The organism is Salinisphaera sp. G21_0, from assembly GCF_017744115.1.
Taxonomy (GTDB): Bacteria; Pseudomonadota; Gammaproteobacteria; order Pseudomonadales; family Endozoicomonadaceae; genus Endozoicomonas.
The window spans coordinates 57,672-173,014 of record NZ_JAGHQW010000002.1; the positions used below are offsets into that span (position 1 = coordinate 57,672).

The window sequence follows — 115,343 nt, forward strand, 5'->3', positions numbered from 1 at the left end:
CAACACAGCTTTGGATTCCGCAGCTCTCTCACTAATAAGATCCTTATGTTCTTTTTTTAAATTTTTTGCTTGCTTAGACAAAAGTGACTTTAATTCATTACGCTCACCTTCAATTTCGTAAACTCTATTTATATTACTGGTAAAGTCCTTATAAGCTTTACTATTCATGAAAATGTCCTTAAGTTTATTCACATCACTTTTGCGTACTCTCTCTGATTTACTATTCAAGACTACCAACTGAGGGTCCCCGCCCTCAGTGACCGGCGGTAAAACAATCACTGACCCTTTACGTAAGGAGGTCAAATCCCCGTCAACAATAGCCAATATAGTTTTGTACTTTTCACTGAATTCATCATTCTGCATTTTTAACGTATTAATATCCTTTTTCTTCTGACCAAGCGTCTCCAAACCTGTATTAAATTTCTTAATTTCTTCTGCCAGTATCTGCTTTTTGTCATCACTGCCAGTAGCTTTTAGAGCCTTTTCAGCCTGAGGATCAGAAATTTTTCCCCAGCTTTGTTTTTTCACCATCCTCTTGCCTTTGCCCATCACCAAATGCTTTAATCCTTTTACAGGGCGGCATTTACTGAACCACTGACGAAAATCTTTAAAGGCAATCTTTACAGGCCTGATGCTTTTAGGAAGTGTTTCATACTTGTCCGCAGAAATCTGGATACCGATAAATTCCTTTGGATCAATTTCCTGAATAGTGACCTCTTTTCCATTCAAAAATCCTTTTTCTGGGTTAACCATTTCTGCTTCTATAGCAAAAGGTAGTTTTTGAATTTGATCAACTCGGTTGTTACTTATAGCGGTCATCTTTATGACTCCTTCCTTTCCATGGTTTTAGAATGTTTTTTGGATAAAAGATTATTTTTTCCGAAGATTTTTACCTAATTGCTGTTTAAGCATATTCTGTTCAGCTTTAATTTCTCTCTTGTCAGCTTTCTCTTGTTGTTTCAGTTCTTTGCCTTTTTGCAAGCTTTCCACTTCTTTCATCTTAGTATCAAGCTCTGCTTTTTTCTCCTTCATCTCACCGGGTATTGCTTTCAACCTGGCACTACCAATTTCAATACTCTCTTGCGCTTCCTGAATTCTATTCACCGTACCACTGTATGCTTCCGGTATTCCCTCACGCTCTTGTGGGATCTTACTGAGCAGACTCAGTTCTTTTTTCAAGTTTGACAGAAGCTTCTTTTGCTCAGCAACGTATTCCTGTGCTTGTTGTTTCTCTGTTTTCAGTGCTCTGATTTCAGCCTGCAACTGGTCAACCTTATCATCCAGCTTGATACGCTGCTCAGTCAACGTATCCTGTAATTCAGACAGCTTGGTATTTCTACCCTTGCCCTGTTCCAGGGTATGCTGTTGCTCATTAAAATGTTTGAGAATTTCTTTACCATTTTCTTTTAATGAAGTTTTCAACTGCTTCTGCTCAGTTTTTAGCTGTTTTATGTCTGAATCAAGCTGTTCCATTCGATCAGACAAACCTGAACTTTCAACCTGTTTAATAACCATATCTACCAGAGCTTCCCGAGCATCAGGATCCGTTGATGCAATTATCACAGGATCAGCGCCTTCAATAGGAATTGGGAGAGTTATTTTCTTTTTGCTATGGATCGCGCCTTCAGGATTTTCACAAACCTTAATGGTATCTTTGTAGAGCTGCTTGAGCGTATCCAGTTCTGTTTGCTTATCAACCTCCTGTTTCTCAAGGCTCTCAAGTTTATCAATGCTGTCATTGTGTACTTGAGCTTCAAGCTTCAACTGGTCAGAGCCACCCTTTATTGATGTGTCTGGAATTTTTTCCCAGTTTTCATGTTTGACGGCTTTTTTGATACTATTGAATGAACTTTTTAATTTTTCGCTAACGCTTGTATTAAACTGCTTCAGTTTATTAAATACTTTTTCCCGAATGGATACCGTATCTTTTTCAGCGGCTATCTCAACTTTTCTCCGCTCAAGGGGTATCTTTTTGGGTCCGGATGCACCTGGTTCCTGGTCTGATAACTTAAGACCCGGTGTTGATAAAACCTTTACTGCCGTAATGGTAACCGTACCCTTAGGACCAAATGTAATGGTACATTCATTCCCTTCTTGAAGAAGACTTTTGATCGTGTCCAGTTGTTGTAAACTAAGCGAACCTGTATTAGATGCCCTTTCCATAATGGCCCTCAAACATTCCTTTGATCACTCAACCAATTGTAGCCGCGCAAGAAAACTTGAATAACAAAGCCAATATTGATTTCAGAAAACAGACAACCGGACGGTGATTCCCAGTAAAATAAACTCTTTGTCAAAATCATGTCGCCGGACAGACCGCTTTTCTGGCAATGGACTATCTGAGCCTGTCTAAATCCCGCTGCAAACATTTTCTTTTATTCTTTTTATGCTTAACGTAATCTCAAAATATCCTATTGGGGTTATATATCTTTGTTTTCGACTTAGTAGAATATCCACCTGCTTATCGATTTCGCCCAGACAAACCCTACCCATAAAACACTGGACAGTGAGTCAGCCATGAAGAAAGACAAACAGAAAGTCATTGGAGAGGAATTAAGTGATGAGCGCCTGAAAGCGCTACTGACACTGCAGCCAGCCGTTGGCAGCAGTCGAGACTATCACATTCTGTCAAGAGCCTACCGCTACCTGCGAGCGGATGATTTTGCCCGTTTTATCCCATTCTATCTGGAAGCCGGCCTGAATCTGGATGCCCGGGACAGCGAAGGAAAAACACTGGCTGAAACCATCACACAACATCACCATGGTGAACCGTATCTCAAGGCTCTTACTGACACGGCCAGGCATTAAACATCAGAGGCCGCCCGATACAACGGGCAGCCTCTGATGCCTGTTATCCCTCAACAGGCCTGGCGTCCTGCGAGGAATGAAATGACGTGATCATCGCAAAAATACCGCCCAGAATACCCGGTAACAGCCAGACCAGGCCCTCTGTCTGCAGAGGCAAATGCGTAAGCACTGCGTAGGCTGGCTTAATGAAAGTCAGGCCAGCGGCATGCAGACCTTCCACAAGACTGATCAGACCCACTGGAATAAGCACAAACGTCATTACCCGCTCAGGTTTCGCCAGAAACGGTTTCAACAGTGTCACCACAATCAAAGCAATCGCTACAGGATAGATAATCAGCAACGCTGGAATGGTAACCTGCAATAATGTATTCAATCCAACATTGGCAATCAATGCGCTGGCCAGGGCGCAGAGAATCACCCAGGTGCGATAATTATACGCCGGAAATACCCGGGAAAAATATTCACCACAGGCACTGAGCAAACCAATCGCAGTGGTCAAACAGGCCAGAATAACAGTGATAGCCAGTACCACCTTCCCCCAGGAACCAAACACCGCGTCGACGAACAGGCTGATAATTTCTGCGCCATTTTGCACAGAACCCACCAGCTGATGACTGGTAGCACCAATGTAACCCAATACCAGGTACACCAGTGACAAACCAACAGAAGCGATCAAGCCTGCAATAAAGGTATAGCGCGCAACCTGCCGTGTATCCGTAACCCCTTTATTTTGAATGGCATTAATGATGACCACGCCAAACACCAGCGCCCCCAGAGTATCCATGGTCTGGTAACCCTCGCGGAAACCATTAAAGAAGCCCTGACTGATCATGGACTCGGTGGCAGCGCCAGCTTCTCCCTGGGGAAAAAGCAAAGCACCAACGGCAATAATCACCAGAACACCCATCAGTAGCGGAGTGATCACTTTACCCACCGTCCCAACCAACCTGCCCGGAAACAGTGCCAGATACAGCGCAACCGCAAAAAACGTTATGGAAAACAGCGCCAGCGAAACTGCACCGGACTCACCAATAAACGGCAGAAGACCCAGCTCATAAGAAACAACGGCGGTCCTGGGCGCGGCAAACAAAGGACCAATAGCCAGAAACAGAACAACAGCAAAGGTTATGGCGATTTTTTCCGGAAAAATGGTGGTCAGCTTTTCCAGACCACCACCGACACGAGCACAGGCAAGCACACCCAGCAGCGGCAGGCCTACTCCAGTGAGCAGGAAGCCCAGCATCGCAATCATCAGCTCAGTGCCCGCCATATGACCCAGAAACGGAGGAAAGATAATATTTCCTGCGCCCAGAAAGAGCGCAAATGTCATCAGGCCTGTGGCCATGATATCTGTGGCTTTTAACGTCTGCGACAAAACCTGTCCCCTGTACCCATTCTTCCCGGAAAACGGCCGGTCAGCCATACCAGAATGGCACCCCCTGTGGCCAGAAAGAATGTATTGTTAGAAGTGAGCATGGAGAGGCGAAATAAAGGCCTCCTCAGAGGCCTCTTTATTTCACACATGAGTCTTTGACTATATGAGTGTTTTCACCTAAAAATAGCAAAAAAGCAGGATTTATTGCGATTCAATCAATAATAAAGGAGTATTCCCTCAAAAAGCACTAATCGTGGTTAGTAAACACTATTAACGCTATACGCAGTATCCAATCACAGCAGCGGACTTAATAGCTGCAGCGTATTTTCCAGCAGTTTTCGTCGAAAGGGTCTTTTGGACCAACGGTTGATATCCACCTCACTCGCCTGATTCATATACGACTGGAGCACATGAAATATCTGCTGGCCAAAGCCATCATCATAGACAATCAGCGTCACTTCATAATTCAGCCAGACACTGCGCATATCCAGGTTTACGGTACCAAACAGCGCCGTTTCACGGTCCACCAGAACACACTTGGTGTGCAACAACCCCCCTCTGAACTGCTGAATAGTCACGCCAGCCTGCAACAACTCCTGATAATAGGAGCGACTGGCATGGTGAACCATTTTCGAGTCATTTTTCTCTGGCACCAGCAACTGGACATCAACACCACGCATCGCTGCCGACTTCAAGGCCGTCAGCAAAGACTCATCGGGCACAAAATACGGTGTACTGATCAAAAGTTCCTGACGACTTTCATAAATAGCCGTCAGCAGAACCTGCTGCAGCATTTCCCGGTCCACATCAGGTCCGGACGGCAGAACGTGTACAAATGCACCGTCCCGACCACGATGCTCAGCCGAAGGGTATTCATACTGCCTGTTGAACGAGGGATGCCCCTGCCCGGTTTCCAGTGCTTTATCCCACTGCACAATGGCTCCGAGCACATGGGCAGCAACACCATCAATCCTGACCATGGCATCCACCCACTGTCCGACCTGAGCATCCTGCTTAAACAGGGAGGGATCTACCAGGTTAAAACTGCCGGTCCAGGCCACCTGATCATCAACCACCAGAATCTTCCGATGGTTACGAATATCCATACGCTCCACCAGCATGCGCAGAGGGCCAGCTGACATGGATGCGGTAACACTGATCCCTTCAAGGCGAAAACGACGCGCCCATACTCCATTCAAAAAACCCCGACTGCCGACATTATCCAGCACAACCAGACAATCAACCCCTCGCCTGGAAGCGCGGATAACCGCTTCCGCCACCTCTTCAGCCCGACCGACCGGCTCCCATATATAGAACTCAATCAAGAGACTTTGCCGGGCATTTTCTATATCACGCAGCAGGTATTCGATAATGTTTTCAAAATCTGAAAAGAGCTGCAAATGGTTGCCTGGCAGCAAAGGAACACTCATGCTTTTTTCTGCCAATGAGAAAATGCCATGATGGCTGGTCACCGGACAGCGGGATGGCTCACCACCTGAGATAATCCGGGCCAGGTGCTGATACCACTGGGCATAATCCGGATAAAGTGTGCGCATGCGTTTTAAACGGCCAATGCCCAGGCGGGGAGAACCCAATAACAGATACAGCACAAACCCTGCCACCGGCAACGCGAACAGCAACACCAGCCAGGCCAGGGAAACCCCCACAGGCCTTCTGGTCATAATCACTACAACCGCAAAAGCAATAATGGCACTTAAATAGGCAGCGCCAAACAGCCAGCTATACCAGGTTGTTTCCATGTACTAAAGTTCCGAAATTAAACCAGCTGAATGACCCAACTGACCGGCTGATCTGGCTAGAAGTACTCTGTTGAGGAGTTCGCCATTGCTCCGGCTGTAAACCAGCCGCCAAGACTATTGTCTTTCTAACCAGTCACCGGGAATAACGGGGGTTGCAAACTCAGCTGGCATTACCCACAAAGCTGCCCGGTAGCAGGCAACCTTGACAGGTAAAAAGGGACAATGGTTTCAAACAAGATGCCTTTCACTGGAGCAAATGTCCATAATTACCCCAAAGAAGTTTGGCCGTCATAGCCAGAGACACGCAGACAATCATGGGACGGATCAATGCCTCACCGCGGCTAAGTACCACATATGAGCCAAGTCTGGCACCAATAACCTGGCCCACTATCATGACCAGACCAATTGCCCAGACCGCATGCCCACCAATAATGAAAAACAGTAAAGAGGCCAGATTACTGGTGCAATTCAAAACTTTGGTATGAGCGGTGGCACTGGTGATGGAATACCCCAGCAAGCCTGCAAACGCCATGGTAAAAAACGAACCGGTACCCGGGCCAAAGAAGCCATCATAAAAACCGATCAGCAACGCCACGGTAAACGCAAACACCGGCAGAGAGATCAACTGCCGTGACCGGTCACAGCTCAGTCGCGGAGAAAACAGAAAGTAAAGGACGATACCAATCAGAAGGAAGGGAATGGCCTGTTCCAACACCCCGGCATCAATCCTCTGCACCAGCAGCGTCCCCATCATGCTGCCAATAAAGGTCATCACTATTGGCAGACGTATCTCCCGCAGGTTAACCGCACCTTTGGAAATAAAGTAAACACTGGCGGACAGCGTACCAGCGGCTCCCTGAAGCTTATTGGTTGCCAGCGCCTGAACCGGTGAAAGCCCGGCAGCCAGAAGCGCGGGCATCGAGATCAACCCCCCACCACCCGCAATGGAATCAACAAATCCAGCCACCGAGGCAACAGCAAAAAGGAAAAGCACAAGATCCAGAGTAATGGTTGCGTCCAAGGTCAATCCTTGCAGATAAAGGTTGATAATTTATGGAAGCGTAATAATAGAACGTCCAGCAAAAAATATTCAGATAAAGTTCACCCCGCAGCAAACGGAATCTACTTACTTTCCAATTTCCGGGTTATTGAAAACCCGTAAAGAAATATTCGTACCAATAGCAAAAACCGCTGATTATCTCCCCAGATAATCAGCGGTTGGTAATCTCGCTTGAGCTCATAACACCTGGCCTGCTAATACGCTCTCCGTCATTGAACCCTGTAAGCTCCTCTGACCAGCACTCCTGATTGGGAATACTTTTTCATCTCAGGCTTGTGGCCGGGATGGCTGAATGTCACTTTTGGCAACATTCTTTATTACGGGATAATTATAGAAAAAACGGTGTGGCAAAAGATTGCGAATTGATGGATAAAACCCAAAAACGGCGCAATAATATTCCAAATAACTGACAATTATTAAAAGAAAACACCATGAAACTCGATCGCTACGATATCCGGATACTTCAAGCGCTGCAAAAGAATGCCCATATCAGCAATCAGGATCTGGCTGACCTGATTGGACTGACGCCATCCCCATGCCTGCGCAGGGTCAGGCAGCTGGAGGAGTCAGGATTAATAACCGCCAGGGTAACACTGCTCAACCCACAGAAGCTGGGACTAAGCCTTACCGTTCTGATTCATATCAGTATGGATAGACACACCCCGGAGCGATTTGAACACTTTGAAGAAACCATCAACAGTTATGAAGAAGTGATTGAATGCCTGTTGATTACCGGGCAATCGGCAGACTATATGGTCAAGGTGATGGTACCTGATATGAATTACTATCAGGATTTTCTGCTAAACAAGATCACAAAAATTACTGGTGTCACTGGTGTACATTCCAGCTTTGTACTCCGCCAGCCTGTTCATAAGACCGCTTTACCCCTGAACCATCTTTAGGAGCCTGATTAAAAAACAGACACACAAAAAAACCTTCCTGATTTCTCAGAAAGGTTTTGTATGGCTGGGGTGGAGGGATTCGAACCCCCGCATGTCAGGATCAAAACCTGATGCCTTACCGCTTGGCGACACCCCAATAGATTATGCAGGACGCTTATCCGAATTAGTGGTAGCTAGGGGCAGATTCGAACTGCCGACCCCAGCATTATGAGTGCTGTGCTCTAACCAACTGAGCTACCTAGCCACTGAATCGGGTCGCTATTGTCGTGATTCAGAATGATCATGTCAAGAAGCATGCCAGTCTTTATCTCTACAACTGTCACAACGACTGTTACAACAACTGCCACAACAACAGGATAAATGGCTGGGGTGGAGGGATTCGAACCCCCGCATGTCAGGATCAAAACCTGATGCCTTACCGCTTGGCGACACCCCAACAAATAAGCGAATTGCTATCTCTTCGCTCACAAAGGCCTCTCGATGCTACTATACGAAAACTCGTTTTAGCAACCATCATAAATCTTGCAGAAAAGATCAGATGGTAGCTAGGGGCAGATTCGAACTGCCGACCCCAGCATTATGAGTGCTGTGCTCTAACCAACTGAGCTACCTAGCCGCCGAAAGATGGTGCGCACTTTAGTGATTTCACCTGAGCCTGTCAAGCAAAAAGCCTATAAGCAAAGCAGATTCATAACACGACGACAGGCAAATACCCGATGCACTGACACAACCAAAAAAGGCACGCTTTCGCGTGCCTTCTTCCGTCGTTTTTATTCAGCCAGGTTCAAACATTAAACAGGAAGTGCATAACATCACCATCCTGAACAATATACGCTTTACCTTCTACACGCAGACGGCCAGCTTCTTTGGTACCCTGCTCACCATTGTATTTAATGAAATCATCATAGCCGGTGACTTCCGCACGAATAAAACCACGCTCAAAGTCAGTATGAATAACACCGGCAGCCTGCGGCGCAGTGGCACCCACCTTCACCGTCCAGGCCCTGACCTCTTTCACCCCTGCGGTAAAGTAGGTTTGCAGGCCAAGCAGTTCATAACCGGCACGGATGACACGATCCAGGCCGGGCTCTTCCATGCCAAGATCCGCAAGAAACTCTGCTCGCTCGTCATCATCCAGTTCGGCGATTTCCGATTCCAGCTTGTTGCAGATTGGCACCACCACGGCCCCTTCCTGGGCAGCGATTTCCCGAACGGTGTCCAGGTATTCGTTATCCTCAAAACCATCCTCATCCACATTGGCAATATACATGGTGGGTTTGATAGTCAGCAGGTGGAATAAACGAACAAGCTTCCGCTCATCATCACTCATATCCAGAGAGCGAACCGGATTACCAGCTTCCAGATGCGGAATGATTTTTTCCAGCAACCCCTTCTGGGCTACGGAATCCTTATCACCACCTTTGGCAGAACGGGCAACACGCTGCAGCTGTTTTTCGCAGCTTTCCAGATCCGCCAGCACCAGTTCCATATTGATGATTTCAATATCCGCACGGGGATCAATCTTGTTGGCCACATGAATAACATTGTCATTGGCAAAGCAGCGAACCACATGGGCAATTGCATCCGTCTCACGGATATTCGCCAGAAACTTGTTACCCAGGCCTTCCCCTTTGGAAGCGCCTTCAACAAGACCCGCGATGTCCACGAACTCCATGGTGGTCGGCAACACTCGCTGAGGTTTAACGATTGCCGCCAGCTTATCCAGACGGGGGTCTGGCATGGCAACAACACCGGCATTGGGCTCAATGGTGCAGAACGGGAAGTTTTCTGCATCAATACCCGCCTTGGTTAAGGCATTAAATAGCGTTGATTTACCAACGTTTGGCAATCCAACGATGCCACATTTGAAACCCATAGCGCTTCTGCTCGCTCCTGAAGATAGTTAATGGGGGCGAATTATAAAGACTGGGGGAAAAAATTTCAGAAATTTTATATTGGTAGATAAAAAAACGCCCGGAGCGATACTCTCCGGGCATTCAATCCAATCACATCAAAGAGGCATCAGCCAAACTTTGGCAGAGCCCCCATCAAATCAAGCCCCGCCAGCACCATGGCCGCAATGCCAAAGAGGAAGATCAGTGCCATTCTTACGGTCCCGCCCGACACCTGATAGCCACCCTCACCCCGCTGACGACCAACCCAGGCCATCACGACCGGAGAGAGAATACAGAACACAACCAGCACCAGCCCGGCAAAGCCAATGGCAGTAATAAAACCATTGGGCAGGAATACCCCCAACAGGGTTGGCGGAATAAACGTGATGGCGGCTGTTTTTAACCGGCCCACAAAGCTGCTGTCAAAGCCGAACAGGTCTGCGATGTAATCAAACAGACACAGGGCAACACCCAGGAATGAGCTGGCCACCGCCATATTGGCAAACCACTGCAACACATTCGATACATTTGCATTCAGACCAGACCCGGAAAGTGCGCCCAGCATATCGCCAATATTACCTCCGGCAGCAATAATGGCAGGGAACGCCTCACGGGGCAGATTGCCAAAGAAACTGAACTGCCACAGGGCATAAAACGCCAGAGCCAGCAGCGAGCCGGTCAAAAGGGCAAACCTTATCTGCTTGCCATCCTTATTGAGATAGCGGGTGATACTGGGCACAGCAGTCTGCATACCGAAACTGACGGTCAGAAAGCCCAACGCTCCGAAAGAGAACGGAGACACCTCGGCAAACGACAGGCCCGGCATCAGATAGTCAGAGGACGCATTGCCCAGTAAGCCACTGATACTCCACAGAAAGGTAATCACCATTCCGCCAATCAGCACCGTACTGACCCGGTCAACGGCACGGGTTCCGGTCATTACGATAGCGGAAAGCACCAGGGCAAAAACAAAGCTGGCCATCGGTGGAGAAAGAGAAACACCATCCACTGCTTCCAGGGAAAAAGTAATAATGGAACTGCCGCCCGAGATGTAAGCATAAGTCAGGATGTAACAGAGAAAGGCAACAGATGCACCGTTAACAATACGACCAAAAGAACCAATGGAGCCCTCGGCAATAGAATCAAAACTTGCCCCCAAAGGAAAGCGCAGATTGGCTTCCAGCAGGTAGAGTGATGCGCTGTACATGCAATACCAGGTAAAGACCATCAGCAGCATTGAGTAACCAAACCAGAGACCACTGGTGGCTACTGGCAGTGAAAACATCCCGGCACCAATCGCGGTTCCGGCAACGATCACCGTTCCCCCAAGAACCGAACCCTGCTTCCCGGCGGAGTCCGCAGAACTTTCCGTTATAACTGCTTCAGACATTCATATTCCTACTGCTTTGGGTCTATTTGCTTATCCAGCTCAGGGCTGTTTCCGGCTCAGGGCTGTTTTTTAATAAGACACTAACTATTTAAATCTGTTCAATCATGGCTATCTCAGTAGCAGACAGCGTTTTCAGATAATTTGAACCACGGGTTACTTTGGTGATACTCACCCCGATCCGCGCAGCTATCTCCCGTTGAGACTCTTTTCCCGAAATCAGAGCCCGCATAATGGCCAGTCTTGAGCCAATCGCTTCCCGTTCTTCACGAGTCAGTAACACCTCCATAATCTCATGGAGCGCTTCCACATCCTGCTGACTCTTCAGCAGTTTGATTACCTGAAACCAGGACTCAGTCTTCATGCCTTGTTCAATTTATCTCAGCCGCCTGTACTGATGTAACAGTACAAAAGTACACTCATTACCGATATTGCGGAAAACACTAAAAATCACAATCAAAATAATCAGAAATTCAGGCACCGGCCAATCAAGCTTATGGTCGTTCACAAAAAATAGAATTATTCGCACAAAAAAATGTCCAAGCGCTCAACATTAAAACGAACTACCCAAAAGCGCTTGTGACCACCCCATGGAGGCAAGCGGTTTCAACTGTAACAAGGTGTATTACCTGAATAACCAAGGCGACAATCCTGTGAACCAATTGATCAAAACCGTTATGTTTAAACTGATACTTGCACTGGCAGCCTTGCCACTCACAGCCATCGCAGCAGAAAGCACTCAACCAATGGCAACCGGTGACCCTGCCGATTCATATCTCACTGCCACCGGCTATACCCTTGAAAAGCATTCCAACGCGGCACCAGTCATTACCGCTCACTTTGACCACTGCAAGGGCAACCCCCTTGCCAGGGAAAAAAGAATCGCAAAAGGTATTCTCATTGGCAATGATCGAGTGCTTGCCCCGGCGGATTACTTTATCGACCCATGCTCCCTTCCCATTGTTTTACCTGAAAGCGCTCCTCAACTTTCAAATAACTATTATTGCCACGACCAGCGAATCAAAAAAATCTCCCACCTTTCTCTTATTACACCGAGCCGCACAGAAACCGAAACCGAAACCGATGAAACCTGGCAACCGGCCAGAGCGGCCACACCAAAAATCACCAGAGTGTTAAATGAATTACATTTTGACGGAACTTCGACGGTCGACGCCCTTCTATGCCACAGGGTCGAAAATGGCACTATCAACGTGGTACCAGCGGTGGCCGTTCTTTCGCTAAGCAAACGTGGCGTTGGTGCAATACCAACAGAAATAGCAACGGCTCAGCTATACGATAGAAGTGACAACACCGGGAGCGAGCTTCCTGCAACCTCCAGCTCTTTACTCCTTCGAAACCATATGCACTTTCTAAATAGTGAAACAACTGCCAGACCAGAATCGCAAGAAATCACTCAGCTTATAGAAGCCACCAGGCAATTACAGCTTGCCGAAGAGAGCAAGGGCAACACCCGTTTTGATGCTCAACCAGTCGCACTGATAACTTCCAACGATGACCGGCATTATCTGACTGCACTGATTAATAACTGGGAAATAATCGAGGAATTTCCATACCTATACGATCTCCCCGATTATGCCCAAAGGCACCCCTATATCAGCAAACTCTGGAAAGGCACCAGCCCAGTAACAGGCACCATTGGCCATACTGTAGGCATGCAAAGCATTCCCGGCCTGACGGGTGCCGCAGGAGGCATTCTGGCTACCGTAGAAATCGCAAGTACGGCCATGCTTTTTTATATTATTGCCAGCTACCTCTCATCATCCCCTCACATCTATACCATTATGAAAGCCGGGCTGGGCATCATTCTGGCCTCTGGATTTTATCGCTGGGCAACCTCGGAATATTAATTAACAACATGCAGAACAACAAAAACAACTACATTTGATGAACTGTACCCTTAATCTTGTGGATCGCTAAATGCCAGACAGATGTATTACCGTGGGAATAATTTGTGGCGGCCCTTCCCCTGAAGCCAGTGTTTCAAGACTCTCTGCGGGTCGCATCAGCCCGCCTCTGGAGAAAAACTATCAGAAAGTAGTCACTCTTGAGCTGGACAAGATGCTGCCTGCCAACCTGGCCCTCCACCAGGTCGATGTGGTTTTTCCCGTCGCCCACGGGCCCATGGGAGAGGATGGCTGCCTGCAAGGGCTTCTTGAGATTATGGGCGTCCCTTACGTTGGCTCAACGGTCCTGGGTAGTGCCTGCGCTCTGGACAAAGTCGCTACCAAGCGCATTCTACAGGCTGCGGGCATCCCCATGGCAAAAGACTGTATCGTTTCCCGTGGAGACCCGTTAAACCGGTCCGTCAGTCAATGCATTGAAGCCCTCGGGGAGAAGGTGATTATCAAGCCCTTTGCCCAGGGGTCCGGTATCGGCATTCAATTTGCCCGGGGCGAGCAAGAGCTGGAAGAACGACTTGGAAGCGGCTTTGAGAAAGATGAGCAACTATTGGTGGAGACATTTATTCATGGCAGAGAAGTCACCGCCGGGGTACTTGAGCTGGATACCCCGCAGGTGCTGCCAACCACAGAAATCATCACGCCTGATAATGCCTGGTATGACTATACCCATCGCTACACACCGGGCCTGAGTGAACATATTATTCCCGCCCGTATTACGGATTATCAGAGAAAAAGAGTTCAGGAGATCGCTCTGCAGGCACACCAACTGCTTCGCTGCCGGGATATCAGCCGCTCCGATTTTATGGTTCCCGAAAGCGGAGAGCCGATCTTTGCTGAAATCAATAATCTTCCCGGAATGACGCCCACCAGCCTGTTTCCCGATGGAGCAAGGCATGCCGGAATAGAGTTTGAGGAACTGATCTGCCGATTGATCGACAACGCCATGCTGAGAAAGGAGAAACCGTTTAATGGCAAGGATTACTGGCCAATTCCCGAGTTGAATGTTTCAAGTCAGTAAACAGGCAATGGGGAAAAGTCTCAGGCAGAGAACGTATGCAACTCCTGCACCGCTTTGGATCGTTTGCCATTCAAAGCTTCAGGTGTGACCCGGATCGATTCATCAATAACCGCATCAATCTTTTGCCGCTCTGCAACCGATGGTTTGGTCAACACATAGTTCACCACATCTTTACTGCTGCCGGGATGGCCGATGCCAAGACGAAGCCTTAAAAACTCACGACTGTTGCCAAGAGAAGAGATAATATCCCTGAGACCGTTATGACCACCATGGCCACCACCCTGCTTCAAGCGGCCAACGCCAGCGGGCAGATCCAGTTCGTCGTGAACCACAAGGATAGATTCAGGAGGGATTTTGAAGAAAGTCGCCATGGCAGCAACAGCCTGACCACTTCGATTCATAAAGGTTGTCGGATTGAGCAGGCGAACTTCCTGTCCGCCTATCAGCACCCTGGCAGTCATACCAAAAAACTTCTTTTCTGGCTGCAAAATAGCACCGTGGCTTCTTGCTAACTGCTCAACGTACCAGAAGCCGGCATTATGGCGGGTATCTTCGTACTGTGCCCCGGGATTTCCCAGACCCACAACCAGTCGAATCGACTCATTTGAGGGTAAAAGATCCGAAGATTTTGCCATAACGCCTCCTTGTGCTTACTCTTCGCCAGCTTCTTCAGCAGACGCTTCTTCGTCAGAACCACCGCGAGTAGCCTGAACACTGGCAATATCCAGATCCTGACCGTGAGCGATAACTTCAACGCCCGCTGGAATGGTCAGATCGCTCAGGTGAACGTGGCCGCCCACTTCAACCTTGGCCATGTCAACTTCGATGAACTCTGGCAGGTCACCTGGCAGACACTTGATTTCCAGATCCACACGATTGTGTACGATCGCACCACCAGCCTTCACACCGACACACTCTTCTTCATTGATGAAGTGCAGAGGAGCGTTGGTAGTGATCTCATGGTCCGCATCAACACGCAGGAAGTCCATGTGCATGGCGAACTCTTTAGCCGGATGACGTTGCAGGTCCTTCAGGATAGCCTGTTGCCTGGTGCCATCGACCGTCAGGGTCAGAACCTGAGAATAGAAAGCTTCAACTTCCAGAACCTTACGGATGGCTTTACCTTCCAGAGTGATCTGTACAGGCTCAGCTTCACCACCGTAGATGATACCAGGCACCAGGTCAGCACGACGGAGGCGGCGGCTCGCACCTTTCCCGATATCCTTACGCGCTGTTGCGTTTAAAACGATTGCTTCAGACATGATGATCTCCAATAGACCTGCCGCCACCTTGCGACCAGGCAGCGTCAGGCTGTTCAAACAGAACCCCACAAAGGGATTCAAAGGTGCGATATCATACCGGCATGGCGTAAAAAAGCAAAATATGTTTCCCGCACCAGACTGGGTATTTACTGAAAAACATGATGCACTGCAGCGCAATCAGACAGCTGTGGGCAGGGACTGTTCAGATCAAAAAACTGTTTTTTTAAAGAGTTTATGGAACTTAACAGCCCCACACTCTCTCTAAATCTAATTGGTAGCCCAGTTATCCAAAATTTCAGGAGAGCCCCGAAGAATGCTGTCCATGACTGTCATCAATATCCCAAGGTCCATCTGAATTTAAGAAGGAGCAAAAAAAACCATGCCCAACAGTATCAGTACTTGCCCTTGCGGAAGTAGTCCGAATTTTGTTACCACATATATGTCAGAAACAGACCAGGCTGAAACATTTTTATTAAAATCCTTTGGTTCACACTTGGTTTCTCACTTTAAAGGACCCAAAGAATTTGAGATATTCAAGACTCTCGTTTCGGAAAACATCGAAAAAATCAAAGAAAACAGACATAAGGCAAAGCAAGATGAATCACCAAAATCACTCCTGAGGAGCATTTCAATTCTTCAACGTACCTGTGAATCAATTAAATCTCAAGATTATAAAACTTTCTTCGATATGCTCTTAAATATAAGCAATGTCAATAGAGAAGAGTTAGATACGCATGCTTACAAGGTACATGAGACAATGGAGCAGGCTGGAATTTTTCTGAGTCAAAAAAAAGCATCCTTACAAATTGATGCCAGCTGGGCATGCTCAATTCAGTAACATAACATCCAAACCCTGCCTACCAACAATACCTCCAGAAATTTCAGTTGATACACTGTTGTTCAGCGGTTGGAAATACAATTTCCAACCACCATTTGCCATCCCAACGAGTATCACTGAAACATCGCACTGATCGATTCAGCATTACTGATACGACGAACAGACTCAGCCAGCAGAGTAGACATATCCAGCTGACGGATCTTATCCAGAGCCTGGGCTGCCGGGCTCAGAGGAATGGTGTTGGTCACCACCAGCTCATCCAGCTGGGAGTTGGCGACATTTTCCAGGGCACGGCCAGAGAGGATCGGGTGAGTACAGTAGGCATAAACGGCTTTTGCCCCCTTCTCTTTCAGGGCCGCAGCAGCCTGACACAGGGTACCGGCAGTATCCACCATATCGTCAACAAGAATACAGGTGCGCCCGGACACATCACCGATGATGTTCATGACTTCACTCTTGTTGGCCTCCGGGCGGCGCTTATCGATAATAGCCAGGTCAGAGTTCAATCGCTTGGCCACGGCACGGGCACGAACGACACCACCATGGTCTGGTGAAACCACCATCACATCACTGTAATTACGACGCTCAATATCGTCCAGAAGAATGGGTGAACCGTAGACGTTATCCACAGGGATATCGAAGAAGCCCTGAATCTGGTCCGCATGCAGGTCAACCGTTAACACACGATCCACACCCACACCGGCAATCATATCCGCCACCACTTTGGCACTGATCGGTACACGGCTGGAACGGGGGCGACGATCCTGGCGGGCATAACCAAAATAAGGCAGAACTGCCGTTACACGAACCGCCGAAGAGCGACGCATGGCATCCGCCATTACCAGCAGCTCCATCAGGTTATCATTGGTCGGCGCACAGGTTGACTGGATGATGAATACATCCCGGCCACGGACATTTTCCTGGATTTCTACGGCGCACTCGCCATCACTGAAACGGCCAACGTAAGCCTTACCAAGTGGGATATGCAGGTGATTGACAACTTTGTGAACCAAATCCGGATTTGAGCTGCCGGCAAACACCATCATTTTCGACACGGGAAATTACCTTGCTTGGGTACTGGGCGTAGGTGGAAAAATCGAGTAACGAGAGAGGGTTCAGGCAGGGCACTGCCTGAAAAATCAGCATCAATAGATGACAGGAAACGAAAGTCGGTGTGACGCAGAACACGGACAGAATACTGGCTGGGGTGGAGGGATTCGAACCCCCGCATGTCAGGATCAAAACCTGATGCCTTACCGCTTGGCGACACCCCAGTAAATCTCTTTATCAATCCGCGCACAATCCAGGCCGATTTATCGTAGTTAACACCAAAACAGTCTTGAGCGATAAACAAACAGATTACGCAGTAAGCGTGAAACCTGCCTGCTGCAAAGCTGTATGCAGGGGCGAACGATTAATGCCGCGCGCCACGAAGCTGTGTAGCTTTGATGTATCCTCTGCAATCTCAGGACGAGCGACGCTGTGAGTCAGTTCAGCCTGTGCCGTTAACGCCTGTTCACGACTGGCAAACCGGGCAAATACTGATGCCCCGGAACCACTCATCATGGCCCGCCCGATGCTTGAATCTGCGAGATTATCCAACAGAGAGAGCGTTTTATCAACCTCGGGATACAGTGAGCGAACCAGAGGTTCGAAATCGTTTCGCCGCTGTTGCCTATGATGCTGCTCCTGATAGTTACACGGAGCCTGATCAAGGGCCGCACCCTCTCGTTCAAGGACGTCGCGCACTGTAATCGGCAATGAATCTCTTGTCAATTCACTGTGGCCATACATCGCAGCGGTATTCACCTGTGCATTGGGAACCAGAACCAGAAACCATGCTTCCTGAAGCTCGATTGGAGTGAGAACTTCGCCCACCCCTTCGGCAAAAGCGCTGTGCCCGCGCACAAACACCGGAACATCGGCCCCCAGTTTTAAACCAAGTGCCGCGAGCTGATCAATCGAAAGGCCCAGCCCCCACAAGGCATTAAGTCCTAACAGAGTGGTCGCGGCATTGGAACTACCACCACCAAGCCCTCCCCCCATGGGCAGCTGTTTATCAAGATGAATCTTTGCACCAGGACGACAACCGGTCTCCTGTTGCAGAAGACGGGCGGCCTTAACAATCAGATTGTCCTCATGCTCCACTCCTTCAAGATCAGTAACCAGCTCAATACCCGAATCACTGCTGGTGATCGTCAGCTGATCACCAAAATCAAGAAACTGAAAAAGCGTTTGCAGATTATGATAGCCATCAGATCTGCGACCAGTGACATGCAGAAACAGGTTCAATTTTGCCGGGGCTGGTAATACCAATTCTGTCAGCATCAGGAAGACTCCAAAAAAACACCCAACATAATGGCTCAAAACACCCAATAAAGCATTACGACAGAAACACCTGAAAAAATCGTCGGATTTTGAACCTGGCACCGGAAAACATTGTCAGACCACTGAGAATTCGTGACCCAAAAAGTCATTCTGGACCACCCACCTGATAAACCACTCAAACGAGGATTATGTTTATGGGGTTTGAAATTCAAATGACAGAGTACGGTGATAAAACATTAGTGCATTGTAGCTATGAAGCATTACACATGTTTCATGCTGCAAATCCGGGTGAAGGCATCAATGTTATCTATGGCATGACTGGAGGCCGGGCAGTGTATATATTGCAGGACATTTACAACTACATGGTTGCTAACCGGGCTGCATTGGAAGCTCTGCACCTGGCACCAGCCAATGGCTTTGGAAGCTACCATGATAACGTTCACAGAGTATTAAACAAACTGATAACCATTTCTAAAAATTACCCGGAAGGCACCTGGAAAATAACAACATGACCCGGTAGTTACCCGCCCACGCCCCATTAATATCAGCAATAACTGACTGGCAGTTTTAAAGCTGCCAGCTACTCACCATCAGACTCAATCGAATATCCCCACGGCTCACAACAAAACGAACAGGTAACCGCTGACTGCCACTCAATCCGTATTGCTGGTAAGCAACCACCCAGCCCTGTTGTTCAATTTTGTCCGGGTAGCCAAGGTTATTCAGCCGGATCCTGGCATCATTACCAGGAGCTGGCAACCCTCTGACCCAATACCTTAAATTACTGACTGGAAACTGCCACCCGGTCAGCGAGTACAGCAGCATCTCCGGTGATGGACCATAACGGGTTTCATCCGATGCAGTGACCGTCACACCCTGACGCCCCCCTGAGATGCGGGCAATGGATGCACCCAGGGGGCCATCCAGAGCCAACTTGTATCGATCACCTTGTTGTTGCCAGTCAAGCGACATCGTACCTGATTGCCCCGGAACCTTAATATTAAGACGTCCGGTCATCTCCCAGGCCTGAATCAACCCCAAACGCTCCCGGTGTCTCTGCCAGCGCTGCTCTCTCTCTTCGCCACTGACCTGCCTGCCCGAATCAACCGTTCGGGAAGCACAGCCGGCAAGGATGAAAACACACAGAACCAGTAAAATTCTCAAACCAGAAAAGTACTTATCAACACCCATTCCCTTATACACCAAGCTACTTTATGCGTGCACACCACAAAACCTTCTTCAGACCACTGAAGGGGTGGCATTTACTGTTAAAAAAATCACTGCACAGTACTGACTGTTTCTGCCTGACTCTTGGGATCACCTCCTGTGAGCCGCCCCATCGTATCCTTTAAAATCTGGCTATCAGGGCTTTCCCGCAGCGCTTCCGCCCACAGAGACCTGGCAGCATCCTGTTCACCTTTCACCCAGAGTACCTCACCCAGGTGAGCAGCGATCTCCGCATCAGGAAACTGGCTGTATGCCATTCTCAAATACTTCTCTGCCTGATCGAGGTTCCCGAGGCGAAACTGCACCCACCCCATGCTGTCCAGGATAGCCGGATCCTCGCTGTTCAAATCATAAGCCTGTAAAATCAGCGCTTCAGCTTCTTTAACCCGGTCGGTTCGATCAGCCAGGGTATAACCCAGGGCATTCAATGCCGCAGCATTGTCAGGATCAAACGCCAGAATAGAACGCAGATCCTTCTCTAAACCCTCCAGATCATCCAGCTTTTCATAAACCATCGCTCTTGAATAGAGAAGATTGACCGATTCCGGGTTTGTTTTAAGCGCCCGTTCAAACAATATCAGCGCCTTGCCCAGCTGACGATCATTAACCAGAAGCTCTCCCTCCAACAGGAAAAGCGACTCCATCCGGGCAGGATGGCGAATTCTTGCTTCCCCCACATGGGTCAATGCCTCCTCCAGTTTGTTCTGCCCAACCAACATCTGAGTCAGTGCCACCTGAGCCGCCATAAACTCCTTTCCGGGACCTACAGAAAGATAATGTTCTTTAGCAGCAGAATATTTTTCCCGCTTCTCACTCAAACGTCCAAGATAGTAATGGGCTGTATTGTTCCGCTCACCAAGGGCCAATAGCTGTTCAAAGTACTGCACAGCTTCTTGCTCCAGACCATTTTCTGAGGTGATAAGTGCCAGAGACAAGACAATATCACTCTCTCCGGGAGCCCTCTCAAGCAGAATTTCAAACTGCTTTTTTGCCAGGTCGAGCTTACCGGCATGAACAAGAACTCTGCCATATAACAATCGCAGCCGGTTTTTATCCGGGTGACGCTGAATCGCGCCCGCAAGCATAATTTCGGCTTCAGCATCCCGCTTCAATTTATGCAAAGCCCGCCCTTTTACCATCATGGCAGGTACAAACCCGCGATCCTGCCGCAGAAGCTCATTAGCCAGAGTCAGTGCAGATTCAAACTCACCAGTCTGCTGAAGCAAGATGGCTCTACCCAGTTTCAGCACAGGATAATCCGGGTAAGCCTGAGACAACTGGTCAAACTGTTGGATAAGTTCAAGCTGGCTATCTTTAGCCAGCCGCCCCTGCTCGTTGCCTGCGGCACTGGCAAGCACATCAAAGGCCGGGCTGCCCCCTAAAGACAGCTGTTGACTCATCCGGGCAAAGGCCCGGTCATACTGACCGGCATACACCAGCTCAAGAGCAGCCCCATTCAGTGCATCCGGGTTTTCCGGTTCCAGTTCGACCCAGAGTAATGAAGCATCCAGCGCAGCCTGTCTTGCACCTACATAAACGGCAACCCGGTAGGCTCTACGGGCTACGCCAATATCTCTGGTTTTGTGTGCCTGTTTCAAATAATTGCCCAGCGCCAGATCATAACGCTGACGCTGGCCGCCAATCTCTGCCACCAGCAAATCATAAAGCGTCTCCGCGGCAAAAGGGGTAACAGGCTCATCAACCCCGACCTGTGATTGACCGTTCGTTGAAGTTACAGCGTTATGATCCACTTGCTGAACATTCTTACTGGTACAACCCGCCAGGAAAACAGCAAAAACAAGCATCAATTTTTTACAGTATTTTCTGAAAACCTCAGCCCCGTTGATGAATAATTCAGCCCCGGCAATCGTTCTAATCATGGATGGTATGCCCTTTCCCCTGATTTCCATTAAAAAACGTGAAGAGAGTTTGCAGTTACACGCTTTCCATTGCAGAATTGATCGGCCGAAATACCCATCAATCCAGCAGCCCCGCTCCTGAGTGTGAACTTGATAACTGCGATTGAAGTATCGGACATGGTCATAAGCCAGAAAAAAACATAAGCAGGATTTGCACAACACTCCAGCAATCAAGAGCTTTCCTGAAAGAAAGCCTTAAGCAGAAAATGTCAGGCCGTGCCCCCTTCAACAGGGAATGCGCCTCTGAAAGCATTTTCAAATGAACAATTGAGCGACATAACTCCCTGCCCAGATGGCATTGAACGCCTCGTAATCCGGGTACGGATATGTCAGCCAATCTATAGTAGCAGTGAACCTGGACAGCAACAGAGGTCTGATGGGGTATATTACCGCCGGTATCAATCACAGGACAGCACCAATCACATTGAGGGAACAGGTCGCCTTTTCTGCTGAGCAGCTGTCCGATGCGCTTCAAAGCGCCAGAATCCAAACTGGTATTGAAGAAATTGCCATCCTGTCTACCTGCAACCGTACCGAAATCTACTGTGCTATTCACAGCACCGGGGCCGAAACAGTCAGACAGTGCTACGACAAACTGATCGACTGGCTGAGCGGTTACCATCAGACCAACGGCAAATTACTGTCAGAACACAGCTACCTCTTCCATGATGAACAGGCGGTCCGCCACCTGATGCGGGTTGCCTGTGGGCTTGACTCCATGGTGCTTGGCGAACCCCAGATTCTGGGACAACTAAAATCTGCATACGCCAGCGCACAGGAAGCCGACACCACCGGCCCAGGCCTGAATCGATTATTTCAGCACAGCTTCACCACGGCCAAACAGATACGCACAGAAACCGCTATCAACGCGCAGCCGGTATCCGTTGCCTATGCCGCTACCGGACTGGCCAAGCAGATTTTTTCTGACCTTAGCGAAAATACGGCATTACTGATCGGAGCCGGCGAGACCATTGAACTGACCGCACGACACCTTTGCCAGCAGGGCGTTGCCAATATCATCGTGGCCAACCGTACTTTGGAGCGGGCCCAGCGCTTGACCGACATGTTTGGCGGAAAATCCGTTCTGCTCTCGGACCTGCCACACATACTCCATGAAAGCGATATTGTTATCAGCTCCACCGCCAGCCCGGTACCGGTACTCGGCAAAGGAACGGTTGAAAAAGCGCTGAAGCAGAGAAAACACAAACCCATGTTTATAGTGGATATTGCGGTTCCCCGAGACATTGAACCCGAGGTAAGTGAGCTGGCTGATGTTTTTCTCTACACAGTAGATGACTTGCAGGATGCAATTGAAGACAATCTGCAACAGCGCAAAAATGCAGCCCAACAGGCTGAACGCATGATTGAGGCCGATACCTTTGAATTCATGACCCGCCTGCGTGCGCTGGATGCCGTCAGCCTGTTACGCAACTATCGCCAGAGCACCGAAGCGATCAGAGACCTGGAGCTTGAGAAAGCACTGCAATGGCTGGCCAGGGGCGTCAGTCCGGAAGAAGTACTGCAGCAATTTGCCCGCTCGCTGACCAACAAACTGATGCACCACCCCAGCGTACAGCTGAAAAACGCTGCCGCAAAAGGGCAGCATGAAAAGCTGGAGTGGGCCGAGAAACTTCTGGGCCTGAGCCGTCAATCCGATTCAACTCAGGATGCCTGATGGCATTCTGAATCCACCCTTATATAGACACCTTTTACAGACATCATGAAAGAGTCCATTCTCGTCAAACTGGAAAACCTCGGTGAGCGCTTCGAAGAGCTTTCCGCACTTTTGAGTGACCCCGGGGTTATTGGTAACCAGGACCAGTTCCGCAAGCTCTCCCAGGAATACGCTGAGCTGGAACCGGTGGTTAAAGCCTACAAAGAGTATGACCAGTTACTCAGCGATAAAGCCGAAGCCGAAGCCATGATGGCAGATGGCGACCCGGACATGACGGAACTGGCCCGCGAGGAACTGGCCAGTTGCGAACAACAGCTGCCAGCAATGGAACAGAATCTTGAGCTGCTGCTGCTACCCAAAGACCCAAGGGACGGCCTGAACACCTTTCTGGAAATCCGTGCCGGAACAGGCGGCGATGAAGCGGCCATTTTCGCCGGCGACCTGTTCAGAATGTACTCAAGGTACGCAGAAAAACGCGGCTGGCGAATTGAGGTTATCAGTGCCAGCGACGGTGAACACGGCGGCTACAAAGAGATAATCACCCGAGTTATTGGCAGCGACGCCTACGGTCGAATGAAGTTTGAGTCAGGAGCCCATCGCGTACAGCGGGTTCCTGAGACTGAATCCCAGGGCAGAATCCATACCTCTGCCTGCACCGTTGCCGTGATGCCGGAGCCCGATGAACAACAGGCGATTGAAATCCGTAAGGAAGACCTGCGCATCGATACCTACCGCTCATCAGGTGCCGGTGGTCAGCACGTCAACACCACCGACTCAGCCATTCGTATCACCCACCTGCCAAGCGGCATTGTGGTTGAATGCCAGGATGAGCGCTCACAGCACAAAAACAAGGCCAAAGCCATGACCTGGCTGGCCGCCAAACTCCAGGATGCCCAGGATGCCGCTGCCGCGAAAGAGATCAGTGATACCCGGAAAAGTCTGGTAGGCAGCGGTGACCGCTCTGAGCGTATTCGTACCTATAACTACCCCCAGGGGCGGGTCACCGATCATCGTATCAACCTTACTCTCTATAAATTGCCGGAAATTGTGGAAGGTGAACTGGACCCGGTTATTGACCCCCTGCTGCAGGAGCATCAGGCTGAGCTACTGGCCAGTCTGGCTGGCGAATAAGTCATGAGCAGCACCCGAATTGACACCGCCCTGGCAGAAGCATCCCGTATGCTTGCTGCCAGCCTTACTCCCCGGCTTGATGCAGAACTGCTGCTGGCACATGTTCTCCACAAGCCACGCAGTTATTTTTTTACCTGGCCTGAAGCGCTTCTGACCAGTGAACAGATGGCTCAGTTTGTAAAGCTCATCGATCAACGGAAAGCAGGACGCCCCATAGCCTATCTGATCGGGCAACGGGAGTTTTGGAACTTGCAGTTAAAAGTTACCGAAGCCACCCTGATCCCAAGGCCAGACACCGAACTACTGGTTGAGCTGGCACTTGACTTAGATAGCGCGCCGGATCAAAGCACTGAATCAAAAATCAAAGTGGCCGACCTGGGAACCGGTACCGGCGCAATAGCCCTTGCCCTGGCCAGGGAACGACCGGACTGGGAAGTCACCGCTATCGACAAAAGCCCGGACGCCCTGGCTGTTGCGGCAGAAAATGCGGTGATCAACGATATTCGGAACACGGTATTTATTGAGGGCTCATGGTGTTCACCACTGGTTGAAGGCTCAATGGATATGATCGTCAGCAACCCCCCCTACATTTGCAGCAATGACCCGCACCTGAAAGAAGGAGACGTTCGCTATGAACCCCTGTCAGCACTGGTCTCTGGAGTGGATGGACTGGACGATATTCGTGTTATTGCCGAACACTCACTGCAAAGTCTGAAGCCCGGGGGATGGCTCCTGTTAGAACACGGCCATGACCAGGGCAGGCCCGTCCAGACAATCCTTTCCCGGGCAGGCTACACACAAATTCGCACAGAAACCGACCTGGCCGGTCATGACCGCGTAACCCTTGCCCGCAAACCGGCTGCCTGAACTACCAATAACCCTACAGGCTTACTACCTACGGCCGTCATAAGTAATAGCCCGTAATACAAAGCGGCATTCAGTGAAGATAAACTGAGTGCCATTTTTTGCCCGCTACACCAACGTACTTGTCAATCAACAACAGGCATGAAATCCTTACGGACATATTGGTGTAATCAATGGGCTACGGGCGGTTAGCGGGCACCTGGAGAAAACATGTTTGCCAGACGATTTCATAGCTTTTTGCAGCAGAATTACGCCATTGGCGTACTGCTTTTTATCGCCTCGGCACTGGCGATGCTCGCTGCCAATACATTTTTTGCAGAGTATTATGACCTACTGCTATCAACCCCCATCCGTTTTACCGCAGGCCCCCTGGACATCCACAAACCACTACTATTGTGGATTAATGATGGTCTGATGGCGGTTTTCTTCCTCTTGATCGGCCTCGAAGTCAAACGGGAAGTACTTGCAGGGGAACTCAGTACTCCGGCCCAGGTTATGCTGCCGGGTATTGGTGCCATCGGCGGAATGCTGGTACCGGCACTTTTCTATGTTGCCTTTAACTACTCAGACCCTATTGCCATTAAAGGCTGGGCAATCCCTGCCGCCACTGACATTGCCTTTGCCGTGGGCATTCTTGCCTTACTCGGTAAACGTGCACCCGCATCACTGATGACATTCCTTCTGGCTCTGGCCATCATTGACGATCTTGGTGCCATCATTATCATTGCCATTTTCTACACAGAAGAGCTATCCCTGATGTCCATGGGCATTGCCTCTGTCTTACTGGCAATCCTGGCTTTCTTCAACCATAGGGATGTTACCAGGATCGGACCTTACATGGTTGTAGGCGTATTGCTCTGGATCTGTGTGCTAAAGTCAGGCGTTCACGCTACGCTGGCTGGCGTGCTTCTGGCATTTACCATTCCATTAAAAACCGTTGACCGCAGAGGTCGATCACCGCTGAAAGCCCTGCAACACAATCTGCACAGCAGTGTTCATTATGTCATTTTGCCTGTTTTTGCCTTTGCCAACGCCGGGCTTGAACTGAATGCCGAGCAGATCAAAAGCCTGTTCACCCCAATTCCCCTGGGGATTGTGGCTGGCCTCTTCCTGGGTAAACAGATTGGCGTATTCAGCTTCTGCTGGCTGGCGGTTAAATCCGGACTGGCCAAACTGCCCACCGGAACCAGCTGGCTCCAGATGTACGGCCTCTCTATACTCTGCGGTATTGGTTTTACCATGAGTCTGTTTATCGGCTCACTGGCCTTTGAAAACGTGAATACCAACTACCTGGTATCAGATCGCATCGGCGTACTGGCTGGCTCCATACTCTCCGCTGTCTTTGGCTTTATCACTCTATACTGGGCCGGACGCAAACAGGCCTGAGCCTGTTTCCGGCCTCTGAACAGAGGCTGGAACTCTCAACCAACAAGTAAATGACAGCATTCTCACCAAAGTCTCTGCAAAGCTGTTAAACTCGCTGTCAATTAATCAATCCTGAAGTACTCCACCCATACGATCCAACCTGAACAATGAAAAGGAATTGGCGGTACTTCTGACAAATCATAGAGAGCTCTTTAGCCCATGGAAAACAGAGGCGTTTTGCTGGTTAATCTGGGGTCACCGGACAGCACATCTGTTGAAGATGTTCGAAACTATCTCAATGAGTTTTTAATGGACAAGCATGTGATTGACCTGCCATGGGTGATTCGCAGACTTATCCTCAGCCTTTTTATCCTACCTTCCCGTCCGGCAAGATCCGCTGAAGCTTACAGCGCAATCTGGACTGAGCAGGGCTCACCACTTATTGTCAACAGCGAAAAGTGCGCGGAGCAGCTCAGAGAACGCACCAGCATCCCGATTGAGCTGGCCATGCGCTACGGCAAACCGGATATGGCAAAGGCCCTGAGCAATCTGGCAAAGCAACCGGGCATCGAAGAGATCCTGCTGTTCCCACTCTACCCACACTACGCCATGTCATCGGTAAAAACCGTGATTGAACGGGCCAAAAGCCTGATGCAGGAAATGGGCATCACCCTGCCACTTCGCGTCCACCCGGTGTTCTATGATCACGATGGCTACATTGAGGCGCTGGTCGAAAGTGCAAAGCCCTGGCTGGAAAAAGAGTTTGATCACCTGGTATTCAGCTACCATGGCGTACCAGAGCGCCACATTACAAAAGATGACCCAACCGGCAATCACTGCCTGAAAGATAAAAGCTGCTGCCAGAAAACCTCCATTGCCCACAAAACCTGCTATCGACATCAGGTATACCAGACAACAGAGGCCTTTGTTGAAAAAGCAGGCATCCCGATTGATAAATACAGCGTTGGCTTCCAGTCCCGACTGGGAAAAGCCAAGTGGCTGGAGCCAAATACTCTGGATGTTCTCAAGCAACTGGCGGATCAGGGAGCCAGAAAAGTACTGGTTATCTGCCCCTCTTTTGTTTCTGACTGTCTGGAGACGCTGGAAGAAATCGGCATTGGGGCCAAAGAGGAGTTTATTAAAGCCGGGGGTGAATCACTGGAACTCATTCCCTGCCTGAATGATCATCCAGCCTGGATAGACCTGTTGAAGCAATGGTCAGAACACCCTCTGACTCATTGATGATAAACATGAGTGGGCATGGAACATGCCCACCACCCCATATCCATCTTGTATCCTGCAAACTCTGCCTTTATAGTACAACTACCTGGCCGATCTACGTATTTCCCTCAAGAGAAGGGCGCAATGAATAGCGTGATAAACTGGCAAAGACAGTACGTTGATATAAAAAGTAATAATAAGACTTCTGACCAAGAGGAAGTTCTTCTCCTGCCTGAAACTTTCTTTGCTCCTGCTCGCCTGCTACTTCTACTACTGCCTTAGGGCATATTAATTACTATCTCCCCAAATACCCGGCCTTGATGGCCAACCCGCAAGACCACTTAATAAAGCGGACTTGCCAGACAAGATTGCTGCGCAAACAATACAAGTAGCAGCAGCATAGCCAATAAGAAATTGACCAGCCTTTCGGACAGCAAAGGCAAGGGATACACCATGAACAACAATCAAGTTGTGATTTTTGATACCACCCTGCGCGATGGAGAGCAAAGCCCCGGCGCAGCCATGACCCGTGATGAAAAATTACGCATAGCCAGAACCCTGGAAAAACTGCGGGTAGATGTGATTGAAGCCGGTTTCGCCATGGCCAGCCCGGGTGACTTTGAAGCCGTCAAAGCCATTGCCGCCAATATCACGGAAAGCACGGTATGCAGCCTCTCCAGGGCACTGGAAAAAGATATTGACCGGGCCGCCGAAGCCCTGAAACCAGCCAGACGGGGCCGGATTCATACCTTTATTGCCACCTCTCCCATCCACATGCAGCACAAATTGTGTATGAACCCGGACGATGTGATCAAACAGGCCGTATTTGCCGTCAAACGGGCCAGAAACCACATTGACGATGTTGAGTTTTCCTGTGAAGACGCCGGCCGCTCAGAAATAGATTTTTTGTGCCATATTATTGAAGCGGCCATTGATGCCGGTGCCAGAACCATCAATATTCCGGATACCGTTGGCTACGCCCTGCCACACCAGTTTGGAGAAACCATCAAAACCCTGATGGAACGTATCCCAAACGCTGATAAAGCCATCTTCTCCGTTCACTGCCACAATGACCTTGGCCTGGCTGTAGCCAACTCACTGTCTGCCGTTGTGAATGGGGCACGTCAGGTTGAATGCACCATCAATGGATTAGGGGAAAGAGCGGGCAATGCCTCACTTGAAGAGATTGTCATGGCCCTGAAAACCCGGTCTGATTGTCTTGGGGTAACCACTGGCATCAACACCACTCAGATTGTACCGGCCTCACGACTGGTTTCCTCCATCACTGGCTTCCCGGTTCAACCCAACAAAGCCATCGTGGGAGCCAACGCCTTTGCCCACGAGTCTGGCATCCATCAGGACGGTGTACTGAAGCACCGGGAAACCTATGAAATTATGTCTGCCGAAGATGTTGGCTGGAATACTAACCGGTTGGTACTTGGCAAATTATCTGGCCGCAACGCTTTCAAAACCCGAATGGAAGAACTGGGCATATCGTTCAGCAGCCAGGACGACTTAAATGATGCGTTCCAGCGCTTTAAGGTTCTGGCGGACAAAAAATCGGAAATCTACGACGATGACCTTCAGGCACTGGTGAGTGATGCCCGTAGCAGCAGCGAGCTGGTGGAGAAATATAAACTGATCGATCTGAATGCCAGCTCAAAAATTGGCAAAACACCGGAAGCAACACTCACCCTGGAAATCAACGGAGAACAACAGGCGGTTTCCAGCAGCGGCGATGGTCCTGTTGACGCCATATTCAAAGCCATTGAAAAGCTGGCCAACTCCCAGGCCAGGCTCGCACTGTATAACGTCAGCGCCATTACAACAGGTACTGACTCCCAGGGTAAAGTCTCTGTCCGACTTGAGAAAAACGGGCAGATTGTCAATGGCTCCGGGGCTGACACCGATATCGTCATTGCTTCCGCCAAAGCCTACATCCATGCCCTCAACCTGCTGGAAGCCGATATCGCCAAAGCCAATCCACAAACCGGGGGAACGGTTTAATCAATTTGGTTTGATTGAAATGCCAACAGGATCTTTCAGTGATACTATTGGCGTTTTAATCTTCCTCCTGCTCTTACTCCGGGAGGCAACTGTAAATAGCAGCAACCATTGAGAACCATCATGCAGGGCGAAACCGTTGACCACCCTTCACCATCCAACAGTGATCAGGCTGTCGACAGTTCTGCAGCAAAAATCCAGATTGCCCGCCGGGAAAAACTCAGACAAAACTATTTAGGAGCCATGGGCATACAAACCTGGTTTCCCAGATATCAACTGACCAATGCTCAACCAGCCAGACCTTTTGACTGGATAGCAGAGGACGCCCGGGCACTTGCCGAAGCAGTGTCAGCTCAGGCTGTTTCTGGCACTGAAATCAGCTCAGCGTTTAACCAACAGAATGCCAGAGAGCAGCCCCAGACAGGATACTCACCGACAAAGCCAGCGGATATCCTTGGGCAATTTATTACCCCGTCCAAACCTGTTGAGGACATCAAACAGGAAGATCAACCTTCGCCAGAGCCCGTAAAACAGCTGTCAGGCTCCGTCAGCAAATTCCGTCTGGTGATAAAGCCCGTCAGCGATGACTGCCTTGTGATTGCCGAAATGCCACACTCCGGACTCAACCAATTCAGCCGCTACCATCAACGCTTATTAGATGACATTCTCAGAGCACTCAAGCTCAACCCGGAAGGCTCACAGACTGTTCGTGAATTTGTCTGGCCCATGAGCGAAAGCCGGGGCTTGCTAAGCCAACTAAGCCAGGATGACTACGCCGCTGCCGATGCCGTCTGTGCTTATCTGAGCAACCAATACGGCTTATCCCACAGAAAGGTGATTCTGTTATTTGGCCAGTCAGCGGCCAGGTTTGTTATGGACCCGGAAAAAGATTTTGAGCAACTACGGGGTATCCAGCCGGGCACTCATACAGGCCAGTGGTTTGCTGTAACCCATGGGCTGAATGAACTGATGAAACAGTCCATACTCAAAAGGGAAGCATGGCAGGATCTGGCTCCGCTACTCACCAAAACACAAGACACATAGGGCAATGCCTGAAGAGCAAACGATTCAGATAAATCATCAACCATGACACAACCCTCAATCACGTTTCGCCCCATGCTGGAAAGTGACCTGGAACAGGTCAATGCCGTGGAACAACAGTCAGCAGAGCACCCCTGGCGAAAGGCACACTTTTCCGACAGCCTGACCTCCGGCTATACCTGCGAACTGGCAGTGCTTGATGGCAGAATTGTGGGACACTGCGTCATGATGATGGTAGCCGGTGAAGCCAGCATTTTGATTCTGACGGTGGACAAATCTTTTCAAAGGCAAGGTATCGGTCGGCAGCTGTTGCAACATATGCTCCAGAAAGCAAGACAGTCTGACTGCAAAACCATACTGCTTGAAGTCCGTCGCTCCAATATCAAAGCCTTCAACCTTTATCTTGATGAAGGCTTTAGCGAGGTCGGCATCAGAAAAAACTATTACCCCATGGGAAACCACCGGGAAGATGCCATTGTCATGGCCATAGAAATCCAACCGACTTTAGGCTGGTGATAAACCGACGTTCATTCATTTTTTGCCCGTTCACGACGGGCCCAATCCAGAAGTTTCTCTCTGGTCCATATCATGATGCTTTCCGAGGGCGTGTATTGTCCTGCGTCGTATAACCGCCGACGCCGGGGATTGTCCAGAGCAATATGATCACCGTCAAGAACGCCCCGGGCCGGGAAAAACAGAGCCCCTCCAGCCTCCGGCAGGTCCCGCAGATAGCTCATCCGGGGTGAATGTTCTTTCATGCTGGCATCCCAGAACCACGCTTTCCCGAAAATACCACCAACCCGGGGTTCCAGCTCTATTCGTTCGGAAAGCTCCAAGTAAAAGTCTCTCCAGCCATCCTGCAGAAAATGTGGCGTCAGACGTCGGTCTTCCACATGAACTTCATACATATTCCGGGAGCTATTCCCCAGACTGATAAGCAGTTGCGCAGCGCAGACTATCTGGATGATGCCACAGGAGAAAATAGACCGTCGCGGCAGCGGACGAGGCTCATAATGACAAATGAAGTTGCTGGGCCACATATTCAGCGCAGCAATGGCCAGGTCTTTATGAAAAAGATCATTATCAACAAAATCATGATCGCCAGCTTCCTGAATACGGCTGCATAAATCCTGAAACCAGTTATTGACGGCTTCTATCGTAGATTTTGGGAGGTGTTTATCCATACTATGTTGCTGTACAACTTCCACACTAATTTTCATCAGTTCTAACAGCGTGAGCTTGCGCAACAACTTCAGGGTAGGAATATCGTATCGGGTTTCAACCTCTTCCAGCCACAACGTTATTTCCGCCGGGTATACGTTATAAGAACGCCCTTTCATCACATGCCGGACAAATCTCACATAATCCTGCACGACGTGTTCAAGATCAGCAGCCTGGGCATATTGTCCGTAAAGGCCCGTTTTAATTGATTCAAGGAGTTCCACAAGCGCCATATGAGATGGTTATTTATTGGTTCTTGATTGAACTAGGCAGAGGTTTTCCCGGAGACCAGGGAAACAATATCACCCACACTGTCCATTTGATTCAGCTGCTCCAGTTCATCCATGGTAAATTTTATCGTAAGGTCTTTTTCAATGGCGCAGATGATCTGTATCTGAGCCATGGAATCCCAACCTTCAAGGGCATTGCGCTGTGTTTGCTCCGTTATCTCCAGGCTCTCTTCGTCGAGAATATCACGGATTATTTCACTGATAGTTGCCAAAATAGCCACAACAAGCTCCTTCTACGATCTTATTCTGTCGCCGGGTTTATCGTGATGGGAATATCACGTTCAGGCACTTCGCTGCCGATGCTGTACTTCCATTGACTACTGTTATCGTCGGAGCAATGCAAAAGTTGAAAACCCGAGTCTTGGTAAAAGTCCTTTACCAGGCCATTTTTTTCTCTGGGTACATGGTAACCGATGACATCTTTTATCCCATTGTCTTTAGCCAGTAGCAGCAGCTTTGACAACATCGCTGCCTCCATCTCTCGTTTGAACACACGACAACTCATTACCCAGCAGCGGATATGCAGGTCATCCCCCTGACGTTCGCCGATAATAACGGAAACGATGCCATTGTCACCAAAGCGATCCGTGAGTCGGCCATAAAGTGTCAGGTAATCGGGAGAATCCATAAAACCGGCTACTTCCTGTTCGGTAAATCGCAAACCGGTGAGATTGAACTGATTGGTTTTGTTGATCAGCTGGGCGGACCTTGGCAATGCCATTGGATTTACCGGCTCAATTGTTGCTGTCATTTGTAATGATTTCAGGTAATCATCATAGCTCTGGCAGGCGTTCTCCAGTTCGACGCGCTGCCGGTTCTGGGCATACATGCTGGCTCGCTGAAAATCGTCTTGGCTTAATGATGGTTGCTCAAACAACCCGCTCCTGTCCAGGAAATGGATGTAGCGGGTGCTATCAGCGCCAATATCCGGTACCGATACGGCTGGCAGGCTTTGTGCCACTATCGCCCGCTCAGCCGGGTTGTCATCCAGAAACACCATCGCACCAAGGCCAAGATTCAGGTCCCTGGCGATTTGCTCAATATTCCCGGGTTTGTGATCCCAGTTAGCCTGAAAGGCACTGAAATCATCAAGTTTCAAAACACTGTCCGGATGGGCAAAACCATCCTCAGCATTTTGTCGCTCATTCTTACTGCAGACAGCCAGTAGTATGCCACGCTCCCTGAGCGCTTTAAGGTAGCTTTGCAGATCACTGAACCCTTCCGCTGTCGCATTGCCCGCACCGACCTGTATACCATCAAGACCGTCATCACCAATAACCCCACCCCACAGGGTGTTGTCCAGATCACAGATAACCACTTTTTTGACCAGACCAACGGTCGCCTTGATCTGAGCTGCAACACTGTAGCCTACTTCGATAAATGCCTCTCTGCTCATGGCAAATTTATAGGAATACCATTGGGCCGGATCGTACCATCGGTCAAGGCCAAACCTGGCCGCCAGGTAATTCAGGTCATGAAGAATAAATCCCGACGTATTTTGCGCATGCTCGGCAAATCTCTGATTGATCTGCCGGGTAATGTAACTCCGACCCGCTGCCTGTGTGGCATCCTGGTTACCCAATGGCCGGGTGCCCGGCAGTTCAAAGTTATTTTGAATAATCGAGGCATTAAATTTCTCTGTCAGTGAACTCCAGACAGTCTGAAAACGGTGCACAAACTGTTCGATAAAAGCATCAATGGACTCTTGTGTACTGGCAACAGCTGGCCACCCGGTAATATTTACGTTGCTGGTGTGAAGGTAAATAATCTGGGGATCAAACGCTTTTAGCTCTCCATCATCAAATAAAGCACTTTCGTAGAACCGGTTGTAATCCGACTCAAAGATTTCCACATTGACGCCCGCCTGCAAAAGAAACAGCTCAATATAGCAACTGACCTCCTGCGTAGTAGAACCGCCCAGCACAGCCACCCGAAGTGCCGGCTGGGATAATCCCGCCCTGAGCTCCCGACGCAATTTCTTCTGGTGACGCTGAATAAATGGATAGTCCAGTGGATACGACAGTCGTTGATCAGTGTTGTCATCCATGTTGCCTTCCCGTGCGCGGATTATAATGTTTGTTTAAGACGTCGGGCCATATCCAAAATACCGGACATGGTTACTTTAAGCTGGTCAAGACTCCGGTTATCCATCACCAGGTTCCTTTTTAGTTTCAGCAAATGCTCGCCACGATGGTTAAGCCCCTCATCCAGAGTTGTCGCAGTGCGCACCCCCAGCGACTCCAGCTCAGGAATATGCCCTGGCCGCCAGATACCACTGGGGTAGCAAAGATGATCCACTCCATAGGGCGGATTCAGCGATGCCGTCAGTTTTTCCCGGTTAATCTCTATTTCCCGCTGAATACCTGCAGTATCTTCCGGAAGTCGGTGGCTATGAGTATGTAATTGAATTGAATGCAGTGGATTTCGCACAATCCGGGCCAGCTCATCGTAGCTGGCGTTGTGGAAACGCCGATCAGTGATATCGTCCTTATCCTGACCCAGAAAGTCAGCAATTTCTGCCAGAAACGCCATTTTTGTCTGGTCATCAAATTCACGGATACAGGATTCAATGCTCTCAACCAGTTCGCTGTTACTGCCGGTAAACTGATAATCCTTGCCATTAAAAGACAGATTTATGGTATCCACCGGCTTTTTCCAGAGCCAGTATTGCAACAGTACATTGACTACTGCTATTTGATGATCGCAGTAATAGGTGGTGACGTAGATAGTTGAAGGAAATTGGTAGTCCTCAAGAACAGGCAGTAAATCAGCGACACTTGCCCACCAGCCATCATCAATGGTAATGACCACTGGATATTCATAAGTCACTTCCCCCTGCAAATGTCGCTGCGCCTCCTCAAGACTTATGACGTTGTATCGTGAGTGTTTCAGAAACTCCAGAATAGGGATCAGCCTATTCCGTGAAATAAAGACGCCCGGCCAGAATAAGTGTTCGTCTTTCAGTGACAGGGAGTGCAGGCAGAGGATCACCAGCTTATGACGGTTAAGGTAAGCGCTGAGATGAGTCAAACCGGATTTAACTATCAATTTATAGAGACTGTTTTTCCATCCCGACATAAACCACTTCCTTTCGCCTCTCTGTTTTAAGAGCTATTGCTTTAAAAAAGCTTTAAAAAAGCTTTAAAAAAGCTTTAAAAAAGCTTTAAAAAATATACGTGTAAAGATCGCCAGATACGAAAGAAACTTAACCGACTTATATTTAAAGAATCGATGCTACATGGCGATGATATAGGCCAAAGAACGTCGAAACTTTTATTTAATAGCACTTTTTGATCGGGCACATAAATCATTTTGTCTGATGATGCCCTGGAATCATTCTATGATAACTCGCCTATTTACCCTGAGTGATCAACTGGCATTTGCAAAATTGTCCGGTGATTACAATCCGCTTCATATTGATGAAATAGCCTCACGAAGATATATGTTTGGCGAGCCATTGGTGCATGGCATTCATACACTGCTCTGGGCCCTTGACTGCTTTCTTGCCGCCAACCCGAAGCCAACAACGATCCTTTCACTGGAGGCTGATTTCAAAAAGCCGGTTATTCTGAGTGAGGATGTATCGGTTAAATTCAGTGAAAAATCCAGCCACCAACTGATCGAAATCAGCTCCCAATCAAGCCTGCTGTCAAAAGTCAAACTGCAATGCAAGCCTATTTCCCGGGAACACTGGGATCAACAACAAAGAAAGTGCTTGTCCGGCTCAGCTCCTGAAGCCTCGCCCAGGGAACTTACTGCAGCAGAGGTGGCAAAGGCAAAAGGCGAACTGGAACTGTTTTACGACAATGTCCAGTTGTCGCAATTACTGCCAAATGTTGCCGCTCATCTTGACCCGGTCTGCGTTGCTGCCATGCTTGCCAGCACCCGATTGGTAGGTGGGCATTGCCCAGGGCTGAATTCTCTCTACTCTTTTTTCTCTTTATATGCCTCTGATAAAGGTAAAGACCCAGCAACATTTGCTTACCAGACTGCTGAGTATGATGAGCGCTTCTCAATGGCCACTATTGACCTGACAGTCCCCGGATTCATCGGCACTATCAGGGCATTTTTACGCCCACCTCCTGTCGTTCAGGCTTCCTGTGAACAGATCAAAGACAGGGTAAAACAGGGCGAATTCATCGGCCAGAAAGCCATCATCATAGGCGGTTCAAGGGGATTAGGGGAAATTGTCGCAAAGTTACTGGCTGCTGGTGGAGCCGAGGTTTTCATCAGTTTTTACCGTGGCAGCGATGAAGCAGAACAACTGGTTAACGAGATCCGCAGCAATGGCGGCAACGCAAGCACTTTCCATTTCAACGTCCTGTCCCCGCACTGGGAAGAAGTTTTGGAACATCATACGGATCTGCATCCCAGCCATCTTTATTATTTTGCAACCCCGTTTATCGCGGCCTCACCAGGGCAGTTTTCTTCTGAACAGCATCAGTGTTTTTCTGATTACTACGTCAAGGGTTTTGTTGAAACAGTTACCCCGCTGCTGTCGAAGGGACTTACTCACATTTTTTATCCTTCCACCGTAATGATTGATGATATGCCATTGGATATGGCTGAGTATTCAGTAGCCAAAGCTGCCGGGGAAACGGTATGCCGCTTTTTGTCAAAAAATAACAAAGGCTTGAGAATCTCTATGCCAAGGCTGCCAAAAATGACAACAGACCAGACAGCAAGCCTTATGAAAAAAGATCAAATGGACCCTGTTCCTGTTATGTTGAATGAACTTCGCACGCACCATACGCCATAAGGACAAGCAAACCAATAACCAAACGTTTTTTTAGGACTGACCACTTCCAAAACCACAACCGATACTGGTAAAAAAAGCAGAAAAATACGAGCTTTCCCCCCCTGCACACCAATGGATTGACAGGTATAATCGCGCTCCTGTTTCAGTCACAGTAAGGTCTTAAGCGTTGATTATCTTCACCGTCACCAACAAAACCACCTCTCAAGTCTATGTTGGGTCAACCCGCAATGACCTGATTGACCAATGGGAAAAAATGGTGGCTGCAGCCGAGCAGAATCTTGACTACCCGCTATACCAGGAGATCCGTGTACACGGCAGGGATGGCTTTGTCGTTGAAGAGTGGGATTTCGTAGAAGACCGCAATGAGCTGAACGCGCTTGAACAGGAAGCCATTGAAACGCTGGATGCTCGAAGCCTCCGTGGCTATAAAACCAGTAACGTCAAGATCCAGCCTAAAAAGAAAACACGAACCCGCAAGTCCAACCTGGAAAAAGAGCTTGCCAGCATCTTTGACGAGTTCGACGGCGACATGGATGACTTTGATGATATTTCTCCAGAGCCGAAAAAGCAGACTGAAGAGAAAACCGCAACACCACAACAGCCGGGCCTTGTACAACCGCTGACACCTGTTTCTGTTGAACGCGTCAGATCACCGGAAATCAAACTGGATGTTTCTACCGCACAGCAAAACGCAGCAGAAGCCCGGAAAGAAAAGCTGGTGACAAAACCGGAAAACGGCTCTCAGGTGAATGCCGTTGTGCAAATGAACAACATCTGTCTCAGCGACGACATTTCGGCCCAGCTTGAAGCCATTCAGGCAGCAGCCAACGCCGTCCTGTCAGGAGACAGCAATGCGGTTGAACTCCTCAACAGCAAACCAGCCGCTCCCGCGCCGGTTGAGATCGAAGTGGTTGAACCGCACCCTGAGCCAGTGAAAGCGGCTGAACCAGAGATCATTATTGAGCTTGACCCAAGAGAACAACGCATCCGCGAAGCCATTGAGCGGCACCGCAAAGCCAGGGCCCAGAAGACGTCGGATAGCCAGGCATCCGATCGTCAGCAAATTGAACAACTGCTGGCAGAGCTCACCACAAGAGCCATGGGCATGAATAGCCTGAGCGTGGCTGCCGCTGCCTGATTCCTTATACCGGCATTTTCTTCCCCTGAACGTGCCGGCCACCCTATCTCACATCTATACTTGGGCTATGAACAAGCCCAACGATCTCTCTCTTGAACGCCTCCAACGAGCACTTCCTCACAAACTCCGGGAAGCCTGTCATGTTCTGCAGCGATTTGAGCAGAGAATGATCCTGATCAGCCATCGCAGTGATCAAATCGCCCTAAAAATGCAGCAGATTCGGAAAGACATCCAGCATTCAATGCCTGGCCACACACCCTCTCAATAGATCGCAGCATCAAGTTAACCACAACATCTGTGGATAACTCTGTTAATCCCGGCAGGAAAACACCCCGCAGACTGCAAAACATGCTCACAACAATAAACTGATCATTTATTGACCAGCCACTCCATTTAAATCACTAACTGCTAAAGAGAATAAATACTTATTAATAAATAATAATAAAAAATATAAGCTGATCCGCTTTTCCAAACGTCCGAACAGGCAAGTATTTAGAACGCCTTTTCTGATGAAAAGAATGCAATACTGATGTAAACACTGAAGGTAACTTATGTCCGGCAGGGATTTTCTAGAGAATTATTTTGACCTGAAAGCTCATGACACGAATGTCAAAACCGAGGTAATTGCAGGCTTCACCACATTCATGACCATGGCCTATATTCTCGTGGTCAACCCCCTGATTCTTAAAGATGCCGGCATGGATTTTGGTGCTGTATTCACCGCCACCACCCTCTCTGCGATTATCGGTACTCTGGTCATGGCAGTATGGGCAAAGCTGCCCTTTGCCCTGGCTCCGGGCATGGGCCTGAATGCCTTTTTTGCCTACGGTGTCGTGCTGGGCATGGGGTACTCCTGGCAAATGGCTCTGACTGCGGTTTTTCTCGAAGGCATCCTCTTCCTGCTTCTGACCGCTTTCAATATCCGTGAGGCCATTGTGAACAGTGTTCCCCTGAGCCTGAAAAAAGCGGTTTCCTGCGGTATCGGCTTGTTCATTGCCTTTATCGGCCTTCAGAATGCCGGTATTGTCGAAGCAAACCCAGCGACGCTGGTATCGGTGGGCTCGTTGACTGATGCAAAGCCACTGCTGGCGCTGATCGGCATCCTGATTACCGGTACCCTGCTGGTTAAAAATGTCCGTGGTGCATTGCTGATGGGTATCGTAGCCACCACTCTGATCGGCCTTCCCCTGGGCGTCACCTCCATGCCAGACTTCAGCAACGGTCTGACACCTCCAGATCTGTCCCCCATTCTGTTCCAGTTTCAGTGGGACCAAGTGTTTACTACGGACATGGCCGTTGTCCTGTTTACCTTTCTCTTTGTTGATATGTTCGACACAGTAGGCACCCTGGTGGGTGTATCCACTAAAGCCAACATGCTGAACGAAAAAGGTGAAGTACCGAACTGTAAGCAGGCTTTGTTTGCTGATGCGGTGGCCACGACAGCTGGTGCATGTCTCGGTACCAGCACCGTAACCACCTTCGTGGAAAGCGCTACCGGAGTGTCTGCCGGAGGTCGCTCCGGCCTGACCGCCTTGGTCGTAGCAGGCCTGTTCCTGGTTGCCCTGTTCCTGTCGCCACTGTTCCTGATGGTACCCGGTGCAGCAACCACTCCGGCACTGGTGCTGGTTGGCCTGTTTATGATGTCGCCGATCAAGGATATCGATCTTGATGATTTCAGTGAGTCTATCCCGGCATTCCTGACCCTGCTGTTTATGCCAATGACTTACAGCATTGCCGAAGGCATTATTATCGGCATGCTCTCTTACATCATTCTGAAGCTGTTGAGCGGCAACTATCGTCAGGTACCGGTTACCTCCTACATCGTTGGTGTACTGTGTCTGGCCAAAATCGTAATGTAAACATTACCATTAAGTATCCAGTCATAAACCACGCTTCACGCCCATGCTATTACGGCCCATAATATGGGCCGTTTTTATTTGATCACTAGCGCTATGTCCCTACCAACAGTCCAACCCGAAAGGTATGAAGAGCAACTGGCAGAAAAGGCCAGCAGCATTTGCAGCGAGTTTGCCGAGTTTGATATTCCTGAGCTTGAACTTTTCCGCTCCAGACCGGACCATTACCGGATGAGAGCAGAGTTTCATGTCTGGCATGAGGGCGATCACTGCTACTACCGGATGTTCGATCCACAAACCAGACAGCCCTTTGAAGTCACCACTTTTCCCAGTGGCTCCGAAACCATTAACCGGTTAATGATGCCCTTGATGGAGGCTATCATCGCCAACAGCCATCTGAAGAAACGGCTTTTTCAGGTTGAATTTCTCACCACCCAGACAAAGGAAGCCCTGGTTTCACTAATCTACCACCGCCAGTTGGATGATCAGTGGAAACAGGAAGCAACAGCACTGCAGGAACAGTTTGGCATTGCCATTATTGGACGTGCCCGCAAGCAGAAGCTGGTGCTGGATAAAGACTATGTCACTGAAAAATTGACCGTGGATGGCAAACCATTCCATTACACCCAGGTAGAAAACAGTTTTACCCAGCCTAATGCCAGTGTTAATGAGCACATGCTTGCCTGGGCCAGTGGTGCCGCACAAGCGATTACGTCCGACAGTAGCAGTGATCTGTTAGAGCTCTATTGCGGAAATGGTAATTTCACCTGCGTGCTTGCCGGACATTTTACCAGGGTACTGGCCACTGAAATTGCCAAAACCTCAGTACATTCAGCCCGGGAAAACTTTAAGCTGAATAATGTAGAGAACGTAGAAATCGCCCGTCTATCCAGCGAGGAGTTGACCCAGGCCATGAACAGGGAACGGGCATTTCGCCGCCTTAGCGAGATCGACCTGGACAGCTATGATTTCTCAACCATTCTGGTGGATCCTCCCAGGGCAGGTCTCGATGAAGGGACGGAAAAGCTGGTGCAGAATTTCGACAATATCCTGTACATTTCCTGCAACCCTGAAACGCTCAGGAAAAACCTGTCAACCATTTGCCAGACCCATAGAATCGAAAAAATCGCCCTTTTTGACCAGTTCCCATACACTCATCACGCTGAAATGGGCGTTCATCTGATTCGGAAATAGTCTGATTTACACTCCCCGGCGCGACTCCTACTTTGATTCTTAGGAAGAAAAAGTTTTAAGGAAGTTCTCCGGGGTAGCCTCACGTGAAAAACAACAAGCTTAAATATCTGCCAGCCTCAATCATTTTCTCTATTCTCTGGTTTTTCTTTGCACCGACTTCTTACAGCAGCGATGCAGAGTATATAAAAACTGCGGTTCTGTTCGTGGCCTATGATCAGGGTGAAAGCAATGCTTTCCTGCGTATTCAGGAAAAATTGAAAAACGCCAATATTCCCTATCGGATATTGGCGATGGGTCGTGCAGCTGAAGTCTTCAAAAATGACCCGGCTCTGATTCCATTCGATAGATTGACCCACAACGAAGCGCTGTATGAAAATCGCGACCATCTGCTGAACCAGAAGCTGGTGTATAACCTCGCCGAAAGCATCTCGACCAAAATTGTCTATACCGGAATGGCAAGTCGGGCTCAGGCTCAGATTGCCAATATCTGGGAGAGAAGAGGTGCCAGGGTCATCGCATTTTATGATAATTTTGAGCCAGTTGATTCCATCAGCTATGTACAGCCTTTTTTAGAAGAGCTGAGCTACCTGGACGAGTTCCATGTCCCCAGTAAAACCACCGCGCTTAGCTTTCAGAGCATCGCTGCCTCCCTGGGAGCAGCAGTGACCGTTACGGGACAGCCCGCACTGGAAGACTGGGACAAAGTCTATGATGAGACCGATATTTTCCTATTACGCGACACCCTCAATATACAACCGGCGCAGCCTGTAGTGTTGTTTGCCGGTGACTACAGCAGCAGCTATCCCAAGGCTTTTCAAACCTTTATTGAAGCAACAAGGAAACTGCCAAACATTCTTTTTCTGGTTTCATATCACCCCAAGTTTGATGGTGAGCTTGAGCGCAGGATCATTGAGGCTCAATCGGACGGCAATGTCCATCTGTTACACCACGGTACTTATTCCACCGCGTCACTGAGCACCATTGCCTCTGCGGTTATTGTCCATAAATCATCCGTCGCCCAGCAGGCCATCTATCGGGGCAAGCCGGTCATCTATGTGGCTGATGAAAACTATCAGAACCTGATGCTGACCGAACAGCTGGCCATTCGCGCATCAAGTGCGGGCCCTTTGGCCGTCATGATTTACGCTCACATCAGGGGCTTCAGACCACCGGCGGTTGCTGAAAGCCTGGGCATACCGGATGCTCCCAGCAAAACCATAGCAAAGCTGATGATTGATGAGCTAAGACGAATGTCTGATTAAAAATACAGAGTTTTTTGATTCCCTGGCTTTATAGAATGTACGCAATGTGATCTACTCAGAAATGATGTGACTCGCGTTGAAGGTTTACGATGGGTGCCCGAATACCCCATGTACTGATTTTTGTCAGGCTGGCCATTCTCTCTACCATTGTCTTGCTGGCATTGACTGTACTTTGCAATTTGATGGTGGCCAGGGCCACCAATGATGCCCTTTACTCTAACCTGAGCAAGCTCCCCTATAATCAGGTTGGTGTTTTGCTGGGTACCAGCAAATACTCTCGCCTCGGCGGGTTTAATGACCACTACCGGCTCCGGCTGGAAGCCGCCTTCCAACTCTACAAAGCGGGTAAGATTGATTACATTCTCATCAGCGGCGATAACAGCACCCGTTTTTACGATGAACCAAGCACCATCCGACGAGACCTGCTAAAGAAAGGCGTCCCTGCAGAACGCATATATCGCGACTATGCCGGTTTCAGAACGCTTGATTCCGTTCTCAGGGCACATCATGTTTTTGATTTGGATAGCTTTACTATTATTTCCCAGGCTCCACACAATAAGCGGGCACTTTATATCGCCATGAATCATGATATTGACGCCATTGCCTTTAATGCGGGCGAGGGCTATGACATTGATATCAGCAATAGAGCCAGAGAGATGCTTGCCAGAGTGCTGGCTGTGCTGGAGGTACATTTTCTCAATACTGGCCCTAAATTCCTTGGCCCGACCATTGAGATTGGTGTTACGCCCCCTACCTGATCAAACAATACAGTTTTCATCTAAGTAGCTGGCCATATGGAATCGCATATTTCTGGCTACTTAAAGGTCAATATTAAAGAACGAAGATTTTTTAACGTAATTTCTGACCTTCTGCATGGCATTAGGGAACCAGTTGTCCAGTCGACGGGTTTCCCGGCAAATTTCATCCGCCAGGCGAGGATTTAGAAAATCATTATAAACAACACCAACTAATGACACATCATGCTGGGTCAGCCTGTCCAGTGCAGTTTTGAATTGTGTTTGTCGGGTCACTCCAGCCATTACGATCATGATTGTCCCATCAACCATGGCACAAATGGACTCTGCGGGAATATTATTACGATTCCTGGCATTTACCGGGGAGGTATCAAAAATCACCGCGTCATAATTTTCCAGCCAATGCTCCATAAGCTTGCTCATATTGGTAATACTGCGGAATCCAAGCACATCTGTATCACAAGGGGCTGGCAGTATATCCAGGTTCACATCATTCGAACGCATAATACATCCATCAGCAGACTGAGGATTTGGCAACCAGTCGGTATGGATATGCCCGGAAATATCACCCAGTTCAGGGTGTAGCATGTTCACTTCCACCAGCAACGTTCGCTTACCATCGACTTCACTACGCTGACTTAAAGCATAAGCCAGGGTACTGCAGCCTTCTTCAGGGTTGGCGGAAGTAATAGCGACCGAACGCAACCCCTTACCAATACTGTTGCCATATACCTCTTCAATCTCCAGATAGTTTATGGGTAGCTTGATCATGGCGTAATCCATCCCAAATTCCAGAGGAATTGAATTACCGTCAAAATAGTGGCCGCATCAGCAACCCGCTCCATGATGATATGCCAGTACGACTGTGTTAGCTCTGGCACAAAAACCGTATCGCCAGCCCTCAACACCGGTAACCGTGAAGGATCTGGATCTTTCATAAAATCCATCAGATCAAATGTCGTCGATCGGTTTTCACAACAGGAGCTATTTACAATGAGTATTTTCTCAATATAAGCCGTCTCCTTTGGCCCCTGCGCCTCTGCCAGTAGATCCAGAATGGTCATATTATTGGTAAAGTCATAGCGGCCTGCCACATACACGGCCCCCATAATCCTGACCGTATCCTCAGGGTCTTTCTCGACCCACCTCCGTTCGCTGGATGGGAAAAAGATAGCATCGCCGGGCTTCACTTCTGGCAGCAAAGTATCATCCCCCGTTTCAAAGTATCGTACCAGGTCCAGTTTACTGACCTTGGGGGCTCTTTTATTTCGATGAATCACCCGTATCTTGGACAGGTCAGCTTCTGCAGATGGCCCTTCAGCCGCAGAGATTAAATCCAGGAAACCCATTTCCTCATTGAAAGCAAATCGCCCGGGCTTGGCAACAGCCCCCATCAGATAGATAGCATTTTCTTTTGGTAATTTGAGCCAGGTTGATTTATTGGATGTCGGATTTTCAGGCAGCTCAGGAATAACTATCGTCGTACCACCGGTCAGTTCCGGCATATCCGACCACGCCCCACCAATTTCTATAAACTCCTGCATATTGAACTCAATGACATTCCGCTCGTCATTGGGGCCTGGTCTGATAATTTTCACATGGGCAAGGTCTGCATTATTCGTAGGGCCTCCTGCATTACTGAGATAATCCATAAAATCTACCGATGGAGCCCACTCATAACGGCCCGGCTTTTTGATGGCCCCCAGAATTTTCAGTGAGCCTGAGGTTTTCAGTTTGATCCAGGATTGATCACTCTCGGGACCTTTTTCAGGAAAAAACACCGCATCTCCCGAGTCAATGGCAGGAAAACCTGAAATTCGACCTTCGGTAAAAGCCTGAAAGTTAAAAGGAACTACAGTACCATCACTTTTAAGCAACCTGACCGATCGAATATCGGCATACTGGGTAGGTCCTCCTGAATTTGCAATAACATCCAGAAAACCAACGCCTTCGGAGGTTTCGAATGCTCCTGGATTCTGAACTTGTCCCATCACATAAACTTTACGTGCCCCACCAGAGACAGAATCAACCTGCTGAGCAACAAAGATGGTTGCCCCCGGATCCAATATTGGCAGATCTTCATCTTTACCACTTTCAAGAAACTGCTTCAGGTTGAACATCTTGGGCTCTAAACCGGAAAGCACCCGAATCTGCTCAACATTGGCATACCGTGTAACACCCCCACCTTTCAAAAGGGCATCCACAACATTGATACCTTCCTCGAAAGGAAAGCTAACGGGCTTAAGTACTTCACCAAATACCTTGATCACGGTTCTGTCAGAAACAGAATCAACCGCTTTATTATCTACGGCTCTTGGCTCTCCATGGACGCTGCTCAAGCCAGGCGAGGTAGGCACAAAAATTTCATCCAGAGACTTTATCTCCGGAAGAACACTGGGATCACCGGTATCCAGGTAACGTTTAAAGTTAAAAACAGTCTTTTTACCATCTCTTCTCAGTTGCAGCTTATTCAGCTGGGCACCATCAACGAAGCCCCCAGCTTCCGTAATCGCCATTTGAATATTACCGGTACTGGGCAGTTCTACTTCGCCAGGCTCGTTGACAAAGCCCAGCACATTGATCAATAACCGTTTTTCCCTCAAATGGATGGTCAGTTTATCAAGGCCGAGAAAAACATCGGAAAGCGCCGTATAAATGGCTTTATCTGCTGCCCTTAATGTAAGGCCAGCTATTTTCAACTGACCTATTTCAGGAAGATGGATAGTCCCATCCCTGCCAATAAGAAAGTTCGTATTGAACCCCTCTTCTCCCGGCAGCCCAATGACCAGAATATCCCCTGACTGCAATTGATAATGCACAGGATCCTTCTTCCGGACTGCCGACATATCAACCTCAACGTCTGATGCGTCAGCTACTTCCGGATCAGGTACTCCCGGGTCAGCCAATTCTGGTTCAGTCGCCTCTGGAATACTCTCTTCTTCGTTTACCGGTGTAACCGAAGCGGGGGCTTCTATGCCAGCGCTTTGATTATTTTCCAAATCAGATTGTGGTGAAATCTCTTGATCACTGCCCTGCTGATTCTGCGGATCAACTGTTTTCTCACGGACTTTCTCCCGTAAAGAAATAAGAACAGCATCATCGGCTTCCAGCTGCCATTGTGCAGACTTTTCAGCCGACACTTTAATATGTTGGCTGCTCCTTATCAGGGTAAAGTCTGCGTCAACATCAGTATCATCAAAGAAAGAGTGGTATGAATTAAGGCTGGTTAACAATGAGTCATTGGGAAAAGGGTACTTACCGGGGTTTTGGATATCACCAAGGATGGCAATATTTATCAAACCTGTCGGGGCGATATAGTTTATGCTCTCTATATTGTAGGATTCGTGGGCTTCCCTGTGTATTTCAGCAGAAGCAGCCTCTTCATCCATTCCCATAAAATTGAGAATCATTCCATCAGGGAAAGTGATTGCCATAGCCTCATCAACCTGCAGCAGAGGAAGAGTCCCACCGTCATCATTCAGCTTTATGATGAACACCCCACCTTTTTCGATGGGTGCATTTGCAGATACTCCGCCAGAATACACGCCAAGCAACAAGAGGATTGCCAGAGTTTGCAACAGCCTGCCGCATATACCTTTGTAATAAAGCGTTGTCATTGAGGCTCCCGCATAAACAGCCTTAAGTTTATGGGTTTAGGCCAGTCTGAAAACCCCAGCACAGAATCATCAGCTCGTAATGGTTTATGGCTCTTTTGAACCTGCCCTGCAGCATACTGTAAAGGACATCCTTTATCTTCAGCCATCGCTTCCATCATTAAACGAACCTTTTCCAGGGTAGAAAATGATTCACTTAATCGATTACTGGCATCACCGAGAAGATCACCATCAATTTCATAAATAGCAAGCTGATGCAGATCATTAATTATGCTCATCTGCCCGGGAAGGCAATATTCACCCCCCGCTTTTTTGAGCTCAAGGTATCTGGCCTGGCTAATCTCTAATAAGTTAATCACATAAGATCGATCAATATCCCTGACATTGCGTTTTTCATCAACTGAAAGGCTATAATCACGGTCAGCATGAAGTGGCCATAGAATCACACATGAAGGAAGTAAAGGAAAAAAAAGACAAATAAAAAGATACCTGGTAGATTTTCCACCCGGCATTAAGTTAGAAAAAAATAAAAATAATTTATTTTTTTGACAGATACTCTTCGATACTCTCATATTGCTTGATCGTCTGGTTAATCCTGAGCATTGTCAATAACTCGTCAGGCTTTCCATTAACACCAAGCAATCCAAGATTTCTACTCTCGGTCTTTAGACGCTTATAAAGAAAAACCAGCGCACCGATGCCTGAAGAATCAAGCTCATTAACAGAACTCATATCAACAAGGACATCTCCTGCACACTCTTTAATTAAATGATCAAAATGACCCCTAACCTCATTCACTGTCTCTGCATTGAATTTATTATGTAATTCAATAATATCACAGCTACTGGCTTGATAAGTCGCGTAATCCATTACCTGCTACTCCCAACTTCAATACTTCTTATTATTTATCTGTTAAAAGTAAAACATAACTTTAAACAACACACATTTAATTAGATTAGACAAAAGAACTAGAGATGCATTCTGAAAAAGTCATTTTAAAAAAACGAGTAAAAGATCACAAAACAGACTTAGGAATTAAAAACAAATTAAAATTTCTTTTTTTTATAAAACACAAATCTGAGCAAACCCTATAGTTAATTTAGTAAGGCTGTAAAAACACCAATCAGACAACACGCCTTAATACATTCAGATATGAAGCTGTATCCAAATAACTCTGAATCAATGGCTAATAATTAAAGTTATTTTTATGGATACCCAGAAGGGCATGCATTCTGCAGAACACTTATCCATCAAACTGCTTAAGGCGGTCCTTCTATGTGCCTGTACATTAGGCGTTTTATTAAGCCTTGTGCAAGTATTTCTGGATGCTCACCTGTCCAACGCTGATATTGATCGAAAAGCCAGGGAAATGCTGGCAATGATTCATGATCCCGCCAGCAGGGCAGCCTATCGTCTTGATACCGATATGGGACAGGAAGTACTGAATGGTCTGTTGGAAATGAAATCTGTGCAGATGGCAGCAATACACCTGGACGATACGTCAAAACTGGCCAGGGTGGAGAGACCCATTTTTGCTTCCCGATACCGCCTTCTCTCTGACTATATTTTTGACCCCATCCGTATATACCGCCAGCCACTGTATAGCAATGAACCAGAGAAAGAGCACTTTGGGGAGCTGATTCTATCCATTGATACGGCTTACGAAGGTAAGGCGTTTATTCAAAGATCCGTCGTTGTGATATTCGCCGGAATAATCAGAGCCATAGCAATGGCTCTGTTAATGTACCTGATCTGTTCAACGCTGCTGACTCGCCCCATGAATCGTTTGATTCGCCATTTATCAAGTATTGACCCTGAAGAACCGGGACAACAGCAACTGCCTGTGCCTGAAGGTAATGAAAATAATGAGTTAGGTCTCTGGGTCAGAACGGCCAATAAACTGTTAACGTCCATTAACTACCATCAAAGTCTGCGTCAAAAAGCAGAAGCCCGTATCATGCGGCTCTCCCAATATGACTACCTGACCAGACTGCCAAATCGCCGCACCCTACAGAAACAGATCAATACCTTTATCCAAAAGGCCGCAAAGAAGCATGAGAACATTGCCATTCTCTGCCTCGGACTGGATGACTTTAAATCATTAAATGCCCAGGTCAACTTCAATGCCGCCGAACATATCCTGGTAAAAGTCTCGGATCGCCTTAGAAACTGTATTGGCAATAAAGCCTATATTGGCCGATTAGGTGAAGATCAGTTTGCCATTATTCAATCAAAGATCGAGCAACCCTATGAGGCTGCTGAAATGGCTCAGTCTCTGATCAAGCAGCTTGACAGACCTTTCGAGATTAACGGTGAGCAGCTGACCATCAGTGCTACTGTGGGAATAACGCTCTTTCCTGATGATGGTGAGGATGTCGACACCCTACTGCAACAGGCTGAATTTGCCATGATCATGGCCAAGTCCAGAAGCCACAATCGCTACCAGTTCTATGTAGCTACTATTGATACCGAAATCCGCCAGCGCAAACGGCTGGAGATGGACCTCCGCCAGGCCCTTGAAAAGCGCGAACTCAGCCTGGCCTTTCAGCCACAGTTTAACTATCAAAAAGGCGAGCTGGTGGGTGCCGAGGCCTTGCTGCGCTGGAATCACCCGGAGAAAGGGTTGATCTCGCCAGATATGTTCATTCCCATGGCAGAACACAGTCTTGATATTATTCCTATTGGTAACTGGGTTCTGGAAAATGCCTGCCAACAGTTAAACAAGTGGCATCTTGACGGTCATCAAAACCTGCGTATGGCAGTCAACCTCTCGACCATTCAGCTGCAGGATCAGAATATAGCTGATCGAATCGCTTTCTTACTGAATAAATACCAGGTTCCCCCTGAAACCCTGGAGCTTGAGGTGACAGAAACCTCCATTATTGATGATCTGGAAGCATCGAAAGCCCAGCTCCAGAATATGAAAAGTATTGGGGTAACACTGGCGCTTGATGACTTTGGAACGGGTTATTCCTCTCTGGGTTACCTTAAACAGTTTCCATTCGACAAAATCAAAATTGATAAGTCCTTTGTCGAAGATCTTCCTGATAACCGGGAAAACTGTGGCATTGTTGAAGCTATTGTTCAGATTGGCAAGAGCTTCGGCCTGAAAGTTCTGGCTGAGGGTGTAGAGACTGTCGAACAGGCAACCTATCTGGCTGAAAAAGGCTGTCAGGAAGGACAGGGCTATTACTACGGAAAACCATTATCCGCCCATGACTTTATCAGTCTCATATCAAGTCAGCGTGTTTTGTCGAGTAATACGCAGGAAAAGGCTGGAAATCATGAGGCTCAGGGAGACAATAATGACTGATCATCCCATTGTCATACTCCTGGACTCCCGACAGGCAGGTGGTATCGAAACCCATGTTTACCAACTTGGCAAAGCGCTGAAAAACAGCGGCTGGCCTGCAGAAATCTGGTTTTACCAAAAATATCAGGCTGAACATCCCCTTGAACAGGCCTTAACAGACTCGGCCATCAGTTTTCGCTATCTCAATGGCAAATTGACCGGGCTGATCTCAGCGCTCAAAGACACATCGCCTCTGTTACTTCACACCCATGGATATAAAGCCGGTATTGTTGGCCGCCTGGCTGCAGTATTCAACAGAACACCTATTGCTTCCACCTTTCATAATGGTGATCCGGGTGAAGGTATGGTCCGGCTATACTCACTGCTTGATCAGCTGAGCAGCCCCATTTCTCAAAATATTGCCGTCAGTGACGAGATTGCCAGAAGGTGGATCAGTACTCCCCATCGGATTGATAACTTTGTGGATGTTCCGGAACATCTCCCATCTTCGGGAACAGCCATCGCCTTTGTTGGCCGGTTAAGTCACGAGAAAGGTCCTGACCTGTTTCTGCAGCTGGCCAAGCACCAGCCACACCTCCCCTTCCGGCTTTACGGCAGTGGCCCAATGGAAGAAATACTGCATAAGCAGCAGGTCAATAACGTCATGTTTATGGGGCAGGTTCAGTCTATGGAAACCCATTGGCGTGACATTGGCCTGTTGTGCATAACATCCCGTTTTGAAGGGCTACCCATGGTGGCACTTGAAGCCATGGCCCATGGCGTGCCTGTCCTCAGTTTCCCATTAGGAGGACTACCGGACCTCATTGTCCAGGGCTTCAATGGCTGGACGTCTCCGGTTGGCGACCTTAATGAAATGAGCAATTTACTGCAGTTCTGGGACTCATTGCCAGAAGCCGTGAAATGGCAAATCAGAGAAGCCTGTATTGCGACGGTGATCAATAACTATTCAAGTCAGGCGATCCTGCCAAAGATTCTTGATGTCTACCAGCAAGCCGTCCAGGCAAAAGGCTACGATTGGCCAAATACGCTCAAAGCGTTACCAGTTCATGGCCTTGCAGATAAGAAACAGAATCGCTCTCACACAGTCGGATAAACCAAATGGAACTCAGCCAGAATGTTATTAAAGGATTGAAAGTTGGAGCTATGCTGCGCCTTGTGGCACAGATCTTCACTTGGCTCAATACACTGATTCTGATCCGCCTACTGACACCCGAAGATTATGGCCTTATGGCCATGACCATGGCATTTATCGGTATATTTGCACTAATGGGAGACTTTGGCATTGGCAAAGCGATCATTCAGGCAGAAGAGCTGACCACAAAGCGACTCAGACAGGCATTCACGATTAACATTGTTTCCTGTCTGGTATTTTTCAGCATTTTCTTTTTAATCGCTCCAGTTATTGCCAGTTTCTTTGATGAACCAAGAGTGACAATTCTTGTCCAGGCAGTAGCCTGCCAGCATCTTATTATGATCTTCCATACCCTGCCTTACGCCATGGCAAGCCGCAAGATGCTGTTCAAAGAGCGGGAAAAAGTCCAGTTTTATACGACCCTGATGACTAGCATCGTCACCATCGCCATGGCTGCGTCGGGTCTCGGCGTATGGTCACTGATTCTGGGACATCTGTTTATGCGTCTGGCACTGACCGTTGGCTATAACTTTATTGCCCCTTGCTGGGTCAGGCCCGCATTGAGCTTCAAGGGTTTTTCTAAAATGGCAGGATTCAGTGGCGTAGCCACCATTAATGATGTACTGCGTTTTTTTATCAATATCTTTGGCAGCATCAGCATCGGCCGCCTGCTCACCAAAGCCGAGCTAGGGGTGTTCTCTGTAACCATAAATCTGGCCAATCTTCCCAGTGAAAAGATCGGCGAGCTTCTTAATCATCTGGGACTTTCATCCTTTGCCAAACTTCAGAACGAACGTGCTGTTGCAGGGCAGTATCTTCATAAATCGGTGCAACTTGCCAGTCTGGTACTTTTTCCCATGTATCTCGGTATCTGTGCCATATCCCCTGAACTGATCACTCTGGTACTCTCTGACAAATGGGCTGCCGCCATTGTCCCATTTCAAATTCTCTGCCTGACCAGCCCGTTCCGGATGCTGTCGGAAATGATGGCTACCGGGATAACCGCTATTGGTGAACCCGGCAAAAACAGCAAAACACTGCTGTTAACTATCTTGACTCTTCCTGCTTTTTTCTATGGTATCCAATATGGTGTTGCCGGGGCATGCTGGGCCTGGTTAGGTATTAACCTGATCAGTTTCGCTTTCCACCTGAAACTCATTCTGCCAGTATTTGAGCTGAAACCATCATCGTTACTGAGCGCTCTTTTACCGAGCCTCAGCAGCTCCATTATTATGCTGGTGGGTTTACTGCTACTTCGAGATCAACTTACCGGTCAGGTGCATGAGGCCGCTCAAATGTTCCTGATGATTCTGGCTGGAGTACTGCTGTTTTCCGCCACACAGTTACTACTTTTTCGCCGCCAGCTTTTTACCACCATTAATTACTTAAGGCACTAGGGTGGTTAAAGATGCAGCTACCCAACCTTGAGCGGCTGTTTATTAATCGCTACCAGACCGTAAACGTCACCGCCTACTGCGTACTTGCTGCACTGCCAAGTCTGATATTCCCACACCCGGTAGCCTTGCTACCGCTGGCAGTGATCCCATTGGGTTTGCTGTTTATCCTTCGCAAACCCTTTGTGGTTTGCCTGATTTTCATTCTTTTCTCTTTTTTCAGACTTCATGAAGTATTTCCACAGCTGGACCCCATAAAGATTCCACTATTAACAGCGCTGGCCTCATACTTTGTTCTGGCCTGGCATATTTTTCTGACCGAAAAGGTTAAGGTCTACTGGCGACATGAACATACCATTTTTGCCCGGTTTTTCGGTTGGGTTGTGCTTGGTATTGCATTTTCCAGCTATCCCCCTGCAGCTTTCGGTGCCTTTACCAGTGTGTATATGAAAATAGGTATCATGGTGTTGGCCATCTCGTGGATGATGACCGAGCACTGGCACTTCAAACTGGCGCACTTTATGATCATATGTTCCGGTCTGGCAGTTGGCGCTGTCACCCTGTATAACAATGCCAATGGTATTGGTATGGTTGAGGAAACCCGTGTCACCATTCCGGGTACCAGCCTGGGTGATCCTAATGACCTGTCGCTGGTTCTCAGTTTTCCGATGAGCTATGCGGTTGCATACGCCTCCACCAAAGGTACCGGCAAGTTCAGAACACTCCTTGGCCTGACCGGTATTATTGTCTTTGTTTCATCAATCATTGCTACACAGAGCCGCGGAGGTTTACTGGCGACTGTTGCCGTATTTGGTATCTTTGGTCTTAGAATCATCAAATCGAAACTACTGCTCATTAGTATTGGCAGTTTTGCTTTGATGATTCTGGTGGCCGCTGCCGGCATCAGCGATCGTAAATCCGGGGGGGCAGCTGAGGATGGCATTGATGAGTCAGCCATGGGACGCATCCATGCCTGGGAAGCGGCTTTTAACATGGCCCTGAGAAACCCGATGACGGGCGTTGGCCTCGACCTCTTTCTGGATAATTACTGGGATTATGCAACCCATAGCCGGGCGGAGGGTAAGGCTCATGTTACTCATAGCACCTGGTTTCAGGTTATGTCAGAGTCTGGTTTTGTCGGTTTTGGCCTGTTCGGCTTTATGATTTTCACCATTTTCATGTCCATAATGGGCTCATTGAAAAGGCTGGACCAAAGTAAAGGTACACCAGAGTATGATCCCCATATCTCAGCCATTGCAGCAGGAACCTACGCCGGGCTGGTCGGCTTCTGTGTATCCGGGACCTTCTTAAGCCAGGGTTTTCTGTGGCCGGTCTATATCATCACTGCAATAAGTATTGCCATTGCCAATTATACAGATAACCATTTCCACCGTGAGCAGGGTCAATAATAATTTCCAACTATGAAATCTTGTATCTTGAATTTACAGTCAATATTTTTAAATTCTGGCATTGTATTGGTACAATTGTTAGTCACAAATGTTTAGCCGCGTCCAGCCTGGGAGGCTTTTAAATATTTGACAGTTTTCTAAAACATTTAATCACCTTTTACCTTTGGTTCAATCTTTTGGCTCTACTGGCTTTGCCAAACAATTTATGAAGGTCATTATGCAAACCACAATTTTTATTTCCCTGTAAATCATAAACAATTTAGGGCATACGACTGTTTCAATGTTAGTTTTTGCCGTTATTATCAGGTAAATCATTCTGAGTCAGCTTTCAACGATGCAAAAAATGATACAAAAAAAATTGCCTTTACCGCGTATTCATCCCATATAAGGTGAGCTGCTTACTAGATTGATTGAGTATACTCCGGTCATGACAAATAATTAATGAGAACTCAGAATCAGACAAGCCAGGGACTTATCATATGCTAGAAAACCTGAAGGCAAAAATAAAAAAAAGAGACTCTATGGCAGGAAAGATTCTTTTTCCCCTATTAAAATCTATTCAAAATTTTGAAGTACCGGTAATCAGACCGATTCATGGATTAATGTATCACCTGCATAAAGTAATTACAGGTACTTTCAGTAATTTGACTCGTATTTTCTACTGGACTCCGGTGTTGAAATCCCAGCTCGCCAATATCCCGGGAAAGCTCTATCTTTACGATGGCATGCCTCTTCTACTGGGGCCATTAAAGATTACTTTGGGTGACCAATGTCGACTGTCTGGCCATACTACCATCAGCGGGAGAGCCTCTTCTCTGAAGAGTCCCGAATTGAAAGTTGGTAATAATGTAGACATTAGCTGGCAAAATGAAATTTTTGTCGGCGACCGTATTGAGATTGGTGATAACGTTCGGTTAGCCGTTAAAGTCAGGCTGGTTGGTTACCCCGGTCATCCTGTTGATCCGGTAGCCAGAGCCCGGGGAGAACCGGATACGGATGATCAGATTGGCAGCATTATCATCGAAGATGATGCATGGCTGGCCGCTGGAGTTACTGTTATGGGTGGCGTAACCATCGGAGCGGGAACGATTGTTGCTGCTGGCAGTATTGTCACCAAAGATTTGCCTTCCGGAGTTCTTGCCGGGGGAATTCCCGCCAGGATCATCAAATCACTGGATTTGCCTTCGGAGAGTGGCAATGGCTGATCTCATTGTATTTGGAGAAGACTGGGGAGGCTTACCCTCCAGTACCCAACACCTGATCAGTCATTTAATGAAAAGACATCGGGTCATCTGGGTAAACTCCATTGGCATGAGGTCGCCGCGGTTTTCGATAAGGGATATAAAAAGAGTCCTGCAAAAAATGCTGGCCATGCTTAAGCGTACCGATAAACCTGCGCAAACGTCCTCAGAGCCAATAACCCCCATTATCATCAATCCCAAAGTTCTCCCTTTTCACCGGTTCAAACGGGTTCGTCAACTGAACAAACGACTTTTACTGAATGACATTAGCAGAGCAATAGAGCTGGAAGGATTTGATAAGGTTATTCTCTGGCTTTCACTGCCCACTGCCGTCGATATGGTGGGTAGCTTGAATGAACAGGCTTCTATCTACTACTGTGGTGATGATTTTGAAGGCCTTGATGGTGTGGATCATACAATGGTCAAGCCATTAGAACAGGAACTGACTGAAAAGGTTGACCTGATTCTTGTCGTCAGCAAAGCACTGGCAAGGAAGTTTACTCATCCCAACACCATCATTCTGCCCCATGGTGTTGATTACCCGCTATTTTCATCACCGGCAGACAGACCCCATGATCTTCCGGAAAATGGCCCCATTGCCGGTTTCTACGGCAGCATTTCTGCCTGGCTGGATACTGATATACTGGTTCAATCCGCTATTGCCCTGCCCAGCTGGCAATTTGTTTTTATTGGCGATATTAAAACGGATGTCTCATCACTTCAGGCTCTGCCAAATGTACACTTTCTGGGAGCCAGGCCCCATCATAAACTGCCCTCCTATATTCAGCATTGGAATGTAGCCATGCTGCCCTTTCGTAACAACAAACAGATAGCGGCCTGTAATCCCCTGAAGTTGAGAGAATATCTTGCATCGGGTACTCCAATTGCAGCCACTTCTTTTCCCGCAGCTAGAGAATATGAGAATCTTCTGGCAATTCAGTCACCTAAAGAGCCATTTTCCAGAGTTATTTTGAGGGCCAATGAACTGAGGGAAGAGAAAGACTGTCGGCAGAACAGGGTCTCAACCGAATCATGGCAGCACAGAGCCACGCAGTTGGAAGCGCTGATTAACCACTTATCACGTTAAACACACACGGCTCATTTAATTAATTTCCTCCTAAAACAGCAGCTACAATTAACAATAAAGAAGCATAAATACTTGTATTTATTATTAGAAAGTGTCACAGAAGCTAACACTATTACCAATCAGGAAAATCAACTGTTCAGGTAAGGACAAAAAACTGTCAATCAATGACGATTTTCCACTGAGCCAGTTGGCTGAATAGTAATATGAGGCTGATAACAGGGAAGTCACGGTGATTAAGCGATATGGATCCCGCAACATTACGATACTGCTGTTGTTCAGTATGTCACTCCTTTACGGCTGCAAATCACAACTGAATTTTCAGTCCCTGATGGATAAGGAGCAAGCAAGATCAACACAGCAGATTGCGGATGTCATCGAGCAAATGAATGAAACAAAAAAAACATTACCTATTTCCAAAAACAGGTATACTCGTCAATTGTCTATCAATTTCACTCAAAAGGAATTAGAGGTTAATAATCAACATAAACAAGTTATTGATCTTTTTTTTAATTCCTTACCCGAAAGCCAGCATCTCAACATCACTATTTCTGTAGCCCCCTCTTCTGCCGGTCAGCCCTTCAAAAAACTGAATGACTCCTGGGCAAGGCTACAGAGTCTGAAAAATATACTGGTGCAATATGGTGAAAAAATAGAGCTGGTTTACCAACCTGAACTGGACCTTGATTCAGCCACCATTCATGCGGTGGGCAATGATATTTCCGGAGGTAATGGTGTCCAGTGAAATGCTGAGAAACCTCTTTCGACTTCTCAGCGCAGCCTGGCGCCGTCGCTACACTATTTGTGTGCCTGTTCTCATCATGCCGGTGGTTGGTTTGATTGCCAGTTTTATGGCCCCAAAATATTATGAAGCACACACCACCATACTGCTCCAGAATACCACTGAGCTAAACCCGATTCTGGAAGACTTCACCATATCCACAAACCTGGAAGAACGGCAATTAGCGCTGCAAATACTCCTTAAGAGCCGCAAAGTATTAAAGGGCGTAGCTAAAGCCATTGGGTTTATCGACTATAAATCCTCTGAGGAGCAAATAGATGAGGCCATTGATGAGCTATCAAGTTCACTATCTATCGTCTTCGGCGGTGAACTGGTCAAAATCTATTATAGAAGTCAGAACAAAACCGATATTAAAGAGCTGCTGACCAAAGTTACTCAACACTTCCTTACTCTGGTTCAGGCACCACAAAAATCATGGCAGGTTGCCTCAACCCAGTTTCTCAAGGAGCAGGTAGATAGTCGACACAAGGAGCTTTCTGAAGCTGAGCTGGAACTATCTGATTACAAGGCAAGGTTCGCATTGGAGCTTCCGGAACTCCATAAAGCGAACGTAACCAGATTGGCAGAGCTCCGCCAGCTGTTAATGGAAAAAGAGACAGAACTGGTGGGTGCCAAAGCCGCAATGGAAGAGTTCAATGGTAACCTGGCTCAAACCAACCCCGTTATCGGTAAACTTGAAGAGCGAATTATTAACACCCGCACTAAACTGAGTATGCTTCGCTCCCGTTATACAGACAGGCACAGCAAGGTTCAGACGCTGGTACGAGAGCTCGATAGGTTGCAAGCTGAACGCCAGCGTATGATTGCTGAAAGCAGTCAGTTAAAAACGGAAGATGTTCAACGTCTCTGGAACCTGGCGTCATCAACGCCCTCTGTTTCAGTGGATAGACCTCAGGGAGGACAGACCACCATACTGGCCTCTCAGCTGCAGGCGGTTCAGGAGGCTAAAGCCAAAGTGAACAGCCTGGAGAATGAAGTAAAAAATATTAAAGATCAAACCGACGAGCTCCAGAATAAAGTGCAGCAGTTTGCTGAAGTAGAGCGGACTCTCGTTGAACTACAACGGGATTTTGGTATTAAACAAAAACTTTATGATGATTTTCTGAATCGTTATGTCATGGCAAAAGTGGCGGAAGACCTGAGTTCTTATCAAGAGTCAGAACAGGTTAAAATCATCGACGAACCTTTCACACCCAGCAGCCCTAATGCCCTTCCTGCTTCATTATTTATTGTGGCAGGCGTCTTTGCCGGTCTGGGTATCGGTACAGGTCTGGCAGCAATTTCAGAAATATCTGATAGCACCTTACGACTTCAGGATAGTATTGAACGAATTGCGGGTGTCCCCGTTCTGGCCAGGATACCGTCCATGCCCAAAGCCCCAATCCTGGTTTACGATCCGGAAAAAGACTGGTTCGATGAGGGGGAGGTATCATCATGACAGCATCTCCCGTTGTAGCACAGATAGTCCAGCACCTTGCCCCTGGCGGTATCGAGACAATGGCTTTAGACATACAGCGAAAAGCCAGAAATCCGGAGCATGTTCATATTATCAGTCTCGAGGGAACACCCTCTGAAGCGATTGAGCATTGGCCAAGACTTCAGGGCATGGAAAGAGTTCATTTTCTGACCAAACCTCCCGGATTGAGTCTCTCGTCGGTTACCAGGCTCGCACGACTTTTACGACAACTTAATGTTGATGTGGTTCATACCCACCACGTAGGCCCCCTTATCTATGGTGGCATCGCCGCCAAACTGGCCAGATGTGGCCATGTACATACTGAGCACGACGCCTGGCATCTTAACCAGCAAAAACGACGCTGGCTGGTAGCTGCCTGCTTCCACCTGCTAAAACCCGCCGTTGCCGCAGATGCAGAACTGGTTGCCGCCAGCATTCGACAGCATATTCCACTCTTTACACCATCCGTGGTTCTTAATGGAATTGATACGGATAAATTCCAACCAGCAAACCAAACCGCAGCCAGAAATAAACTGAATCTCCCCCGGGATGCGGCCATTATTGGTTGTGCGGCACGTTTTACCGAGGTTAAAAACCATGACCTTTTGATCCATGCTTTTTCCAGACTACCCGACAGTGCACACCTTGCGCTTGCCGGTGGAGGCGAACTTGAACATGAACTCAAAGATCTAACCAGGCGGCTTAACCTTGAGCAACGGGTACACTTTCTGGGGGTCATTGATGATATGCCCGGCTTCTACCACGCTATAGATATTTTCTGTCTTGCCTCAAAAAAAGAAGGCCTCCCACTCTCGCCGCTGGAAGCCCAGGCTTGCCAGAGAGTTGTAGTCTTGACCGATGTGGGAGGCTGTCGTGAAGCGGTTGATCCCGAGAGCGGTATTCTGATCAAGGCTGAAAGTGCACAGGCATTGGAAAACGCTCTTAAAACACAGCTATGTTCCGGCATCAATAAAGACAAACAGGAGTCTGCACGCAATTTTGTGGTTAACCATTGCAACCTGGAGAGAATGATCAGTCAATACGATAACCTGTATTGCGGGAGGCCAATGTGATTGAGTGGCTGGCCTTAATTATCTTCTTCACGGCAGGCATGGTGATTGTATATCACCATATTGGTTATCCCATCGCTCTGAAATTAATGACACAGGGACTGGAAAACACACGCCCCAACTTTTATCAACGACACCACCACATTACGCCTCTTGATCATATGCTGCCAAGCATCAGTCTGATCATGCCCGCCTATAATGAAGCTGGCACTATTCAGGAAAAACTCAGAAACCTCGCTGCCCTTGATTACCCGGACTATAAACTGAAAGTGATTCTGGTTTGCGATGGCTGTACAGATGGTACAGCCCAGCTTGCAAGGGAGACACTGGCCGAGCCTGAATGCAACCATCTGAACTTATCGGTAGTAGAGAAGCCTGAAAACGGTGGAAAAGTCGCTGTTTTGAATGAAGCCATCAGCCTCTCCCGTTGCAGCGTAGTTGCCCTCTCCGATGTGTCATCACTGTTATCAAACGATAGTCTTTTAATCGTTGCGGCTCACTTAAGCAATGAAAACACCGGGGTAATTTGTGGTAGCTACCACTTTTTACAATCACTCAGCGTTGGCGAGCAGGCTTACTGGCAGTATCAGCGAAGCATTAAAACAAGAGAAAGCTCTCTGGGTGCAACCCTGGGTGTGCATGGTGCATTTTATGCCTTTCGCCGTGAGCTGTTTGACCTGATCCCCGCAGACACGATCAATGATGATTTCACCCTTCCGGTACAAATAACCATGAAGGGCTATCAATGTCTTTATGACCCGAGAATCATCGCCATAGAACTCGAGCAGGCATGCAATGAGATGGATTTCCAACGAAGAAAGCGAATTGCTGCCGGCAATATTCAACAGGCCATTCGTCACGCTGGCTTGTTACATCCAAAGTTTGGAAAAATCGCCTTCAACTTTTTTTCTGGTAAATTTCTGCGCCCATTCATGCCGCTGTTCCTGTTTATGGTACTGGCATCTTCAGCATTACTGTCTCTGTCCTACCCTGTTTTTCAGATTATTCTGGCCATTCAGATGGGCATTTACAGCATCACTGTCTTTTATATCTTCCGTCGTTCACAACCAGATCATAAGAAATTGAGAGTACTTTTTTATCTGGTATCCGGGCACCTGGCTATGGCTATCGGATTGATTAGCTATCTTTCAGGCCAAACCAAAGGCCAATGGAAAAGAGTAACTACTGAAACATAAGGATTTAAACACGTACTTAAGGAGTGTACCCATGAAAGAGTCAACCTACGTCCATCCTCTCGCCTCAATGTGCAAACGGTTAATGGATATTCTTATCGCCTTGGCCGGGCTGGCAATCACCCTGCCACTGTTTCCCTTTATCGCGCTGGCCATTCGTCTTGATAGCCCCGGACCCATTATTTATCAGCAGATGCGTATTGGCTATCAAAAGGAAAACTATATCCGCTTATTTATGATGAAAAAATTCAGAACCATGCGGAATGATGCCGAGTCAGGAACAGGCCCTGTCTGGGCTCAGAAAAATGACCCGAGAATTACCAAAGTGGGTAACTTCCTGAGAAAAACCCGTCTTGATGAACTGCCACAACTCTGGAATGTACTGATTGGTGATATGGCCATTGTTGGTCCAAGACCTGAGCGACCAGGGATGTACAATAAACTGGAAACGAACATTCCATTTTACAGCGAACGAACGTTTGATGTTGTTCCCGGTATTACCGGCCTTGCCCAGGTCAACATGGGTTATGATGAAACATTGAATGATGTGAGAAATAAAGTTGCCTATGACCATGCCTACGCCCTGGCTCTGAGCAGCCCATGGGAATGGCTGAAAATGGATATTTACGTCATGTTCAAAACCATTTTTGTCATGGTAACCGGCAGAGGGCAGTAGAGGGGCAATCAGCTCTGCTGAAACAAAACACCGGCAATCTCATCCAGGCCTTGCCTTAAGGCCTCCCGGCTATGCACGCCTGGCTGGTGGGTATCAGCCAATGGCATGGTGTGTATATCACATCGAAGGTTTCCCGGTGGTTCATTCTCCGCAGGCCACAATAGCACGTCTGGATATACGCCCGTCATTTCACTCATCCATGACAGTTTATCCCTGATGGACATTTTTCCGACAGCCGACACTTCCTGATTAATGTTACCCACAAAGACTTTCAGGGCCTTGCTGTTACCAATACTTTCGGCAACCTCTGGCATCAAGATCGCCGGTAAAATGCTGGTCATGAAACTGCCCGGTCCTAAAATAATCATATCTGACTCTTTTATTCTGGCGACTGCTTCATCAGTCGGCTGAATCGCAGGCAAAATCATCAACTTCTCCGGGCACTTCTCCAAAGCATCAATGGTCGTTTCACCGACCACTTCCTGACCATCCACAATAGCACCAAGGCGGGCAGGCTCTTCTGACATGGGTATCAACTCTGCACCGACCTGTAACATCTGGCGAATCAGGTTTATGGCATCCAATGGGCGAACACACATTTGATCCATTGCCAGTAAAATCAGGTTACCCAAATTGTGCCCACTGATATCACCGCTATTTTTAAAGCGATACTCAAACAGAATCCGAGCAAGGTTTGGGGTATCCGAACACAGCTGGTTAAGGCAGTTCCTGAGATCTCCCCAGGCAATACAGCCACTGCCATCCCTGAGTCGCCCCGTTGACCCGCCATCATCCGTAGTTGCAACAACGCCTGACAGGTGCCCACCGAGAAATCCCAAGCTTGCCATGACCCGACCAAGGCCATGCCCACCACCGATGGCAACAATCCGGCGACACTGATAAAGCGTTTTTACAGAATACATGGCAAGTTCTTTTATGCGAAAAAAATACGGTATAGAAGATCATTGTCTGCTAACTGCTCAGCCATCACGAAAATGATCTCCCTTAACCGGTATCAGGTTTGTGTTGAACCTATGATGCGTGGTGTTATCAGGAATAAACGTACCTGCTTAATCTTTGACTTTGACTCTGCACGGAACAAATGGCCAAGAACCGGAATATCGCCCAGCAACGGAACTTTGGTAAGCTTTGCTTCATCCTGTTCTTTATAGAAGCCACCGATTAACAGGCTCTCCTGTTCACTGATGATAGCCTGAGTATTAATTGAGCTGTTAGTCACTTCCGGTAGTTTACTCCCGATATCTTCTGTGCCCTGGCTTCCTGAACCATCCTGAATATTGACGGTCATATGGATACGTCGCCCCTGCTCTTCACGAACAATTCTTGGGGTAACCTGAACAACTGTCCCTGATGTCACCGGAAATAGTTCAGAGTCTTCATTACTGGCAACTGACACATAGAAAGTACTGCTGTTATCGAGAATGGCTTCTATGTTATCGAGTGTCAGAATAGACGGCCTTGATACAATCTTGACCCTCCCTTCATCAGCCAGTAGCTGTAAATTTGCATTAAAGGAGCCAAGTGCACTGGAGACAATGGTTGTATAGTTTGGCGTCGGGGCATTTGGGTAGGGAGTAAAAGATATCTCGGTATCATTTGAGCTGGCGGAATTATTCCAGTCAACGCCAAGCGCTCTCAGGTCCTGTGTATTGATATCAATAATTGAAACACTGATCTCTATCTGCGATGTCGGTTTATCAAGAGAAGCCACCAGTTCTTCATACATTGGCATCTTGGATTCAAGATCATGCACAATGATCGCATTCAGTCGCGGATCAGCATTGATATAGACCTCATCGGCTTCCACACCGGCATTCAGCGGGTCTCCTGCGGAGGATTCAGAACCATCTTTCATGCTGGGTTCACCGGATCTGCTGACACTCTCTGCCGGAGCCACGGATGGGTTAGGCAATCCCTGTTTGGTCACCTGGGCTACACCGCCTCCTTTAATAATTCTGGTCAGAATCGTAGCAACTCCGGGAACTGTCAGTTGCTGACCTCTGAAACTGAATGACTTATCGGTTGCCCAGGCATATTTGAGCGGAAAAGTGCGAACCGTCAGTTTACTCTTCTGACGCTCCCCCTCTTTCGCATCCAGCAGCAGTGCTGTCTGAGACACCAGCTCGATATAACGGGGAGGCCCGGAAATAAAGACAAGCCCCTCTTTCGGCTGTTCCTTCCAGAAAAAGCGACCGTCCCAAATACCAATCTTTTTCAGGGTTTTCTTCAACTGCTTTATTGGCAAATAGTTTAAGCTGATAATCTGCTGGCTGGAGGAGCTGCCATCATAAACAAACAAGGTATGCCCATCAAAATACCAGATAAAGCCATAGATATTGGCCAGATGATCCAGGAAATCAACAGGGGTCATAGGACCAATCTTGCCATTAACCTCCCCAACCACCGTATCCGCTATGATGGATGGCATATAATAACTACCCGCAAAATTCTGTAATACTTCCTTCAAGCTGTCGCCATTGCCAAAATACGCATACGGACGTACACCAAACGCTGCCAGGGCAGGTGATTCGTCATCTCCAATGGTACCTTCAAAATCATCAATCGCATCCTGAATGGCATCCTCTGCAGAAAGAACCATACCATTTCCGGATGGCGTATTGTGTCCCATCATGTAGAGGTTGGTGGAAGCTTGATTTACCTGTTGACGGTCGTCTTTCTGGGCAAAGTTATAATCAAAGTCAGATGTGGCCGCATAATGAGTTTGACTACCATACTGGGAGATACCAGCCTCTTTCCCGGACAGTTGTCCATCATTGATATATGGCATTAGTCGTGCTCTTTCGGCATCAACAGGTGAGCCATCTGGCTTGGGAAACGCCCTGGCATCCAGTGGCCTCCCCCAGGAAACAGAATCCCCGGCTGAACCGGGAAAAACTCTGGCGTCCAGGGCTCTCCCCGGCTCGGCTGAAGGACGGTCAGGCTGTTCCGACACGATGTCGGATGGGAAATAGATAATCTGTCCTACCCGTAAGGACTGAGTAGTATTCAGTTTGTTATAGCGGGCAAGCTCATTTACCTCAAACCCGTAACTGCCGGCAATCACTTCCAGAGTCTCATTGGGACGCACTAAATGTTTTCTGGTTTGCGGCTCTTCAGATGACCAGTTCGCCAGCGCCTGAAAGGTAATCGCCAGTAAAAGGGACAGGATTATCAGGGTATTTCTTATAAAGCCCATCAGACGCGTGCCTCCATGCTCATGTCTGCTCCAGCTTATTCAACAGCCCTTAATGAATAGATGCCTTGTAAAGTCGGGAGTGTCAATAATCGTTCGTTACACACCAGTTTATCGGAAAACAAACTGGATTCACCAGTATTTCGTCAAAAAAATAATTAAAATGAGAAAAATCCATTTATCACTTTGTATACCCGCCGATAGAACGAAAGGATTAAATTATCAGGCGGACTTTACCATGGCAGCACCAGTTTCTTTCGGTAACGGTATTTCAGGTATTTCACGGATCGACAGTGCTTTAGTGCACTCAGACTATCCTAAATCAAAATCAAATTTCAGAACCTCCGGTAAAAATGTTGTTGATTACACTTGGAAGACTCTGGAAATGGACCAGAATTATGAGCAACGTGAATTTGAGTTTGCTACTAAGGCTTCCGGTCAGAATATCTCTTCAAGCCCGGAGGAGCATTACCGCTTCACACAGGATGCCATGGACTCTTTTTCCGGCTTTTTAAAGCAACTGCCTGAAAACAGCAGTAAAGCCAAAAGAATAAAAGAAGGTTTGTCAGTAATCGAAAAAGCCAAAGCTGACAGTGAATATTTAATGATGTGCCGTAATGTATTGATTGCCAGCTAAAGGATGAGTGAAATGGATAAGTCATTAAAAACCTGGATGCTGTCACAGGCGTCCTACTATCTTGAATACCAGCAGCCCAGAAAATCCATTGCTCTGTTAGAAGCACTGATGTCAATAGACAAGAAAAACCCCGATATTTACCGCATGCTCAGCTACGCCTACTTAAAGGCAGAACGACCTGAAGAATCCATTCGCGCAGCCGATAATTTTCTAAAATACGCAAAGCCCGGTAGTGATATTCGGGCTATTAAATGGATCAAGGGGCGAGCCCTGCTCAAGAAGAGAAAAGCAGCACTAAGCCGCTGATCTTCAAGACCATAGCCAGCCCCATAGCAGCGGCGCACCTCTCATGGCACAACTGTTACCCGGGCTGAATATTGGCGGCAGAAATGATCTGGTACTGGCAGGCCTGCTGGTATCCATCATCGGGCTTATTATTCTGCCCATGCCAACCCCCCTGGTGGACTTCCTTATTGCATTGAACATGGGGATTTCCACCATACTTCTGATGACCTCCATCTACCTGAAGTCTCCCCTGGAGTTTTCATCTTTTCCGGGGGTGCTGCTGATAACGACCCTATTCCGTCTGGCTCTGTCCATTACCACTACACGTCTGATCCTTCTTCAGGCAGATGCCGGTGAGATTGTATATACCTTCGGTAACTTTGTGGTAGGGGGTAACCTGGTCGTTGGTGTCGTTATCTTCCTTATCATCACCATTGTCCAATTCCTGGTCATCACCAAGGGTTCGGAACGTGTAGCAGAAGTCAGCGCCCGTTTCTCTCTGGATGGTATGCCTGGCAAGCAGATGAGTATCGATGCTGACCTTCGGGCCGGGGCCATCGAAATGGAAGAAGCTCAGCGTCGTCGTGAGCTGGTGACCAAAGAAAGCCAGCTGTTTGGTTCGATGGATGGAGCCATGAAGTTCGTAAAAGGTGATGCCATTGCCGGTTTGATCATCATCTTTGTCAACATTACCGCTGGTGTCGCTATCGGTACCGGTAATGGTATGAGTGGCGGTGAAGCCCTACAGCTCTATGCCATCTTAACCGTAGGGGATGGACTTATCTCCCAGATACCAGCCCTGCTGATATCCATTACCGCCGGTATTATAGTCACCCGTGTATCCAACGAAGATGCCAAGGACCTTGGTAATGAGATAGGCACTCAGCTTACCGATAAACCAAAGGCCCTTATGGTTGGTGGAGCACTGTTACTCGGCTTTGCCCTGATCCCCGGCTTCCCGACACTGACTTTCATGACTCTTGCTGCAGCCATTGGTGGCGGAGGCTACTTTCTGATGAGGAAAGTGGAAAAAGCCCGGACAGCTGAGGAAGATGGCGGCATTCCTGCCATGGCCGCAGCGACAGAATCACCCAGTGAGGCCAAATCCAGATTGGACCAGCAGGAAGAGTTCACCCAGACTCTGCCCTTGATTATTGATGTCCCTACCTCTGTACAGAAAAGCCTGAACACATCCTCCCTGAATGAGGAGCTGCTTAAAGTCCGGAAATCACTGTACATGGATCTCGGGGTTCCTTTTCCCGGTATACATCTGCGGTTTAATGACGCCATGGATGAGAATACCTACAGCATACTGCTGCAGGAAGTTCCCGTCGCATCGGGCTATTTCAAACCAGGCTCTCTGTTCGTGAGAGAGAGTAATGAGCACCTGGACATGCTGAAGATACCTTATGAAGTTGGCGATCCGTTTCTGCCCAGCCTCGACTCTCTCTGGGTCATTGAAGGTCAGCAGGACAAACTTGAGCGCAACAATGTCAACTTTATGGACTCCTCAAAAATCCTGACGTACCACCTGGCGCATGTCCTGAAAAAATATGCTGAAGATTTTGTGGGCATTCAGGAGACACGCTACCTGCTGGAAAAAATGGAAAGCAGTTTTGGTGAACTGATTAAGGAAGTCCAGAGGCTGTTACCCGTTAACAAGATCACCGAGATATTCCAGCGCCTGGTATCCGAAGATATTTCCATCAGGAATCTCCGCTCCATTCTGCAATCCCTGGTTGTCTGGGGACACAAGGAGAAAGAGGTTGTTCAGTTAACCGAGTATGTTCGCTCTTCATTAAAGCGCTACATCAGCTACAAGTACTCTAACGGCAAAAATATGCTGCCAGTATACCTGCTTGACCAGGATGTCGAAGATACCATCCGCTCCGGTATCCGCCAGACTTCAGCAGGCAGCTACCTGGCACTTGACCCATCGACCTCTGCCCAGTTTGTGGAAAACGTTAAGCATTCTGTTGGCAAAATAGGTCATCTTGAACATAAGCCCGTCCTGATCACTTCAATGGATATACGCCGCTATGTGCGAAAACTTCTGGAGCTGGAAGTGTATGACCTGGCAGTGCTTTCACACCAGGAGTTAACGGAAGAGATCACCGTCCAACCACTGGGCCGTATCTCCCTGTAAGCAAGGTCATACCCGTACCGGATGTAATTCTCAATCTGCTGGCACTTCGTATCAGCCAGTAAATGAGGGATGGTCTGGCAATCGCACCTTTAATCAATATCCCCATAAAAATGAATCAGCTGCTTATCACCACCGCAAAAGTTAATTAGCCGATATTTACTTTGAATTGCATTGATTAAATCATTGCTTCGAGGTAGAAAACAGGCGTTATGGACGGATGATGAGTGGAGTGTTCAGTAAGAATTGGCAGGTATGCTTTCTGCAAAAAATCTCCAAGACTAATCAAACCAGCTCTTATTATTTTCTCTCTTACTTTCGTACAAAAAAACTTCTACCCCATAAAGGGATAGAAGTTATGTTGTACGAAAATATGAGAAGTAGGGAAGAGAACAATTAACGAACTAATGCAAAAACCAGCTGGTCAATAAACTGCTCTTCTTTATAGACATGCTTTTTCATCACACCTTCAAGCTCAAAGCCACACTTCTCCAACACACGGCGAGAACCATCATTCCCGGCCTGCACATCAGCAAAAATACGGACCAGCCCCATCTCATCAAATGCATACTGGCACACATAAGAGAGTGCTTCGGTCATAATACCTTTACCCCAGTGATCCTCTGACACCCAAAAGCCAATCTCTGCGCCAAAACGATGAACATCCAGCTGAACGACAAACCCGATCTCACCAATAGCCTCACCTCCACAGTCAATAGCAAAGCGGGTTCTGGTCTCATGTTCCTTGACATGCTGAACCCAGGCTCTCGCATGCTCTATGGTATAAGGGTGTGGAAAAGTATCCCGAAGGTTTCTGGCTATCTTAGCGTTATTACCATGTTTGGCCAGAGAGATCGCATCACCATAAAGGAACCTTCTGAGGCAGTAACCATTACCCAAGTCTATATGCATATCATTATCCTGATAGTCAGCTATCAGGTAAAACATCGGCAAAAGTACCATGGGCTTTATTGATATACTTATAACCCATTGACAGGACTTAATGTGCCGAGGATTATCCAACCAAGCTGAAGTTTAAGTTTATCTAATCCATTTAGCAGGCTTGATTTTGTAAAGGGGACATCAAGATGAAAGCCCCAAACATATTTGCAGTTGAATTATAATATCAAATATAACTTTTCCTTCAAAACCCGGAGGATTTTATTATTCTTATTTCTTATTAAAGACATTCATATGATTTCATAACAAGAAAAATCCAAACCATCTTTAAAACTCAAGAGCTCTTACTAACCCAGCACAAACTAATCTAAAACAGTGATGGAAACAGGGGAATTAATAGCCCTGTAATCCTGAATTTTTAGAGGATATCACTCAGCAAGAAATAGAGAATATACTGCTTTTTCAAGCAACCTATCTATTAAAGAGTAAATTCATTGCTTATTAAATTGTATCAGGCATACAATTGTAACTGTGTTTTTTAAATGCTTAACCTGCTAATTATCAAGAAATTAAAACAATCGTATGAATATCTTTCTGCCAAAAGAGATTCAGTCTCATTCATAGATTTACTGTTTGCTTTTTATCACACGTAGGTGCAAGACATATTACCTGAACAATAGTACCAACTTGTCCTAATCAACAGAACGTCAACAATTATTGCCAGCAAATTCAAGGTTAGCATCATCAACAAACCTGTTAGTGACTTACATGTAAGCAAATGATTAACTGCGGTCAGTTTTCGGAAACTTAAACCCTGGAAAGCTGTCCAAAGCAATAAATTTTAAACAAGGAAATATTAAAATGATCAATTCAGCCGGTGCTTCCCCCGTTAATCCTTATCGAGTCCCGGAAGTTAACATCAACGAGACTCAACCTGACCATCTCGTTGATTGTGCTAAAACTATTGTTCAGAACCGCATTCGGCAATTATCCTTTGCACTAATAAATCCTGCTGGCAAACGCAGCACTGCGTTATCCACCGCAAGCCTGGCTTCAGCACTAGGCATGTTGTTAGCCGCCATTGATGATGCTGGCGTGAAGGAAAAAATTCTGGGCATGACAAACCAATCCCTTCGATTAACAACCGCACTGGAAAAAGAAATCCACAAACAACTGGGTCAATTCTGCCTGAATTACACTGTCGAAAAGAACTCACAGAGTTTTATTGTAAACTATTTTGCTTCAGAGGATCACTGTCAGGATAGTAACCTGATTGACCTTTTGTACAAATGCTACAACACAATAAAACTGGAAACCACGGCACATGACAAAGTAGCCGATGTGACTAATACATTCATCAAGTCTATAACCAACGGTCGCATATCCAGCTTGTTCACCCCTGAGGAACGGGATGATGTCAACCTCTCTATGGGTAATATTGTTTGTTTAAACGTGATTTGGGCTGATGCTTTTAATAAATTTAAAACTGCACACTCCGGCTTTCAGTGTGCAGATGGCAAGATAGCCGAAGTCGAAATGATGGAATCTGAACCCATGAATTTAAAATGCGCCTTTACAAAGGACTATGCGGCGATCGCAAAACCATTTAAACACGACACTGAAAAGCTATATTTTGTTGCAATATCACCTATTAAAAGTTCATCAGATGGCATTAGTTATCTTGATACTGAAACACTTCATCAACTGATTGACCAATCACTGGAAGCGAAAGAGCAAAAAATCACCTTAAAACTGCCTAAAATGAAAATAGATAGTACTGACACATCATTACTTAACGAAATTGGCAAGCTCAGTGATATTAAAATAACGGCTGACATGTTATCGAAACTAGGTAAAACCAGGCACGATCATCTGGACATGCGTCAGAAAATTCATGCCATCATTGATGAAGAGGGTGCCGAGGTTGTTTCAACCACAGCCGTTAACAGGAAATACCGGGGGTTTAATTCCAAGTCACCGGAACCATTCAATTTTGACTGCCCCGGCTATATTGCGATTATTGTTAAGGACGATAATGGTAAACATCTGTTGCTTGAATCGATAATCAAGGATGCAAGCTATCTTGTCCCTGCAGAAAGTAAAGAAGTTCAGCCTCCCACCCTGAGTGCCAGATCTGTGCAAACTCATCAGGGGAGCACTGTGGATAATGATTCACTTTTCAGACCTGCAAAAAATGACAATGGAGCTAAATCTTTAAAAAATCCTGAAACGTTACTTCAAGACAATGCGAAACATCACTATCAGAACCTTTTAATATATTCATTAATACAAATAATACTGAACAGCGATAAAAAATTGAACATTTCTGGAGCCTTTTACGACGAAAACAATCAAAAGCTGTTCATTAAGATCCAAGATTTTACTCAAGCTCAAATACTCAACGAGAAAATAATTGAGTTCACCAAAGCAAGTAATTCCGCTGGTTCTGTCAGTGCTGTAGATTTTAATGCTTTTGGAGCAAATAATTTTGGAATCTGCACAGTGGTAAATGAGCCGCTCACTACCCTACTCTTAAAGAAATTGTCTAATCATAAACTCCCATAGCATTAAGAGCATTAAAATGATCAATCACATCCTCATCGATGCGAATGGTCATCTGCTTTTTCAGCTGCTTGGCGTAAGGTTTTTTTCACCCTGACTAAAACCATACTCTTCTCTCATGGCGTCAATCTCGCTGTGCTTATGGTCTGGGCCTGGAAGAAAGCAAAGCAGGTAGATGGGGTGCGTGGTCAGGAGCTGGCTATGAAACCACTTACTCGAGGCAAAGAACTGGCAAGCGATGCAGTCAACTCGGTATCACAGTGTATTCAGGGAGCCAGAGAACGAATGAACGGGCAGACTCCTCCTTAGCGGGAGCCAACTCATGAAATAAGCCAAGTATAGGCTGACAGAGTAACATGGACAAATGTTTTAATCAGCTATCACAACCAGAACAATCCTGCTAATCACTTATCTGTGGCGTAGTTGATTATTTTGCCGCCGTTTACCAACTAACGGCACTGATTCACCGACTTAATTGCCTATCTGACACGGCGCTTCTAACTTTTTATACAGCATGGCAAGTACGTCCCACTTATACATTGCCCATTCTGGTGAAAGCAGGTATTGCCTTTCCCCGGAACCGGTCAGTCGATGGAACAGTAACCCCTCTGGAGCCCGAAGGATCATCTTTGTCAGCACATCCGTATAGGATTCCATGGATAATTCCCGGACCTGCTCTTTACGCCATTGTCGGGCCAGTTGAGTGCCTTTAACGATGTGAAGTGGGTGAATCTTGATGGCATCAACACCTAAAGCAATAACCCGGTCAAAACTTACCAGACTGTCTTCAGGTTCTTCCCCCGGAAGGCCAACTATCAGATGAGTACACAACTTCAGACCATAGCGTTTGGCCCGGATCACTGCATCTTCATAATCGCTAAAGTTATGGCCACGGTTAATGGCTTCAAGCGTAGGATCAAAGCTGGATTGAAGGCCCAGTTCCAGCCAGACCTCATACCCCTGCGCCTGATAATCTGACAACAGTTGTAAAACCGGATCCGGTACACAGTCAGGCCGGGTTCCCACGGCAAGTCCTATCACACCGGGCTGAGCCAGAGCCTCATCATAATAGCGCCTGAGATCTTCCGGAGCACCGTAGGTGTTACTGTAGGACTGAAAATAAGCGATAAACTTTCTGGCACCCGTTCGGTCACTCACCTTTTCCTGAGCCTGTCGGATCTGCTCAGAAATTTCTCCCGCTTTAGTGCTGCCAGGGCTGAAGGACGCGTTATTACAAAACGTACAACCACCAATACCTTTAGTACCATCACGGTTTGGGCAGGTAAACGAAGCATTCACCGAAACTTTGTGTACTTTTTCTCCGTACTTCTGCCGAAGGTAACGGCCAAAAGTATTCACGAAGCGGGTCATGTCCATAGCGAGTTATTTCGTTATCAAAAACGCTACAAAATACCGACAGCCCCCTGTTTAGCCTATAGGGAGTTTAACGCATGACTTAATGGCCAATGCTTAGCCTGAATTTTTTTTCATTTTTTCCAAAGCTTCCTGAACGACGGCACGAGCCTCATTTTGACAGGCATCCATTGCATCAGGGTCATCGGGAGCTACACGCCATTCAATTATTCTTTTTGCCAGTTTCCTTGCCATCACACCGACAAGATCATCCAGATAAGCCTCATCGAACATAGCTAATGGCATAAATCTTAAATGAACTAACAACTGCTCAGGTTTATCAGGTTCTTTCATATGTATGGCAAAATCGCCGGCGTCAGACGTGCTTTGACTGATCGTTAACGTAAAATGCTCACCGCTCATAGTATTCTCCCGGCTGTACTAGTTTCAGTTGTCGGCGGTGATACAGGTGGCTTTACGATCTTCAGACCAGCTGTCAGCTCATTAAGTCAGGAGGCATTATCAAACAAAAAAACCGGGCCTTTCGTCTTTTTATAATCTCTATTCATAATCTAAACTGAACTTTATAAGGACTAAAGCATTAGCGGACAATGCCGCCAGATATGGCGATATTCTCATCAATTATCAGCAGCCAGCTTGCACTGGGCAACGGAGAGCCAGACCATGTCACTTATTACCAATAAGGATATCGAAAACCTACCCTCTGATAACTCGGGCCAGGTAGGTAATGTCAAACCGGTAGATCGTATTGATCCGATGCAATCACAGGAGTTTTCAAACCTGGTAAAAAACAAGGAGGACAATAAGCTTGCTGAAACAGCTGTGGAAGATGGTGAGATTACGCCGGAAGAACTTCAGCGACAGATTCGTGAAAATCTGTTTAAAAACGGCTTCAACAAAGCCCTTGATAAAGCCAGGGAAATAGCCAAAGAACTCAGACAGGGATAACACTCTGCCCCTTTGTCTTTTTTGGGCCAAAGGTAGTTAAAACGCTCCATTAATAGCTACTTAATATAATTAAAAGCTCTCAATATAATTATAGTTAGTGAAGCGATATGGGTGGTCTCTGCGGGTAATCCACACCCGGCAGATGGCGTTGTGCAGTACAGGGATGTGGCCAGCATGTCAATTCAGCCTTCCAACATTTTTCCGCTCAGTCCAGGTGGTGATAATAAGCCACCGCAAAGTGTTTTTTTTTCTGAGTTAAATCAACTGGTTCAAGAAATTATTTACCCCGAGTCCGACACGCTGTTTCCTGTTCTATTCACTAAATTAAATACCAATCTTGAGGCCATCAAAAATGATCAGGATATGATGCGCTGGATTGATATCAAAAACCGTTTGAAGAAATCTGAATCTTTCATTAAAAAAAGCTTCCTCGATCATTTGACCAGCGCAGACAGCGAACAGCCTGCACCACAACAAGAAGGTGTCTTAACTCTTGAATTACTGGACAATTCTGAACTTGACCATCAACTCCTCTGGCTTTCTGCAACCAATAATTTTGAGAGCAGTAACAACTCTGAACGTATTTGCCGAATCAAAAGCAGTCTTGAGAGCACCTATCCACGGCATGACGGTACTTATCCTGCCACCCCGGAGCGTATCTGCGAAAGTTTTGCCATGGCTCTGGAGAGTCTCCACCCGGATCGTGATATTGAACAACAATTATTCCGCTGGTTTGCCAGTCATCTTAATAATGCGGCTGATGAGCTCTGGCTTAAAGTCGACCAGTTAATGATCCATAAAGGGCTGGGACCCAAACATTCATCTCCGGTTGAGCGATTGAAAGCAAAACCAGCCTCCGACCCAACCCATGATCCACTATCCACACCCCGCTCCACAGATCAAACACAACCAGCGCCTCAGCAGAGTTATTATTCAGATATGGGAAACCCTCAGTTTCTGGATAGCTTTGCTGAGAAGCTGGTATCCCGGCTGGAAGACATGCTTGCGGAAGATGAACTCATACCTGTGGCCAAGGCTAACAGGGTCAAGACTATTGATCTGGCCAATGTCCTCAGCTCACTGCAACTGGATGTTCTTGAGCAGCACGTGTCAATAAGAAACCTGCACAACTCAGTCGTAGATGCCCTGGAAATACAAGGCGTTAATTCAAAACTCTCACGCCATCATGAAGACCTCATCAACATGGTCGGCTGGTTGTTTGAGTACATTCTGGATGATCACAACCTGCCTGATGACGTAAAAAAAACCATAGCATTATTGCAAATCCCAATCTTAAAACAGGCGATTCTGAATGATGCTTTTTTAACCGACAAAAAGCACCCGGCCCGTCTCTTACTAAATGACTTGACGTCAGCAGGAATGCTTTATTGCCGGGATCCTCAACTGAGCAAGCATGTTTTGCCACTGATCGAGCATACTGTGCGTACCATTATCTCAGGACACAGTGAAAACCCGGATGTATTTCAGGATTGTCTTGATGATTTTCAAATCCATCTGGATATCATTCTTAAACCAGAGCCTGAGAGTTCGGAAAATCATCCTGCTGCACTCAACGAACAACCGGAAGAGGTTCAGGCAAGAGACTTCGGCGATAGCCATATCGTTGATTTTAAGACAGAAAGTCTCACGGAAGAAGACTCAGAGGAGATAATTCTTTCCTGCGAACAGTCCGGGCTCAGTCTGAAAGATTCGCTCCAGTCTGAACCCGCCCCAGAGGCAACCGCCCCCCCTCAAGAGCTTGAGCTGCTTCCGGATGAACAGATCGAAGTGGCTGATACTCAGGAGCCTCCCCCCTCATTTACCCCGGTCATTATTGATGGACTTCTCCCGGGCCAGTGGGTTGAGTTTATTGGCGAAGGTGACTCACACCGCCTCCGCTGCAAACTTGCCCGGCTCAGTAAAGACCGTCATCGATATATTTTTGTCAACAGCTCGGGGATGCGTGTTGCGGAGCGCTCTGGAAGCGAACTCAAAAAGGAAATTAAAGACGGTTCCGTCTGTATTATGGAAGAGAACCCCGTGTTCGATCGGGCTATCCAGGCTGTTCTTGAGCGATTCAAAAGGCATTTGTAACGCTGCCACGGATTACTAAAGCAAGCAGTGAAAAAGGTGAGAACTTTTCATGCCTGTTTATCGCAACACCGGTAAAGACATCCGTTATGAAGCAGGCTGCTGACTAAAGCACTGGCGTTTAGTGGCGAAAAACTAATTTATCTTTAATTTGTACAGGAAGTTTTTATGATCAATCTGGAAAATTTACATCAAATCACCGACGGTGATGAGGTCCTGCTGGAAGAGTTGTTATCAACATTTTTTCAGAGCACCCGGGAAGACATCCTGAATTTGAAAGCAGCGGTCAACAATCAGCAAACGCCCCTTATTGTCAACTTTGCCCACCGGATTAAAGGTGGTGCTGCAATCGTCGGGGCGGAGCAACTGGCAATACTTGCCGGAGACCTTGAGCAGTCAGGGCAACAAGTGGAACCGGAACGTTATGACCCTCTTTTTCTTGAACTGCAGGATACGTTTAACAGTATCGAAGCCCTATATCCCAAACTATAAAGGCCGCTGACTGGTCAAGCTGAACAGTCGAAAGCCTACCACAACGGCAAACGCCATAAAGGGCGCTTCAAGAACACCACCAATAACCTGTAACCACAGTACATTCTCAGGGCTCATCAATAGATAGCTAATAAGGGATTGTGAGAACAGCAGAGTGAGCAGCAGTACAGTAAAAGGCAATAATAACAGGGACCACTGCTGCTTCGTCTGATTAAAGCTTGCCTGAATAGCCTCCACTGGAGGCTCACCCTTAAGGGCAACCCGAAACTCCACAAACATCAATTTGTACAGCAGATAAAACCCCGGTAGCAGGTAGAGGCTAAACCCAAGCATGACTAATACAAACACGACCAGGTAACTGGTCGCCAACGGAAAATAGATACCCGCCGACTTTATTAAACTGTCATAAAGGCTTAGCTTTTCGCCCTGATCACGACTCTCAATAAAGAAAATCGCTGCCCCCGTGGCCAGCGGTTCTATCAACACTGAAGCAAACAGATCTGCAAACCCGCCACTTATCTCGCTATTGCCAGCAAAAGACTGTTGGAGGTAAAAGCCTGCGATCTCAGAGGGAATAGCAGACAATAGAAACAAAACCGTCAGGCTCAAGCCATAACGAGCAAAAAAGTGTAACGATTGAACAATAGATTGCATGCAAATTTCACCGGTTAACCAACTTACCAGGGAATCACTGATCCATCATAATTGATGAACTGGCCACTGTTTTTCAAAGAAAGTTGATCAATAACCTTGCGAACGCCCCTGATTGATGTTTCCGTATCAATCGGAGCATTAACGCCCCCCATATCCGTCTGAACCCAGCCCGGATGCAAGACACCGACACTGATACCCTTTCCGGCAAGGTCAATGGCCAGACTTTTAGCCACCGCATTCAATGCGGCTTTGGCAGAGCGATAGATATAACTCCCGCCTTTCTGATTGTCCCCCATACTGCCCATTTTACTGGACATCATGATAATTTTTTTCTCATGGCTCTGGGCTACTTTTTCCACCAGCGCCTGCGTAACCATCATCGGGGCCACCGAATTAACCCGCAAAACCTCCATCCATGGGTCAACGGTCACCTCATCATAAGACAGGCCGAAAGGGCCATAAATGCCGGCATTATTGATCAGGATATCAATGGGCTCTTCAATCACATACTGCAGGTTATGGATCATTCCGGGCTGGGTAATGTCCAGGGGAACCAGCTCAAACTGGTAACCAGCACTGCGTTTAAGCTCCAGCAGTTTCTGCGACTGTTCCGGAGAGCGGCAACAACCATAAACCTTGGCACCCAGTGCAAGATATTGACGGCACAGTTCCAGACCCAGCCCTCGGCTAACGCCGGTCACCACCACTATTTTCTGCATGCAGACTCTCCCGGATAAACTGGCAGCTTCCGGTAGAAATAAAGCTGAAGCCGCCGATAAATTATCTTACTCGTAAACAAGACAAAAAACTTACAAAACATTCTATGATGGCAAACCGGGGATGGAAAAGATGCCTCCAAAAATAACTGGCGACAACCAGACGTCTTATATACCTGCACAAGAGAGCCCCTCCCCTGCTAATGACAAAGCCAGTCATAGAGGACGCCAAGTCAGCGAAGCCAAGGCGACTCCCCAATCGGACAGAACCGCTAATGCAACCAGCAATCTGGCCGTTGGCCAACGTCAGGTTGAGTCTTTATCACCGGATCATCTGGAAATGATCAAAGCACTGACAGAACAGGGCCAATGGGGTGGTGTTCTGCCCGCAATTCTTGCTTGTAAAACAACGGGTCAACTGCATGAAGTTCTGGTCGCAATAAAAACAGTCAGTGCTCTGCCCAACGAGATTCAGCAGACAATAACCGATTGCTTTGGGAACCTCTATGCAAAGGAAGCCAGTAATATTCTGACTACAGGACTACTCACACCATGACACTCGAAAACCTGGGCAGTCTCGATCTTATTATGCAAAAGTCCGATGAACATGACAGCCCGCTGGGTTCCATGATCAGAATGGCGGTGGATAGTTTTATCGAGACACACTCACTAACAGCGGTGAATCGTGATCAAATGGTCAATAGCATTACCCAGAAAATTCACGAGCAGATCAATCAAGTGATGTTTGAACAGGAAGAATTACTGACAAAAGACCCGGTATTAGCGGAGAAAATAGCTCAGGCACGCAATCAACGGCGAATCGAGCAAAATTATCTTCAGGAAAAAAGCCAACGCTCTGAAAAAACTTCACCGGGCTAGTTTTCTTATACAAAAAAAGGGGGCTTACTCAGCCCCCCTCATAAAACCTGATCAGACCAGCAATAAAGCAATGGTTGCCAGGCTGAGAATCAACGTACCACCATAACAGGCCACTTTTACCCCAACCCCCGGGTGGAAACCCAGATCGTGAGCACCGTGGTAAATACGGTGAATACAGGCCCAGTAAGAAGGCACCAAAGCCACTATAAGTGCCAGCTTGCCAATCCAGCTCTCCAGAAAGAACGCAGACATTCGCTCATAAGAGAGCGCTTCTGCCGGAATAATTTCCAGAGGCACACCCAGACCAACCACAAAAATAATGGCCGGAAAGAAAAAGGCAATAGTGGTGCCACCAGCCCCAAACAGACTCCACAACAGAGGTTCAATATGGCGTTTATTACTCATGTTCCCTCTCCTATCCCCGTCAAAGTCCCATGGTGGCCGCAGCCAGAATGATGGCAGAAACCACCGCCAGGCCAACGTACATCAATTTGTTAACGACACTGTCTTTTACCATTTTACGAATCTGCTGTGGCAGAACGCGGGGCGTCATATCGAAATAGGTGACGGCATGGTAAATAGTCAGACCCAGGGTAACCACGGTAAACAGAATCATCAACGGGTTGGCCTGGAAGGCAAGCCAGCTATTCCAGGCTGCTTCACCCTTGACCAGCTGCATCAGACCGACAAACAGGTTGATGGCATAGAGACCATCAAATACACAGGAGGATTCCCGGATCATGTACTGGCGGTAGAAGGGATGATCCATATACCAGGTGCGCTTCATGGGACGCACATAGGGGCGACGACTCATCACTTGTCTCCTTTACGTGGCATCAGGAAAGAGAGCGCCCAATCCTGAGAACCCTGCAGTTTGTTCTGGTTGATAGCAGCAGCCGGGTCAACATTCTTTGGACAAACCTCAGAACAGTAACCCACAAAGGTACAGGACCAGACACCATTCTTGCCCTGAATCACTTCAGTACGCTGTTCATAGCCATCATCACGGCTGTCCAGGTTATAACGGTGCCCCAGGGCAATCACCGCAGGACCGGTAAACAGTGGGTTCAAGCCCATCTGTGGACACGCGGAGTAGCAGAGCATGCAGTTAATGCACATGGAGAACTGTTTATAAAGGCCCAGCTGCTGAGGCGTCTGCTTATTCACACCCTCTTCAACCGGCTTCTCCATCGCATTGATGATATACGGTTTCACTGACTCCAGTTTCTTGATGAAGTCTTCAGAGTCAATCACCAGATCCTTTTCAATCGGGAAGTTAGCCAGTGGCTCAACACGAATGGGATTCGGATAGTAATCCCGCAGGAAGGTTTCGCAGCCGAGCTTTGGTGTACCGTTGATCACCATGCCACAGCTGCCACACACCGCCATACGGCAGGACCAGCGGTAAGCCAGGCTGGAATCCAGTTCATCCTTGATATGCTCAAGGGCATCCAGCATGGACCAGGCTTCCACATAAGGAATAGTGAAAGTGCCAAATGTCGGCTTGCCATCGGTTTCCGGGTTATAACGCAGAATCTCGATGGTTATGGTTTTATCACTCATGGGGTCTCCTTACTTCCCTTCACCGTTTTTCTCAGCCGCGTTCTTCTCGGCTGCGGCACCATAAACGCGCTCTTCTGGCTGGAAGCGGGTTACATTCACGTCTTCATATTCCAGACGAGGCTTGGCATCACCGTTATAGAAAGTGACGGAGTGTTTCAGGAAGTTGACATCATCACGGGCTTCAAAGCCATCAATACGCTGGTGCGCACCACGGGACTCCTTACGTTCAACACCACCAATAGCCATACACTCAGCAACCATCAGTGAGCTTTGCAGTTCAAAGGCTTGCAGCAGTTCAGTATTGAAGACCTTGCTCTTGTCTTCCACCTTGACGTTTTTGAAGCGCTCACGCAGTTCGGAGATCTTATCCAGACCGGCCTGCATCTCTTCCCCCACCCGGTAAATACCGAAACTGTCTTCCATGGTTTTCACCATTTCGTGACGCAGGTGCGATGCTTTTTCAGTACCATTGGCATTGCGCAGGCTTTCGATGGCTGCCAGGTGCGCTTTCGCCTGATCCAGCAATTTACGTTCATCAGACATGACGTTCTGGCTGGCAAAATCTGCCGCACTTTCACCGGCGACCTTACCGAAGACCACAGTCTCAGCCAGAGAGTTGGAACCTAGACGGTTGGCACCGTGCATACCGACGCTGGCACATTCACCGGCAGCAAACAGACCGGCCAGATCGGTGGCACAGTTGATGTCCGCTCTGACACCACCCATGGTGTAATGAACCGCAGGACGAACCGGAATTGGCTGATGAACCGGATCAACCCCCAGGTAGTTTTTCGCCAGGGAACAGATCAGTGGCAGACGTTCCATCAGCTTCTGTTCGCCCAGGTGGCGCAGGTCCAGGTGCACCGCATCGCCCAGTGGCGTTTCAATGGTGCGGCCCTTGCGCTGCTCCTGCCAGAAGGCCTGGGAAAGCTTGTCACGTGGGCCCAGTTCCATGTATTTGTTCTTTGGTTGACCAACCGGAGTCTCTGGCCCCAGACCATAATCCTGCAGGTAACGGTAACCATCCTTGTTCAACAGGATACCGCCTTCACCACGGCAACCTTCCGTCATCAATACACCGGAGCCTGGCAGACCGGTTGGGTGGTACTGAACAAACTCCATATCACGCAGCGGTGCGCCAGCACGCAGGGCCATGGCATGGCCGTCACCAGTCACAATGGCACCGTTGGTGTTGAAACGGAAAATACGACCAGAGCCGCCTGTTGCCAGAACCACTGACTTCGCCAGGAATACTTTTGGTTCGCCGGTTTTCACTTCAATGGCAACAACGCCCTGAGCACGGCCATCTTCCATGATCAGGTCAGTGGCAAAATACTCATCGTATCGTTCAATGGATGGGTACCTGGTGGATGTCTGGAACAATGTGTGAAGCATGTGGAAGCCAGATTTGTCCGCAGCAAACCAGGTGCGCTCAATCTTCATACCACCAAAAGCACGAACGTTTACGTCACCGTCATCCTTACGGTTCCAGGGGCAGCCCCAGTGCTCCAGGCGGATCATCTCTTCAGTGGCATGGGACACAAAGTAATCCACCACATCCTGGTCGCAGAGCCAGTCACCACCGGCCACCGTGTCAACAAAGTGGTTTTCCAGAGAGTCATGATCCTGAATGACACCGGCTGAACCGCCTTCTGCAGCCACCGTATGACTCCGCATAGGGTAGACTTTGGAAATCAATGCCACTTTAAGCTCAGGATTTTTTTCGGCAACGGCAATCGCAGCCCGAAGACCGGCACCTCCGGCACCGACAATGGCTACATCAGCCTTTATGACCTGCATACGCAAACCTCTACCGCCGTTCACCACCATCTCCGGGAAGAGTCCCAAATAGAGACAGCCAGCGAACTGGCCAAATTGAATAATGAGAGAAGGGTTAAAAATCTAGAACTGAAGTTTATATAAACCTGAAATTAAAGCCATTGATATAAAACAAAATAAATCAATATTTCGGAAAAACCGTAATTTCAATATAAATCAATAGGATCAACCACTATAAGCAACCGCTTTAATTTTAAGATATGCAGATTTGCTGTTTAATTAACAAAGGTTCACTTTTAATTATCAACTTACGCAAAAAGCCTATAGCCTCGAAATAAATTGAGACACAATGATGATACATCCAAATACAAAACAGGTTGACATCAAAACCGTTCCCCCGGGTGCCCGAAACGGGTTTTCATAGGCCGGTTGCTTTCTTAATACATAGACCATTGCCGTAGGCAGAAGGATAGCCAGAATGGCCAGAGCAACCGCCGCATAACCCAGGGCGGCGACAAAACCATCCGGAAACATAATGGCAATAATGACCGGTGGGATAAAGGTCACCAGGGCGGTCTGAAGCCGATGGATGCGGGTATCCGCCCTTTGTAATAAGTTGGCAAGATAATCAAACAGCCCAAGGGCAACGCCCAACACGGATGTCAATAGCGCCAGATCAGAAAACAGGTACAGAATAGTGTGTACATCTTTATCACTGCTTAATGCTGAGATTAAATAAGCCGTTGCCCCGGTTGACTGACTGATTTGCAGTAATAAGCCTTCGGGCAATACCCCCATCACCGCCACCAGCCACAAGATATAAACCACCAGCGGGATCAGGGTCGCTAACAGAAAAATAAGGGGAATATGCTGCAGCTGCTTCTTTTGATAAATGATAATGCTGGGAATGCCACCATGATAACCGAACGAAGTAAATATCACCGGCAGTGCCGCCAGAACCGATAAATACTCAACCCTCGCCGTATGTATCATGCTCTCATAACGCACCGAAGGTGCCAGTGACATCAGGGCAAGAATAAAAGTAACGATCATCAGGGTGAAAAAGATACGGTTAACAAGATCCACCGCCCGGGTACTGTAATAAACAAAGGCACCGGCAATCAGGGCAAAGAATATCACGCACAGTTGAGAGGAATCTCCGGGAACCACTGATTGAGCGTACTGCGCCAGTAACGACCCGCCCCCGGCAAAGTAGGCGGACATCAATGCGTAAAAAAGCCCGAGAGGGGCAATGGCAGAGAGCACCTTCCCCATCCGCCCTAATGTTCTGCTGGCCATGGTATACAAATTACAGCCAGGTTTGATGGCGACATTGGCCTCAAAGGCATAAAGGGCAGAGATAACCGCAAAGAATGCCGTCACCGCAAAAATAATCATAACCGGCATCAACCCGGTACTGGCTGATACCAGCGGCAAAGCAAGCATGCCCGCACCGATTGCCGTTCCTGACAAAATTAACGCACTGCCAATTACGGTGGAACGACTGGATTCAGACATAAGCAAGTACCTTTACTGAATATAAATTTCAGTGATAAAGATAGGGGAATTTAATAGAGATACCCGCCTGATTATGTCCAGCTGAACAAGGTGAGCCTCAAACGGAGGTAAATACTGCTTATCTCAGCGGCTTCTTCCAACGACAGTTGCCAGAGTACTCTGACAATCTGCTGAGCACTCTCTATTCAGCCTTGTCAGCCATGTCGGCCTCACGGCTGCGTGCAGCTAAAGATTGGAGGCTGTCAAACCGCTTCTGTAATGCCCGTAACTGAACATCAACACTGGCATCAACAACGCCGATTTCACTCTCCATAATACAATCACCGGATGAGAGCCGGGGGTCAGCCACAAGATCAATAAAACCAACGCCTTTATACTCCGCCAGAATGGTATTCAGACGCGCCTGAACAGCACTGTACTGAGCGGATGGCACACGGATGGTGACATGTTTCTCATTTCTGACATGTTGCAGGGCATTTTTAACCAGGCTTATGGCCAACTCTTCCTGATCGAATTCACCAATGATTTTTTTCACCCCGGAAAGCAGGATATTCGCAAGGGTATTTTCAATATCTGAAAGATAATTGATCGTCCTGCTGACCACTTTCAACATGTGATCTGTCTGTTCAGCCTTACTTTCCGCCAAACCTTCCTGATACCCGCGTTTTTTTTCCTGCTCATAGGCCTGGCGGGCTTCCTCAGTAATACCGGCAGCCTGCTCTCGGGCTGCCTTAATAATTTCCTGAGCTTCAAGATAAACAACATAGTCGTCTGCCTTGAGCACTTTGCAGGTTGGATCCAGCTCCAGCTGGACATTATTCAGGATAACAGGTGCCGCCACTGTCGATTCACCTCTTTATGAGTTTTTACCAGTAACTTCACACACTGGGCTTTGTCCAGTCCCCCGGCACCTGGTGAACTCAAGGTCTTTTTCCAGCTGCTGGGCATTTTTAATATCAATCGTTGCCGAAAGGCTCCGGGCAAATCAGAAAACGCCGTGGCAATAACCTGTCGACCATTCAGTTCCAGAAATGCTTTAAATCGATCCAGATGTTTCCAGTCAATGAGTACACCGGGACCATTTTTTTCTGAAGCCCGACTGATAAACTGTGCTTTTCTCACGGTAAAGCGGTAGGCCTCTTCTCCCAGGCATTTCTCCAGCGCCTTACGCTCATCACGACGAATCACTGACCGGACAGTGCCTTCGTTGAGAATCAGCCCGATGTAAAAAGCCAACTGTTCAATTTCTTCGGCACTGGCAAATACTATCCTTTTATCCGGGCGATCAAAGTCATAATCAAACTGCTTGGCGATCCCGAACTTGCTCAGCAGGTAATTTGACAGATTAAATTGTGCAGGCTCACTGGTCTGAAGTGATTTCAGCAATTTGAAATGTTTATCCGATTTAAGCCAGCTTGCATGCACATAACGAACAGGAAAGAAGTTAAACTCAACCATATGATTGAACAGGCTTGTTCCATTATATTCCTGAAAAACATTGTTACTGTTCATTGGTCATTTCACTCCAACCCCATACACTCCACTGAGTCACTATTTAACGGTGCATGCACCATCCCACAAATAATTGTGGTCTTGAGCAAATCATCCGCTATTAACGATCACCCTTTTTTTTCTTCGACTTTTTCTTCTGTTCCATCATCCAGAAGAAATAGCCACCGGCTCCCAGTGCCAATAACAGCATGAGAATCAAAGCATAGACAACGATGCGAATAACCCCTGCTGAACCGGGATTAACATCGACAAACAGCACCGTCTCTGTTGATGGGCTGTCAAAGTTGCCAGAGTTCAGGCGGGTTGCCGGGAACAGGGAAACAGCGATCTTCTCCAGGGAAAGCCCCTCAATACTGTTTGCCACCAGAGTTTTTACTTTCGGCACCAGACCCGCCAGTTCCAGCTCAGGGGTATACTTGATAAACACTGAAGCTGATGAGGGATAGTTGACATCCGTAAGGCTATCCTGCTCCTGGGGCAATACCACATGAACACGAGCAGTCACGACACCATCAATCATCGACAGTGTTGACGAAAGCTCCTGTGACATGGAATAGGTATAACGGGCCCGCTCTTCTGTCGGGGAAGAAATCAAACCATCTTTAGGAAAAATATCACCGATCGACGAGTATTTTTCTTTCGGAAAACCAAGACTGCTCAAAATCTTGATAGATCTTGCAACATTACCGCTTTCCACCATGATGGTGACAATTTTGTCTTTATCCACCAGCTTCTCAGTGGGAATCTCATTATCAAGAAGGATGGCAAGCATTTCATTACCTTCTTTTTCATCAAGCCCGGAATAAAGCTCGACTTTACACCCAAGTAATAAAAGACCGATGAGACACAGTAATGTAACCTTAAAGCTCTGGACAAACCCCTGTTTCATGACGAGCCAACCTTATGCACGTTAAAATATAATTACTCATACATTTAACGGCCAGTTGCGAAGAAAAATTATGATTTACAGAGTATAGTTTTAAAAGAGAGGGACAATGAGGATAGCTGAAGAAAAATCACCTTATTTTCCTTCAGCTTACAGAAGAATAAAAAATTACTGATTCCGTAATAGCGTATCGAATGTCTGAGTACTTTTACTGACAATCTTCCCAATATAGTCTTCAGTAATCATCAGATTGGTCATAGCCATCTGAGTCTTGAACATATCCTTCATCCCCATCGCCTCACCAGGTGCCAAGTGCTGCTTGACCAGGTCAGCCCTGCCTTCCACATGATTCCTGAGCCCCTGCATTCCCTGAAGCACCTTATCTCCCAGCGTCAGGGCCGGGGCATCCGGATTAGCTGCCACGTCAATAGGTTTAACGTTCGCCGCCTGAGAGGCTCCATCTGGCGACTGGCCAACCAGCTGGGCGAAACGGCCTGCCGCCCCATCTTCTGGTTGATTCGGATTGGCAAGGCCTTCCTGGGTTTTTTCCAGCGCTTTATCCGCCAGATTACCTGTCTTGATAATATTATCCGCCATGATAGTAACCTCTATTGATTATTGATTGGTTGAGGTACTTAAAATCCTCTTATCTGTTTAAAAACAGCTTTTTAAAATTTTTATCTTACAATTTTAGCTCATCTGCCTTGCTCATCAAAAACTGCATAGCGCGCTCCACACTGGGGCGGTTGAAATCAGAATCATCCACAAACAAACAGATAACCAGTTGATTTTCTTGAAGGCCTACCTGTAAAGGATAGGGAAAGCTCCTTTTGTAATGGCATTCCGCCAGTGCACTTTCTAAAACGGGCAGGCTATTAAAGGGGTCTATCTCCCGGGCCAGATACATCAAAACGCCCTCTTCCTTTTGTTCCATATAAAAGGATCCGGCACCCTCAATTTCAAAGCACGCTACGCCGGTATCACCGAAATCGAACCCCTTGATGCCCATGGCCTCAGCAAATTCAGAAACTACACTATTACGCCAATCCATTCGTCCTCCTTAACTTTTCACTTCACCCGCTGGTGGTTCATATCCTCCCGGATTCATCCGCGGAGCCCCCTGAAGATCAACCAGTGACTGGATGTACGTCTCGATCTTTGTTTCATTACCATCCAGTAGAGGTATTTCAATTTGCGATTCTTTTGCTTGTTCCATATAACCAAGTAACTGTTCTAACTGAGCCTTGTCCCCTGCCATTGACTGGATATCTTTAAGGACATCACCAATATCACCATATGACTCCCCTTTCACTTGCCCTTGAACCTTAGCGGCAATAAACGCTGCGGTTCCCCTGGCAGGAGTTGACTGAACTGAAGCATTGTCAGTCTCAAATGTTGCTTCAACCGTCATTCCATCATCCACCTCCTGATTTCCCGTTGTATCCAGGGTTGCCTCGACCTGCATACCCTCCGCGACACCCTGACTTTCAGACTCATCCCAGGTTGACTCAACAGACAGGCTTTTCTCCTCAGCCCTGATGCTGAATGTGTGGGAGTATTCCATTCGGTCAAAGATATCCGTACCCAGCGGGCGTGTTTTCGGCTCACTAATAGGATCAAACGGATGCTTAAAGAATGACTTCAAACGAGCACTGAAGGGACCTTCTTTAAGGTGAGGAGACACACTGTCTCTAAAGGATTTAGATGGCCTTTTCTTTATTTTCGAATCTATTTCAGCAATGGTTGATTTAAGGCTGGCAAGATTGTTTTCCAGCTGCTCAAGATCTAAATCCGGACCACGATCCTCTTTCAATACTTCCATTGCCGTACGAACCAGATCATTCACACTTTGACCGGGGTGAGTTTTCACCCACTCTTCCAGCGCTTTGGTATCTGGCGGAATAAGCTGCAGTTCTTTGCCCTCCCCTTCGGGAGTGATAGCCACTTTAAGATCTTTGGCAAAGGCTTTACCCCGTTGGCTGGCAACATCTTTCAGCGCATCAATAATATCAACACCATTCTCTTCTGCATGCTTCAATGCAGTTAATGAGCAGTCGAAAACAAAGTTGGTATCCTTGCGTTGATGCAACCCCCGGGCCTTATCCAGTAACTCATCCTGTTTCTGTATGAGCTCTTGATCGGAAAGCCCATCAAAGCTGCCCTTTGCCGTCACCTCGGATGCCCCGTTGATACCTCCTTTGGCAGTCACCTCAGGGGAGGTGGCTGTTGCCGGGTCAACGGTGGCTTTAGTTGCTGTCGTTGACGTTTCACCCTGTGCCGCAGGCTCAGGCTGCGTCGTCTCAGCTCCAAGAGTGGGAACACCAGTGGATGCCATAAACGGATTATCTGGTTCCTGTGCTCCTTTGAATTCACGGCCCAAATCACCAATAATGCTACCCGGTTCGCGGTCTGGGTTTGATGCAAGAAAACCTTTTAACGCATCTTCCGAGACTTCGGTTTCTCCACCCTTGCCATAATTTTCATCCGTCTTCACGGAACCTTCTTCTTCCAAAACCAGATTATCCTGTACTTCCAGAATTGCTTGACTCAGGCTTTCTTTAATTTGTTCATTGGCAAAAATTTCTTCCGGAATCTCACGAATCAAGTTCGCAGTCTTATTCATGAAGGCCGTTCTGACTTCAACGGGCTGCTTGCTCAACCCCATTTGCTTAATTAAATTGGTAAAGTCCCCTCCTGAAACAAACTGTTGATCCAGCAAATCCAGAACATTGGTCATATATTTCTGGCCATCAAATTGCCCAATACTAACCGGTGGCCTTCTCATCTCCCCTTGTGTTTCCATGCAGCAATCATGGATACCCACCAGCCTTTTCAAGGTCGTCATATCATTAATCACTGAGCGCAGGTGAGTGTCTTCCGTTCTGGATGTCATGGAATTCAACTCGCCACTCAAAAACCTGAGCCTTCTATCGACTGAGTTCTCAAAACCAGTCGCCACCTGATTATTGTCCGGATCTACCTCCACCCCGCCCTGGTTATTAGTCAGGTCTTTAAATGCTGCGCCGAGGGATTTATGATCCTTGACATGACCATATAGCTGCGAGCGAACTTCATCCGGGGTTTTTCCGGGATGGTAGTCCTCGGCCAGTTTACCGGCAGCGTTTGAGATCTCTCTGCCAATCTCAATATATTGAGGATGCTCGTTTTCAAGCGCTTCAATGGCTTTAAAAATTTCATCTTTAGGCAGGGCGTCAGGATCGGCTTTAAAATCAACAGCGATCTCATAAAGCGCAAGATACTGGTGGTAAGGATCCTTGAACTCTTCTTTGGCCCCTTTAAGATAGTCTTCTTGTCGATAATCCTCTTTTGATTCTTTAGGAAAGCGTCTTTTGAAATCCTGTGTTTCAGGAACTTCTTCAACATTCTTGATTTTTTCAATTAATTCAAGCTGCCGCGCACTTGCCGATTTACCCTTATCTGTTTTAATGTCTTCTTTTTTCTGGAACTTAGACACCAAACTGGTGAGTTCTTCCGCAGCATCGGCAGTGGAGAGCATTGATGGTTTTGTATTGGAGGCTTCTACCCCCTGCCCGGTTGATAGTTTCCCAGCCTTGCCAGCTGCGCTCTCGCCAGCCGCACCGGGAGCCTGCATCTGCTGCACCGCTGCTGAGGCTTGTATTCCTCCAAGTGGATTACCCATGCTTTCCCTCTGTGCAAGAAAAAGCCAACCCGCAGGGTTGGCTACATCTTATAAACCACGTCCTTTGATTGTGTCATCAAGCTCAGATTGACCTGTGATCAGGCTCTTGTTGTCGATTTGAGTGTTTCAAACCATGAGCGGATGATCTCATCCATCTTGCTGATCACCGTTTTCACCATATCCTGATGGAGGTTCATAAACTCGGTATCCGACTGTGCTGCAGAATCATGCATTCTCTGGTTTGCCTCGTGTAATTTCCCCTGGGCCTGATGCATGCCTGCCTTGTAGTCTGTACCAGCCTTGATCATATCACCGCTTGCAGCGGTCATCTGGGAAAGACCATTACCAATCGCTACCTGCCGTTGCATATTTCCCTGGTCCAGTCCACCGGCTTTAGCTGACATACCGACCTGGATACCACCGGAAATGATCTTGGTACCAGCACTGACCCAGCCACCAATAGCGGTCATCAGGGCTGCATTCTTCATTTCTTCTGCCTGGTTCAGAATCTCAGTTTTTGCCGCCTGCTGCTCAATGGAACGAGACTCCCTTGAGGCAGCACGCTGGTTGGCACTCATCTTGAACAGAAGCTCCATCACGGCAAAGATATCCACCAACTGCTCAAGCATTTTCATATCCGCAAAGGATTCGCCAGCAGCAAGCAGGTTCATTCCCTTGCTGCTGTTCATTAGAAATTGTGTAAGTCCCTGGGGAGCATTACGCATCAGGGCAGACTGGTTCTTTAATGAAGTTGGATTGCTGGCTTGCAGAATGACCTGTATTTCCTCCTGGCCAAAGCCCATTTTGGCCAGCAGCTGCTTTTGCTCTGCACTGCCAAGCTGACCAAGTTTGCCATTCAATAGTGCTGCCAGCCCTTTGGCCTTATCGGCACCAAACCCCAGCGCCTGCAGAACGGCCTTGGTATCAGAGCCTGCTGAGCGCATCATATCCAGACGACTGCCGTCAGTATCCGGTGGCGCAAGAGATATCATCGTTTTGATCTGGCTGTCTGTAAAACCCAGAGATCTCAGGATGGCTGTTTTCTGGTCCAGACCTTTTGCCCCTCCATGCTGGTCGGCAAGAAACGTCTGGATATCTTTAGAGGTTGACAGCTTTTCCAGGTTATCCAGCTGAGTCTTCTGAAAACCGCCCATACCGGCCAGCACCTGCCGCTTTCCTTCAGAGGTTTCCACACCTTTGCCGGAGAGCAACTGCATGTGCGAAGCGGCATCATCAAGAACCGCGGCCTGTGATTTCAGCTTTGCGGTTTCTCCTTTGGTCACCGTGCCATTCTGGATATTAGTGAACAGCTGTTTGGTTGACTCCATGGCCTCGTCGGTTGACTTGGACAAAGTAGCCAGGGTTTTACTGGCATTGGTCATTTGATTTGGTGACAAATCATCGGGCGTGGCCAGTGACGGCTTGGCCTGTTGACCTGCTTTGTTAAGGTCGTTCAAAACCTCGGATTTAGCGTGTTTGGTTGAGGCAAGACGGACGCTCTCTTGCTGAAAGTCAATATCGCCTTTCTTGATTGCCGCTTTCTTTGCGTCAGATGTCGCTGGTTTTTCAAGGAGCATCTGCATATTGGCACTGTGTGCCGCCCGGTCTGCACCAGAAATTCCCTCGGCCATGAGTTACCTCCATGTATCATTGTTAAGGGTAAAGCAACTTTTATTTATTATCCTTTGAGAGAGCCATTGAGCTTGGTCATCGTATCGTGGTTGTCTTTCATCATGCTGGTCATGACTTGCCATACCTGCTGCATATCCTCGATAACCTTTTGGATATCCTCAGTCAGGTTATCGATGGCATGCTGATTGGCCAGCATCCAGGCATACAGCTCTTTCGCCTCGGCTCTTAACATATCTGCGTCATAATTCAGGGTGGTAATGTGAGCATTGACCGAACCATCAGCAATCATGGCAGCCCCACCAGTAAGTCTGGCAGCCTGGGTACAGCGGGTGGTGATCGCTGCCATCTTGGCCGTCTTGGCTGTCGCTGTTGCCGCCGTCGTTGTTGCCGAGGCTGTGACTGTCGCGGCACTGGATGCACCACCCGCCGCCGCAGCGGTACCTTGGGAAGTCGCGTTCGCCGCTGTAGCCGCAGCACTGGCCCCCCCCCCGGCAAACGCGCCACCGAGACTCATTACCAGAATCAAGGCCGACCAGAACACCATCGCGCCAATCATGGCCTGGTCTTCATTCGCACCAAATGCCTCGAAGATCGCGGCAACTCCCTTGTTCATCCAGTCACCGGTTTCGGAAGAAACAGTCATCATCACGGTCAGAGCCAAACATGCGGCCATTAGCCCCATGGCTAATGGCGAACCAACACCCGTAGCAAACATAACAGCCATAACAACAGCCATGAGAGCGACGGCTATATAACCGAATATTTTAGCAATCGCCCCCGACTCTTTGGCTTCTTCCGCTTTTTCAATAGATTCGGCGATCTTTGCCAGCCGTTTTTCTGAAATCTGCTGTCGCTGCTGCTCATTAATTTTGATATTTTCCTGGTTGAATACCAGACGGCTGTCCTGCAACTTGGTCTGAATTTGCATCAGCATTTGAGTTGCAGTATCCACATCAAGCGTTTTATTTGAATCCAGGAATGTTGAAGTAAAGGCCTTCAGTTCAGCTTGCAATTCTTTTTGAAGGTCTGTGGGCCCCCCTTTCAGGTTGGCAACTTTATTGAAAGTATCGGCAAAAAGATCACCCAGCTGTCCAAGCGAGTCATCACCGGCAAGTTTGCCACCCACTTGGGCAGAGAATGAATGCATGGCCCTCAACGAATTATCCGGATCTTTCGGGTCAGCCAATTTCAGCATTCCATCAACCAGCTCTTTACTGTACCCCATGGACAACAGATGGTCCTTGTTGCTCTGCATAGAACTAATATGACCAGCCAGTGGATTTGGCCGCCCGCCACCTTCGGCGAAGGCTTTCAAATCACCAGTGACCAGAGCCAAATAATCCTGACCACCTTGTTCGATCGTTGCCTCAGAAGCCAGACCAAGCTTTACCGCTTCAGGGTTCGTTTTACTCAGCTTCTGGATTTCGGAAAAAACAGAGATCTCCTTGAGAACTTTTTCAGAAGGAGAATCTGAGCCTTTAGCAGGAGCATCCAGACTGTGCTGCGGCTTAATGGGAGGAGCAATATTCTCCTGAACCTGATTCGTCGATACCGTGTTTTGCTCCGAATAACCGCGACTGACTTTTTCTTTTTGCTCAACCTGATCGGTCTGTTGTTGCCGGAGTGATGGGTCTATACCCGCCGGTATCTGACCCGCCGAATAAGCCCCCTGTTGGATACCATCCATTCTGCTTACTCCCTGGCTATTTTAGATTTTCCAGCATATTTTTTGCACGTTCCAGATCCTTGGCATATTCCGGGCTATCGCCGGCCCAATCAATGGAAGTCTCATAAGAAATCTGAGCATTTTCTCTGTCGCCTTTCGCTAAATGACAATCGCCGATATACATCATTGGTCGGGGATCATCAGAATCCAGAAGAGTAGCGAATGAGAAGATCTCGATGGCGCTGTCATATTGTTTCTGCATTTGTTGACAGGCACCCAGTCCAAGAAAGTATTTACGATTGAAATGGTCGTAAAAACACAAGAATTGAAAAACTTTCGTTGCTTCTGCGTACTTCCCACCCTGATAAAGGTTGTAGGCAACTGAGTATATTGCTTCCATGGCATCATCACTCAAGTTTTTCAAATCTTTGAAGGTTCCCCCCTCACCGAAGAAATTCATGAGTTTATCTTCAAGTTCTGCACCTTCATAATTCAGATCTTCACTATTCACGTGTGACTCCTCCATGAGTTAACGCATATTTTGAATAATAGTACTTATTGACTGGAAGTACTTGTTGATAAAATTAGAGAGCATTTCAAACGTCTGGTTGTATTTATTGATAGTCTGTTGAAGCTTGGTGGTTTGCAATTGTGATTGACTGGTCAGTGATTCAATTTTTGATTTCAAATGCTCGATATTGGCATCCCACTCTGCAGCATTATGACTATTGTCATTACCGCTTCGGTCAGTCTGAGCGCCCATCTGTTTCCAGAAATCCACCATATCCTTTGTCATTATGGAAGAGCCTGACGTGCCAGCCGCAGCCTTTTTTTCCTTGGCTTTTGCCAAATACATATTGGCTTCTTCCAGCAAATCATTTTTCTGATTGATGGATTCTATCTGGTCTTCCAGTTGTGTCTGGAGAATATCCGCCCGGGCCGTCAGCACGCCCATAATCAAGGCATCCAGGCTGGGCTTGGTGAAATCCACGGGTTCGCCCATCAGATAAGCATTAATTTGTGACGCTCCGGGACCTATATAATTATCACCATTCCAGTTCGCCGGATTACTGACCTCCTGAACCATGGCAACAGGTGCCTGTAAATAGACCAGCTTCTGTGACGCTTCATCAAGCTGCCCCGTATATCTAAGCGAGTTCAGTGTCTGCTTATTAACCGAGTAAAAGTGGGTGGGGGTTAGCGAGTTACCCTGATCATCCGGGTCAGCCATTGATAACAAGGCTTCAATCTGGGCATCGGTATAGCCGGCAGCCCGGAGTGAATTAATCCTGCCATCATTCAAGGTAACGGTTTTGTGATTTTCTCCAGATTCGCTGCTGGAAGAATCCACACCGCCAATGGAGGTACTCATTAGTGACTCCCTGTCATTTTGAATATCCGTTAAGTCGCTTCTTTAACTTTAGGTTATGAAACAACGTTCTTGCCAATTACACCTTGGTCGATTTTTTTATAAAAAGAAATTCAAAAAATCATTTATATATAAAATCTTGACAATGACTTTTAGCTCGGTTTTTTTTTTCACCATTTATTTATGCCGTTTATCCGATTATTCTGATAACTCATCATCCAAATCACCTTTTGGAGCGGACATCGGAGTTTGTACAGATAGAGGGGCTGACTCAGCAACAGGCCTGACTTTACCTCCAGACCCCATTCTATCTTTTCTATAAGCTTTTGCTGCCCGTACAAACTCAACCAACAGATCAAAAAACTCGATCCCCTGCATAGCCTTATCACCAAAATTCTCCAGTCGTCTGCGCGTATAACCGATGGTCAGTGGTTCAGCATTTGGGTCAGGGCAAAGCTTGTCATCAGCGAATTGCATGTAAACTTTATTCGTCAATTGTTCAATAAACCCATCTGTAGGCTCTATTAAATCCATCAGCTGATTCGTTTGCTTTTCAACCTCAAACAGCCTGGCATTCTGAAAAGTATCAGAACCTTGGTTATCTCTATGATCTGTAATATGACGAAACTGGTCAAAAAGGCCTACCGCAGCATCCGTTACCTTTTTTAAAGTCGTTTCATCAATCTGTCTGCCCGGTTTCTGAGAGTTCCTACTCCATTGTTCTGGAGCATGAGCCCCATTTGAAAATTGGATGAAGTTTTTATTGATCAGTTGCTGGAATTTATAAATATTGTCAGCAAGTTCATCGTCACTCGCTCCCTCCACCGTTTGCGTTGCCGCATTGTAGGCCCTGCCTCCTGTGACGGGTGGCTCACTTCTGCCATTACTGGCAGAGGGTCGCCGTGATTCTGTTATCGTCGGCCTGTCATCCCTGCCACCGGGACCTGGGTGTGGGCTTGAGCCAGATTCAGTTCTGGTGGTTGAATTCTCCGGGTCAGTCTGTGTTCTGTCTTCCGGAGAATTCTGTGAACTCTGTTGATTCTGTGGATTTTGTGGACTCTGTGGATTTTGTGGATTCTGGTTCTGACCACTATTACTCTGTGATGGATTCTGCGGGTTACTGAATAGAATATTATGCGTTGTTACTCCCAAAGCTACGCCCAGAAAAGCCAGGGCACAAATTGCGAAAAAAATCGCAGCATAAGGTTGTCCTGCCATGAGAGTGACAAGAAAAATGGCGCTGCAAATCACAAATCCAGCCCATAGCGGGTTATTTTTGACCACATTCAACAATTTGTTAATTGCACCCAATACTCGCTGAAATAGCTTTTTGCTGGTTTTATCCCCCCCTCCTTCAATAGTGACTGAACCACCACTCCTGACGGCTGGATCATCATCGAGACCACCGCCTTCGATCGAAACGCTTGCAACGTCCGATTCATCATCCGTCGATGACGTTTTACTATGAGTCGCAGGCGGTTTATAAGGAGCCGGAAGCTTATTTTCATAATGCTCAGGATCTCTGTTTTCTCTGACAATCTGTCCCACTGCTGTGCCAAATTCAGGCCCAAACAACCTACTGGTATCATGCCTGGGCGACATTTCATGTGTCCTGACATTACGAGGCTCTTCTGCAAGCTCAGTGGTTACCGACATAATTTCATCTTCGTCAACCGGTGATAAGATTTTTTCATGGTGTTCAGGTTCTACTGGATCACCATACAAACCCTTTTCAACACGGGAATCATGAGTCGATGGAAATAAACGTGACTCTTCATTATTGGGTAGTGTGTTATCAGCAGATGCTCCGTCAGGCAAATCAGACGTCGATAATCTCGCTTCAGTAGAATCAAGGTTTGGCCCCGGACCATTTTCAGTCTGATCAGGAAGTGGATTTAAAGATGGCAATGAGTCCTGTTGAGGTTTAACCGTTCTCTCCCCCCGAGGGTGAGCTACGGAATCATGCGCTTTTTCACCCCGGACAGAAGGGTCTCCTTTGCCCACTTTGGAGGCCGTCACTTTTCGAGAACCATGAGGAGTAACCATAGTCCCCTCTTTTCCTGACTCAGGCTCTGAGGACGAACCATCAATTGGTGATGACGGGTGACGGCCCGTAGGAGGAGAAATTGTGCTGCCCATGCAAATTCCTTTTCAAAAATATCCGATATATAAAGAAAAAGTCTAGCTGATGAATGAAAAGCAAAATTAATAAACAAAGGGAATTAAAAAAATTTTTTAATTAAAAATATAAACTAAATTAATAACCCTAAAAGCAGGTATTTCATGTAATGAATCAAGATAATCAATGAATCGTTCAGACTGGCAAGTCAATTATGCAGAATCCACCGGGTGTTCATAAAATTCAAGAACAGCAGACATCAAATCTTTGGGACTGAGTATGCCCACCAGGTTTCCATCAGCAACAACCGGAACACGGTGAGCCTTATCGGTCATAAAACGCTGATACACCGTAATAATATCTTCCTGAGGGTCAGCAGTGACCACCTGACTGGTCATATAATCACGCACCAATCCTGCATCCTGGGAAAAATAGCTGCCATTTAATGTCCCTTCGAGGCAGTCTGACTCTGAAAGAATCCCGATAAGTGTCCCTTCATTGTCAACTACCGGTGCTGCCGTAATATTATGTTGCAGCAGAATACGGATGGCTTCAGCAACTTGAATATCCGGAGAAACGGTAACAACTTTGGGGGTCATGCAATCTTCAACAGTGATCGATCTCACAATCACCTCCTTTGGCTTATGAATCCAGCTCATGCTAACTGACAGTGAATTAATTTTAGTTCTCAATCAAACAGATAGCTGAGCATCAGCAGCCGGAAATATGCAATGCCAGCAAGCCAGGCCCGGGTGCATTCCCGGGTTCCCGGGCGGGATCCCCCTTACAAGTGGAAAAGAGCGTATCAATCTCTATATAATACGCGGCAATTTCAAACTGACCTCACACAGAGATTGACTGTCAATGAGCTATTCATCTGTTCCTGCTGGCAAAAGTCTGCCAGAAGACATCTACGTCATTATCGAAATCCCTGCCAATGCTTCGCCAATCAAATACGAAGTTGACAAGGAAATGGATGCCATCCTGGTTGACCGTTTTATGGCAACCCCAATGTTCTACCCAGCCAACTACGGTTACATCAACCAGACCCTGGCTGACGATGGCGACCCTCTGGATGTTCTGGTGGTGACACCCTACCCGGTTATCCCGGGCTCAGTTATTCGCTGCCGTCCTGTCGGCATGCTGAACATGTCTGACGAAAGTGGCCGTGACGAGAAGCTGATTGCCGTTCCTCACGACAAACTCTCCACGCTCTACAAAGACGTGAAAGAATACACAGATCTGCCAGCCCTGCTGATCCAGCAGATTGAACACTTCTTTGAAAACTATAAAGATCTTGAGCCTGGCAAGTGGGTCAAGATTGATGGCTGGGAGGGTTCCGAAGCGGCCCTGGAAGTCATCAAGAAGTCTGCCGCCAACTATAAAGGCTGATTTTTCTTATGGCTCAGGTTTCAACCTGAGCTTTTCCACTCATTTTTGCTGTTTTCTTTTCTCTGCAACCCCGCTCCTACTTGCATCTCTGGTATATCACTGCACAATACATAGTATTCACCATTATAAACAGCAGCTTATATGCCAAAATGCCAACTCCGCCTGATCTGGCCCCTTTTTCTGGGTCTGTTAATCTCAATATCTGCCCAGGCCAACCTGAGCCAGTTATTCGGGACAGAATCCAGTGAAAACCAGGGTTTTCTTCCGGTCGAAGAAGCCTTTCAATTCACCGGGCGAATTGAGCGGGGTTCGGCGATCATTGATGTTGCTGTAAAACCAGAGCACTACCTTTATAAGCACCGTTTCACCTTTACGCCGGTGACCGATATCTCAACACTGGGTACAGCTGACTATCCTGCCGGTGAAGCGATTTTTGACCCTTATTACAACAAAGAACTGGAAGTATTCAGTGAAAACCTGGTTATCAACGTTCCTGCCAGCCATTCAGGCAACCTGCCGGAACTGGAAATCGGCTTCCAGGGCTGTGCCAGTGCCGGATTGTGTTATCCACCCCATAAAGTTGTTATTCCATTGGTGATTACCCAAGTCAGTGATTCGCCCGTTTCAGCCAGCGTAACTCTTACGGCGGCATCAGACTCCGGGAACGCCTTTCAGCAGCAGCTGGAACAGAACAGTCTGCCGATTGCGCTACTCATTTTTGTCCTGGCGGGTATTGGCCTTAGCCTGACGCCCTGTGTCCTGCCCATGTTCCCGATACTGTCCAGCCTGATCCTGGGAACCAGGACACAGAGCAAAGCCCGAACCATTGCCCTGACGATGACCTATATACTCACCATGTCAGCCACCTTTGCCATTGCCGGTACATTAATGGGGCTGTTTGGTGCCAGTCTGAACCTTCAGGCAAAGCTCCAGTCCCCATGGCTGCTGATCCCTATGGCAATACTCTTCGTGCTGCTGGCTCTGAGTATGTTTGGCCTTTACGAGTTGCAGCTGCCCGCCCGGGTTCGGGACAAACTCAGTGGCAGTCCGCAAAACTCAGGCAGCTTGTCGGGGGCTGCCGTGATGGGGTTGTTGTCAGCACTGGTGGTTTCCCCATGTGTCTCGGCACCCCTGGCCGGAGCACTGGTCTATATCAGCTCAACCGGTGATGCTCTGTTTGGTGGGCTGACACTGTTTGCCCTGGGCCTGGGCATGGGTATTCCCTTATTTGTCCTGGCGTTAGGCGGAAGGCACTGGCTGCCAAGATCCGGGGCCTGGATGAATGGTGTTCGCTCATTCTTTGGCGTATTACTTCTGGGCGTCGCCATCTGGATGCTGGAAAGGGTTATCGCTCCATCAGCCACGCTATTCCTGTGGGGTGCTTTGCTAATTGGCTGTGCCGTATTCCTGGGCGCTCTTCACACCAACCTGACAGAAGCCCACCAGAAGCTCCGACAGACCGTCGGCATACTGTGTCTGATCTATGGAACCTGCCTGATTATTGGTGCCGCCATGGACAATAGAGACCCATTGAATCCGTTATTGGGTAAAAGCAGCACGGCAATAGAAAGCCTCACTGAACAGACAGAGAGTTCCCGCTTCAAGACGGTAACGACAGTGAATGAACTGAATAACCTGCTGGCAGACGCAGCCCTGAACAACCTGCCAGCCCTGGTGGATCTCTATGCTGACTGGTGCATATCCTGCAAAATCATCGAGCGGACCGTGTTCCCTGACCCACTGGTCACTGATCAGTTGGCCAGAATAGCCCTGATCAAGCTGGATATCACCGATAACACGCTGGAACACCAACAGTTCCTCAACCAGTATCAACTGTTCGGACCACCCGCCATGCTGTTTTTTGATGCCAGTGGGAGTGAGTTGTCTGCACTGAAATCCCAGGGTGAAATCACCGCTTTGCAGCTGCATCAAAAGCTGACAAAACTGCTGACAGCCTCCGGAATAACTACAGATGTCTGAACTTGTCTGAAACAGGCATGAAATGCTTCGTAACTGTCGTTAACCTCCTGTAACACGCACAAACTGGACGCACTCTTGACAATGGGGCAAAATGCCTGATCAATAACGATTGCGATGTATTTCAAAGGTCAACTGCATAGCCAGGTTAACCAAAGCAGGCTGACTACTGAAGCTCTCCCATTGGTCAGGGTCGCAACGGTGACCATTGGGGTCTTAAGAGGATAAACATGGCTGACATTCTTGTGCTCAATGGTCCAAACCTGAATTTGCTTGGCACTCGAGAGCCTGGTGTTTACGGTGCAACCACGCTTGAACAGATCGGCCAGAACCTTGTCCAGCAGGCTACTGATGCAGGCCTTAAGCTGGAAAGCTTTCAAAGCAATGCGGAACATCTACTGATAGACCGTATTCATCAGGCCGGTAAGGATGGCGTACGCTTTATCATCATCAACCCGGCCGCTTTCACTCACACCAGTGTGGCACTGCGGGATGCGCTGCTTGGGGTTGCTATTCCATTTATTGAAGTACACCTTTCGAACATCCATTGCAGGGAGCCTTTCCGTCATCACTCCTATTTCAGTGACGTTGCTGAAGGGGTTATTGCCGGATTGGGACCTAAAGGCTACGAAATGGCACTGTCTGCCGCAGTTGACAGGCTTGCCAGACAGCCAGAGCCATAAGAACGCGAACCATTTTTTCAGAACGCGACACCAAAACAGGACAGCGTTCTGATTTATGTTAATCGCAGTGCAGCTGCCTTAACCCTTTTAAACAGTGGCACTGTCAGGCAAAAACTGACCACCGGGGATCCTGCACTCGCCAAGTTGAGTGTTCGATTTTTCGCAAAATCAACCAGACTGGCCAGCCAGAGCTGCCAGTACAAGCATTTGAGACTGACAATGGATATCAGAAAAGTAAAAAAGCTCATTGAGCTGCTGGAAGAATCAGGTATTGATGAGCTCGAAATCCATGAGGGTGAAGAGTCCGTTCGTATCAGCCGTTACTCAAAAAATGCACCTGTAGCCGCCGCCCCCATTGCCTATCCGGCTGCTGCACCAGCCCCAGCTGCACCTGCTGCCACTGCAGCAGCTGCTCCTGCACCTGCTATTGCTAAGCCTGTGGTTTCCGGCCATCAGGTCAAGTCTCCCATGGTTGGTACTTTCTACGGTGCTCCGTCACCGGATGCGCCTGACTTCGCCAAAGTCGGCCAGCAGGTTAAGGAAGGTGATGTACTCTGCATTGTTGAAGCCATGAAGATGATGAACCAGATCAAGGCGGACAAATCCGGCACTATTGATGCCGTTCTGGTAGAGAATGGTCAGCCTGTTGAGTTCGACCAGCCCCTGTTCACTATTGTCTGATAATCGCCTGAGAATCGCGTTATGCTCGATAAAGTCGTAATAGCCAACCGGGGCGAAATTGCTCTCAGAATATTAAGGGCCTGCAAAGAGCTGGGCATCAAGACCGTTGCGGTTCACTCCAAGGCCGATGCTGACCTTATGCATCTGCATCTGGCGGATGAGTCCGTCTGTATCGGTCCAAACAACCCGGCAGACAGCTATCTCAATATTCCTGCCATCATCAGTGCCGCCGAGGTGACTCACGCCACCGCGATTCACCCGGGTTACGGCTTCCTGTCAGAAAATGCGGATTTTGCTGAACAGGTAGAACGCAGTGGCTTTACCTTTATCGGGCCTTCCGCCGACGTTATCCGCCTGATGGGGGACAAAGTCTCGGCAATTGAAGCCATGCAGAAAGCCGGTGTTCCCACGGTTCCGGGCTCTAATGGCTCACTCACTGATGACCACAGCCGCACAATGGCCATAGCCCGGGATATCAGCTATCCCGTAATCATCAAGGCTGCCGGCGGTGGCGGTGGCCGCGGTATGCGCGTGGTCTACAACGAAGAAGACCTGATCAGCTCCGTCGCCCTGACCAAATCAGAAGCCGGTGCGGCATTCAACAATGACACGGTTTACCTGGAGAAATTCCTGCAAAACCCACGTCATGTGGAGTTCCAGGTGCTGGCCGATGGCCAGGGTAACGCCATTCACCTGGGTGACCGCGACTGTTCTCTGCAACGTCGTCATCAGAAGGTTATTGAAGAAGCGCCTGCACCCGGCATTCCGGAAGAGAAGCGTCAGGAAGTGGCCAGTGCCTGTACCCGTGCCTGCATTGAGCTTGGCTACAAAGGTGCTGGAACCTTTGAATTCCTGTATGAAAACGGCGAGTTCTATTTCATTGAAATGAACACCCGGGTTCAGGTTGAGCACCCGGTGACCGAACTGATCAGCGGCATCGATATTGTCAAAGAGCAGCTGAGAATTGCCAGCGGCCTGCCTCTGAGCGTTGGTCAGGAAGATATCGAACTCAAAGGCCACGCCTTCGAATGCCGTATCAACGCCGAAGACCCGAAAACCTTTATGCCATCACCAGGCAAGGTTTTGCAGTTCCATGCACCTGGCGGTAATGGTGTTCGCGTGGATAGCCATCTGTACAACGGTTACAGCGTTCCTCCTTACTATGACTCCCTGATCGCCAAGATCATCAGTTATGGTCCGGATCGTGAAACGGCCCTTATCCGCATGAAGAACGCACTGGATGAAACCGTTATTGAGGGGATTAAAACCAATATTCCTCTTCATCAGGCGTTGGTGACTGATCCTCACTTCAAGGAAGGGGGTGTCAGCATTCATTATCTGGAAAAGAAACTGGCTGAGTGATTTCCAGTTTTTTTACTCTTTGGCAAGGCCGTCTCCCACAAGAGATGGCCTTTCTTTTTATTGGGCGATCAGCCAGCAAATGTTTATGAAATACCGGTGCTCAGCTACAATAAGTCGCCTATGTTCCATGAATTTCTTTCCTGAAGAACAGATCGAAATTCTTATTGCTTTTCATTCTGGGTAACACAATGTCTTGGATTCAAGTCAGACTGGACACAACTTCTGACCATGCTGAAATTCTGGAAGACCTGCTTCTGGAAGCCGGTGCCTGTGCGGTCACCCTGCAGGATGCAAAAGATCAACCGGTCTATGAACCGGAGCTGGGTACCACACCGCTGTGGAACAACACCGTTGTTGTTGGCTTGTTTGATGCCCAGACCCGCACCGATAATCTCATACCTTTTCTCAAAGAACGTGCCGGACTGAACCCTTTCCCTGGTCACAAGGTCGAACTAGTGGAAGATAAAGACTGGGAAAGAGAGTGGATGACCCACTTCCACCCCATGCAGTTTGGTGACCGCCTGTGGGTTTGCCCCAGCTGGAAAGACGTTCCCGATCCTGAGGCTGTTAACCTGATGCTGGACCCGGGCCTGGCCTTCGGCACCGGGACGCACCCCACCACGGCACTCTGCCTGCGTTGGCTGGATCAGCAGAATAACCTGACTGGTAAAACAGTTATCGACTATGGTTGTGGTTCTGGCATCCTTGCTATTGCAGCACTGCTTCTGGGTGCACAATCAGCTGTCGGTGTTGACCTGGATCCGCAGGCACTGGAAGCCACTATCGAGAACGCTAAACGGAATAACATTCCGGTGGGTAAGCTGGAAGTTTTTCTGCCCGATGACGAACCCACGGATCAGGCTGATATAGTACTGGCCAACATTCTTGCTGGCCCTTTGACTCAACTGGCTCCCAAACTGGCCAGTCTGACCAGGGAAGGCGGTTCCATTGCTCTGTCCGGTATTCTGGCTGAGCAGGCGGATGAAATAATTCAAACCTATGAACAGTGGTTTGCCATGGATACAGCAGTCACCTTTGATGGCTGGGCCATGCTCTCTGGTAAGCGACGTTCATAAGCTGGCATTAATGTGATGCAGGTATGACAGAACTTGTTACTCCCCGGGTTTCAATAGAAACTAAAGTACCCGTATTATCAATTAGACTGGATTCAGTACTGGGGCTCTGGTCTAATAAAAAATGCTGCTTTAAAATCAGGTAAACAGTAAACATGACGCCGTCAAGTGTCACTTGCCCCCACTGCCAGACCATATTCCGCATTACCCATGCCCAGCTTAAGGCTGCCAGGGGTTCGGTGCGTTGCGGTTCATGCCTTCAGGTTTTTAATGCCATAGACCAGCTACCGCGCCTGAAAGAACAAGAAAAGGAGGCATTCAACACTTCCATTGAAAACGTTGAAACATCATCCTCTGACCATCGGGAAGAGCCCCAGACACCCACTCAAACCCAAAAAAAACTGCGGGAAACACTGGTCGTCCAACAGCAAAAACCGGTCAAAAAACCAGATTCAACACAACCGGAAACATCCAGAAGCAAAGACCTTGACCCTTCCATAAAAGCAAAGGTTGCCACTGCGCCCATCCAGTATGATGGCTACCATCAGCAAAGCATCGAAACCCTGATTCACGAACTGGACCAGCGGGAAACCGAAGAAACCATTAACGAACAACAGCTCCGCAGAAAAAGAACCTACTGGGGTGTTGCGGCCTGCTGCCTGCTGGTGTTGCTGACACTGCAATTTGCCTGGTTCAACCGCAATACACTGTCACTGAGCCCTGCCCTGCGACCAGCTTATACCATGACCTGCAATCTGCTTTCCTGCAAACTTCCCCCCATGGTTAACCTCAATGCCATTAAAAGCGTTGATCTTGTGGTACGCAGCCACCCTGAACAAGACAACGCCCTGCAGGTAGATGCTGTCATCATTAATGAAGCCAGGCACCCACAGCCGTTTCCAGACTTAAAGCTGACCTTTACCGATATCAACGGCCGACTGGTGGCTAACCGTACCTTTACCCCATCGGAATACCTCGGTGGCGAGCTGGCCGGCTCAGACGAAATGCCTAAAGCACAACCTATCCGCCTGGGGCTGGAAATTGTCGACCCGGGAGAGCAGGCTGTGAACTACCAGCTGACCTTCAGTGAAAACTGAGTAACGCACTGCATGCCAGAACACAACACCAGTATGAAGAGCGTTTCATAGGGCATCACCAAAAAGGCACTGCGTTAACTTATTCGGATTACCCGTTGTCAGCAATGAATACAAATCACTGCTAACCCATTGGTTCAATGGCTATCAGCCCCAGTGTCAATACCGCGAATCATATGGTTATGGATATCAATCATGCAGCCTTATAAATCAGTAAGTCGCTGACATCCTCAGCTTCTGGACAGCAGCCAACGAACCATCAATGTCAGCAAGCACGCAGGAACCAGCAACAATACCCCTGTCAAAAACAGTGCAACAGGTACAGGAACATGAAAATACGTAAACGCAAAGGCAATGCTGCACACCGCATCCACAATACTTAAACTGAACGGCGTATTATCCGGCCCGGAAAAGGCATTTATCAACAGAATTTCCACGACCAGAATCACCATAATCAGGGGGATATCCCACCCTGCGACCCACTTTTTCAAGAACCGCACCCTCAGATTACCCGTCAGAAGTAACAGAATCTCGTCAATCCACGGGCGTACCTGCCAACAACCGGGATAACCCGCCGCAAAACTGTCGATAAATGCTAACAGCTCACATTAAACAGACTCAATCTATCGTCAACAGCTACAAATATAAGGAGAAGGATTTAGTAGTGCAGTACCTTCATGGAGGAAGTAATGTTGTTTTCCACCCGTTCTTTATGCCTTAACATTTGTGCCATTCTGGCACTGGTAATCATACCCGGTACACTGGTAACCGCTGCCCCCAAAAAAAATCAACATCAGTGTCAAACCGGTGACCGTTACCTCTTTGGTCTGCAAGAAAGGGTTGATCAGATCGATGAATTTCCCTCTCAGATCAATGCACTGATTGACTCCGGCTCGACCCTGTCCTCCATGGATGCCAGAGACATCAAAATCAGAAAAAACACCAATGGCACCCTGTGGGTTCACTTTACAGTCCCTACCACCAGAGACAAACGTAAACTGGTAAAAATGGCCAAGCCACTTAAACGCTTCGCCCGGGTACAGACCCATCATGGCATCCCACAGAAGCGCCCGGTAATTGAAGCAAAGATACGTCTTGGCCCAATAGAAACCCGAACCGACTTCAGCCTGACTTCCCGTTCAAGATTCAGAAACCCGATTCTGCTCGGTACCAACACCCTGAAGAACCTGGCAATCATCGATATATCGAGGGAATTTCTTCTGAAAAACAATTGCCTGCAGGTCAGCCGTTCTCCTTGATGCCAGCCAACAGGTGAATTTCGGAAGGCGGATTTCTGCCAAGAACACCCAGCGCCATCAGTGCAAAAATTACCTTATGCCCTTTGTGCGTCAAAACAATCCTTCCACGACTAAAAAACGACCAGTTTCATGCGACCTGACAACAAATTGTACAATTTCATTGCTTATGCCTACATTGAACCCGTTTCTTGCTGACCTATATCAAAAAATGCACAACCCATTGGCTCTATTATTGATCTGCGCCAGAAGGCCTTAGGTGAAGCGAGTAATGGTTTTTGCATTAGCAAATCCATCACTTTTAGCTGAACAAATATTGATCAATTTCACTTTATCGTGAAATATGTAGAGAGTATGATGACCCGTTGGTTTCATCATCATCCATCAGATCGAGGCTTTCTTTTTTGTCAGGTCAACTCTTGTCAGAACACACAGCGCCAGCACCGTTGAAGATTGGTCCTTACTCCATCGTTAACCCGGTGGTACTGGCACCCATGGCGGGCGTTACCGACAGTCCGTTTCGCAAACTCTGCCTGAAAATGGGTGCAGGCATGGCGGTGTCGGAGATGGTGACCAGCAACCCGAAGCTCTGGAATACCCGTAAGTCCAGGCTGCGCATGGATCACAGCTGTGAGTCCGAACCACGCTCCGTACAGATTGCCGGGGGCGATCCGGAACAGATGGCCGAGGCGGCCAGGCTGAACCAGGCGTTTGGAGCCCAGATCATAGACATCAACATGGGCTGCCCTGCCAAGAAAGTGTGCAACAAGGCGGCCGGTTCTGCCCTGCTGCGGGACATGGATCTGGTGGAGTCCATCCTGAAAGCGGTAACGGCGGCGGTGGATATTCCGGTGACCCTGAAGATTCGTACCGGCTGGGACCCGGACAACCGCAACGGTGTTGCGGTCGCCAAACTGGCTGAACAGTGTGGCATTGCCGCCCTGGCGGTTCATGGCCGCACCCGGGCCTGCATGTATAACGGTGAAGCGGAGTACGAAACCATCGCCCGCATTGTTGAGGCGGTGACTATCCCGGTGATTGCCAATGGTGACATCACCTCGCCGGAGAAAGCACGGCATGTGCTGGACGTTACCGGTGCCAGCGCATTAATGATTGGCCGTGCCGCCCAGGGCCGTCCCTGGATATTCCGGGAGATCAACCACTACCTGCAACACGGGGAACGGTTGGCAGCCCCGGATCAGAATGAGGTTCAGGCAATCCTTTTGGGGCACCTGGAAGCCCTCCATCAGTTTTACGGCGCTTTTTACCAGGAGCTCCAGGCTGTGCGGATTGCCAGAAAACATGTGGGCTGGTACATGCAGGACCAGCCATCCGGTCTGGAGTTTCGCCGACATTTTAATAAGCTGGAATCTTCGGAAGAACAGCACACCTGCATACGAGAGTATTTTCAGCGTTTTTCAGAGTCGACTTTTGTAATGAAGTCAAAAGGTAACGGAGAGGACATAGCGGCATGACGGCAACACAAGTAATCGTAGAAGAAGGTCGTCCAGTAAATGGCCATGGGGGAAGCCTTGCCACAGCGTCGAGAATCCCGGAGTCCCAGACTCTGCGCGACAGTGTGGAAAAATCCATGAATAACTACTTTGCCCACCTGGACGGGCAGGACGTCACCGATGTCTATCAGATGGTGCTGTCTGAAGTAGAAGCGCCTCTGCTGGAAACGGTCATGGCTTACGTTAAGGGCAACCAGACCCGCGCGGCCACATTACTGGGCCTTAACCGGGGAACCCTGCGTAAGAAGCTGAAGCAGTACGGCCTGCTTTAATTGATTCATTACTCTTTTCAATGTAATCAGTAGTTTCTGGACAACGGACACTACTGATTTCCCCTTTATTCCCTCCCCCCCTGCCAATAGCCACCATTTCCAGCTAAAATCTGCCAGAATTTTTATTCCAACAAACGGTGAGTGAGAAACGATGGCAGTCACGACACGCCCGATTCGCCGGGCTCTGATTAGCGTTTCCGACAAAACAGGAATTGTTGAGTTCGCCCGGACACTGCAACAGCATTCGGTTGAAATTCTGTCCACAGGCGGAACTTATGCACTGCTGGTTGAGAACGATATTCCTGCCATTGAGATCTCCGACTATACCGGCTTCCCGGAAATGATGGACGGCCGGGTGAAAACCCTCCACCCCAAGGTTCATGGTGGTATTCTGGGCCGCAGCGGTCAGGACGAATCCGTCATGGACCAGCATGGCATCCAACCTATCGACCTGGTTGTGGTCAACCTCTACCCCTTCGAACAAACCATTGCCCGCCCTGACTGCGATCTGGCCACCGCCATTGAGAACATCGATATTGGCGGCCCGACCATGGTTCGGGCCGCTGCCAAGAACTACCGCGATACCACCATTGTGGTGAACGCCAGCAATTACCAGTGCGTACTCGACAGCCTGGCTGACAATAATGGCTTGATTGACCTGGCCACCCGCTTTGATCTGGCCGTGAAGGCATTTGAGCATACAGCCGGCTACGATGGTGCCATTGCCAACTACCTGGGCACAGTCATTAACAGCGATGACGATGAGCCGGAAGCTTTCCCCCGCACCTTCAACAGCCAGTTTATTAAAGTGGAAGATCTGCGCTACGGTGAAAACCCGCACCAGAAAGCCGCCTTCTACACAGAAAAGAACCCACCTGAAGGCACGGTTTCCAGCGCCAGACAACTGCAGGGCAAAGCCCTTTCCTACAACAATATTGCCGATACCGATGCGGCCCTGGAATGCGTTAAAGCGTTTGATCTGCCAGCCTGCGTTATCGTCAAACACGCCAACCCCTGCGGTGTGGCAACCGGCACAGATATTCTTGAAGCCTACAACCGCGCTTACGAAACTGACCCAACCTCTGCCTTCGGCGGCATTATTGCCTTTAACCGCAAGCTGGATATGGCCACAGCCCGTACCATTATTGAGCGCCAGTTTGTGGAAGTCATTATCGCTCCGGAAGTGGACGTTGAAGCGGCCGCCATTCTTCAGAATAAGCAGAACATTCGAGTATTAAACGCTGGCCAACTGTCAGCCGAGCCAACTCCGTTCCCGGATTTCAAGCGTGTCAATGGCGGCCTGCTGGTTCAGGATTCCGATATCCGTATTGTTGATCCTGCTGATCTGAAAGTGGTGACGGATCGCGCCCCGACCGAACAGGAAATGGCCGACCTTCAGTTCGCCTGGAAGGTGGCGAAATTTGTGAAATCCAATGCCATTGTCTATGCCAGACACTCACAGACAATCGGTATCGGCGCAGGCCAGATGAGCCGTGTCTACAGTGCCCGTATTGCCGGCATCAAGGCAGCGGATGAAGGGCTGGAAGTTCGTGGTTCCGTGATGGCATCCGATGCCTTCTTCCCATTCCGGGACGGTATTGACGCCGCAGCCAGCGCAGGTATAACTGCGGTCATCCAGCCCGGTGGCTCCATGCGAGACCAGGAAGTGATTGACGCCGCCAACCAGGCAGGCATAGCCATGGTGTTTACCGGCGTTCGGCATTTCCGCCATTGATGGTTCAAAACAAAAAGGCTGAAGAACAGGTTCAGCCTCCACGAAAAAATTTTCCCAAGCAGAAATCACAAAAAGAAAACCTTTGTACACTCCGTGGTCTCTGTGGTTCAAAAAAAGGACATCCTTTATGAAAGTACTGATCATCGGAAATGGCGGGCGGGAGCATGCCCTGGCATGGAAAGCGGCTCAAGACGACGATGTTACACAGGTGTTTGTCGCTCCCGGTAATGCTGGCACCGCCTCTGAAAACAAAGTATCCAACGTTGCTATCGATGTGCTGGATATCACCAGAATGGTTGAATTTGCCCAATCAGAAAGCATTGACCTGACCATTGTCGGCCCGGAAGCACCTCTGGTGGCCGGCGTTGTTGACCGGTTTGAACAAGCAGGTCTGGCGATATTTGGTCCACTACAGGCGGCGGCCCAGCTGGAAGGTTCAAAGGCATTCACCAAAGATTTTCTTGCCCGCCATAATATCCCCACCGCCGCCTACCAGAACTTCACAGAAATTGAACCCGCCAAAGCCTACATCAAACAACAGGGTACACCTATTGTGGTGAAAGCTGATGGACTTGCTGCCGGTAAAGGCGTGATTCTCGCCCAGACTGAGCAGGAAGCTTTTGCTGCCATTGACGACATGCTGGCTGGCAATGCTTTTGGTGAAGCCGGCCACCGTGTGGTGATTGAAGAGTTTCTGACCGGCGAAGAAGCCAGTTTTATCGTCATGGTGGATGGCAAAAACATTCTCCCCCTGGCCACCAGTCAGGATCACAAGGCCCGTGACAATGGCGATAAAGGCCCGAATACCGGTGGTATGGGTGCGTATTCTCCTGCGCCTGTGGTGACGCAGGCGATTCATGATCGCGCCATGAAAGAAGTCATCATCCCAACGGTACAGGGCATGGCCAGCGAAGGCATGCCATACCGGGGCTTCCTCTACGCCGGATTGATGATTGATACTGATGGCACCCCCAAAGTACTGGAATACAACTGTCGTTTTGGTGATCCGGAAACCCAGCCCATCCTGATGCGCCTGAAGTCCAGCCTGGTAGAACTGTGCCTGGCCGGTACCCGTGGTGAGCTGGATCAGGCTGACATTGAGTGGGACAGCCGCACTGCCCTTGGTGTGGTCATGGCAGCCGGTGGTTACCCGGAAGCCTACCACAAGGGTGATGAAATCACGGGCATCGACAACATCAGCAATGCCAAAGTCTTCCAGGCGGGAACCCGTGTTGAAGAGGGCAAAACCCTGACCAATGGCGGCCGGGTACTCTGTGTGACCGCCCTGGGCAAGACCGTGAAGGAAGCTCAACAGCAGGCCTATAACGCGGTCACAACCATTGACTGGAAAGACGTCTACTATCGTACAGACATCGGCCATAGAGCCATTGCCCGGGAAGAGGCATAGTTACAGAGGCCAGGCAAAAGACTGTTAACCACAGAGAACACAAAGCCCACAAAGATAAACTTCTTATCTTTTTTCTTCGTGAGCTTTGTTCCCTCTGCAGTTTAAAAAAAGCCTTTCACTTCGTCATACTTTGAGAAAATCCCCTGAATTTCCTGTTATTGCGTAAATCGTTGACTGATTCACTGTCCAACCCATCAGTTTTCAGTATAATTCTGCAATAAATATGAAAAACGGAATTTTCAACAGTGTTTTATCAAGCCTTTACACGGCAAAAATGGACATTCGCACTGTTATTTATTTTATCGTTTACTTTCTCCGCCCTGAATGCATCTGCGAATGTCGACATTAATCAATCGTCCTACTTACTCCAACCCGGAGCGAGTACAGAGTTCTATATTGACGACACTAGCCAACTATCTATCAATGCGCTGGTTGAGGGAGCGTTCAAATACCGCTTTGCCCCATGGCAGCCCAACTTACTCAACGCTGAAGAACAGCAACAAAACCTCTGGTTACGCTTTCCTGTTACCAACCATACGTCAGAAATAGTCCATCCCGTCCTGTCTGTGGATTATCAGCAGCAGGAACTGCCGACCCTTTATCTCAAATACATCCGCGCTGCCACTGGCAAGACGGTCGTTAAACCACTGCCACTGGATCAGGTCAACACCACGACCTTTACACTGCTACCAGCTCAGTCCGCAATGATATACCTTAAAACACCGTTTCATCCGGAGCTGAGCAATAGTCTGAAACTGGGTAGCTTTGATCAGTTGATCAAACAGCAGCGATATAAGCTCTGGCAAACCGGATTAATCAGCGGTCTTTTGATATCAATGATTCTTGCCAATGCCTGGCTTTTCCTGTCGATGAAACAGCCATCGAAAGCTTCAAACAGCCTGTCACTTTCTGGTCACCGTCGTATTTTTCATCTACTGCTGGCTTCAGGTGCTATCTTTACACTCGTCTTTATGGCTTCCTGGCAGGGCTATCTGAGTACCTGGTTTTACATACCCATCACCGCAGAAGCCTGGCTCTACAAATTATCACTGCTGTTAATCAGCCTGACCTTCTGTCAGCTGGCCATAAACCTCTTTGGCTATCATAGGCCGCGGCTTATCCGTTTCTTTAATATTTTCTCGTTTATTTACCTGGTATCAGCCCTGTGGTTGCCACTAAGCGACAGTAGTATGTTAAATACTCATCTGCTGGTACTGACACTGATCGGTAATGCCTGCTTCTGCCTGTCTTTCTGGCTGGTAAAACCCCATCGCCTCTATATCTCACCCTGGTTGCTGGCTCCCCTCGTCATCAGTCAATTTATTTTCGCCCTGAACCAAACCGGTGCATTGGGGATATCTTCCAGAAACACGACCTGGCTACTGATTCAAACATTAGCTTTGACCCTCGGCTTCCTGTCACTGTCCGGGAGAGTCGACAGAAAAGTGCTCAGCAGGGAAAAATTGACTGATAGCAACCAGCACCAGAATGAGCTGGACGAAGAGACCATGAAGTCGCTGGGCCATGAAATGCGCACGCCACTGAATGGTGTGATGGGCATGTCAGAGCTGTTACTGAGCACACCACTGACCCCGAAGCAGGAAGACTACGTGCAAACACTTCGCTACGCGGGTTATGAACTGGGCAACCTGGTCAATCTACTGGCCTCAAGCATTAAGGCTCAAAACCAGGAAATAACGTCGGACACACGACTGGTTGATATACACAACACAGTGGATGAGCTGATTCATCATTTCCAGTATCGCGCGGAACAGCAGAATATTGAAATCATCTGCTTCGTTGATGAAAGCATGCCCGCCGAATGTCATATCGATGGCTATCGGGTGTCATTGATTCTGGAAGCATTTCTGTTCTATGGGCTGAGTCAGGCTGAAACGGGAGAGATTGCGCTTTCTATTCAGAGAGATGCTGCTGGTAAGCTGCTGTTTGAGTTCAGTTTCAAAAACCCTGCCGGTAGCAGCCTTGCAGAAAAACATTTATCCGGTGAGCACTCTTTATCCGAGATAAAAACAGAGACAGCCATAGGGCTGAATCTATACCTTGCGACTCGCCTTATACGACAGCTTGGAGGAAAGGTCAGTAAACGGACCAATATCATCTCATTTACCTTGCCCTGCTCCTGTGGAGAAGAAAATAAGCAACCCGGTCAAGATGAAATACCTCAGCAAAACCAGTATGAAAATATGCGGGTACTGATTGCTGATGATAACGCAACCTGTCGTAAGGTGCTCCGCCAGCAATGCCAACTATTGGGTATTACGGTGATTGAAGCAGAAGATGGCCTGAAAGCCCTTGCCATGATTCGTAACGAAGCTTACCTGAACCGGGCATTTGATATCATTATTCTTGACCACCAGATGCCCGGGCTGAAAGGACTGCAGGTTGCAGAAAGAATCAATGACGACCCGGTTGTTGACCCCTTGCCAGCCATTATTATGCTCACCGGGGTCAGTAACCCTCCCAGTAAGTACCAGTCCAGCAAACTGGGTATCAGCTCAATTCTCACCAAGCCGGTTACCCGGTTTACCGTACAAAGAGCCTTGATAAAGGCCCTTAACAGCAGGCAACAGCGTTATACGGAAGCATGATATTGGGCAGACAGTTCATGTACGGCATTGACAAAGGCACCCGCCTTTTCCGGTTCAACATATTGGTGAATGCCATGCCCCAGATTGAACACATGGCCATTGCCTGTGCCAAATTTTTCCAGAACGGTTGCCACTTCCCGGCGAATACGTTCAGGTGATGCATAAAGCGTTGATGGGTCCATATTGCCCTGTAAAGCCACCCGGTTACCTACCCTCTGTCGTGCTTCACCCATATCGGTTGTCCAGTCCAGACCCAGGGCATCGGCACCGGTATCGGCCATCGCTTCAAGCCACTGCCCACCATTTTTGGTAAAGAGAATAACCGGCACTTTTCTGCCTTCATTTTCCCGCTTCAGGCCTTTAACAATCCTGCCCATATAGTGCAGTGAGAAGTCACGATAGTTCTGTGGACTGAGCACCCCACCCCAGGTATCAAAAATCTGCACCGCCTGGGCACCCGCTTCTATCTGGGCATTCAGGTAGCTGGTCACTGACTCGGCAAGCACGCTCAACACTTGCTTCAGCAGTTCCGGCTGATCAAACATCATCGCTTTTATACGACGAAAGTCTTTGCTGCTGCCACCTTCAATCATATAGGTTGCCAGTGTCCAGGGGCTGCCGGAAAAACCAATCAGGGGCACCCGGCCATTGAGTTCACGCCGAATGGTTCTCACAGCCTCCATCACATAACCCAGGTCTTTTTCCGGATCTGGCACGGTCAACGCTGCCACATCAGCGGCAGTACGAACCGGCTTTTTGAACTTCGGCCCTTCACCGGCTTCAAAATAAAGCCCAAGGCCCATGGCATCGGGAATCGTGAGAATATCGGAAAAGAGAATCGCCGCATCCAGCGGGAATCGCTCCAATGGCTGCAAAGTTACTTCACAGGCCAACTCTGCGTTCTGGCACAGGGCCATAAAGTCACCGGCACGGGCCCTGGTTTCCCGGTATTCCGGTAAATAACGACCGGCCTGGCGCATCATCCAGACGGGAGTTACATCAACTGGCTCCCTGAGCAAAGCTCGAAGAAAGCGGTCATTTTTCAATGGAGTCATAAAAGTCCCGATACCAGCGTTGCCTGAACCATCAGTATTCCAGGCTGTAGAAAAAACAGGGGCGCTTCCGGATTGGAAAAACGCCCCTATGTTATCGTAAAAAAAAGTGAATAATCAGACATCCAGATAATCAAGAATACCATCTGCTGCCTGACGACCTTCCCAGATGGCGGTGACCACCAGATCTGAGCCACGAACCATATCACCACCGGCAAACACCTGAGGGTTACTGGTCTGGAATTTGTACCTGGCTTTTTCCGGGGCTACCACCCGGCCACCTTCATCAATCTGAATATCATGCTGTTCAAACCAGTCAGCCGGGCTCGGGCGAAAACCGAAGGCCACCAGAACCACATCCGCTTCCAGTATCTGGTCACTGCCTTCTACCACCTGTGGGCGGCGGCGACCGTTGTCATCCGGTTCGCCCAGTTCAGTAGTTACCAGACGGATGCCCTCTACCTTGCCATCACCAACAATTTCTACCGGCTGGCGGTTAAACAGGAAGTTCACACCTTCCTGTTTGGCATTGGCCACTTCCCGGCGGGAGCCCGGCATATTCTCTTCATCACGACGATAGGCACAGGTAACCGACCTGGCACCCTGACGAATCGCCGTGCGGTTACAGTCCATGGCGGTATCACCACCACCAAGCACCACCACCCGCTTGCCCTTCATATCAATAAAGTTTGCCGTATCCTGTTCAAAGCCGAGGTTACGGTTCACATTGGAGATCAGGTAAGGCAGCGCATCATAGACACCCTCAAGATCCTC

General features: G+C 48.2%; 103 protein-coding genes and 5 tRNA genes (2 of these 108 cut by a window edge). 54 read left to right on the forward strand and 54 right to left on the reverse strand.

All coding sequences use genetic code 11. The features are described from left to right. Positions 1–819: the 5' portion of a hypothetical protein gene (locus J7439_RS01270; protein WP_209199882.1), read on the reverse strand. 660 nt of this gene lie to the left of the window's left edge; 819 of the gene's 1,479 nt are visible here — the first part of the coding sequence; its start codon is at positions 817–819; its stop codon lies beyond the left edge, outside the window. A gap of 51 nt (positions 820–870) precedes the next feature. Then, on the reverse strand, positions 871–2,163 hold the full coding sequence (locus J7439_RS01275) for a coiled-coil domain-containing protein (protein WP_209199883.1): 1,293 nt from the start codon (positions 2,161–2,163) through the stop codon (positions 871–873). A 354-nt stretch (positions 2,164–2,517) separates the two neighbouring features. On the opposite strand from J7439_RS01275, the gene J7439_RS01280 reads away from it, so the two are divergent. Next, positions 2,518–2,808: a PA4642 family protein gene (locus J7439_RS01280; protein ID WP_209199884.1), complete on the forward strand. Its 291-nt coding sequence runs from the start codon at positions 2,518–2,520 to the stop codon at positions 2,806–2,808. 43 nt (positions 2,809–2,851) lie between these two features. On the opposite strand, the gene brnQ is transcribed toward J7439_RS01280, so the two are convergent. The 3 genes from brnQ to J7439_RS01295 all read right to left on the reverse strand — a co-directional run bounded on the left by brnQ (position 2,852) and on the right by J7439_RS01295 (position 6,964). Next, positions 2,852–4,183 carry a branched-chain amino acid transport system II carrier protein gene (brnQ, locus tag J7439_RS01285; RefSeq protein WP_209199885.1) on the reverse strand — a complete coding sequence of 444 codons (1,332 nt, stop codon included), beginning with the start codon at positions 4,181–4,183 and terminating at the stop codon, positions 2,852–2,854. A 293-nt stretch (positions 4,184–4,476) separates the two neighbouring features. Continuing rightward, positions 4,477–5,943, reverse strand: coding sequence for a cardiolipin synthase (gene cls / locus J7439_RS01290; protein WP_209199886.1), 1,467 nt, complete (start codon positions 5,941–5,943; stop codon positions 4,477–4,479). A gap of 244 nt (positions 5,944–6,187) precedes the next feature. After that, complete coding sequence (locus J7439_RS01295; protein ID WP_209199887.1) at positions 6,188–6,964, reverse strand: TSUP family transporter; 777 nt, start codon at positions 6,962–6,964, stop codon at positions 6,188–6,190. Positions 6,965–7,434: 470 nt separating this feature from the next. Here J7439_RS01295 and J7439_RS01300 point away from each other — a divergent pair, with 470 nt between their 5' ends. Further along, positions 7,435–7,905, forward strand: a complete 471-nt coding sequence (locus J7439_RS01300; protein WP_209199888.1) for an Lrp/AsnC family transcriptional regulator — start codon at positions 7,435–7,437, stop codon at positions 7,903–7,905. Between the two features lie 61 nt (positions 7,906–7,966). Here the strand turns inward: J7439_RS01300 and J7439_RS01305 are convergent. The 7 genes from J7439_RS01305 to trpR all read right to left on the reverse strand — a co-directional run bounded on the left by J7439_RS01305 (position 7,967) and on the right by trpR (position 11,551). After that, positions 7,967–8,041: transfer RNA gene (locus tag J7439_RS01305), tRNA-Gln, on the reverse strand. 31 nt (positions 8,042–8,072) lie between these two features. Further along, a tRNA-Met gene (locus tag J7439_RS01310) sits at positions 8,073–8,149 on the reverse strand. 117 nt (positions 8,150–8,266) lie between these two features. Then, positions 8,267–8,341, reverse strand: a tRNA-Gln gene (locus tag J7439_RS01315). 103 nt (positions 8,342–8,444) lie between these two features. Then, positions 8,445–8,521 (reverse strand) — tRNA-Met (locus tag J7439_RS01320). A 168-nt stretch (positions 8,522–8,689) separates the two neighbouring features. Next, entirely contained in the window at positions 8,690–9,781 is a 1,092-nt protein-coding gene (ychF, locus tag J7439_RS01325) for a redox-regulated ATPase YchF (protein WP_209199889.1), read from the reverse strand. A gap of 146 nt (positions 9,782–9,927) precedes the next feature. Beyond that, positions 9,928–11,190: an aromatic amino acid transport family protein gene (locus J7439_RS01330; RefSeq protein WP_209199890.1), complete on the reverse strand. Its 1,263-nt coding sequence runs from the start codon at positions 11,188–11,190 to the stop codon at positions 9,928–9,930. An 88-nt stretch (positions 11,191–11,278) separates the two neighbouring features. Continuing rightward, positions 11,279–11,551, reverse strand: coding sequence for a trp operon repressor (gene trpR / locus J7439_RS01335; protein WP_209199891.1), 273 nt, complete (start codon positions 11,549–11,551; stop codon positions 11,279–11,281). Positions 11,552–11,777: 226 nt separating this feature from the next. Here trpR and J7439_RS01340 point away from each other — a divergent pair, with 226 nt between their 5' ends. Together J7439_RS01340 and J7439_RS01345 are read left to right on the forward strand one after the other, a co-directional pair. Beyond that, positions 11,778–13,055 carry a hypothetical protein gene (locus J7439_RS01340; RefSeq protein WP_209199892.1) on the forward strand — a complete coding sequence of 426 codons (1,278 nt, stop codon included), beginning with the start codon at positions 11,778–11,780 and terminating at the stop codon, positions 13,053–13,055. A gap of 70 nt (positions 13,056–13,125) precedes the next feature. Further along, the gene (locus J7439_RS01345; RefSeq protein ID WP_209199893.1) at positions 13,126–14,127 is read left to right on the forward strand and encodes a D-alanine--D-alanine ligase family protein; all 1,002 of its coding nucleotides are present in this window, start codon (positions 13,126–13,128) and stop codon (positions 14,125–14,127) included. 20 nt (positions 14,128–14,147) lie between these two features. Here the strand turns inward: J7439_RS01345 and pth are convergent, their stop codons facing one another. Both pth and J7439_RS01355 read right to left on the reverse strand, forming a co-directional pair. Beyond that, positions 14,148–14,762 carry an aminoacyl-tRNA hydrolase gene (gene pth, locus J7439_RS01350; protein WP_209199894.1) on the reverse strand — a complete coding sequence of 205 codons (615 nt, stop codon included), beginning with the start codon at positions 14,760–14,762 and terminating at the stop codon, positions 14,148–14,150. A gap of 15 nt (positions 14,763–14,777) precedes the next feature. Continuing rightward, on the reverse strand, positions 14,778–15,389 hold the full coding sequence (locus J7439_RS01355; protein ID WP_209200009.1) for a 50S ribosomal protein L25/general stress protein Ctc: 612 nt from the start codon (positions 15,387–15,389) through the stop codon (positions 14,778–14,780). Positions 15,390–15,768: 379 nt separating this feature from the next. Between J7439_RS01355 and J7439_RS01360 the strand changes: the two genes are divergently transcribed. Beyond that, the gene (locus J7439_RS01360) at positions 15,769–16,227 is read left to right on the forward strand and encodes a hypothetical protein (RefSeq protein WP_209199895.1); all 459 of its coding nucleotides are present in this window, start codon (positions 15,769–15,771) and stop codon (positions 16,225–16,227) included. Positions 16,228–16,340: 113 nt separating this feature from the next. On the opposite strand, the gene J7439_RS01365 is transcribed toward J7439_RS01360, so the two are convergent. The 3 genes from J7439_RS01365 to ispE all read right to left on the reverse strand — a co-directional run bounded on the left by J7439_RS01365 (position 16,341) and on the right by ispE (position 18,555). Beyond that, positions 16,341–17,282 (reverse strand): ribose-phosphate pyrophosphokinase, encoded by a 942-nt coding sequence (locus J7439_RS01365; RefSeq protein ID WP_101744808.1) that lies wholly within the window; start codon positions 17,280–17,282, stop codon positions 16,341–16,343. Between the two features lie 144 nt (positions 17,283–17,426). Then, a tRNA-Gln gene (locus J7439_RS01370) sits at positions 17,427–17,501 on the reverse strand. Between the two features lie 85 nt (positions 17,502–17,586). Further along, entirely contained in the window at positions 17,587–18,555 is a 969-nt protein-coding gene (gene ispE, locus J7439_RS01375; RefSeq protein ID WP_209199896.1) for a 4-(cytidine 5'-diphospho)-2-C-methyl-D-erythritol kinase, read from the reverse strand. 194 nt (positions 18,556–18,749) lie between these two features. Between ispE and J7439_RS01380 the strand changes: the two genes are divergently transcribed. Next, positions 18,750–19,067 (forward strand): hypothetical protein, encoded by a 318-nt coding sequence (locus J7439_RS01380; protein ID WP_209199897.1) that lies wholly within the window; start codon positions 18,750–18,752, stop codon positions 19,065–19,067. Between the two features lie 55 nt (positions 19,068–19,122). Here the strand turns inward: J7439_RS01380 and lolB are convergent, their stop codons facing one another. Together lolB and J7439_RS01390 are read right to left on the reverse strand one after the other, a co-directional pair. Next, a complete protein-coding gene (lolB, locus tag J7439_RS01385) occupies positions 19,123–19,746 on the reverse strand; it encodes a lipoprotein insertase outer membrane protein LolB (protein WP_209199898.1) in 624 nt (207 codons plus the stop codon). Positions 19,747–19,832: 86 nt separating this feature from the next. After that, the gene (locus J7439_RS01390; protein ID WP_209199899.1) at positions 19,833–21,662 is read right to left on the reverse strand and encodes a tetratricopeptide repeat protein; all 1,830 of its coding nucleotides are present in this window, start codon (positions 21,660–21,662) and stop codon (positions 19,833–19,835) included. 415 nt (positions 21,663–22,077) lie between these two features. Here J7439_RS01390 and hemA point away from each other — a divergent pair, with 415 nt between their 5' ends. From hemA to rimI, 8 genes are all read left to right on the forward strand, one after another. After that, a complete protein-coding gene (gene hemA, locus J7439_RS01395) occupies positions 22,078–23,376 on the forward strand; it encodes a glutamyl-tRNA reductase (protein ID WP_209199900.1) in 1,299 nt (432 codons plus the stop codon). A gap of 45 nt (positions 23,377–23,421) precedes the next feature. Then, positions 23,422–24,507 (forward strand): peptide chain release factor 1, encoded by a 1,086-nt coding sequence (prfA, locus tag J7439_RS01400; protein WP_209199901.1) that lies wholly within the window; start codon positions 23,422–23,424, stop codon positions 24,505–24,507. A gap of 3 nt (positions 24,508–24,510) precedes the next feature. Further along, positions 24,511–25,374, forward strand: coding sequence for a peptide chain release factor N(5)-glutamine methyltransferase (prmC, locus tag J7439_RS01405; RefSeq protein WP_209199902.1), 864 nt, complete (start codon positions 24,511–24,513; stop codon positions 25,372–25,374). A gap of 207 nt (positions 25,375–25,581) precedes the next feature. After that, positions 25,582–26,757, forward strand: coding sequence for a Na+/H+ antiporter NhaA (nhaA, locus tag J7439_RS01410; RefSeq protein WP_209199903.1), 1,176 nt, complete (start codon positions 25,582–25,584; stop codon positions 26,755–26,757). A 198-nt stretch (positions 26,758–26,955) separates the two neighbouring features. Further along, complete coding sequence (hemH, locus tag J7439_RS01415; protein ID WP_209199904.1) at positions 26,956–27,978, forward strand: ferrochelatase; 1,023 nt, start codon at positions 26,956–26,958, stop codon at positions 27,976–27,978. Positions 27,979–28,410: 432 nt separating this feature from the next. Beyond that, on the forward strand, positions 28,411–29,964 hold the full coding sequence (locus J7439_RS01420) for a 2-isopropylmalate synthase (RefSeq protein ID WP_209199905.1): 1,554 nt from the start codon (positions 28,411–28,413) through the stop codon (positions 29,962–29,964). A gap of 120 nt (positions 29,965–30,084) precedes the next feature. Beyond that, the gene (locus J7439_RS01425; protein ID WP_209199906.1) at positions 30,085–31,005 is read left to right on the forward strand and encodes a uracil-DNA glycosylase family protein; all 921 of its coding nucleotides are present in this window, start codon (positions 30,085–30,087) and stop codon (positions 31,003–31,005) included. A gap of 42 nt (positions 31,006–31,047) precedes the next feature. Further along, positions 31,048–31,518, forward strand: a complete 471-nt coding sequence (gene rimI / locus J7439_RS01430) for a ribosomal protein S18-alanine N-acetyltransferase (protein ID WP_209199907.1) — start codon at positions 31,048–31,050, stop codon at positions 31,516–31,518. An 11-nt stretch (positions 31,519–31,529) separates the two neighbouring features. On the opposite strand, the gene J7439_RS01435 is transcribed toward rimI, so the two are convergent. Genes J7439_RS01435 through J7439_RS01450 form a run of 4 tightly spaced genes read right to left on the reverse strand, consistent with a single transcriptional unit; the run spans position 31,530 to position 35,591 of the window. After that, positions 31,530–32,456, reverse strand: coding sequence for a hypothetical protein (locus tag J7439_RS01435; RefSeq protein WP_209199908.1), 927 nt, complete (start codon positions 32,454–32,456; stop codon positions 31,530–31,532). Positions 32,457–32,488: 32 nt separating this feature from the next. Then, on the reverse strand, positions 32,489–32,734 hold the full coding sequence (locus J7439_RS01440; protein ID WP_209199909.1) for an acyl carrier protein: 246 nt from the start codon (positions 32,732–32,734) through the stop codon (positions 32,489–32,491). Between the two features lie 20 nt (positions 32,735–32,754). Further along, a complete protein-coding gene (locus J7439_RS01445; protein ID WP_209199910.1) occupies positions 32,755–34,560 on the reverse strand; it encodes an HAD-IIIC family phosphatase in 1,806 nt (601 codons plus the stop codon). A 20-nt stretch (positions 34,561–34,580) separates the two neighbouring features. Further along, positions 34,581–35,591 carry a polysaccharide deacetylase family protein gene (locus J7439_RS01450; protein WP_209199911.1) on the reverse strand — a complete coding sequence of 337 codons (1,011 nt, stop codon included), beginning with the start codon at positions 35,589–35,591 and terminating at the stop codon, positions 34,581–34,583. Between the two features lie 262 nt (positions 35,592–35,853). Between J7439_RS01450 and J7439_RS01455 the strand changes: the two genes are divergently transcribed. The 7 genes from J7439_RS01455 to J7439_RS01485 all read left to right on the forward strand — a co-directional run bounded on the left by J7439_RS01455 (position 35,854) and on the right by J7439_RS01485 (position 43,480). Continuing rightward, the gene (locus J7439_RS01455) at positions 35,854–37,272 is read left to right on the forward strand and encodes an SDR family NAD(P)-dependent oxidoreductase (protein WP_209199912.1); all 1,419 of its coding nucleotides are present in this window, start codon (positions 35,854–35,856) and stop codon (positions 37,270–37,272) included. A gap of 166 nt (positions 37,273–37,438) precedes the next feature. Continuing rightward, the gene (locus J7439_RS01460) at positions 37,439–38,410 is read left to right on the forward strand and encodes a GIY-YIG nuclease family protein (RefSeq protein WP_209199913.1); all 972 of its coding nucleotides are present in this window, start codon (positions 37,439–37,441) and stop codon (positions 38,408–38,410) included. 67 nt (positions 38,411–38,477) lie between these two features. Then, entirely contained in the window at positions 38,478–38,678 is a 201-nt protein-coding gene (locus J7439_RS01465; protein WP_209199914.1) for a hypothetical protein, read from the forward strand. A gap of 283 nt (positions 38,679–38,961) precedes the next feature. After that, complete coding sequence (locus J7439_RS01470) at positions 38,962–40,269, forward strand: NCS2 family permease (protein ID WP_209199915.1); 1,308 nt, start codon at positions 38,962–38,964, stop codon at positions 40,267–40,269. A gap of 93 nt (positions 40,270–40,362) precedes the next feature. Then, positions 40,363–41,460, forward strand: a complete 1,098-nt coding sequence (trmA, locus tag J7439_RS01475) for a tRNA (uridine(54)-C5)-methyltransferase TrmA (protein WP_209199916.1) — start codon at positions 40,363–40,365, stop codon at positions 41,458–41,460. 83 nt (positions 41,461–41,543) lie between these two features. Continuing rightward, entirely contained in the window at positions 41,544–42,722 is a 1,179-nt protein-coding gene (locus J7439_RS01480) for a glycosyltransferase family protein (protein WP_209199917.1), read from the forward strand. Between the two features lie 89 nt (positions 42,723–42,811). After that, entirely contained in the window at positions 42,812–43,480 is a 669-nt protein-coding gene (locus tag J7439_RS01485) for a SanA/YdcF family protein (RefSeq protein ID WP_209199918.1), read from the forward strand. A gap of 60 nt (positions 43,481–43,540) precedes the next feature. On the opposite strand, the gene J7439_RS01490 is transcribed toward J7439_RS01485, so the two are convergent. From J7439_RS01490 to J7439_RS01505, 4 genes are read right to left on the reverse strand one after another with little or no spacing between them, the layout of a single operon-like run. Further along, entirely contained in the window at positions 43,541–44,260 is a 720-nt protein-coding gene (locus J7439_RS01490; RefSeq protein ID WP_209199919.1) for a CpsD/CapB family tyrosine-protein kinase, read from the reverse strand. Further along, a complete protein-coding gene (locus J7439_RS01495) occupies positions 44,245–47,094 on the reverse strand; it encodes an SLBB domain-containing protein (protein WP_209199920.1) in 2,850 nt (949 codons plus the stop codon). Before J7439_RS01495 ends, J7439_RS01490 begins: the two co-directional genes overlap by 16 nt. Continuing rightward, positions 47,091–47,663 (reverse strand): hypothetical protein, encoded by a 573-nt coding sequence (locus tag J7439_RS01500; RefSeq protein WP_209199921.1) that lies wholly within the window; start codon positions 47,661–47,663, stop codon positions 47,091–47,093. The genes J7439_RS01495 and J7439_RS01500 overlap by 4 nt, the downstream gene beginning before the upstream one ends. Beyond that, a complete protein-coding gene (locus J7439_RS01505; protein ID WP_209199922.1) occupies positions 47,629–47,961 on the reverse strand; it encodes an STAS domain-containing protein in 333 nt (110 codons plus the stop codon). The genes J7439_RS01500 and J7439_RS01505 overlap by 35 nt, the downstream gene beginning before the upstream one ends. A 337-nt stretch (positions 47,962–48,298) precedes the next feature. Between J7439_RS01505 and J7439_RS01510 the strand changes: the two genes are divergently transcribed. The 11 genes from J7439_RS01510 (at position 48,299) to J7439_RS01560 (ending at position 61,861) form a co-directional block, all read left to right on the forward strand. Next, positions 48,299–50,404 (forward strand): putative bifunctional diguanylate cyclase/phosphodiesterase, encoded by a 2,106-nt coding sequence (locus tag J7439_RS01510; RefSeq protein WP_209199923.1) that lies wholly within the window; start codon positions 48,299–48,301, stop codon positions 50,402–50,404. Then, entirely contained in the window at positions 50,397–51,497 is a 1,101-nt protein-coding gene (locus J7439_RS01515; RefSeq protein WP_209199924.1) for a glycosyltransferase family 4 protein, read from the forward strand. The genes J7439_RS01510 and J7439_RS01515 overlap by 8 nt, the downstream gene beginning before the upstream one ends. Positions 51,498–51,547: 50 nt before the next feature. Next, positions 51,548–52,933 (forward strand): lipopolysaccharide biosynthesis protein, encoded by a 1,386-nt coding sequence (locus tag J7439_RS01520; RefSeq protein ID WP_209199925.1) that lies wholly within the window; start codon positions 51,548–51,550, stop codon positions 52,931–52,933. Positions 52,934–52,944: 11 nt separating this feature from the next. Continuing rightward, complete coding sequence (locus J7439_RS01525; RefSeq protein ID WP_209199926.1) at positions 52,945–54,339, forward strand: O-antigen ligase family protein; 1,395 nt, start codon at positions 52,945–52,947, stop codon at positions 54,337–54,339. A 671-nt stretch (positions 54,340–55,010) separates the two neighbouring features. Next, complete coding sequence (locus tag J7439_RS01530) at positions 55,011–55,544, forward strand: acyltransferase (RefSeq protein ID WP_353622976.1); 534 nt, start codon at positions 55,011–55,013, stop codon at positions 55,542–55,544. Next, positions 55,537–56,667 (forward strand): glycosyltransferase, encoded by a 1,131-nt coding sequence (locus tag J7439_RS01535; protein ID WP_209199928.1) that lies wholly within the window; start codon positions 55,537–55,539, stop codon positions 56,665–56,667. Before J7439_RS01530 ends, J7439_RS01535 begins: the two co-directional genes overlap by 8 nt. A 328-nt stretch (positions 56,668–56,995) precedes the next feature. Continuing rightward, on the forward strand, positions 56,996–57,409 hold the full coding sequence (locus J7439_RS01540; RefSeq protein WP_209199929.1) for a hypothetical protein: 414 nt from the start codon (positions 56,996–56,998) through the stop codon (positions 57,407–57,409). Between the two features lies 1 nt (position 57,410). Continuing rightward, on the forward strand, positions 57,411–58,904 hold the full coding sequence (locus J7439_RS01545) for a GumC family protein (protein WP_209199930.1): 1,494 nt from the start codon (positions 57,411–57,413) through the stop codon (positions 58,902–58,904). Continuing rightward, positions 58,901–59,995: a glycosyltransferase gene (locus J7439_RS01550; RefSeq protein WP_209199931.1), complete on the forward strand. Its 1,095-nt coding sequence runs from the start codon at positions 58,901–58,903 to the stop codon at positions 59,993–59,995. Before J7439_RS01545 ends, J7439_RS01550 begins: the two co-directional genes overlap by 4 nt. Next, the gene (locus tag J7439_RS01555; protein WP_209199932.1) at positions 59,992–61,188 is read left to right on the forward strand and encodes a glycosyltransferase family 2 protein; all 1,197 of its coding nucleotides are present in this window, start codon (positions 59,992–59,994) and stop codon (positions 61,186–61,188) included. The genes J7439_RS01550 and J7439_RS01555 overlap by 4 nt, the downstream gene beginning before the upstream one ends. Before the next feature lie 31 nt (positions 61,189–61,219). After that, positions 61,220–61,861: a sugar transferase gene (locus J7439_RS01560; protein WP_209199933.1), complete on the forward strand. Its 642-nt coding sequence runs from the start codon at positions 61,220–61,222 to the stop codon at positions 61,859–61,861. 8 nt (positions 61,862–61,869) lie between these two features. Here J7439_RS01560 and yvcK read toward each other — a convergent pair whose 3' ends face one another. Together yvcK and sctC are read right to left on the reverse strand one after the other, a co-directional pair. Further along, positions 61,870–62,784, reverse strand: coding sequence for a uridine diphosphate-N-acetylglucosamine-binding protein YvcK (yvcK, locus tag J7439_RS01565; protein ID WP_209199934.1), 915 nt, complete (start codon positions 62,782–62,784; stop codon positions 61,870–61,872). Positions 62,785–62,876: 92 nt separating this feature from the next. Beyond that, complete coding sequence (sctC, locus tag J7439_RS01570) at positions 62,877–65,078, reverse strand: type III secretion system outer membrane ring subunit SctC (protein WP_209199935.1); 2,202 nt, start codon at positions 65,076–65,078, stop codon at positions 62,877–62,879. A gap of 79 nt (positions 65,079–65,157) precedes the next feature. Between sctC and J7439_RS01575 the strand changes: the two genes are divergently transcribed. From J7439_RS01575 to sctV, 3 genes are read left to right on the forward strand one after another with little or no spacing between them, the layout of a single operon-like run. Next, a complete protein-coding gene (locus J7439_RS01575) occupies positions 65,158–65,712 on the forward strand; it encodes a hypothetical protein (protein WP_209199936.1) in 555 nt (184 codons plus the stop codon). 12 nt (positions 65,713–65,724) lie between these two features. Next, positions 65,725–66,018 (forward strand): tetratricopeptide repeat protein, encoded by a 294-nt coding sequence (locus J7439_RS01580; protein WP_209199937.1) that lies wholly within the window; start codon positions 65,725–65,727, stop codon positions 66,016–66,018. A gap of 43 nt (positions 66,019–66,061) precedes the next feature. Then, complete coding sequence (gene sctV, locus J7439_RS01585; protein ID WP_209199938.1) at positions 66,062–68,143, forward strand: type III secretion system export apparatus subunit SctV; 2,082 nt, start codon at positions 66,062–66,064, stop codon at positions 68,141–68,143. A gap of 393 nt (positions 68,144–68,536) precedes the next feature. Here sctV and J7439_RS01590 read toward each other — a convergent pair whose 3' ends face one another. After that, a complete protein-coding gene (locus tag J7439_RS01590) occupies positions 68,537–69,052 on the reverse strand; it encodes a GNAT family N-acetyltransferase (protein WP_163369423.1) in 516 nt (171 codons plus the stop codon). 849 nt (positions 69,053–69,901) lie between these two features. Here J7439_RS01590 and J7439_RS01595 point away from each other — a divergent pair. Continuing rightward, positions 69,902–71,605: a serpin family protein gene (locus J7439_RS01595; protein ID WP_209199939.1), complete on the forward strand. Its 1,704-nt coding sequence runs from the start codon at positions 69,902–69,904 to the stop codon at positions 71,603–71,605. Positions 71,606–72,073: 468 nt separating this feature from the next. Here J7439_RS01595 and mnmL read toward each other — a convergent pair whose 3' ends face one another. Next, entirely contained in the window at positions 72,074–72,961 is an 888-nt protein-coding gene (mnmL, locus tag J7439_RS01600; RefSeq protein WP_209199940.1) for a tRNA modification radical SAM protein MnmL/YtqA, read from the reverse strand. Between the two features lie 111 nt (positions 72,962–73,072). After that, on the reverse strand, positions 73,073–73,378 hold the full coding sequence (locus J7439_RS01605) for a hypothetical protein (protein ID WP_163369420.1): 306 nt from the start codon (positions 73,376–73,378) through the stop codon (positions 73,073–73,075). 261 nt (positions 73,379–73,639) lie between these two features. On the opposite strand from J7439_RS01605, the gene J7439_RS01610 reads away from it, so the two are divergent. From J7439_RS01610 to J7439_RS01620, 3 genes are all read left to right on the forward strand, one after another. Beyond that, positions 73,640–73,924, forward strand: a complete 285-nt coding sequence (locus J7439_RS01610) for a hypothetical protein (RefSeq protein WP_163369419.1) — start codon at positions 73,640–73,642, stop codon at positions 73,922–73,924. Between the two features lie 174 nt (positions 73,925–74,098). After that, positions 74,099–76,018, forward strand: a complete 1,920-nt coding sequence (locus J7439_RS01615; RefSeq protein ID WP_209199941.1) for a DUF1631 family protein — start codon at positions 74,099–74,101, stop codon at positions 76,016–76,018. A 165-nt stretch (positions 76,019–76,183) separates the two neighbouring features. Beyond that, a complete protein-coding gene (locus tag J7439_RS01620; protein ID WP_209199942.1) occupies positions 76,184–76,507 on the forward strand; it encodes an Hpt domain-containing protein in 324 nt (107 codons plus the stop codon). Here the strand turns inward: J7439_RS01620 and J7439_RS01625 are convergent. Further along, positions 76,502–77,161 carry a hypothetical protein gene (locus J7439_RS01625; protein WP_209199943.1) on the reverse strand — a complete coding sequence of 220 codons (660 nt, stop codon included), beginning with the start codon at positions 77,159–77,161 and terminating at the stop codon, positions 76,502–76,504. The genes J7439_RS01620 and J7439_RS01625 overlap by 6 nt on opposite strands. A gap of 23 nt (positions 77,162–77,184) precedes the next feature. Further along, complete coding sequence (locus tag J7439_RS01630) at positions 77,185–77,880, reverse strand: SDR family oxidoreductase (RefSeq protein ID WP_209199944.1); 696 nt, start codon at positions 77,878–77,880, stop codon at positions 77,185–77,187. A gap of 130 nt (positions 77,881–78,010) precedes the next feature. Here J7439_RS01630 and J7439_RS01635 point away from each other — a divergent pair, with 130 nt between their 5' ends. Continuing rightward, on the forward strand, positions 78,011–78,433 hold the full coding sequence (locus J7439_RS01635) for a hypothetical protein (RefSeq protein WP_209199945.1): 423 nt from the start codon (positions 78,011–78,013) through the stop codon (positions 78,431–78,433). Beyond that, positions 78,430–78,756, forward strand: a complete 327-nt coding sequence (locus J7439_RS01640; protein WP_209199946.1) for a hypothetical protein — start codon at positions 78,430–78,432, stop codon at positions 78,754–78,756. Before J7439_RS01635 ends, J7439_RS01640 begins: the two co-directional genes overlap by 4 nt. Before the next feature lie 51 nt (positions 78,757–78,807). Here J7439_RS01640 and frdD read toward each other — a convergent pair whose 3' ends face one another. From frdD to J7439_RS01725, 17 genes are all read right to left on the reverse strand, one after another. After that, on the reverse strand, positions 78,808–79,161 hold the full coding sequence (gene frdD, locus J7439_RS01645) for a fumarate reductase subunit FrdD (protein WP_209199947.1): 354 nt from the start codon (positions 79,159–79,161) through the stop codon (positions 78,808–78,810). Between the two features lie 19 nt (positions 79,162–79,180). After that, positions 79,181–79,570 (reverse strand): fumarate reductase subunit C, encoded by a 390-nt coding sequence (locus J7439_RS01650; protein ID WP_101745957.1) that lies wholly within the window; start codon positions 79,568–79,570, stop codon positions 79,181–79,183. Beyond that, entirely contained in the window at positions 79,570–80,319 is a 750-nt protein-coding gene (locus J7439_RS01655) for a succinate dehydrogenase/fumarate reductase iron-sulfur subunit (protein ID WP_209199948.1), read from the reverse strand. The genes J7439_RS01650 and J7439_RS01655 overlap by 1 nt, the downstream gene beginning before the upstream one ends. Positions 80,320–80,328: 9 nt before the next feature. Next, positions 80,329–82,119, reverse strand: a complete 1,791-nt coding sequence (gene frdA / locus J7439_RS01660) for a fumarate reductase (quinol) flavoprotein subunit (protein WP_209199949.1) — start codon at positions 82,117–82,119, stop codon at positions 80,329–80,331. A 300-nt stretch (positions 82,120–82,419) separates the two neighbouring features. Beyond that, the gene (locus tag J7439_RS01665) at positions 82,420–83,616 is read right to left on the reverse strand and encodes an amino acid permease (protein WP_209199950.1); all 1,197 of its coding nucleotides are present in this window, start codon (positions 83,614–83,616) and stop codon (positions 82,420–82,422) included. Positions 83,617–83,797: 181 nt separating this feature from the next. Then, positions 83,798–84,457: an HrpE/YscL family type III secretion apparatus protein gene (locus J7439_RS01670; protein WP_209199951.1), complete on the reverse strand. Its 660-nt coding sequence runs from the start codon at positions 84,455–84,457 to the stop codon at positions 83,798–83,800. After that, a complete protein-coding gene (locus tag J7439_RS01675; RefSeq protein WP_209199952.1) occupies positions 84,436–85,128 on the reverse strand; it encodes a SctK family type III secretion system sorting platform protein in 693 nt (230 codons plus the stop codon). Before J7439_RS01675 ends, J7439_RS01670 begins: the two co-directional genes overlap by 22 nt. A gap of 100 nt (positions 85,129–85,228) precedes the next feature. After that, positions 85,229–86,017 carry a type III secretion system inner membrane ring lipoprotein SctJ gene (gene sctJ / locus J7439_RS01680; RefSeq protein WP_209199953.1) on the reverse strand — a complete coding sequence of 263 codons (789 nt, stop codon included), beginning with the start codon at positions 86,015–86,017 and terminating at the stop codon, positions 85,229–85,231. A 165-nt stretch (positions 86,018–86,182) separates the two neighbouring features. Continuing rightward, on the reverse strand, positions 86,183–86,611 hold the full coding sequence (locus J7439_RS01685; RefSeq protein ID WP_209199954.1) for an EscF/YscF/HrpA family type III secretion system needle major subunit: 429 nt from the start codon (positions 86,609–86,611) through the stop codon (positions 86,183–86,185). A gap of 85 nt (positions 86,612–86,696) precedes the next feature. Beyond that, positions 86,697–87,065 carry a type III secretion system chaperone family protein gene (locus J7439_RS01690; RefSeq protein WP_209199955.1) on the reverse strand — a complete coding sequence of 123 codons (369 nt, stop codon included), beginning with the start codon at positions 87,063–87,065 and terminating at the stop codon, positions 86,697–86,699. 9 nt (positions 87,066–87,074) lie between these two features. Next, the gene (locus J7439_RS01695) at positions 87,075–89,675 is read right to left on the reverse strand and encodes a TyeA family type III secretion system gatekeeper subunit (RefSeq protein WP_209199956.1); all 2,601 of its coding nucleotides are present in this window, start codon (positions 89,673–89,675) and stop codon (positions 87,075–87,077) included. A gap of 98 nt (positions 89,676–89,773) precedes the next feature. Next, on the reverse strand, positions 89,774–91,306 hold the full coding sequence (locus J7439_RS01700; RefSeq protein WP_209199957.1) for a hypothetical protein: 1,533 nt from the start codon (positions 91,304–91,306) through the stop codon (positions 89,774–89,776). Positions 91,307–91,353: 47 nt separating this feature from the next. Next, a complete protein-coding gene (gene sctE, locus J7439_RS01705; protein ID WP_209199958.1) occupies positions 91,354–92,994 on the reverse strand; it encodes a type III secretion system translocon subunit SseC family protein in 1,641 nt (546 codons plus the stop codon). Between the two features lie 16 nt (positions 92,995–93,010). Then, on the reverse strand, positions 93,011–93,484 hold the full coding sequence (locus tag J7439_RS01710) for a SycD/LcrH family type III secretion system chaperone (RefSeq protein WP_209199959.1): 474 nt from the start codon (positions 93,482–93,484) through the stop codon (positions 93,011–93,013). Between the two features lie 18 nt (positions 93,485–93,502). Beyond that, a complete protein-coding gene (locus J7439_RS01715; protein WP_209199960.1) occupies positions 93,503–94,345 on the reverse strand; it encodes a hypothetical protein in 843 nt (280 codons plus the stop codon). Between the two features lie 195 nt (positions 94,346–94,540). Further along, entirely contained in the window at positions 94,541–96,388 is a 1,848-nt protein-coding gene (locus J7439_RS01720) for a hypothetical protein (RefSeq protein WP_209199961.1), read from the reverse strand. 285 nt (positions 96,389–96,673) lie between these two features. Further along, positions 96,674–97,087, reverse strand: a complete 414-nt coding sequence (locus J7439_RS01725; RefSeq protein ID WP_209199962.1) for a CBS domain-containing protein — start codon at positions 97,085–97,087, stop codon at positions 96,674–96,676. A 238-nt stretch (positions 97,088–97,325) separates the two neighbouring features. Here J7439_RS01725 and ppa point away from each other — a divergent pair, with 238 nt between their 5' ends. From ppa to J7439_RS01760, 7 genes are all read left to right on the forward strand, one after another. Next, the gene (gene ppa / locus J7439_RS01730; RefSeq protein ID WP_209199963.1) at positions 97,326–97,853 is read left to right on the forward strand and encodes an inorganic diphosphatase; all 528 of its coding nucleotides are present in this window, start codon (positions 97,326–97,328) and stop codon (positions 97,851–97,853) included. A 141-nt stretch (positions 97,854–97,994) separates the two neighbouring features. Continuing rightward, complete coding sequence (gene dsbD, locus J7439_RS01735) at positions 97,995–99,833, forward strand: protein-disulfide reductase DsbD (RefSeq protein WP_209199964.1); 1,839 nt, start codon at positions 97,995–97,997, stop codon at positions 99,831–99,833. Between the two features lie 227 nt (positions 99,834–100,060). Further along, the gene (aroQ, locus tag J7439_RS01740; RefSeq protein ID WP_209199965.1) at positions 100,061–100,513 is read left to right on the forward strand and encodes a type II 3-dehydroquinate dehydratase; all 453 of its coding nucleotides are present in this window, start codon (positions 100,061–100,063) and stop codon (positions 100,511–100,513) included. A gap of 219 nt (positions 100,514–100,732) precedes the next feature. Beyond that, complete coding sequence (gene accB / locus J7439_RS01745) at positions 100,733–101,194, forward strand: acetyl-CoA carboxylase biotin carboxyl carrier protein (RefSeq protein WP_209199966.1); 462 nt, start codon at positions 100,733–100,735, stop codon at positions 101,192–101,194. A 21-nt stretch (positions 101,195–101,215) separates the two neighbouring features. Further along, positions 101,216–102,556, forward strand: a complete 1,341-nt coding sequence (accC, locus tag J7439_RS01750; RefSeq protein ID WP_209199967.1) for an acetyl-CoA carboxylase biotin carboxylase subunit — start codon at positions 101,216–101,218, stop codon at positions 102,554–102,556. 188 nt (positions 102,557–102,744) lie between these two features. Further along, the gene (gene prmA, locus J7439_RS01755; protein ID WP_209199968.1) at positions 102,745–103,632 is read left to right on the forward strand and encodes a 50S ribosomal protein L11 methyltransferase; all 888 of its coding nucleotides are present in this window, start codon (positions 102,745–102,747) and stop codon (positions 103,630–103,632) included. A 152-nt stretch (positions 103,633–103,784) separates the two neighbouring features. Continuing rightward, a complete protein-coding gene (locus tag J7439_RS01760; RefSeq protein ID WP_209199969.1) occupies positions 103,785–104,726 on the forward strand; it encodes a DUF3426 domain-containing protein in 942 nt (313 codons plus the stop codon). A gap of 227 nt (positions 104,727–104,953) precedes the next feature. Here the strand turns inward: J7439_RS01760 and J7439_RS01765 are convergent, their stop codons facing one another. Continuing rightward, positions 104,954–105,214 carry a hypothetical protein gene (locus J7439_RS01765; protein ID WP_209199970.1) on the reverse strand — a complete coding sequence of 87 codons (261 nt, stop codon included), beginning with the start codon at positions 105,212–105,214 and terminating at the stop codon, positions 104,954–104,956. A 198-nt stretch (positions 105,215–105,412) separates the two neighbouring features. On the opposite strand from J7439_RS01765, the gene J7439_RS01770 reads away from it, so the two are divergent. From J7439_RS01770 to J7439_RS01795, 6 genes are all read left to right on the forward strand, one after another. After that, complete coding sequence (locus tag J7439_RS01770) at positions 105,413–105,982, forward strand: ATP-dependent zinc protease family protein (protein WP_209199971.1); 570 nt, start codon at positions 105,413–105,415, stop codon at positions 105,980–105,982. 491 nt (positions 105,983–106,473) lie between these two features. Further along, positions 106,474–107,454 carry a tRNA dihydrouridine synthase DusB gene (dusB, locus tag J7439_RS01775; RefSeq protein ID WP_502950401.1) on the forward strand — a complete coding sequence of 327 codons (981 nt, stop codon included), beginning with the start codon at positions 106,474–106,476 and terminating at the stop codon, positions 107,452–107,454. Continuing rightward, positions 107,451–107,765, forward strand: coding sequence for a DNA-binding transcriptional regulator Fis (fis, locus tag J7439_RS01780; protein ID WP_209199972.1), 315 nt, complete (start codon positions 107,451–107,453; stop codon positions 107,763–107,765). Before dusB ends, fis begins: the two co-directional genes overlap by 4 nt. A gap of 151 nt (positions 107,766–107,916) precedes the next feature. Continuing rightward, the gene (purH, locus tag J7439_RS01785) at positions 107,917–109,500 is read left to right on the forward strand and encodes a bifunctional phosphoribosylaminoimidazolecarboxamide formyltransferase/IMP cyclohydrolase (RefSeq protein WP_209199973.1); all 1,584 of its coding nucleotides are present in this window, start codon (positions 107,917–107,919) and stop codon (positions 109,498–109,500) included. A gap of 127 nt (positions 109,501–109,627) precedes the next feature. Next, on the forward strand, positions 109,628–110,908 hold the full coding sequence (gene purD / locus J7439_RS01790) for a phosphoribosylamine--glycine ligase (RefSeq protein ID WP_209199974.1): 1,281 nt from the start codon (positions 109,628–109,630) through the stop codon (positions 110,906–110,908). A 245-nt stretch (positions 110,909–111,153) separates the two neighbouring features. Beyond that, the gene (locus tag J7439_RS01795; protein WP_209199975.1) at positions 111,154–113,517 is read left to right on the forward strand and encodes a response regulator; all 2,364 of its coding nucleotides are present in this window, start codon (positions 111,154–111,156) and stop codon (positions 113,515–113,517) included. On the opposite strand, the gene hemE is transcribed toward J7439_RS01795, so the two are convergent. Beyond that, on the reverse strand, positions 113,502–114,572 hold the full coding sequence (gene hemE / locus J7439_RS01800) for a uroporphyrinogen decarboxylase (protein ID WP_209199976.1): 1,071 nt from the start codon (positions 114,570–114,572) through the stop codon (positions 113,502–113,504). The two genes, J7439_RS01795 and hemE, sit on opposite strands and share 16 nt — an antisense overlap. Positions 114,573–114,686: 114 nt before the next feature. Beyond that, a protein-coding gene (locus J7439_RS01805) for a glutamate synthase small subunit GltD family protein (protein WP_209199977.1) crosses the window boundary here: on the reverse strand, positions 114,687–115,343 show its 3' end. 804 nt of this gene lie beyond the right edge of the window; 657 of the gene's 1,461 nt are visible here — the last part of the coding sequence; the start codon falls outside the window, past its right edge; the stop codon is at positions 114,687–114,689.

Coding starts and splice junctions, on each gene's coding strand:
- J7439_RS01360 (WP_209199895.1), top strand. CDS start 15,769: ATGCCCAACAGTATCAGTACTTGCCCTTGCGGAAGTAGTCCGAATTTT.
- J7439_RS01450 (WP_209199911.1), bottom strand. CDS start 35,591: ATGTCGGGATGGAAAAACAGTCTCTATAAATTGATAGTTAAATCCGGT.
- J7439_RS01610 (WP_163369419.1), top strand. CDS start 73,640: ATGTCACTTATTACCAATAAGGATATCGAAAACCTACCCTCTGATAAC.
- J7439_RS01615 (WP_209199941.1), top strand. CDS start 74,099: ATGTCAATTCAGCCTTCCAACATTTTTCCGCTCAGTCCAGGTGGTGAT.
- hemH (WP_209199904.1), top strand. CDS start 26,956: ATGGAAAACAGAGGCGTTTTGCTGGTTAATCTGGGGTCACCGGACAGC.
- aroQ (WP_209199965.1), top strand. CDS start 100,061: ATGGCTGACATTCTTGTGCTCAATGGTCCAAACCTGAATTTGCTTGGC.
- J7439_RS01720 (WP_209199961.1), bottom strand. CDS start 96,388: ATGGTTACTCCTCATGGTTCTCGAAAAGTGACGGCCTCCAAAGTGGGC.
- J7439_RS01690 (WP_209199955.1), bottom strand. CDS start 87,065: ATGGATTGGCGTAATAGTGTAGTTTCTGAATTTGCTGAGGCCATGGGC.
- accB (WP_209199966.1), top strand. CDS start 100,733: ATGGATATCAGAAAAGTAAAAAAGCTCATTGAGCTGCTGGAAGAATCA.
- J7439_RS01655 (WP_209199948.1), bottom strand. CDS start 80,319: ATGAGTGATAAAACCATAACCATCGAGATTCTGCGTTATAACCCGGAA.
- sctE (WP_209199958.1), bottom strand. CDS start 92,994: ATGGATGGTATCCAACAGGGGGCTTATTCGGCGGGTCAGATACCGGCG.
- J7439_RS01390 (WP_209199899.1), bottom strand. CDS start 21,662: ATGATTAGAACGATTGCCGGGGCTGAATTATTCATCAACGGGGCTGAG.
- J7439_RS01490 (WP_209199919.1), bottom strand. CDS start 44,260: ATGGATTACGCCATGATCAAGCTACCCATAAACTATCTGGAGATTGAA.
- sctV (WP_209199938.1), top strand. CDS start 66,062: ATGGCACAACTGTTACCCGGGCTGAATATTGGCGGCAGAAATGATCTG.
- J7439_RS01330 (WP_209199890.1), bottom strand. CDS start 11,190: ATGTCTGAAGCAGTTATAACGGAAAGTTCTGCGGACTCCGCCGGGAAG.
- trmA (WP_209199916.1), top strand. CDS start 40,363: ATGTCCCTACCAACAGTCCAACCCGAAAGGTATGAAGAGCAACTGGCA.
- ppa (WP_209199963.1), top strand. CDS start 97,326: ATGAGCTATTCATCTGTTCCTGCTGGCAAAAGTCTGCCAGAAGACATC.
- purH (WP_209199973.1), top strand. CDS start 107,917: ATGGCAGTCACGACACGCCCGATTCGCCGGGCTCTGATTAGCGTTTCC.
- J7439_RS01345 (WP_209199893.1), top strand. CDS start 13,126: ATGCCAGACAGATGTATTACCGTGGGAATAATTTGTGGCGGCCCTTCC.
- accC (WP_209199967.1), top strand. CDS start 101,216: ATGCTCGATAAAGTCGTAATAGCCAACCGGGGCGAAATTGCTCTCAGA.
- J7439_RS01425 (WP_209199906.1), top strand. CDS start 30,085: ATGCAGGGCGAAACCGTTGACCACCCTTCACCATCCAACAGTGATCAG.
- J7439_RS01420 (WP_209199905.1), top strand. CDS start 28,411: ATGAACAACAATCAAGTTGTGATTTTTGATACCACCCTGCGCGATGGA.
- J7439_RS01685 (WP_209199954.1), bottom strand. CDS start 86,611: ATGGCGGATAATATTATCAAGACAGGTAATCTGGCGGATAAAGCGCTG.
- ispE (WP_209199896.1), bottom strand. CDS start 18,555: ATGCTGACAGAATTGGTATTACCAGCCCCGGCAAAATTGAACCTGTTT.
- J7439_RS01675 (WP_209199952.1), bottom strand. CDS start 85,128: ATGAACAGTAACAATGTTTTTCAGGAATATAATGGAACAAGCCTGTTC.
- J7439_RS01455 (WP_209199912.1), top strand. CDS start 35,854: ATGATAACTCGCCTATTTACCCTGAGTGATCAACTGGCATTTGCAAAA.
- prfA (WP_209199901.1), top strand. CDS start 23,422: ATGAAAGAGTCCATTCTCGTCAAACTGGAAAACCTCGGTGAGCGCTTC.
- J7439_RS01505 (WP_209199922.1), bottom strand. CDS start 47,961: ATGGATTACGCGACTTATCAAGCCAGTAGCTGTGATATTATTGAATTA.
- sctJ (WP_209199953.1), bottom strand. CDS start 86,017: ATGAAACAGGGGTTTGTCCAGAGCTTTAAGGTTACATTACTGTGTCTC.
- J7439_RS01495 (WP_209199920.1), bottom strand. CDS start 47,094: ATGACAACGCTTTATTACAAAGGTATATGCGGCAGGCTGTTGCAAACT.
- J7439_RS01300 (WP_209199888.1), top strand. CDS start 7,435: ATGAAACTCGATCGCTACGATATCCGGATACTTCAAGCGCTGCAAAAG.
- J7439_RS01695 (WP_209199956.1), bottom strand. CDS start 89,675: ATGGGTAATCCACTTGGAGGAATACAAGCCTCAGCAGCGGTGCAGCAG.
- J7439_RS01520 (WP_209199925.1), top strand. CDS start 51,548: ATGCTGCGCCTTGTGGCACAGATCTTCACTTGGCTCAATACACTGATT.
- J7439_RS01465 (WP_209199914.1), top strand. CDS start 38,478: ATGAACAAGCCCAACGATCTCTCTCTTGAACGCCTCCAACGAGCACTT.
- J7439_RS01435 (WP_209199908.1), bottom strand. CDS start 32,456: ATGGCGCTTGTGGAACTCCTTGAATCAATTAAAACGGGCCTTTACGGA.
- J7439_RS01470 (WP_209199915.1), top strand. CDS start 38,962: ATGTCCGGCAGGGATTTTCTAGAGAATTATTTTGACCTGAAAGCTCAT.
- purD (WP_209199974.1), top strand. CDS start 109,628: ATGAAAGTACTGATCATCGGAAATGGCGGGCGGGAGCATGCCCTGGCA.
- J7439_RS01485 (WP_209199918.1), top strand. CDS start 42,812: ATGGGTGCCCGAATACCCCATGTACTGATTTTTGTCAGGCTGGCCATT.
- frdA (WP_209199949.1), bottom strand. CDS start 82,119: ATGCAGGTCATAAAGGCTGATGTAGCCATTGTCGGTGCCGGAGGTGCC.
- J7439_RS01510 (WP_209199923.1), top strand. CDS start 48,299: ATGGATACCCAGAAGGGCATGCATTCTGCAGAACACTTATCCATCAAA.
- J7439_RS01760 (WP_209199969.1), top strand. CDS start 103,785: ATGACGCCGTCAAGTGTCACTTGCCCCCACTGCCAGACCATATTCCGC.
- dsbD (WP_209199964.1), top strand. CDS start 97,995: ATGCCAAAATGCCAACTCCGCCTGATCTGGCCCCTTTTTCTGGGTCTG.
- yvcK (WP_209199934.1), bottom strand. CDS start 62,784: ATGTATTCTGTAAAAACGCTTTATCAGTGTCGCCGGATTGTTGCCATC.
- prmC (WP_209199902.1), top strand. CDS start 24,511: ATGAGCAGCACCCGAATTGACACCGCCCTGGCAGAAGCATCCCGTATG.
- prmA (WP_209199968.1), top strand. CDS start 102,745: ATGTCTTGGATTCAAGTCAGACTGGACACAACTTCTGACCATGCTGAA.
- pth (WP_209199894.1), bottom strand. CDS start 14,762: ATGGCAAAATCTTCGGATCTTTTACCCTCAAATGAGTCGATTCGACTG.
- J7439_RS01770 (WP_209199971.1), top strand. CDS start 105,413: ATGTTGTTTTCCACCCGTTCTTTATGCCTTAACATTTGTGCCATTCTG.
- J7439_RS01545 (WP_209199930.1), top strand. CDS start 57,411: ATGCTGAGAAACCTCTTTCGACTTCTCAGCGCAGCCTGGCGCCGTCGC.
- J7439_RS01580 (WP_209199937.1), top strand. CDS start 65,725: ATGGATAAGTCATTAAAAACCTGGATGCTGTCACAGGCGTCCTACTAT.
- dusB (WP_502950401.1), top strand. CDS start 106,474: ATGGCGGGCGTTACCGACAGTCCGTTTCGCAAACTCTGCCTGAAAATG.
- J7439_RS01525 (WP_209199926.1), top strand. CDS start 52,945: ATGCAGCTACCCAACCTTGAGCGGCTGTTTATTAATCGCTACCAGACC.
- J7439_RS01445 (WP_209199910.1), bottom strand. CDS start 34,560: ATGGATGACAACACTGATCAACGACTGTCGTATCCACTGGACTATCCA.
- rimI (WP_209199907.1), top strand. CDS start 31,048: ATGACACAACCCTCAATCACGTTTCGCCCCATGCTGGAAAGTGACCTG.
- J7439_RS01535 (WP_209199928.1), top strand. CDS start 55,537: ATGGCTGATCTCATTGTATTTGGAGAAGACTGGGGAGGCTTACCCTCC.
- J7439_RS01665 (WP_209199950.1), bottom strand. CDS start 83,616: ATGTCTGAATCCAGTCGTTCCACCGTAATTGGCAGTGCGTTAATTTTG.
- ychF (WP_209199889.1), bottom strand. CDS start 9,781: ATGGGTTTCAAATGTGGCATCGTTGGATTGCCAAACGTTGGTAAATCA.
- J7439_RS01560 (WP_209199933.1), top strand. CDS start 61,220: ATGAAAGAGTCAACCTACGTCCATCCTCTCGCCTCAATGTGCAAACGG.
- J7439_RS01590 (WP_163369423.1), bottom strand. CDS start 69,052: ATGCATATAGACTTGGGTAATGGTTACTGCCTCAGAAGGTTCCTTTAT.
- J7439_RS01650 (WP_101745957.1), bottom strand. CDS start 79,570: ATGAGTCGTCGCCCCTATGTGCGTCCCATGAAGCGCACCTGGTATATG.
- J7439_RS01355 (WP_209200009.1), bottom strand. CDS start 15,389: ATGTCTGAAGCAATCGTTTTAAACGCAACAGCGCGTAAGGATATCGGG.
- J7439_RS01340 (WP_209199892.1), top strand. CDS start 11,778: ATGGAGGCAAGCGGTTTCAACTGTAACAAGGTGTATTACCTGAATAAC.
- trpR (WP_209199891.1), bottom strand. CDS start 11,551: ATGAAGACTGAGTCCTGGTTTCAGGTAATCAAACTGCTGAAGAGTCAG.
- cls (WP_209199886.1), bottom strand. CDS start 5,943: ATGGAAACAACCTGGTATAGCTGGCTGTTTGGCGCTGCCTATTTAAGT.
- J7439_RS01500 (WP_209199921.1), bottom strand. CDS start 47,663: ATGAGAGTATCGAAGAGTATCTGTCAAAAAAATAAATTATTTTTATTT.
- sctC (WP_209199935.1), bottom strand. CDS start 65,078: ATGGGCTTTATAAGAAATACCCTGATAATCCTGTCCCTTTTACTGGCG.
- J7439_RS01625 (WP_209199943.1), bottom strand. CDS start 77,161: ATGCAATCTATTGTTCAATCGTTACACTTTTTTGCTCGTTATGGCTTG.
- J7439_RS01630 (WP_209199944.1), bottom strand. CDS start 77,880: ATGCAGAAAATAGTGGTGGTGACCGGCGTTAGCCGAGGGCTGGGTCTG.
- nhaA (WP_209199903.1), top strand. CDS start 25,582: ATGTTTGCCAGACGATTTCATAGCTTTTTGCAGCAGAATTACGCCATT.
- J7439_RS01380 (WP_209199897.1), top strand. CDS start 18,750: ATGGGGTTTGAAATTCAAATGACAGAGTACGGTGATAAAACATTAGTG.
- J7439_RS01540 (WP_209199929.1), top strand. CDS start 56,996: ATGGATAAGGAGCAAGCAAGATCAACACAGCAGATTGCGGATGTCATC.
- hemE (WP_209199976.1), bottom strand. CDS start 114,572: ATGACTCCATTGAAAAATGACCGCTTTCTTCGAGCTTTGCTCAGGGAG.
- J7439_RS01700 (WP_209199957.1), bottom strand. CDS start 91,306: ATGGCCGAGGGAATTTCTGGTGCAGACCGGGCGGCACACAGTGCCAAT.
- J7439_RS01550 (WP_209199931.1), top strand. CDS start 58,901: ATGACAGCATCTCCCGTTGTAGCACAGATAGTCCAGCACCTTGCCCCT.
- J7439_RS01595 (WP_209199939.1), top strand. CDS start 69,902: ATGATCAATTCAGCCGGTGCTTCCCCCGTTAATCCTTATCGAGTCCCG.
- hemA (WP_209199900.1), top strand. CDS start 22,078: ATGGGGTATATTACCGCCGGTATCAATCACAGGACAGCACCAATCACA.
- J7439_RS01635 (WP_209199945.1), top strand. CDS start 78,011: ATGCCTCCAAAAATAACTGGCGACAACCAGACGTCTTATATACCTGCA.
- J7439_RS01605 (WP_163369420.1), bottom strand. CDS start 73,378: ATGAGCGGTGAGCATTTTACGTTAACGATCAGTCAAAGCACGTCTGAC.
- lolB (WP_209199898.1), bottom strand. CDS start 19,746: ATGGGTGTTGATAAGTACTTTTCTGGTTTGAGAATTTTACTGGTTCTG.
- J7439_RS01280 (WP_209199884.1), top strand. CDS start 2,518: ATGAAGAAAGACAAACAGAAAGTCATTGGAGAGGAATTAAGTGATGAG.
- J7439_RS01640 (WP_209199946.1), top strand. CDS start 78,430: ATGACACTCGAAAACCTGGGCAGTCTCGATCTTATTATGCAAAAGTCC.
- J7439_RS01620 (WP_209199942.1), top strand. CDS start 76,184: ATGATCAATCTGGAAAATTTACATCAAATCACCGACGGTGATGAGGTC.
- fis (WP_209199972.1), top strand. CDS start 107,451: ATGACGGCAACACAAGTAATCGTAGAAGAAGGTCGTCCAGTAAATGGC.
- J7439_RS01715 (WP_209199960.1), bottom strand. CDS start 94,345: ATGAGTACCTCCATTGGCGGTGTGGATTCTTCCAGCAGCGAATCTGGA.
- J7439_RS01515 (WP_209199924.1), top strand. CDS start 50,397: ATGACTGATCATCCCATTGTCATACTCCTGGACTCCCGACAGGCAGGT.
- J7439_RS01275 (WP_209199883.1), bottom strand. CDS start 2,163: ATGGAAAGGGCATCTAATACAGGTTCGCTTAGTTTACAACAACTGGAC.
- frdD (WP_209199947.1), bottom strand. CDS start 79,161: ATGAGTAATAAACGCCATATTGAACCTCTGTTGTGGAGTCTGTTTGGG.